Source organism: Streptomyces sp. DH10, assembly GCF_029813805.1.
GTDB lineage: Bacteria > Actinomycetota > Actinomycetes > Streptomycetales > Streptomycetaceae > Streptomyces > Streptomyces coeruleofuscus.
Window position 1 is genome coordinate 170,091 of record NZ_JARVKU010000008.1, and the last position, 115,343, is coordinate 285,433.

103 protein-coding genes, 3 tRNA genes and 1 pseudogene (2 of these 107 cut by a window edge) are annotated in these 115,343 nt (G+C 69.1%); 60 read left to right on the forward strand and 47 right to left on the reverse strand.

From position 1 onward, the window contains the following. The 8 genes from QC385_RS18955 to QC385_RS18990 all read left to right on the forward strand — a co-directional run. A protein-coding gene (locus tag QC385_RS18955) for a YcnI family copper-binding membrane protein (RefSeq protein ID WP_279542497.1) crosses the window boundary here: on the forward strand, window positions 1-160 show its 3' portion. 581 nt of this gene lie to the left of the window's left edge; 160 of the gene's 741 nt are visible here — the last part of the coding sequence; the start codon falls outside the window, past its left edge; the stop codon is at window positions 158-160. A gap of 92 nt (window positions 161-252) precedes the next feature. Continuing rightward, a complete protein-coding gene (locus QC385_RS18960) occupies window positions 253-906 on the forward strand; it encodes an SCO family protein (RefSeq protein WP_279542498.1) in 654 nt (217 codons plus the stop codon). Beyond that, window positions 903-1,385: a copper chaperone PCu(A)C gene (locus QC385_RS18965; protein ID WP_279542499.1), complete on the forward strand. Its 483-nt coding sequence runs from the start codon at window positions 903-905 to the stop codon at window positions 1,383-1,385. Before QC385_RS18960 ends, QC385_RS18965 begins: the two co-directional genes overlap by 4 nt. 13 nt (window positions 1,386-1,398) lie before the next feature. Next, entirely contained in the window at window positions 1,399-3,396 is a 1,998-nt protein-coding gene (locus QC385_RS18970; protein ID WP_279542500.1) for a copper resistance CopC/CopD family protein, read from the forward strand. Between the two features lie 6 nt (window positions 3,397-3,402). Beyond that, window positions 3,403-4,692, forward strand: a complete 1,290-nt coding sequence (gene efeB / locus QC385_RS18975) for an iron uptake transporter deferrochelatase/peroxidase subunit (RefSeq protein WP_279542501.1) — start codon at window positions 3,403-3,405, stop codon at window positions 4,690-4,692. A gap of 61 nt (window positions 4,693-4,753) precedes the next feature. Next, a complete protein-coding gene (pheA, locus tag QC385_RS18980) occupies window positions 4,754-5,686 on the forward strand; it encodes a prephenate dehydratase (protein WP_279542502.1) in 933 nt (310 codons plus the stop codon). Between the two features lie 542 nt (window positions 5,687-6,228). Beyond that, complete coding sequence (gene serS, locus QC385_RS18985; protein ID WP_279542503.1) at window positions 6,229-7,506, forward strand: serine--tRNA ligase; 1,278 nt, start codon at window positions 6,229-6,231, stop codon at window positions 7,504-7,506. Beyond that, window positions 7,503-8,309: an HAD family hydrolase gene (locus QC385_RS18990; protein ID WP_279542504.1), complete on the forward strand. Its 807-nt coding sequence runs from the start codon at window positions 7,503-7,505 to the stop codon at window positions 8,307-8,309. Before serS ends, QC385_RS18990 begins: the two co-directional genes overlap by 4 nt. 21 nt (window positions 8,310-8,330) lie before the next feature. Here QC385_RS18990 and QC385_RS18995 read toward each other — a convergent pair. The 6 genes from QC385_RS18995 to QC385_RS19020 form a co-directional block, all read right to left on the reverse strand. Continuing rightward, a tRNA-Ser gene (locus tag QC385_RS18995) sits at window positions 8,331-8,418 on the reverse strand. A 275-nt stretch (window positions 8,419-8,693) separates the two neighbouring features. Next, window positions 8,694-8,948, reverse strand: a complete 255-nt coding sequence (locus QC385_RS19000) for an SGM_3592 family protein (RefSeq protein ID WP_279542505.1) — start codon at window positions 8,946-8,948, stop codon at window positions 8,694-8,696. A 101-nt stretch (window positions 8,949-9,049) separates the two neighbouring features. After that, on the reverse strand, window positions 9,050-9,769 hold the full coding sequence (locus QC385_RS19005; RefSeq protein WP_279542506.1) for an ABC transporter permease: 720 nt from the start codon (window positions 9,767-9,769) through the stop codon (window positions 9,050-9,052). 9 nt (window positions 9,770-9,778) lie between these two features. Beyond that, window positions 9,779-10,690 (reverse strand): ABC transporter ATP-binding protein, encoded by a 912-nt coding sequence (locus QC385_RS19010; RefSeq protein WP_279542507.1) that lies wholly within the window; start codon window positions 10,688-10,690, stop codon window positions 9,779-9,781. Then, a complete protein-coding gene (locus QC385_RS19015) occupies window positions 10,687-11,604 on the reverse strand; it encodes an ABC transporter permease (protein ID WP_279542508.1) in 918 nt (305 codons plus the stop codon). Before QC385_RS19015 ends, QC385_RS19010 begins: the two co-directional genes overlap by 4 nt. Then, complete coding sequence (locus tag QC385_RS19020; protein ID WP_279542622.1) at window positions 11,594-12,562, reverse strand: ABC transporter ATP-binding protein; 969 nt, start codon at window positions 12,560-12,562, stop codon at window positions 11,594-11,596. Before QC385_RS19020 ends, QC385_RS19015 begins: the two co-directional genes overlap by 11 nt. A 228-nt stretch (window positions 12,563-12,790) precedes the next feature. Here QC385_RS19020 and QC385_RS19025 point away from each other — a divergent pair, with 228 nt between their 5' ends. The 4 genes from QC385_RS19025 to QC385_RS19040 all read left to right on the forward strand — a co-directional run bounded on the left by QC385_RS19025 (window position 12,791) and on the right by QC385_RS19040 (window position 17,179). Beyond that, window positions 12,791-14,548, forward strand: a complete 1,758-nt coding sequence (locus QC385_RS19025) for an SDR family oxidoreductase (RefSeq protein WP_279542509.1) — start codon at window positions 12,791-12,793, stop codon at window positions 14,546-14,548. A gap of 137 nt (window positions 14,549-14,685) precedes the next feature. Further along, a complete protein-coding gene (locus QC385_RS19030; RefSeq protein ID WP_279542510.1) occupies window positions 14,686-15,234 on the forward strand; it encodes an RNA 2'-phosphotransferase in 549 nt (182 codons plus the stop codon). Window positions 15,235-15,316: 82 nt separating this feature from the next. Beyond that, a complete protein-coding gene (locus QC385_RS19035; RefSeq protein ID WP_279542511.1) occupies window positions 15,317-16,219 on the forward strand; it encodes an LLM class flavin-dependent oxidoreductase in 903 nt (300 codons plus the stop codon). 72 nt (window positions 16,220-16,291) lie between these two features. After that, the gene (locus QC385_RS19040) at window positions 16,292-17,179 is read left to right on the forward strand and encodes a Cof-type HAD-IIB family hydrolase (RefSeq protein WP_279542512.1); all 888 of its coding nucleotides are present in this window, start codon (window positions 16,292-16,294) and stop codon (window positions 17,177-17,179) included. An 83-nt stretch (window positions 17,180-17,262) separates the two neighbouring features. Here the strand turns inward: QC385_RS19040 and QC385_RS19045 are convergent, their stop codons facing one another. From QC385_RS19045 to QC385_RS19060, 4 genes are all read right to left on the reverse strand, one after another. Then, window positions 17,263-18,321: a M23 family metallopeptidase gene (locus QC385_RS19045; protein ID WP_279542513.1), complete on the reverse strand. Its 1,059-nt coding sequence runs from the start codon at window positions 18,319-18,321 to the stop codon at window positions 17,263-17,265. A gap of 104 nt (window positions 18,322-18,425) precedes the next feature. Continuing rightward, entirely contained in the window at window positions 18,426-21,983 is a 3,558-nt protein-coding gene (gene cydD, locus QC385_RS19050; protein ID WP_279542514.1) for a thiol reductant ABC exporter subunit CydD, read from the reverse strand. A gap of 12 nt (window positions 21,984-21,995) precedes the next feature. Next, window positions 21,996-23,000: a cytochrome d ubiquinol oxidase subunit II gene (cydB, locus tag QC385_RS19055; RefSeq protein WP_279542515.1), complete on the reverse strand. Its 1,005-nt coding sequence runs from the start codon at window positions 22,998-23,000 to the stop codon at window positions 21,996-21,998. A 20-nt stretch (window positions 23,001-23,020) separates the two neighbouring features. Further along, entirely contained in the window at window positions 23,021-24,526 is a 1,506-nt protein-coding gene (locus QC385_RS19060) for a cytochrome ubiquinol oxidase subunit I (RefSeq protein WP_279542516.1), read from the reverse strand. A 170-nt stretch (window positions 24,527-24,696) separates the two neighbouring features. Here QC385_RS19060 and QC385_RS19065 point away from each other — a divergent pair. Then, window positions 24,697-24,936: pseudogene (locus QC385_RS19065) on the forward strand (cyclophilin-like family protein); the annotation flags it as partial. A 16-nt stretch (window positions 24,937-24,952) separates the two neighbouring features. Here QC385_RS19065 and hisC read toward each other — a convergent pair. Beyond that, the gene (hisC, locus tag QC385_RS19070; protein ID WP_279542517.1) at window positions 24,953-26,032 is read right to left on the reverse strand and encodes a histidinol-phosphate transaminase; all 1,080 of its coding nucleotides are present in this window, start codon (window positions 26,030-26,032) and stop codon (window positions 24,953-24,955) included. 431 nt (window positions 26,033-26,463) lie between these two features. Here hisC and QC385_RS19075 point away from each other — a divergent pair, with 431 nt between their 5' ends. From QC385_RS19075 to QC385_RS19085, 3 genes are all read left to right on the forward strand, one after another. After that, window positions 26,464-27,576 (forward strand): LacI family DNA-binding transcriptional regulator, encoded by a 1,113-nt coding sequence (locus QC385_RS19075; protein WP_279542518.1) that lies wholly within the window; start codon window positions 26,464-26,466, stop codon window positions 27,574-27,576. A 280-nt stretch (window positions 27,577-27,856) separates the two neighbouring features. After that, entirely contained in the window at window positions 27,857-28,948 is a 1,092-nt protein-coding gene (locus tag QC385_RS19080) for a metallophosphoesterase family protein (protein WP_279542519.1), read from the forward strand. 183 nt (window positions 28,949-29,131) lie between these two features. Continuing rightward, window positions 29,132-29,989, forward strand: coding sequence for a hypothetical protein (locus QC385_RS19085; protein WP_279542520.1), 858 nt, complete (start codon window positions 29,132-29,134; stop codon window positions 29,987-29,989). Window positions 29,990-30,080: 91 nt separating this feature from the next. Here the strand turns inward: QC385_RS19085 and thiC are convergent, their stop codons facing one another. Continuing rightward, a complete protein-coding gene (gene thiC / locus QC385_RS19090; RefSeq protein WP_279542521.1) occupies window positions 30,081-31,865 on the reverse strand; it encodes a phosphomethylpyrimidine synthase ThiC in 1,785 nt (594 codons plus the stop codon). A gap of 803 nt (window positions 31,866-32,668) precedes the next feature. Between thiC and QC385_RS19095 the strand changes: the two genes are divergently transcribed. Further along, window positions 32,669-33,934: a YibE/F family protein gene (locus QC385_RS19095; RefSeq protein ID WP_443032936.1), complete on the forward strand. Its 1,266-nt coding sequence runs from the start codon at window positions 32,669-32,671 to the stop codon at window positions 33,932-33,934. Between the two features lie 107 nt (window positions 33,935-34,041). Here the strand turns inward: QC385_RS19095 and QC385_RS19100 are convergent, their stop codons facing one another. The 4 genes from QC385_RS19100 to QC385_RS19115 form a co-directional block, all read right to left on the reverse strand. After that, window positions 34,042-34,476, reverse strand: coding sequence for an SsgA family sporulation/cell division regulator (locus QC385_RS19100; protein WP_031115219.1), 435 nt, complete (start codon window positions 34,474-34,476; stop codon window positions 34,042-34,044). 98 nt (window positions 34,477-34,574) lie between these two features. Next, a complete protein-coding gene (locus QC385_RS19105) occupies window positions 34,575-35,300 on the reverse strand; it encodes an IclR family transcriptional regulator (protein ID WP_336621306.1) in 726 nt (241 codons plus the stop codon). A 330-nt stretch (window positions 35,301-35,630) separates the two neighbouring features. Beyond that, complete coding sequence (locus tag QC385_RS19110; protein ID WP_234750359.1) at window positions 35,631-35,843, reverse strand: DUF5326 family protein; 213 nt, start codon at window positions 35,841-35,843, stop codon at window positions 35,631-35,633. Window positions 35,844-36,008: 165 nt separating this feature from the next. Beyond that, the gene (locus QC385_RS19115; RefSeq protein WP_059414731.1) at window positions 36,009-36,326 is read right to left on the reverse strand and encodes a cupin domain-containing protein; all 318 of its coding nucleotides are present in this window, start codon (window positions 36,324-36,326) and stop codon (window positions 36,009-36,011) included. A gap of 60 nt (window positions 36,327-36,386) precedes the next feature. Here QC385_RS19115 and QC385_RS19120 point away from each other — a divergent pair, with 60 nt between their 5' ends. The 5 genes from QC385_RS19120 to QC385_RS19140 all read left to right on the forward strand — a co-directional run bounded on the left by QC385_RS19120 (window position 36,387) and on the right by QC385_RS19140 (window position 40,199). Further along, a complete protein-coding gene (locus QC385_RS19120) occupies window positions 36,387-36,764 on the forward strand; it encodes a phage holin family protein (RefSeq protein ID WP_279542523.1) in 378 nt (125 codons plus the stop codon). A 6-nt stretch (window positions 36,765-36,770) separates the two neighbouring features. Next, window positions 36,771-37,262, forward strand: a complete 492-nt coding sequence (locus QC385_RS19125) for a low molecular weight protein-tyrosine-phosphatase (protein WP_279542524.1) — start codon at window positions 36,771-36,773, stop codon at window positions 37,260-37,262. Then, a complete protein-coding gene (locus QC385_RS19130) occupies window positions 37,259-38,482 on the forward strand; it encodes a cystathionine gamma-lyase (RefSeq protein ID WP_279542525.1) in 1,224 nt (407 codons plus the stop codon). Before QC385_RS19125 ends, QC385_RS19130 begins: the two co-directional genes overlap by 4 nt. 195 nt (window positions 38,483-38,677) lie before the next feature. Next, entirely contained in the window at window positions 38,678-39,583 is a 906-nt protein-coding gene (locus tag QC385_RS19135) for a LysR family transcriptional regulator (RefSeq protein ID WP_279542526.1), read from the forward strand. A 133-nt stretch (window positions 39,584-39,716) separates the two neighbouring features. Continuing rightward, on the forward strand, window positions 39,717-40,199 hold the full coding sequence (locus QC385_RS19140; RefSeq protein WP_279542527.1) for an NUDIX hydrolase: 483 nt from the start codon (window positions 39,717-39,719) through the stop codon (window positions 40,197-40,199). Between the two features lie 12 nt (window positions 40,200-40,211). Here the strand turns inward: QC385_RS19140 and QC385_RS19145 are convergent, their stop codons facing one another. Then, a complete protein-coding gene (locus tag QC385_RS19145) occupies window positions 40,212-41,801 on the reverse strand; it encodes a globin domain-containing protein (RefSeq protein ID WP_279542528.1) in 1,590 nt (529 codons plus the stop codon). 532 nt (window positions 41,802-42,333) lie between these two features. Here QC385_RS19145 and QC385_RS19150 point away from each other — a divergent pair. Continuing rightward, window positions 42,334-43,200 (forward strand): GNAT family N-acetyltransferase, encoded by an 867-nt coding sequence (locus QC385_RS19150; protein WP_279542529.1) that lies wholly within the window; start codon window positions 42,334-42,336, stop codon window positions 43,198-43,200. A gap of 70 nt (window positions 43,201-43,270) precedes the next feature. Here the strand turns inward: QC385_RS19150 and QC385_RS19155 are convergent, their stop codons facing one another. Further along, entirely contained in the window at window positions 43,271-43,693 is a 423-nt protein-coding gene (locus QC385_RS19155; RefSeq protein ID WP_279542530.1) for a GlcG/HbpS family heme-binding protein, read from the reverse strand. Window positions 43,694-43,773: 80 nt separating this feature from the next. After that, a complete protein-coding gene (locus QC385_RS19160; protein ID WP_279542531.1) occupies window positions 43,774-44,982 on the reverse strand; it encodes an MFS transporter in 1,209 nt (402 codons plus the stop codon). A 143-nt stretch (window positions 44,983-45,125) separates the two neighbouring features. Between QC385_RS19160 and QC385_RS19165 the strand changes: the two genes are divergently transcribed. Together QC385_RS19165 and QC385_RS19170 are read left to right on the forward strand one after the other, a co-directional pair. Beyond that, on the forward strand, window positions 45,126-45,590 hold the full coding sequence (locus tag QC385_RS19165; RefSeq protein WP_279542532.1) for a MarR family winged helix-turn-helix transcriptional regulator: 465 nt from the start codon (window positions 45,126-45,128) through the stop codon (window positions 45,588-45,590). A 101-nt stretch (window positions 45,591-45,691) separates the two neighbouring features. Then, window positions 45,692-46,144 (forward strand): GNAT family N-acetyltransferase, encoded by a 453-nt coding sequence (locus QC385_RS19170; RefSeq protein ID WP_279542533.1) that lies wholly within the window; start codon window positions 45,692-45,694, stop codon window positions 46,142-46,144. Between the two features lie 55 nt (window positions 46,145-46,199). Here the strand turns inward: QC385_RS19170 and QC385_RS19175 are convergent, their stop codons facing one another. Further along, the gene (locus QC385_RS19175; RefSeq protein WP_279542534.1) at window positions 46,200-47,585 is read right to left on the reverse strand and encodes a serine hydrolase domain-containing protein; all 1,386 of its coding nucleotides are present in this window, start codon (window positions 47,583-47,585) and stop codon (window positions 46,200-46,202) included. Between the two features lie 59 nt (window positions 47,586-47,644). After that, window positions 47,645-49,126 carry a replicative DNA helicase gene (gene dnaB / locus QC385_RS19180; protein WP_279542535.1) on the reverse strand — a complete coding sequence of 494 codons (1,482 nt, stop codon included), beginning with the start codon at window positions 49,124-49,126 and terminating at the stop codon, window positions 47,645-47,647. Between the two features lie 460 nt (window positions 49,127-49,586). On the opposite strand from dnaB, the gene QC385_RS19185 reads away from it, so the two are divergent. After that, window positions 49,587-50,924, forward strand: a complete 1,338-nt coding sequence (locus tag QC385_RS19185) for an MATE family efflux transporter (protein WP_279542536.1) — start codon at window positions 49,587-49,589, stop codon at window positions 50,922-50,924. A gap of 138 nt (window positions 50,925-51,062) precedes the next feature. Here QC385_RS19185 and rplI read toward each other — a convergent pair whose 3' ends face one another. The 4 genes from rplI to rpsF form a co-directional block, all read right to left on the reverse strand. After that, the gene (rplI, locus tag QC385_RS19190) at window positions 51,063-51,509 is read right to left on the reverse strand and encodes a 50S ribosomal protein L9 (RefSeq protein WP_086599149.1); all 447 of its coding nucleotides are present in this window, start codon (window positions 51,507-51,509) and stop codon (window positions 51,063-51,065) included. Window positions 51,510-51,527: 18 nt separating this feature from the next. Continuing rightward, window positions 51,528-51,764 carry a 30S ribosomal protein S18 gene (gene rpsR / locus QC385_RS19195; RefSeq protein ID WP_003949403.1) on the reverse strand — a complete coding sequence of 79 codons (237 nt, stop codon included), beginning with the start codon at window positions 51,762-51,764 and terminating at the stop codon, window positions 51,528-51,530. 44 nt (window positions 51,765-51,808) lie between these two features. Beyond that, complete coding sequence (locus tag QC385_RS19200; RefSeq protein ID WP_279542537.1) at window positions 51,809-52,390, reverse strand: single-stranded DNA-binding protein; 582 nt, start codon at window positions 52,388-52,390, stop codon at window positions 51,809-51,811. Window positions 52,391-52,461: 71 nt separating this feature from the next. Further along, window positions 52,462-52,752 (reverse strand): 30S ribosomal protein S6, encoded by a 291-nt coding sequence (gene rpsF / locus QC385_RS19205; protein ID WP_030847098.1) that lies wholly within the window; start codon window positions 52,750-52,752, stop codon window positions 52,462-52,464. A 264-nt stretch (window positions 52,753-53,016) separates the two neighbouring features. Between rpsF and QC385_RS19210 the strand changes: the two genes are divergently transcribed. From QC385_RS19210 to QC385_RS19220, 3 genes are all read left to right on the forward strand, one after another. Next, window positions 53,017-53,334, forward strand: a complete 318-nt coding sequence (locus QC385_RS19210; RefSeq protein ID WP_279542538.1) for a hypothetical protein — start codon at window positions 53,017-53,019, stop codon at window positions 53,332-53,334. A 166-nt stretch (window positions 53,335-53,500) separates the two neighbouring features. Next, a complete protein-coding gene (gene femX / locus QC385_RS19215) occupies window positions 53,501-54,622 on the forward strand; it encodes a peptidoglycan bridge formation glycyltransferase FemX (protein ID WP_279542539.1) in 1,122 nt (373 codons plus the stop codon). Between the two features lie 65 nt (window positions 54,623-54,687). Further along, window positions 54,688-55,719, forward strand: coding sequence for an alanine racemase (locus tag QC385_RS19220; protein ID WP_279542540.1), 1,032 nt, complete (start codon window positions 54,688-54,690; stop codon window positions 55,717-55,719). A 96-nt stretch (window positions 55,720-55,815) separates the two neighbouring features. On the opposite strand, the gene QC385_RS19225 is transcribed toward QC385_RS19220, so the two are convergent. Together QC385_RS19225 and QC385_RS19230 are read right to left on the reverse strand one after the other, a co-directional pair. Further along, the gene (locus tag QC385_RS19225) at window positions 55,816-57,327 is read right to left on the reverse strand and encodes a glycosyltransferase family 87 protein (protein WP_279542624.1); all 1,512 of its coding nucleotides are present in this window, start codon (window positions 57,325-57,327) and stop codon (window positions 55,816-55,818) included. A 122-nt stretch (window positions 57,328-57,449) separates the two neighbouring features. After that, entirely contained in the window at window positions 57,450-60,092 is a 2,643-nt protein-coding gene (locus tag QC385_RS19230; protein WP_279542541.1) for a transglycosylase domain-containing protein, read from the reverse strand. Between the two features lie 391 nt (window positions 60,093-60,483). Between QC385_RS19230 and QC385_RS19235 the strand changes: the two genes are divergently transcribed. From QC385_RS19235 to QC385_RS19250, 4 genes are all read left to right on the forward strand, one after another. Beyond that, window positions 60,484-61,158 carry a PadR family transcriptional regulator gene (locus QC385_RS19235; RefSeq protein ID WP_150481899.1) on the forward strand — a complete coding sequence of 225 codons (675 nt, stop codon included), beginning with the start codon at window positions 60,484-60,486 and terminating at the stop codon, window positions 61,156-61,158. A gap of 45 nt (window positions 61,159-61,203) precedes the next feature. Beyond that, a complete protein-coding gene (locus QC385_RS19240; RefSeq protein WP_279542542.1) occupies window positions 61,204-62,286 on the forward strand; it encodes an inositol-3-phosphate synthase in 1,083 nt (360 codons plus the stop codon). Between the two features lie 89 nt (window positions 62,287-62,375). Further along, window positions 62,376-63,638, forward strand: coding sequence for an MFS transporter (locus tag QC385_RS19245; protein WP_279542543.1), 1,263 nt, complete (start codon window positions 62,376-62,378; stop codon window positions 63,636-63,638). A gap of 124 nt (window positions 63,639-63,762) precedes the next feature. After that, entirely contained in the window at window positions 63,763-64,272 is a 510-nt protein-coding gene (locus QC385_RS19250; protein ID WP_279542544.1) for an LppU/SCO3897 family protein, read from the forward strand. A 98-nt stretch (window positions 64,273-64,370) separates the two neighbouring features. Here the strand turns inward: QC385_RS19250 and QC385_RS19255 are convergent, their stop codons facing one another. Continuing rightward, entirely contained in the window at window positions 64,371-65,840 is a 1,470-nt protein-coding gene (locus QC385_RS19255) for a CCA tRNA nucleotidyltransferase (RefSeq protein WP_279542545.1), read from the reverse strand. 257 nt (window positions 65,841-66,097) lie between these two features. Here QC385_RS19255 and QC385_RS19260 point away from each other — a divergent pair, with 257 nt between their 5' ends. The 7 genes from QC385_RS19260 to trxA all read left to right on the forward strand — a co-directional run bounded on the left by QC385_RS19260 (window position 66,098) and on the right by trxA (window position 75,888). Further along, window positions 66,098-68,494 (forward strand): DUF6049 family protein, encoded by a 2,397-nt coding sequence (locus QC385_RS19260; protein WP_279542546.1) that lies wholly within the window; start codon window positions 66,098-66,100, stop codon window positions 68,492-68,494. Window positions 68,495-68,537: 43 nt separating this feature from the next. Then, window positions 68,538-70,841, forward strand: coding sequence for a murein biosynthesis integral membrane protein MurJ (gene murJ / locus QC385_RS19265; protein WP_279542547.1), 2,304 nt, complete (start codon window positions 68,538-68,540; stop codon window positions 70,839-70,841). A gap of 142 nt (window positions 70,842-70,983) precedes the next feature. Further along, window positions 70,984-72,702 (forward strand): protein kinase family protein, encoded by a 1,719-nt coding sequence (locus QC385_RS19270; RefSeq protein WP_279542548.1) that lies wholly within the window; start codon window positions 70,984-70,986, stop codon window positions 72,700-72,702. 26 nt (window positions 72,703-72,728) lie between these two features. Continuing rightward, window positions 72,729-73,454, forward strand: coding sequence for an RNA polymerase sigma factor SigM (sigM, locus tag QC385_RS19275; RefSeq protein WP_279542549.1), 726 nt, complete (start codon window positions 72,729-72,731; stop codon window positions 73,452-73,454). Then, the gene (locus QC385_RS19280) at window positions 73,451-74,374 is read left to right on the forward strand and encodes an anti-sigma factor family protein (RefSeq protein WP_279542550.1); all 924 of its coding nucleotides are present in this window, start codon (window positions 73,451-73,453) and stop codon (window positions 74,372-74,374) included. Before sigM ends, QC385_RS19280 begins: the two co-directional genes overlap by 4 nt. A 165-nt stretch (window positions 74,375-74,539) precedes the next feature. Then, the gene (gene trxB, locus QC385_RS19285; protein ID WP_279542551.1) at window positions 74,540-75,508 is read left to right on the forward strand and encodes a thioredoxin-disulfide reductase; all 969 of its coding nucleotides are present in this window, start codon (window positions 74,540-74,542) and stop codon (window positions 75,506-75,508) included. 47 nt (window positions 75,509-75,555) lie between these two features. Further along, window positions 75,556-75,888: a thioredoxin gene (gene trxA / locus QC385_RS19290; protein ID WP_030847066.1), complete on the forward strand. Its 333-nt coding sequence runs from the start codon at window positions 75,556-75,558 to the stop codon at window positions 75,886-75,888. Window positions 75,889-75,981: 93 nt separating this feature from the next. On the opposite strand, the gene QC385_RS19295 is transcribed toward trxA, so the two are convergent. The 9 genes from QC385_RS19295 to rpmH form a co-directional block, all read right to left on the reverse strand. Then, window positions 75,982-76,599 (reverse strand): GNAT family N-acetyltransferase, encoded by a 618-nt coding sequence (locus QC385_RS19295; protein WP_279542552.1) that lies wholly within the window; start codon window positions 76,597-76,599, stop codon window positions 75,982-75,984. Between the two features lie 318 nt (window positions 76,600-76,917). Beyond that, window positions 76,918-78,018 (reverse strand): ParB/RepB/Spo0J family partition protein, encoded by a 1,101-nt coding sequence (locus tag QC385_RS19300; RefSeq protein ID WP_279542553.1) that lies wholly within the window; start codon window positions 78,016-78,018, stop codon window positions 76,918-76,920. Beyond that, complete coding sequence (locus QC385_RS19305; protein ID WP_279542625.1) at window positions 78,015-79,091, reverse strand: ParA family protein; 1,077 nt, start codon at window positions 79,089-79,091, stop codon at window positions 78,015-78,017. The genes QC385_RS19300 and QC385_RS19305 overlap by 4 nt, the downstream gene beginning before the upstream one ends. A 302-nt stretch (window positions 79,092-79,393) precedes the next feature. Beyond that, entirely contained in the window at window positions 79,394-80,110 is a 717-nt protein-coding gene (rsmG, locus tag QC385_RS19310; RefSeq protein WP_279542554.1) for a 16S rRNA (guanine(527)-N(7))-methyltransferase RsmG, read from the reverse strand. A 124-nt stretch (window positions 80,111-80,234) separates the two neighbouring features. Further along, window positions 80,235-80,747 carry a Jag family protein gene (locus QC385_RS19315; protein WP_086560485.1) on the reverse strand — a complete coding sequence of 171 codons (513 nt, stop codon included), beginning with the start codon at window positions 80,745-80,747 and terminating at the stop codon, window positions 80,235-80,237. 15 nt (window positions 80,748-80,762) lie between these two features. After that, a complete protein-coding gene (yidC, locus tag QC385_RS19320) occupies window positions 80,763-82,037 on the reverse strand; it encodes a membrane protein insertase YidC (RefSeq protein ID WP_279542555.1) in 1,275 nt (424 codons plus the stop codon). A gap of 3 nt (window positions 82,038-82,040) precedes the next feature. Further along, window positions 82,041-82,415: a membrane protein insertion efficiency factor YidD gene (yidD, locus tag QC385_RS19325; RefSeq protein WP_086850639.1), complete on the reverse strand. Its 375-nt coding sequence runs from the start codon at window positions 82,413-82,415 to the stop codon at window positions 82,041-82,043. Then, entirely contained in the window at window positions 82,412-82,783 is a 372-nt protein-coding gene (gene rnpA / locus QC385_RS19330) for a ribonuclease P protein component (RefSeq protein ID WP_082319883.1), read from the reverse strand. Before rnpA ends, yidD begins: the two co-directional genes overlap by 4 nt. Before the next feature lie 21 nt (window positions 82,784-82,804). After that, entirely contained in the window at window positions 82,805-82,942 is a 138-nt protein-coding gene (gene rpmH / locus QC385_RS19335; RefSeq protein ID WP_003949374.1) for a 50S ribosomal protein L34, read from the reverse strand. A 374-nt stretch (window positions 82,943-83,316) separates the two neighbouring features. On the opposite strand from rpmH, the gene dnaA reads away from it, so the two are divergent. From dnaA to QC385_RS19380, 9 genes are all read left to right on the forward strand, one after another. After that, entirely contained in the window at window positions 83,317-85,350 is a 2,034-nt protein-coding gene (gene dnaA / locus QC385_RS19340) for a chromosomal replication initiator protein DnaA (protein WP_279542556.1), read from the forward strand. Window positions 85,351-86,254: 904 nt separating this feature from the next. Then, window positions 86,255-87,385, forward strand: coding sequence for a DNA polymerase III subunit beta (gene dnaN / locus QC385_RS19345; protein ID WP_279542557.1), 1,131 nt, complete (start codon window positions 86,255-86,257; stop codon window positions 87,383-87,385). Window positions 87,386-87,550: 165 nt separating this feature from the next. Continuing rightward, entirely contained in the window at window positions 87,551-88,426 is an 876-nt protein-coding gene (gnd, locus tag QC385_RS19350) for a phosphogluconate dehydrogenase (NAD(+)-dependent, decarboxylating) (protein WP_279542558.1), read from the forward strand. 37 nt (window positions 88,427-88,463) lie between these two features. Continuing rightward, window positions 88,464-89,585, forward strand: coding sequence for a DNA replication/repair protein RecF (recF, locus tag QC385_RS19355; RefSeq protein WP_279542559.1), 1,122 nt, complete (start codon window positions 88,464-88,466; stop codon window positions 89,583-89,585). Beyond that, on the forward strand, window positions 89,582-90,172 hold the full coding sequence (locus QC385_RS19360; protein WP_279542560.1) for a DUF721 domain-containing protein: 591 nt from the start codon (window positions 89,582-89,584) through the stop codon (window positions 90,170-90,172). The genes recF and QC385_RS19360 overlap by 4 nt, the downstream gene beginning before the upstream one ends. Window positions 90,173-90,649: 477 nt before the next feature. After that, complete coding sequence (gene gyrB / locus QC385_RS19365; RefSeq protein WP_279542561.1) at window positions 90,650-92,698, forward strand: DNA topoisomerase (ATP-hydrolyzing) subunit B; 2,049 nt, start codon at window positions 90,650-90,652, stop codon at window positions 92,696-92,698. A gap of 42 nt (window positions 92,699-92,740) precedes the next feature. Then, the gene (gene gyrA / locus QC385_RS19370) at window positions 92,741-95,335 is read left to right on the forward strand and encodes a DNA gyrase subunit A (protein ID WP_279542562.1); all 2,595 of its coding nucleotides are present in this window, start codon (window positions 92,741-92,743) and stop codon (window positions 95,333-95,335) included. 18 nt (window positions 95,336-95,353) lie between these two features. Beyond that, window positions 95,354-96,175, forward strand: a complete 822-nt coding sequence (locus QC385_RS19375) for a DUF3566 domain-containing protein (protein WP_279542563.1) — start codon at window positions 95,354-95,356, stop codon at window positions 96,173-96,175. Between the two features lie 122 nt (window positions 96,176-96,297). Next, window positions 96,298-96,374: transfer RNA gene (locus tag QC385_RS19380), tRNA-Ile, on the forward strand. Window positions 96,375-96,614: 240 nt separating this feature from the next. On the opposite strand, the gene QC385_RS19385 is transcribed toward QC385_RS19380, so the two are convergent. Continuing rightward, window positions 96,615-96,989, reverse strand: a complete 375-nt coding sequence (locus tag QC385_RS19385; protein ID WP_279542564.1) for a DUF6344 domain-containing protein — start codon at window positions 96,987-96,989, stop codon at window positions 96,615-96,617. A 337-nt stretch (window positions 96,990-97,326) separates the two neighbouring features. Here QC385_RS19385 and QC385_RS19390 point away from each other — a divergent pair, with 337 nt between their 5' ends. Next, window positions 97,327-97,455: a DLW-39 family protein gene (locus QC385_RS19390; protein ID WP_003999697.1), complete on the forward strand. Its 129-nt coding sequence runs from the start codon at window positions 97,327-97,329 to the stop codon at window positions 97,453-97,455. Between the two features lie 167 nt (window positions 97,456-97,622). Then, entirely contained in the window at window positions 97,623-98,981 is a 1,359-nt protein-coding gene (locus QC385_RS19395) for a hypothetical protein (protein ID WP_279542565.1), read from the forward strand. Window positions 98,982-99,047: 66 nt separating this feature from the next. Here the strand turns inward: QC385_RS19395 and QC385_RS19400 are convergent, their stop codons facing one another. Both QC385_RS19400 and QC385_RS19405 read right to left on the reverse strand, forming a co-directional pair. Next, on the reverse strand, window positions 99,048-100,556 hold the full coding sequence (locus tag QC385_RS19400) for a serine/threonine-protein kinase (protein WP_279542566.1): 1,509 nt from the start codon (window positions 100,554-100,556) through the stop codon (window positions 99,048-99,050). A 294-nt stretch (window positions 100,557-100,850) separates the two neighbouring features. After that, window positions 100,851-101,399: a helix-turn-helix domain-containing protein gene (locus QC385_RS19405; protein WP_243380052.1), complete on the reverse strand. Its 549-nt coding sequence runs from the start codon at window positions 101,397-101,399 to the stop codon at window positions 100,851-100,853. A 183-nt stretch (window positions 101,400-101,582) separates the two neighbouring features. Here QC385_RS19405 and QC385_RS19410 point away from each other — a divergent pair. Then, window positions 101,583-101,655 (forward strand) — tRNA-Ala (locus QC385_RS19410). 199 nt (window positions 101,656-101,854) lie between these two features. Here QC385_RS19410 and QC385_RS19415 read toward each other — a convergent pair. Next, window positions 101,855-102,556, reverse strand: coding sequence for a DUF5324 family protein (locus tag QC385_RS19415; RefSeq protein WP_279542567.1), 702 nt, complete (start codon window positions 102,554-102,556; stop codon window positions 101,855-101,857). Window positions 102,557-102,941: 385 nt separating this feature from the next. On the opposite strand from QC385_RS19415, the gene QC385_RS19420 reads away from it, so the two are divergent. Continuing rightward, a complete protein-coding gene (locus QC385_RS19420; protein WP_086846250.1) occupies window positions 102,942-103,469 on the forward strand; it encodes a peptidylprolyl isomerase in 528 nt (175 codons plus the stop codon). Window positions 103,470-103,557: 88 nt separating this feature from the next. Next, the gene (locus QC385_RS19425) at window positions 103,558-104,448 is read left to right on the forward strand and encodes a rhomboid family intramembrane serine protease (protein ID WP_279542568.1); all 891 of its coding nucleotides are present in this window, start codon (window positions 103,558-103,560) and stop codon (window positions 104,446-104,448) included. Window positions 104,449-104,705: 257 nt separating this feature from the next. Here QC385_RS19425 and crgA read toward each other — a convergent pair whose 3' ends face one another. Beyond that, window positions 104,706-104,960, reverse strand: a complete 255-nt coding sequence (gene crgA, locus QC385_RS19430; RefSeq protein ID WP_086846254.1) for a cell division protein CrgA — start codon at window positions 104,958-104,960, stop codon at window positions 104,706-104,708. Window positions 104,961-105,099: 139 nt separating this feature from the next. Between crgA and QC385_RS19435 the strand changes: the two genes are divergently transcribed. Genes QC385_RS19435 through QC385_RS19460 form a run of 6 tightly spaced genes read left to right on the forward strand, consistent with a single transcriptional unit; the run spans window position 105,100 to window position 109,436 of the window. Continuing rightward, entirely contained in the window at window positions 105,100-105,882 is a 783-nt protein-coding gene (locus QC385_RS19435; protein WP_279542569.1) for a DUF881 domain-containing protein, read from the forward strand. Between the two features lie 22 nt (window positions 105,883-105,904). Continuing rightward, complete coding sequence (locus QC385_RS19440; protein ID WP_279542570.1) at window positions 105,905-106,600, forward strand: class E sortase; 696 nt, start codon at window positions 105,905-105,907, stop codon at window positions 106,598-106,600. 53 nt (window positions 106,601-106,653) lie between these two features. Next, a complete protein-coding gene (locus tag QC385_RS19445; protein WP_279542571.1) occupies window positions 106,654-106,815 on the forward strand; it encodes a hypothetical protein in 162 nt (53 codons plus the stop codon). Next, the gene (locus QC385_RS19450) at window positions 106,812-107,450 is read left to right on the forward strand and encodes an aminodeoxychorismate/anthranilate synthase component II (RefSeq protein ID WP_279542572.1); all 639 of its coding nucleotides are present in this window, start codon (window positions 106,812-106,814) and stop codon (window positions 107,448-107,450) included. The genes QC385_RS19445 and QC385_RS19450 overlap by 4 nt, the downstream gene beginning before the upstream one ends. Beyond that, complete coding sequence (locus QC385_RS19455) at window positions 107,447-108,670, forward strand: class E sortase (protein WP_279542573.1); 1,224 nt, start codon at window positions 107,447-107,449, stop codon at window positions 108,668-108,670. Before QC385_RS19450 ends, QC385_RS19455 begins: the two co-directional genes overlap by 4 nt. A 13-nt stretch (window positions 108,671-108,683) precedes the next feature. Further along, entirely contained in the window at window positions 108,684-109,436 is a 753-nt protein-coding gene (locus tag QC385_RS19460) for a class E sortase (RefSeq protein WP_279542574.1), read from the forward strand. 74 nt (window positions 109,437-109,510) lie between these two features. Here the strand turns inward: QC385_RS19460 and QC385_RS19465 are convergent, their stop codons facing one another. The 5 genes from QC385_RS19465 to QC385_RS19485 form a co-directional block, all read right to left on the reverse strand. After that, window positions 109,511-109,690 (reverse strand): hypothetical protein, encoded by a 180-nt coding sequence (locus QC385_RS19465; RefSeq protein ID WP_279542575.1) that lies wholly within the window; start codon window positions 109,688-109,690, stop codon window positions 109,511-109,513. Between the two features lie 110 nt (window positions 109,691-109,800). Continuing rightward, a complete protein-coding gene (pknB, locus tag QC385_RS19470; RefSeq protein ID WP_279542576.1) occupies window positions 109,801-111,831 on the reverse strand; it encodes a Stk1 family PASTA domain-containing Ser/Thr kinase in 2,031 nt (676 codons plus the stop codon). A gap of 168 nt (window positions 111,832-111,999) precedes the next feature. Next, the gene (locus QC385_RS19475; RefSeq protein WP_279542577.1) at window positions 112,000-113,478 is read right to left on the reverse strand and encodes a peptidoglycan D,D-transpeptidase FtsI family protein; all 1,479 of its coding nucleotides are present in this window, start codon (window positions 113,476-113,478) and stop codon (window positions 112,000-112,002) included. Beyond that, on the reverse strand, window positions 113,475-114,926 hold the full coding sequence (locus QC385_RS19480; RefSeq protein WP_279542578.1) for an FtsW/RodA/SpoVE family cell cycle protein: 1,452 nt from the start codon (window positions 114,924-114,926) through the stop codon (window positions 113,475-113,477). Before QC385_RS19480 ends, QC385_RS19475 begins: the two co-directional genes overlap by 4 nt. A gap of 27 nt (window positions 114,927-114,953) precedes the next feature. Further along, window positions 114,954-115,343 carry the final stretch of a Stp1/IreP family PP2C-type Ser/Thr phosphatase gene (locus QC385_RS19485; RefSeq protein ID WP_279542579.1) on the reverse strand. Its footprint extends 1,164 nt past the window's final position, so 390 of the gene's 1,554 nt are visible here — the last part of the coding sequence; its start codon lies off the right edge, out of view; the stop codon is at window positions 114,954-114,956.

Genomic DNA, 115,343 nt, shown 5'->3' on the forward strand with positions numbered 1-115,343 from the left:
GTCGGCCGAGAAGGCCTCCGCCGACACCGCCGCCTCCGACTCCGGTTCCTCCGACGGCACCGACACCACCGCCCGCGTCCTGGGCGTCGTCGGCATCGTGGTCGGCGCGGCGGGCGTCGCCTACGGCGTGCTGGCCGGGCGTCGGCGCACCAACGCCTGAGGCCGCTTCCGTTGCACGGCGTGCGCCGGACTCCCGCCCTCGGGCGGGGGCCCCGGTGCACGCCGGATCACCGACATCTGGGACATTTTCCTATGCGCACCAAGACCTTCGCCGCGGCCGCTCTGCTCGCCGCGGCCTCCCTGACCCTCACCGCCTGCGGCAGCGGCAACGACAGCGACAAGCCCGTCGCCGTCGTGTCGGAGCAGGCGGGTACCAAGAAGGCCGCCACCGTCCTCGACAAGCCGTTCGAGAAGCCGGACCTGGTCCTCACCGACACGCAGGGGAAGAAGTACGACCTCCGCAAGGAGACCGAGGGCAAGCCCACGCTCATCTACTTCGGCTACACCCACTGCCCCGACGTGTGCCCGTCGACGATGAGCAACATCGCCGTGGCCAAGAAGCAGCTGCCCAAGGCCGAGCAGAACGAGCTGCGCGTCGTGTTCGTCACCACCGACCCGGACCGCGACAAGCCCGCCGAGCTCGGCAAGTGGCTCAAGGGCATCGACCCGCAGTTCATCGGCCTCACCGGCGACTTCCCGACGATCCAGGCCGGCGCGCGCACCCTCGGCATCTCCATCGACGCGCCGCGCAAGGACAAGAACGGCAAGATCGTTTCCGAGCACGGCACCCAGGTCATCGCCTTCTCCCCGAAGACCGACGGCGGCTACGTGCTCTACGGCGAGGACGCCACCGTCGACGACTACACCAAGGACCTCCCCAAGATCGCCAAGGGGGAGAAGCCGTGAGGCGGCGACTCCGCCCGGCGGCACTCGTCATAGCCGGAGCACTGGCCCTGGCGGGCTGCGGCGGCTCGGGCTCGGAATCCGAGGACTCCGGTTCCGGGAACGGCAAGGCGGAACTCTCCGTGGGCTCCGCGTACATGCCGCAGCCCGTCTCCGACGAGATGGCGGCCGGCTTCCTCACTGTCACCAACAAGGGCGGCGCCGCCGACGAGCTGACCTCGGTCACCAGCGACATCGCCGGGCAGGTCACCGTGCACGAGACCGTCGGCTCGGCCATGCAGGAGGTCAAGAGCCTGAAGGTCCCCGCCCACGGCGAACTCCTGCTGAAGAGCGGCGGCAACCACCTGATGTTCGAGCAGCTGAAGCGCAAGCCGAAGGAAGGTCAGACGGTCTCCGTCGAGCTGCACTTCGCCCACTCCGGCCCGGTCGAGGTCGAGATGCCGGTGAAGCCGGCGACCTACCGCCCGAAGACCGGGCACTGAGGGAGGGACCCCTGTGACGCAGACCATCGCCCCCCGCGTCCGGACCGTGGTGCTGCTGCTCCTGGCCGCGGCCTGCGCACTCCTGGTGGCCGGAGCCGGTCCGGCCTCCGCGCACGCCGCGGTGACCGGCAGCGACCCCGCGCAGGGGGCGGTGGTCGACAAGGCCCCGGCCCGGATCTCGCTGACCTTCTCCGAGCAGGTCGCGATGTCCGATGACTCGCTGCGCGTGCTCGACCCCGAGGGCAAACGCGTCGACACGGGCGGGCCGTCCAACGTCAGCGGCACGACGTACGCCGTGCGGCTCCACTCCGGCCTGCCCGACGGCACCTACACGGTCGCCTACCAGCTGGTGTCCGCGGACAGCCACCCCGTCGCCGGTGCATACACCTTCTCCATCGGCGCCCCGTCGAAGACGTCCGTGTCGGTCTCCGACCAGACGGCCGACGACGGCGTGGTCGGCTGGCTGTACGGCTTCGGGCGGTACATGTCCTACGCCGGGTTCATCGTGATGGCCGGCGGCGCCGCCTTCGTCCTCGCCTGCTGGCCGCGCGGCTCCGGAGTGCGGCCCGTGCAGCGGTTCGTCGTCTCCGGGTGGCTCACGCTCACCGCCGCGACCCTCGCCCTGCTGCTCCTGCGCGGCTCCTTCACCGGCTCCGGGAAGGTCGCCGACATCTTCGACCTGTCCCTGCTCGGGCAGGTGCTCCAGACCAAGACCGGCGCGGCCCTGGTGTCCCGGCTGCTGCTGCTCGCCGCGGCGGCGCTGTTCATCGCCGTGCTGTTCGGTGCGTACGACAAGCGCGAGGACCCTCAGGAGAAGCGGGACCTGACCTTCGGACTCGCCATCGGCGGCGTCGTCGTGGCGGCCGGGCTCGCCGCGAGCTGGGCGATGTCCGAGCACGCCTCGACCGGACTCCAGGCGGGCATCGCCATGCCGGTCGACGTCCTCCATCTGCTCGCCGTCGCCGCGTGGCTCGGCGGGCTCGGCGCGCTGCTGGTCGCCCTGTACCGGGCGCCCGCCGACGCGCCCGTAGACGCGTCGGCCGTACGCCGCTTCTCCCGCGTCGCCTTCGGCAGCGTCCTCGCACTGATCGCCACCGGGACGTACCAGTCCTGGCGCCAGCTCGGCTCCTGGTCGGCCTTCACCGGCACCCGCTACGGACAGCTGCTCCTCGCCAAGATCGCCCTCGTGGCCGTCCTGGTCGGCGTCGCGTGGATCTCACGCCGGTGGACCGGGCGGCTGGCCGAGACCGTGCCTGCGTCCGCCGAGCGGGAGAAGGCGCGGGTCGGAGCCGGTGCTGACGCCTCCGGTGCCGCGGAGCCCGAGGTGACCGGCGATGACCGGACCGGCACGGATCCCGAGTCCAGCACGGACCCCGAGTCCGGCACCGACGCCGGCGAGCGGCCCGATTCCGGGCCCGCCAACACCGAGCGGGCCGCTCAGCTCGCCCGGCAGCGGGCCGCCCGGGACGCCGCCCTCCAGAAGCGGCTGCGGGACGCCGACCCGAACCGTTTCGGACTGCGCCGCTCCGTGCTGGCCGAGGCCGGTGTCGCGGTCGTCCTGCTCGCCGTCACCACCGTCCTCACGCAGACCGAGCCGGGACGCACGGAGCAGGACGCCAAGGCCGCCACCTCGTCGTCCGCGTCCACCTCGCCCGACACGGGCGCCTCCGGGGCCCTGACCCTGAACATGCCCTTCGACACCGGCGGCGAGAACGGCAAGGGCATCGTCACCGTCGACCTCGACCCCGCACGCGTGGGCGGCAACGAGATGCACGTCTACGTCGAGCGGCCCGACGGTCAGGCCTTCGACATCCCCGAGGTCAAGGTCGACTTCACCCTGAAAGCCAAGGACGTCGGGCCGCTGCCCGTCGTCCCGGACCACATCGCAACCGGACACTGGTCGGCGAACGGAGTGCAGATCCCCATGGCCGGCGACTGGAAGGTCGACGTGACCGTGCGGACCTCCGACATCGACGAGGTGACCGTCTCCAAGAACGCGCAGATCGGCTGAACCACCATGGCTGACCAGTCCATTCCGGAAGCCCGGACTCCCCGCACCGTCCCGGCGCAGGCCGAGGCGGGCCCGGCCGGCGAGGGCATCTCACGGCGACGTCTGCTCGGCACGGCCGGTGCCACCGGGCTTGTGCTCGGCACGGCAGGCGCGGCCGTCGGATACGCCGCATCCCCCACCGAGGCCGCCGCTCCCCTCACCTCGCTCGGCGCCGACCGGGCGATGTTTCACGGGAAACATCAGCCCGGCATCACCGACGGCCTCCAGGCCCGCGGCCACCTCGTCGCCTTCGACCTTGCGGCCGGCGCCGGCCGCAAGGAAGCCGCCGCCCTGCTGCGCCGCTGGTCGGTGACGGCCCGGCGGCTGATGGCGGGCGAGCCGAGCACTCACGACGACACCGACGTGGCCCGCGACGCCGGACCCTCGTCACTGACGATCACCTTCGGCTTCGGCCACAGCTTCTTCGGCAGGACCGGCCTGGAGAAGCAGCGCCCGACCGAACTGGACCCGCTGCCCGAGTTCTCCTCCGACCACCTCGACAAGAAGCGCAGCAACGGCGACCTGTGGGTGCAGATCGGCGCCAACGACGCCCTCGTGGCCTTCCACGCCCTGCGCGCGATCCAGAAGGACGCGGGCTCGGCGGCCCGGGTCCGCTGGCAGATGAACGGCTTCAACCGCTCACCGGGCGCCACCGCCCACCCCATGACGGCCCGCAACCTGATGGGCCAGATCGACGGCACCCGCAATCCGAAGCCGAGCGAGCCCGACTTCGACCAGCGGATCTTCGTGCCGGAGAAGGGCGAACCGGCCTGGATGGCGAACGGCTCCTACGCCGTCGTACGCCGGATCCGCATGCTCCTCGACGACTGGGAGAAGCTCTCCGTCAAGGCGCAGGAGGACGTGATCGGCCGCCGCAAGTCCGACGGGGCGGCGCTGTCCGGCGGCACCGAGACGACCGCGATGGACTTGGAGAAGACGGACGCCAAGGGCAACCTCGTCGTCCCGATCAACGCCCACGCCCGGATCACACGGCCCGACCAGAACGGCGGCGCCGCGATGCTCCGCCGCCCGTTCTCCTTCCACGACGGCATCGACCCCGACGGCGTCCCCGACGCGGGTCTGCTCTTCATCTGCTGGCAGGCCGATCCGCTGCGCGGCTTCGTGCCGGTGCAGCGCAAGCTGGACCGCGGCGACGCCCTGTCGCAGTTCATCCGGCACGAGTCGAGCGGGCTGTTCGCGGTGCCCGGTGGGGCCGCCGAGGGCGAGTACGTGGGACAGAAGTTGCTGGAGGGGTGATGCTTGGCCTCTGTGCGGGTTGTGGGGGATAGCGCTTCCGCGAGCCCATTAGGGTGAGGTCATGCCAGCGAGCTATGCGTATCTCGGCCCCGAGGGCACCTTCACCGAAGTCGCCCTGCGGACCCTTCCCGAGGCCGCCACCCGGGAGCTCATCCCGTACGTGTCCGTCCAGTCCGCGCTCGACGCGGTACGAGCCGGCGAGGCCGAGGCCGCGTTCGTGCCGATCGAGAACTCCGTCGAGGGCGGCATCACCACCACCCTCGACGAGCTGGTCGCCGGCGCTCCGCTGATGATCTACCGCGAGGTGCTGCTGTCCATCACCTTCGCGCTGCTGGTCCGCCCGGGCACGAAGCTGTCGGACATCAAGACGGTCTCCGCCCACCCGGCCGCCCAGCCGCAGGTGCGCAACTGGCTGAAGAAGCACCTCCCGGACGCCCACTGGGAGTCGGCCGCCTCGAACGCGGACGCCGCCCGGCTGGTCCAGGAGGGCCAGTACGACGCCGCCTTCGCCGGCGAGTTCGCAGCCGCCCGCTACGGCCTCGAAGCCCTGGAGACCGGGATCCACGACGCGGAGAACGCCCAGACGCGATTCGTGCTGGTCGGCCGGCCCGCCCGGCCCGCCGCGCCGACCGGCGCGGACAAGACCTCCGTCGTGCTGTGGCAGCGCGACGACCACCCCGGCGGTCTGCGCGACCTGCTGGGCGAGTTCGCCACCCGCGGCATCAACCTGATGCTGCTCCAGTCCCGGCCCACCGGCGCGGGCATCGGCAACTACTGCTTCTGCGTCGACGCCGAGGGCCATATCTCCGACCGCCGGGTGGCCGAGGCCCTGATGGGCCTCAAGCGGATCTGCCTCCAGGTGCGCTACCTCGGTTCCTACCCGCGCGCGGGCATGCGGCCCGGAGATGTCCAGCCGCCGCGGCTGGGGACGTCGGACGACGAGTTCGTGGCGGCGTCGGACTGGGTCGCGCGGTGCCAGGACGGCCGGTTCTAGAACCGGTTCCCGGCGGGCTTCAGGCCGGTCGTACCTGGTGATAGTCGTTATCCACAGAAGTTATCCACAGGTCCGCTTCTCGACCTGGGGACAAGTCGACAACGAAGCGTGGGTCAGTCGACAAATCGCCCTACAGGTCCCTGATGTGTCCATCGACGGGCAGGTCACCCTTCGTCCACCGTTTTCCCTTGCGTAACTCTTTGGAGTGACCTATTTCCACTCGAAAGTGAGGGTAGAGCAGGTTTGTATCGGGAATTCTTCGGCGTGGACGGGCCTTCCGGAGTGATCAATTCCGAAGTCCACAGATCTTCCCCACAGCCTGTGGATAACTCTTCGGCGAGTGTGGACCCCTGTGGACAACCGAGCGCCAAATCCCGCTTCCCACAAGGGATTCGAGTCAATGCAGCGATCCGCGGATGCCTCGTTCCGGGGAGAGGTGGTCGATTCATTGACACACCGCGCAATTGCCCCATGACGGTACGTAAGCCTCAGCCGGAATAGTGAGTCGTGGGCGGTCATCCCACACCGGTAGCCTTGACCGCGTGATTGACCTTCGCCTGCTCCGTGAGGACCCCGACCGTGTGCGCGCGTCGCAGCGCGCCCGTGGAGAGGACGTCGCGCTCGTCGACTCCCTCCTGTCTGCCGACGAGCGGCGCAGGTCGTCCGGCGTCCGCTTCGATGAGCTGCGCGCCGAGCAGAAGGCGCTCGGCAAGCTCATCCCCAAGGCCTCCGGAGACGAGAAGGCCGAGCTGCTGAAGAAGGCGGGCCAGCTCGCCGCCGACGTCAAGGCCGCCGACGCGGACCGCGACGCGGCCGCCACCGAGACCCAGGAGCTGCTCCAGAGGCTCGGCAACCTCGTCCACCCGGACGTGCCCGTGGGCGGCGAGGAGGACTTCGTCACCCTGGAGACGCACGGCACGATCCGCGACTTCTCCGCCGAGGGCTTCGAGCCCAGGGACCACCTGGAGCTCGGCCACATCCTCGGCGCGATCGACGTCGAGCGCGGCGCCAAGGTCTCCGGCTCGCGCTTCTACTTCCTGACGGGCGTGGGCGCCCTGCTGGAGCTCGCCCTGGTGAACGCGGCGATGGCCCAGGCCACCGCGGCCGGCTTCACTCCGATGCTGACCCCGGCTCTGGTCCGCCCCCAGTCCATGGCGGGCACCGGCTTCCTCGGCCAGGCCGCCCAGGACGTCTACCACCTCGCCGACGACGACCTCTACCTGGTCGGCACGTCCGAGGTGCCGCTCGCGGCGTACCACATGGACGAGATCCTCGACGCCGAGAAGCTGCCGCTGCGCTACGCGGGCTTCTCGCCCTGCTTCCGCCGCGAGGCCGGCTCGCACGGCAAGGACACCCGGGGCATCTTCCGCGTGCACCAGTTCGACAAGGTCGAGATGTTCTCCTACGTCGCTCCGGAGGACTCGCAGGCCGAGCACCAGCGGCTGCTGGAGTGGGAGAAGCAGTGGCTGACCTCGCTGGAGCTGCCGTACCGCGTGATCGACGTGGCGAGCGCCGACCTGGGCGCCTCCGCGGCGCGCAAGTTCGACTGCGAGGCGTGGATCCCGACCCAGGGCAAGTACCGCGAGCTGACCTCGACCTCGGACTGCACCGAGTTCCAGTCCCGCCGCCTGTCGATCCGCGTCCGTGAGGGCAAGCAGGTCCGCCCGCTGGCCACGCTCAACGGCACGCTGTGCGCCGTGCCGCGCACGATCGTGGCGATCCTGGAGAACCACCAGCAGGCCGACGGCTCGGTGCGGGTGCCCGAGGTGCTGCGTCCGTACCTGGGCGGCCGGGAGGTCCTGGAGCCGGTGGCCAAGTGACCACCACCGGTTTCCCGTACCAGCTGATCGCCACCGACCTCGACGGGACGCTGCTGCGTTCCGACGAGTCGGTGTCGTCCCGCACCCGTGACGCGCTCGCCGCGGCCACCGCGGCGGGCGCCGCGCACATCGTCGTCACCGGCCGCGCGACCCCGTGGACCCGGCACATCCTCGACGACCTCGGCTATCAGGGGCTGGCCGTCTGCGGCCAGGGCGCGCAGGTGTACGACGCCGGCGCCCACCGGCTGCTGACGTCGGTGACGCTGGACCGGCAGCTGGCCGGTGTGGCGCTGGCCAAGATCGAGGCGGAGGTCGGCCCGCTGTATCTGGCGGCGAGCCGCGACGGCCTGGACGGCGAGGTGCTGGTGGGTCCCGGCTACGCGGTCCACGGCAACCTGCCCGCGACGCCGTTCACGGACGCGTCGGACCTGTGGGCCGCTCCCCTGAACAAGGTGTACATCCAGCACCCGACGCTGTCGGACGACGAGCTGTGCGAGGTGGCCACGCGCACCGCCGGCGGTTTCGTCACCGTCGTCATGGCGGGCGAGGGCATCGTCGAACTCCTGCCCCTGGGCCTGTCCAAGGCGACCGGCCTGTCCCTGGCGGCCCGTCGGCTCAAGGTGAAGGCGGCCGACACGATCGCCTTCGGCGACATGCCCAACGACATACCGATGTTCGCCTGGGCGTCCTACGGTGTCGCGATGGCGGACGCCCACGAGGAGCTGAAGGCGGTGGCCGACGAGGTGACGTCCTCGAACGAGGAGGACGGGATCGCGGTGGTGCTGGAGCGGTTGCTGGGCTGAGCCTTCGTGTCGCGTGTGCGGCGGAGGATGCACGGATCGAACGTGCGCGGGCTTTCCAGGCCCGACCATGGCTTAGCAAGCCAGTGCCTTACCACTCGGCCAATCCTCCGGGTGGGCGGCCTCACGCGACGTGCGATTCGCGTGCTCGAAGCGGCCGCCCCGGGCAGCTCCCCGTGTGGGGCGGGCTCTACGGAGGGGTAGCGATTACTCCGGAACCCGCCGCGGGCTGCCCTGATGGGAGCTGGACGTACTGCCGTGCATGGACATCGTCCGGCTCCTCTCCCAGAACGTGGCGCCGGACTTCTCGTCCGGCAGGAACACGACCACTCTGCCCGCCGGGCGAAAAGGACGCCACCGATTAAATCGGTGGCCGGACGGGGCCGGTCAGCGCTTGCGCCACCTGCGCCGCCGGGCCTTGCTGAAGAACCAGCCCACGGGCGGCTCGTCGGAGCGCCAGGGCTGTGGCTCCGGTTCGTCGCGCCGCCAGCGGGCGGCGAGCATCCGGGCGCGGGCGGACGGCTCGGAGGTTCCGGCGGAGCGTATGAAGTCGTCGTCGAGGACGAGGTCGTCCCAGGCGTCGTCTCCGGACCCGGATCCCGACTGCCCGTGGTCGTCGTACTGAGCCCTCTCGTCCGCCATCCCCGCCCCTCCCAGCCGTCCAACTTCCGAGCGATATCCCTACATACCGTTCGCCCAGTGTGCCCTGACGGGGGTGAAGCCCCCGTCAGGGCCGGGGCACGTCACTCCTCGCCGGCGAGTGTCAGCGAACGCAGCTTCTGACCGGCGTACCAGGTGGCCAGCACCGTGACGACCGCCAGCAGGACCGTCGCCGTGGTGAGGCCGACGTCCGAGGTCACCATGTCGCCGCCGGACACCTTCTGGGCCACGGCCAGCGCCCACTGCTGGACGCTCAGCGTGCGCGCGCCCGGCACCAGGGAGCCGAACAGGGCCTCCCAGACCAGCGCGTAGACGAGCCCGAACACCACCGCGTGCCGGGAGACCGTGCCGAGCAGCAGGAACAGGGCCGCGTAGGCGATGGACGCGACGAGTGCCGCCACCGTGTAGGCCACGGCGATCTGCTGGCCGTTGCCGTTCAGGATGAAGCCAGCGACGAGCGTCGGCACCGCGGAGAACACCATCGTCACCGCGATCGCGACGATCAGCTTGGTGAAGATGATCGTCGGCCGTTTGATCGGCTTGGACAGCAGGTACACCACCGAGCCGTCGTCGATCTCCGGTCCGATCGCGCCGGTCCCGGCGATGACGCCGATGATCGGCACCATCGTGGCGAGGGCGAGGCCGCCGAGCAGGTCCGCCGCCGTCTGGTCGTCCGCCCCGGCGAGGAAGCGCACCACCACCGAGATGGCGATGAGCAGCAGCGGCAGGGCTCCGAGGATGAGGGCCCGGCGTCGGCCGAGCAGGGCCCGGTAGGTGAGCCGGGCGACTGTGGGGTCGTACATCAGGGCCTCCTACGCCGCGACGAGGTACGAGAAGACGGACTCGAGGGACTCGTCGGACGGCGAGACCGTGAGCAGCCGGATGCCGTTGTCCCTGGCCACCCGCGGCAGCAGAGCCGTGAAGCGGCCGAAGTCGACGGCCTGGATGCGCAGCGCGCCCTCGGCGAGGTCGACCTCGATGCCGGACGTCGACGGGTCGGCGATCAGCGCGGCCGCGAGGGCGCGGTCGTCGCTGGAACGCACCAGGTAGCGGTGCGGCCGGTCGGTCATCAGGCGTCGGATCTTGCGGAAGTCGCCGCTGGCGGCGTGCCGGCCGGCGACGACGACCTCGATGTGCCAGGCGAGCTGCTCGACCTCTTCGAGGATGTGGGACGAGAACAGCACCGTGCGGCCCTCGTCGCCCATGCGCCGCAGCAGGTCCATGAGCTGCATGCGCTGGCGCGGGTCCATGCCGTTGAAGGGCTCGTCCAGCAGGAGCAGGGACGGGTCGTGGACCAGGGCGGAGGCCATCTTCACGCGCTGGCGCATGCCCTTGGAGTACGTCTGGATCTTGCGGTCCTGCGCGTACTCCATCTCGACCGTGGCGAGCGCCTTCTGGGCCGCCTTGGCGCCCAGGCCGTGCAGCTCGGCGTTGGCGAGGACGAACTCCTTGCCGGTGAGGAAGTCGTACATCGCCTCCCGCTCGGGGACGACGCCGATGTGCTTGTAGATCTGCTCGTTGCGCCACACCGGCTGGCCGTCGAGCGTGACCGTGCCGGTGGAGGGGGCCAGGAAGCCGCCCATCATGTTGATGAGGGTGGACTTTCCGGCGCCGTTGGGGCCGAGCAGGCCGGTGACGCCGGGGCCGACGGTCATGGTGATGTCGTTGACGGCGACCACGTTGCCGAACCAGCGGGAGACGTGGTCGATGGAGAGCGTGGTCACAGTCCCACCTTCTTGTAGCGGCGCATCAGGAGGCCGTAGCTCGCCGCGATGAGGCCCAGGGCGACGAGGACGTAGACGACGCCCTCGGCGGTGCTCGGGCCCACCCCGCTGGGGGAGGCGGACGTCGCGCCCAGGAACGCGGACTGCACGCCGTCGATGAGCGTGATCGGCGAGAACAGCCCGATCCACGGCACGGCGTCGCTGCTGCCCTGTGCGTCGGCGATGGCCTGGAGGGTGGAGACCGCGCCGTAGGTGATGGTCAGCACGGCGATCACGGCCGCGATGCCGAAGCCGCGGCGCGGGGTGAAGGACGCGATGACCAGGCCGATGCCGGCGAACAGCAGTGAGAGCAGTGCCACGGAGACCAGTCCTTGTGCGAATCCCTTGGTCTGGTCGGCGAAGTCGAGCTTGGCCAGCAGCGCGCCCACGTAGAGCACGAGCAGGGGACCGGCGGTGAGAATGAACAGCGCCGAGGCCAGCGCCGCGAACTTGGCGCGGACGTAGTCGGCGGTCTCGATCGGCCGCGAGAAGTACAGCGGCACGGTCTTGAAGCGCAGGTCGCGCGAGACGGACTGGGGCGCCTGCGAGGCGACGTACAGGCTGATGACCGCCTGCATGACGATCGCGTAGCGCGTGTAGTCCACCGGCAGGGCGTTGGCCTTGGTGGCGACCGCGACGGCGACCATGATGGCCGCGGGCACGCACATCACCACGAACAGCAGCATGGGCAGCACCTTGGACTTCACCGAGCGGCCGAGGCCGTAGGAGCCGCGCAGGGACTGCGAGTACAGGGAGCGGCGGGCGTAGGCGCGGCCCAGCCGGGGGCCGTCGTAGCTGCGGTAGCCGATGTTGTGGATGCGGGTCTGGTCACCCGGCGCCGGGGCGGATGTCCCCGTGGAGTGCTCAACCGCCATGGCCGACCGCCTCCTTCCGCTGCTCGTGCTGGTCACTGGTCGTGAAGACCTCGGAGATGTGGTGCCTGCGCTGCTCCATGCGCACCAGGCCGAGCCCGAGGTCCGCGATCATGTCCCGGACCAGGTCGTACGTCTCCTCGCCCCGCGCGGTGAGCAGCAGGATGTGGCCGGCGCCCGGCAGGCCGCTGCCGTCCTCGACGCTCACCCCGCGCGCGTGCAGCGCTTCGCGCATCGCGCGGGTGCCGTCCGGGTGCTCGTCGGTGTCGGTGACCTCGATCGCGAGGGTCGTCGTGGTCTGGGTGAAGTCCGTGGTGGAGCTGGAGCGCAGGAGCTTGCCGCCGTCGACCACGACGACGTGGTCGCAGGTGCGTTCCAGTTCGCCCAGCAGGTGCGAGGTGACCAGGACCGAGATGCCGAAGTCGGTGTGGATCCGGCGGATCAGGCCGAGCATCTCGTCGCGGCCGACCGGGTCGAGGCCGTTGGTCGGCTCGTCGAGGAAGACCAGCTGCGGGTCGTGGACGAGGGCCTGGGCCAGCTTCACGCGCTGCTTCATGCCGGTCGAGTAGCCGCCGATGGGGCGGTAGCGCTCCTCGTACAGGCCGACGTGGCGCAGGGTGTCGGCGGTGCGCTCCCGCGCGGCGGTGGGCGGCAGGCCGGACATGCGCGCCATGTGGACGACGAACTCGGTGGCCGAGACGTCCGGCGGCAGACAGTCGTGCTCGGGCATGTAGCCGACCCGCTCGCGGATGTCGGCGCCCTTGGTGGCGACGTCGAGGCCGAGCACTTCGGCACGGCCCTCGGTGGCGGGGGACAGACCCAGCAGGATCTTGATCAGTGTGGACTTGCCGGCTCCGTTGGCTCCGACGAGTCCGGTCACACCGGGCCCGACGTCCACGGAGAGCCGGTCAAGCGCGGTCACCCTGGGGAACCGCTTGCTCAGGCTTTCGGTCGCGATCACAGTCACGTTTCGAAGGTAGGGGCCGCGAGCATGGCGGTCGTCACTCCGCAGAGCTGCTTTCGAGTCAGCCTGGAGTAGTACGGGCCCTTAGGGGACCTGGTTCTTGAGAGTTACCACGCCCGGGAGCCCGCCCGGCAGCCCACCCGTGAGCGCGCCCGTGAGCGCGCCGGGGACCACGCCCGGAGGCTTCCTATTGACGATGTCTCTAACAACTGCCAGATTCGCCGGATGACGTTGCTCACGGGCGCGCGGGAGCGCTGGGTGCGGACCGGCGGAGTCGAGCTGTGCGTGGCGGAGGCGGGTGATCCGCGGCGGCCGACGGTCGTCCTGGTGCACGGCTATCCCGACAGCAAAGAGGTGTGGTCCGAGGTCGCCGCGCGTCTCGCGGAGCACTTCCACGTGGTGGCGTACGACGTCCGCGGCCACGGCCGGTCGACGGCGCCGCGGCCGCTGCGGGGCGGTTTCACGCTGGAGAGGCTGACGGACGACTTCCTGGCCGTCGCGGACGCGGTCAGCCCGGACCGGCCGGTGCACCTGGTCGGGCACGACTGGGGCTCGGTGCAGGCCTGGGAGTTCACCACCGTCAAGCGCACCGAGGGCCGCATCGCCTCCTTCACCTCCATGTCCGGGCCGTCCCTGGACCACTTCGGCCACTGGATCAACAGCCGTGTGAGGCGGCCCACCCCGCGCCGGGTCGGTCAGCTCCTCGGGCAGGGCGCCAGGTCCTGGTACGTGTATCTGCTGCAGACGCCCGTGCTGCCCGAGCTGGCCTGGCGCGGCCCGCTCGGCAAGCGCTGGCCCCGGGTGCTGGAGCGTGTCGAGAAGGTGCCCCAGGGCGACTACCCGACCTCGTCCCTGCCGTCGGACGCGGCACACGGGGCCTGGCTGTACCGGGACAACGTGCGGTCCCGGCTGCGCAGGCCGCGCACGGACGCGTACGCCCACGCGCCCGTGCAGATCGTCACGCCCCTGGAGGACCGGTTTCTGTCGGAGAAGCTCCACGACGGGCTGGAGCAGTGGGTTCCGCAGCTGACCCGCAGGACCGTTCAGGCGGGGCACTGGATCCCACGGACCCGTCCGGATCAGCTGGCTTCGTGGATCGAGGAGTTCGTGACGTCCGTCGAGAGCGGCCGGTCCCCGGTGGTGGCGAGCGGCAGGCACGCCGAGCGGTTCGGCGGTCAGCTCGTGCTGGTCACCGGGGCGGGCAGCGGCATCGGCCGTGCGACGGCGCTGGCGTTCGCCGAGGCCGGCGCGCGCGTGGTGGCCGTCGACCGGAACGCGGAGGCGGCGGCCCGCACCGCCGAGTCGTCCCGTCTGGCGGGCGCTCCCGAGGCCTGGGCGGAGACGGTCGACGTCTCCGACGAGCAGGCCATGGAGACATTCGCCGAGAGGGTCACCACCGAGTACGGGGTGGTGGACGTCCTGGTGAACAACGCCGGGATCGGACTGTCCGGTTCCTTCTTCGACACCACGCCGGAGGACTGGAAGAAGGTCCTCGACGTCAACCTGTGGGGTGTGATCCACGGCTGCCGGCTCTTCGGCCGGCGGATGGCCGAGCGCGGGCAGGGCGGCCACATCGTGAACGTGGCGTCGGCGGCGGCGTACCAGCCGTCCCGGGCACTGCCCGCCTACAGCACCTCCAAGGCGGCCGTGCTGATGCTCAGCGAGTGCCTGCGCGCGGAACTCGCCGGGCAGGGGATCGGTGTCACTGCGGTCTGCCCGGGCTTCGTCAACACCGCCATCACGTCCACGGCGCACTTCGCCGGGGTCGAGGCCGACGAGGAGAAGCGGCTCCAGCAGCGTGCCGCCCGTCTGTACGGGCTGCGGAACTACCCACCGGAGAAGGTCGCCGCCGCGATCGTGCGGGCGGTGGTACGCAATGAAGCGGTGGTCCCGGTCACGCCGGAGGCGCGGGGTGCGCGCTGGCTGTCGCGGTTCGCGCCGGGGGTACTGCGGGGGATCGCGCGCGTGAAGCCGCCGATGTGACCCCAAGGAGCTTGTTATGAAGGCCAGTTGTCCACAGAATCGCCAATTCCGCTGTGGATAACACCACTTGGCTGTGGATCAAACCTCCACGGGGAAACTCGATCGCGTGATTCAGGTCTCTCCCGCACCCTGAGGGAATGGACGAAAGACGCACCGTGAAGGTGTCGAAGTACCTCTCGAAGCATCTGCGCCACCAGCCGGAGGCGATCGGGCTGACACTGGACGAAGCCGGCTGGGTCGAGATCGACACGCTGATCGCCGCAGCCGCCGCACAGGGCTTCTCCTTCACCCGCGCCGAACTGGACCACGTCGTCGCCACCAACGACAAACGGCGTTTCGCCGTCGAGGGCACCCGGATCCGCGCCAGCCAGGGCCACAGTGTCGAGGTCGACCTCGGGCTGCCGAGGGCGACCCCGCCCGCGTATCTCTACCACGGCACCGTCCCCCGCAACCTGGACGCGATCCGGGACGAGGGACTCAGGCCGATGAACCGACACGCCGTGCATCTCTCATCCGACCGGGAGACGGCGACGCGCGTCGGCGCCCGCCGTGGCCGGGCTGTCGTGCTGACCGTGGATGCCGCCGCCATGCACCGCGACGGCCATGTCTTCCATGTGAGCGCGAACGGCGTGTGGCTGACCCAGGCTGTACCGGCACGGTATCTGCGCCTTCCCGGGCCTCGCTGACGTGCTGTGCGGGACGACCGTGCCCGGTGACTGTTTCACGTGAAACACGGGTCACCCACAGCGCTCCCTTAGGCTCGATGCCATGAGTCTGCGTCTGAGCACCGTGATCCTCCCCTACCGCCGCTGGCAGGAAGGCGGCCGTACGGCATGGACCCGTGCCGAGCAGCTCGGCTTCCACACCGCCTACACCTACGACCACCTGTCCTGGCGCAGTTTCCGGGACGGCCCCTGGTTCGGCGCCGTACCGACCCTCACCGCCGCCGCGACCGTCACCGAGCGGCTGCGGCTGGGCACATTGGTGACCTCGCCGAACTTCCGGCACCCGGTGACCCTCGCCAAAGAGCTGATCTCCCTCGACGACATCTCCGGCGGTCGGGTCACTCTCGGCATAGGGGCGGGCGGCTCGGGCTTCGACGCCACCGCGCTCGGCCAGGAGCCGTGGACCCCGCGCGAGCGCGCCGATCGCTTCGCGGAGTTCGTCCCGCTGCTCGACCGGCTGCTCAGCGAGGACGCGGTGTCGTACGAGGGCGACTTCTACTCGGCCCACGAGGCACGGAACATCCCCGGCTGTGTGCAGCGCCCCAGGCTGCCGTTCGCGGTGGCCGCGACCGGCCCGCGCGGGATGCGGCTCGCCGCCCGGTACGGGCAGGCGTGGGTGACCACCGGCGACCCCAAGCTGTACGAGAACGGCACTCCTGAACAGTCGATTCAGGCCATTCGCGGGCAGGCGGAGAAGCTTGCCGACATCTGCGCCGAGATCGGCCGGGACATGACCGACCTCGACAGGGTCCTGCTCACCGGATTCACGCCGGACCGTGGCGGTCCGCTCCAGTCCCTGGACGCCTTCGTCGACTTCGCCGGCCGGCACATGGAACTGGGCTTCACGGAGATCGTGATCCACTGGCCCATCCCCGACTCGCCCTTCGCGACACCGGAGAAGGCGTTCGAGCAGATCGCCATGGAGGCGCCCTCGCAGTTGCGCTGAGGACCCCCGGGAAGCCCTGGTGGGAGTGGTATCCACTCACCTGTGCGGACTCCCGCACTCCCGTGCAGGCATATGCGGGACAATGGCCGGGTGACCTCAGCGACCCGACAGCCCGAGACCGCGGCCGGTATCCTCCCTCCGCGGCTGATCGCCACCGACCTCGACGGCACCCTGCTGCGCGACGACAAGTCGGTGTCCCCGCGCACGGTGGCCGCGCTGGCCGCCGCCGAAGAGGCGGGGATCGAGGTCTTCTTCGTCACGGGCCGCCCGGCCCGCTGGATGGACGTCGTCAGCGACCACGTGCACGGCCACGGCCTGGCGATCTGCGGCAACGGCGCCGCCGTGGTCGACCTGCACGGCGGCCCCGGCTCCCACCGGTTCGTGAAGGTACGGGAGCTGGAGCGGGCGAACGCGCTGGACGCCGTACGCCTGCTGCGTGACGCGGCTCCGGGCACGGTGTACGCGGTGGAGCAGACGTACGGCTTCTACCAGGAGCCGGCCTATCCGAAGCTGCACATGGAGACCCCCGACAGCCTCGCCCCGGCGGAGGAACTGCTGTCGCCGGACCACCGCGCGGCCGGGGAGCCGGTGCTGAAGATCCTGGCCTACCACCCCGAGATGGATCCCGACGCCTTCCTGACCCTGGCCCGGCTCGCCATCGGCGACCGCGCCAACGTGACCCGATCCAGCCCCAGCGCACTGCTGGAGATCAGCGGTCCCGGTGTGTCGAAGGCCAGCACGCTCGCCCTGTGCTGCGCCGAGCGCGGCATTTCGCACGAGCAGGTCGTCGCCTTCGGTGACATGCCGAACGACGTCGAGATGCTGACCTGGGCTGGCCGGTCGTACGCGATGGGCAACGCCCACCCGGACGTGGTCGCCGCGGCCTCGGGACGGACGGTCGCGAACAACGAGGACGGGGTGGCCGTCGTGATCGAGCGGCTGCTCACGGAACTGCCGTAGCCGTCGCGGCGGGTACGCCTGCGGCTCAGCTGTGGCAGTGGCTGTGCCGGCTGCGGTGTGGCTGTGTGCGGCTCTCTCCGAGGTCAGAGCGACACTCCCCTTGCCCCCAGCCATGACACCGGGTTGACGGACGAGCCCATCTCCGGCGTGACCCTTGCCTCGAAGTGCAGGTGCGGTCCGGTGGAGTTGCCCGTGCTGCCCGACTGGCCGATCCACTGGCCGGGGCGGACGTGCTGCCCCTGGTCGACCGCGACGGACGCGAGATGTGCGTACTGCGTGTAGTAGCCGCCCGCGTGCCTGAGCACGATCTCGATGCCGAAGGGCCCTCCGCAGGACACCTTCTCCACCCGGCCCTCGCCCACGGCCCGCACCGGCGTGCCGATCGGCACCGCGAAGTCCTGCCCGGTGTGCCTGCTGGACCACCGCGCACCGCCGCTGCCGTAGGACGCGGACAACTCGTACGTCTCCACGGGCGCGACCCACGCGCTCGTCAAGGCCGTCTCCGGCTGGTCGAGCCGCACGGCCCCACGGCACGCCCCGGCCGCGACCGAGGCGTCCGCCTGCCCTTGGAGCCGCGAGCGTGCCGTTTCCAGCTTCTGCTCGATATCGGCTTTGAGGCCGGCGAGTTGCGCGTTCCGCTTCTCCAGCGCCTGCCAGTGGGCAGCGGCCTTGGCCTCGTCCGCGGCGAGCCGTGCCTCGGCCCGGCGGCTCTTGGAGATCGCGTTGTTCACGGCGAGATTGGTCTGCGAGAAGGCGTGCTGACCTCTCATCAGGTCATCGGGACCGTCGGCGAGGATCATCTGCGCGGCCACCGGCAGGCCACCGCTGGAGCGGTACTGGGCGCGGGCGATCCTGCCCAGGTCCTCGTGCAGGGCCGCGATGTGCCGCCGCTGGCCGTCCAGGAGTTCCTCGGCCCGCTGGGCCCTGGCCCGTTGCTCCTCGGCCTCCGCGCGCCCGGCCTCGTACTGCTGTGTCGCCACCGCGGCCTCCTCGTACAGCCGCGCCACCTCGGCGCTGAGGCCCGTCTCCCCGCCGGTGCCGCTCCCGGGTTCCTTGAGCGCCGCCGTCGGCCGGGCCGCGAGGACCGCCAGGGCGCACAAGAGAACCGGAACGAGCAGCCGGTGGCGGCGATATGAGCGCATGTCAGTGATCGTCGCCCAGACCGGCCGACCCGACCCTGTTCATGTCGTACGGCTGGGGGACCGGTTGCCCCGAACGGCTCAGTGCGGCGCCTGTCGTGGCTCCGCTAAGGCACGGTCACCAACGACTCCGACGCCGCCTCCCGCTCCGCCATCTCCCGCAGCGGCCCGTCCACGGCCACCAGCTCCGCGTACGTCCCGCGCTGCACGACACGCCCCTGGTCCAGCACGATCACCTCGTCGACCGCCTCCAGACCCGCCAGCCGGTGCGTGATGAGCAGCGTCGTGCGGCCCTCGGTGGCGGCGAGCAGGTCGGCGGTGAGCGCGTCCGCCGTCGGCAGGTCCAGGTGTTCGGCGGGCTCGTCGAGCACCAGGACGGGGAAGTCGGCGAGCAGCGCCCGGGCCAGCGCGAGCCGCTGTCGCTGCCCTCCCGACAGCCGCGCCCCGTGCTCGCCGACCAGAGTGTCGAGCCCATCGGGCAGGCCTGCGGCCCAGTCCAGCAGCCGGGCCCGGCCGAGCGCGGCACGCAGTTCGTCCTCGGTGGCGTCCTTCTTGGCGAGCAGGAGGTTCTCGCGCAGCGAGCTGTCGAAGAGGTGCGCGTCCTGCGCGCACAGCCCGACGAGCTGTCGTACGTCGTCGCCGTGCAGCGCGTACGCGTCCACACCCGCCAGCGTGTAGGAACCCGCGTCCGCGTCGAGGAAGCGCAGCAGCACCTGCGCCAGCGTCGTCTTGCCGGAACCGGAGGGTCCGACCACGGCGACCCGGCGGCCCTCTTCGAGGGTCAGATCCAGCCCGGCGAGCGCGTCTCGGTCCTGCCCCGCGTGCCGCGCCGCCAGCCCCTGGACGGCGACCGGGAACGGCGACGCGGGCGCCTGCCGGGGCTGCTCGGGCTCCGCCACGGGCTCCGGGGCGTCCAGCACCTCGTACACCCGCTCGGCGCTCCGACGTACGCGCTGCCGGTACTGCACGGCGAGCGGCAGCCCGAGCACGGCCTCGAAGGCGGCCAGCGGGGTGAGGACGACGACGGCCATGGTCACGCCGTCCAGCCGCCCGGCCGCGACCGCCTGCGCGCCGACGAGGGCGGCGGCCGTGACGGTGAGGCCGGAGATCAGCGCGGTGAGCCCGTCGCCGAGTGCCGTGGCGGTGGCGGCGCGCGAGGCGATCCGGGTGAGCACCCCGTCGGCCTCGCGCGCCTGGGCGGTCCGCGCGGGGAGGGCACCCGCGACGGTCAGTTCCGCGGTTCCGGTGAGCAGATCGGCCACCCGCGTCGCGAGCACTCCGCGGGCGGGCGCCAGCCGGTGCTCGGCCCGCCGCGCGACAGCGCCCGTGGCGAGTGGCACGCCCGCTCCCGCCGCCAGCAGCCCGGCCGCGAGCACGGCCCCGGCCTCGGGCAGCAGCCACGCCGTGAACCCGACGGACACGGCCGACACGACCACGGCCGCCCCGGCCGGCAGCAGCCACCGCAGCCAGTAGTCCTGCAACGCGTCCACGTCCGCGACCAGCCGGGACAGCAGATCGCCCCGGCGGGTCCGGCGCAGCCCGGCGGGCGCCAGCCGCTCCAGCCTGCGGAACACCGCGACCCTGGTGTCCGCCAGCATCCGCAGCACGGCGTCGTGCGAGACCAGCCGCTCGGCGTACCGGAACACGGCCCGCCCGATCCCGAAGGCCCGCGTCGCCGTCACGGCCACCATCAGGTACAGCACGGGCGGCTGCTGCGAGGCCCGCGAGATCAGCCACCCGGAGGTGGCCATGAGCCCTACGGCACTCCCGAGCGCGAGACTGCCGAGCAGCAGCGCGAGTCCCAGCCGCCCGCGCCGGGCACCGGACATGGCGCGAACGCGCGCGAGGACCCCGCCCGAAGCGGGCCTGCCACCCGGCTCGGCCGAAGAGGCCGAGGCGGGCAACTCGACCTCGGCGGAAGCCGTGCCGGGGTTCCGGACCTCGGAGGACGTGACAGGAACAGGGGAGGACCCGACAGAGACCGCGGAGGACGCGCCAGGCACCGGGGACGGCGCGCCAGGCACCGGGGCGGTCCCGGGCTCCGCCAGCCGCACCACCCGGTCGGCCACGCCCAGCAGGGCCGGCCGGTGCACCACCAGCAGCACCGTCCGCCCGGCCGCCAACCGCCGTACCGCCGTCACGACCTCGGCCTCGGTGGCCCCGTCCAGCGCGGCCGTCGGCTCGTCGAGCAGCAGCACGGGCCGGTCCGCGAGGAACGCCCGGGCCAGCGCGAGCCGCTGCCGCTGCCCGGCGGACAGCCCGGCCCCGTCCTCGCCGAGCGCCGTGTCCACACCCTCGGGCAGCGCGTCCACGAACTCCAGCGCCCCGGCGTCCCGCAGCGCCCGCCGTACGGCGTCGTCGTCGGCTTCGGGCCGCGCCAGCCGTACGTTCTCGGCGATCGTCCCGGCGTACAGATGCGGCCGCTGCGGCACCCACGCGATCCGCGACCGCCACTGCTCCGGATCCACGTCGGCGAGGTCGACTCCCCCGACCCGCACCCGCCCCTCGGCCGGTGGCACGAACCCGAGCAGGACGTGCAGCAGCGTCGACTTGCCGGCACCGCTCGGCCCGACCAGCGCGACCGTCTCCCCGGGCTCGACGGTGAAGGACAGGTCCGACACTGCGTCCGCCGACCGCCCCGGGTAGCGGACGGTCACTCCCTCGAAAGCCAGCCCACCCGTTGGCACGGCCCCGGAACCGGACGCCGGAACCGGCGTCTCCAGGACCTCGAAGATCTCCTCCGCCGCGGCGAGACCCTCCGCCGCCGCGTGGTACTGCGCCCCGACCTGCCGCAACGGCAGATACGCCTCCGGCGCCAGGATCAGGATGACGAGGCCGATGTACAGGTCCATCTCGCCGTGCACCAGCCGCATGCCGATCGTTACGGCGACCAGAGCCACCGAGATCGTCGCGAGCAGCTCCAGCGCGAAGGAGGAGATGAAGGCGATCCGCAGCGTCCGCATGGTCGCCTGCCGGTACTCGCCGGTGATCCGCCGGATCGACTCGGCCTGCGCCTTGGCCCGCCCGAAGACCTTCAGCGTCGGCAGCCCCGCGACGACGTCCAGGAAGTGCCCGGACAACCGCGACAGCAACTGCCACTGGCGGTCCATCCTCGACTGGGTGGCCCAGCCGATCAGCACCATGAAGACCGGGATGAGCGGCAGGGTGCCCACGATGATGGCCGCGGAGACCCAGTCTTCGGTGACGATCCGCGCCAGCACCGCCACCGGCACGACCACCGCGAGACCCAACTGCGGCAGATACCGCGAGAAGTAGTCGTCGAGGGCGTCGACACCCCGGGTGGCCAGAGCGACCAGCGAACCGGTCCGCTGCCCGCTCAGCCAGCCCGGCCCCAGCTGAGCGGCCCGCTCCAGCAACCGTCCCCGCAGCTCGGACTTCACCGCCGCGCTCGCCCGGTGCGCGGCGAGCTCGGTGAGCCAGCCGACCAGCGACCGGCCGACCGCGACGGCGGCCAACAGCAGCAGGGGAGTGCCGAGTTCGGACACCGCCATGCGGTGCTGGAACGCGCCGACCACCACTTCGGCGATGAGCATCGCCTGGGCGATGACCAGTCCCGCCCCGATCGCCCCCAGGGCGATGACCGCCACCAGGAAGACCCGGGTGGCACGGGCGTACCGGAGCAGACGCGGATCGATTGGTTTCACGTGAAACACACCTCAGTGCACGGTCTCGGCGATGTGCTGCGTACCGATGCGCTTGCGGAACACCCAGTACGTCCAGCCCTGGTAGACCATCACGACCGGAGTGGCGATCGCCGCGCACCAGGTCATGATCTTCAGTGTGTACGGGCTGGACGAGGCGTTGGTGACCGTCAGGCTCCAGTCCGGGTTCAGCGTCGACGGCATGACGTTCGGGAACAGCGTCAGGAAGAGCATCGCCACCGTGGCCACGATGGTGAGCCCCGACAGGGCGAACGCCCAGCCCTCACGCCTCGCCCGCGCCGCGACCAGCGCCACGACGAGCGACGCCACGGCCGCGGCCAGCGCGACGAACGACGCCCCGTCCCCTCGGTCGGACTGCGTCCACAGGAGGAAGGCGAGGGCCAGCAGGGCGGTCACCAGGCCGACGCGCAGGGCCAGCTTCCGCGCCCGCTCCCGGATTTCCCCGACGGTCTTGAGCCCGACGAACACCGTTCCGTGGAAGGTGAACAGTGCCAGCGTGACGAGACCACCCAGGAGCGCGTACGGGTTGAGCAGGTCCAGGACGCCGCCGGCGTAGTTGAAGTCCTGGTCGATCTTCACCCCGTGCACGATGTTGCCGAAGGCCACACCCCACAGGAACGCGGGGATCAGCGAGGTCCAGAAGATCGCCGTCTCCCAGTTGCGCTGCCAGTTCTCCTCGGGCCGCTTGGCGCGGTACTCGAAGGCCACACCCCGGACGATGAGGCAGACCAGGATGAGCAGCAGCGGCAGGTAGAAGCCGGAGAAGAGCGTGGCGTACCACTCGGGGAAGGCGGCGAAGGTCGCGCCGCCCGCCGAGAGCAGCCACACCTCGTTGCCGTCCCAGACAGGGCCGATGGTGTTGATCAGCACCCGCTTCTCGGGCCGGTTGCGGGCGAGCAGCTTCGTGAGCACGCCGACTCCGAAGTCGAAGCCCTCCAGGAAGAAGTAGCCGGTCCACAGGACGGCGATCAGGACGAACCAGACGTCGTGCAGTTCCATGACTGTGCAGCTCCCTCGGCCTAGTACGAGAAGGCCATCGGCTTGTCGGCGTCACGGGAGTCGCCGCCGATCTTCGTGGGCGGGTTGAGATCGGCCTCGGTGAGCTCTGGCGGGCCCGCCTTGACGTACTTGACCAGCAGCTTGACCTCGATGACGGCGAGGATGGCGTACAGCGTGGTGAAGACGATCAACGAGGTGATGACCTCGGCCTGGGAGACACCGGGGGAGACCGCGTCCCGCGTCTGGAAGAGGCCGTAGACGACCCACGGCTGGCGGCCCATCTCGGTGAAGATCCAGCCCCAGGAGTTGGCGATCAGCGGGAAGGCCATCGTCCAGACCGCCACCAGCCAGTACAGGCGGGTGAGTCGCGGCCGGAGCGGGCTCCGGAACAGGACCAGATGCGGTACCTCGTCGTCCCCGGTCCGCCAGGCCGCCGGCAGCAGGAACTTCTTCCGGGTGAGCCACAGCCCCAGCAGGCCGATCGCCAACGACGCCATGCCGAAGCCGATCATCCAGCGGAAGCCCCAGTAGGCGACCGGGACGATGGGCTTGTAGTCACCGGGGCCGAACTTCTCCTGGAGGGCCTTGTTGGTGTCGTTGATGCCCGGTACGTACGACTCGAAGTCGCTGTGGGCCAGGAAGGAGAGCAGGCCGGGTATCTCCAGGGCGACCTTGTTGTGGCCCTTGTCGACGTCCCCGTACGCGAACACCGAGAAGGGCGCCGGCTTCTCGCCGTCCCACAGCGCTTCGGCAGCGGCCATCTTCATCGGCTGCTGCTCGTACATGACCTTGCCCAGGGTGTCCCCGCTGACCGCGGTGAGCAGGCCGCCGACGGCGACGGTGACCAGGCCGAGCCGGAGGGAGGTCCGCATCACCGGGATGTGCTTCTTGCGCAACAGGTGGAAGGCGGCGATCCCCACCATGAAGGCGCCGCCCGTCAGGAACGCCGCGGAGAAGCTGTGGAAGACCTGGTTGAGCGTGGTGTTCTGGGTCAGCACCAGCCAGAAGTCGGTGAGCTCGGCCCGGCCCTTCGCCTCGTTGATCCGGTAACCGACCGGGTGCTGCATCCACGAGTTCGCGGCAAGGATGAAGTAGGCGGACAGCAGCGTGCCGATGGAGACCATCCATATGCAGGCCAGGTGGATCTTCTTCGGCAGCTTGTCCCAGCCGAAGATCCACAGGCCGATGAAGGTGGACTCGAAGAAGAAGGCGATCAGGGCCTCGAAGGCGAGCGGCGCACCGAAGACGTCACCGACAAAGCGTGAGTAGTCGGACCAGTTCATGCCGAACTGGAACTCCTGCACGATGCCGGTGACCACACCCATCGCGATGTTGATCAGGAAGAGCTTGCCCCAGAACTTCGTCGCCCGGAGGTACTTCTCCTTCTCCGTCCGCACCCAGGCGGTCTGCAGTCCGGCCGTGAGAGCGGCCAGCGAGATCGTCAGGGGGACGAACAGAAAGTGGTAGACGGTGGTGATGCCGAACTGCCATCGCGCCAGGGTCTCCGGCGCCAAAGCGAGGTCCACGTCGCCGCTCCTTACATACGCTTGTGAAAGCGTTCACATTCACAAGCCATTATGCAGCACGGACTTTCGAGCCCTGGAGGGGGTCCCCTGTCTCCCCCGTCACACTCCGCCCCTTGGCTCGGACTTCAACATATTGTTGAATCGACGGCATGCAGGCACCGACATCTCTCACAGGAGAGTCGGTTTCACGTGAAACAGACGCCAGGGAGGTCATCGAGCCCGGCACCGTCGCCTTCTGGACCGACGGTGACGCTCTCGCCCTCCCCTATGGGCCCACACCGATCTCACGGAGCGACGAGTGCCGCCTCGTAAGCCCGTGCAATGTCCTGGGACGCCTCGACGGCGACCCCGGTCTGCTCGCAACCGTGCGGGACGGCGACCCCGTGCGCGTGGAGCTCCTGGACGCCTGAACCGGCTCGCGGAGCCCTACAGCTCCTTGCGAAACCCTTCCGCCACCTTCAGGAAGATGTCGTTCGCCTCGGTCTCCCCGACCGTGACCCGCACACCCTCACCCGGGAACGGCCGGATCACCACGCCCGCCTGCTCGCACGCTTCCGCGAACGGGACCGTGCGCTCCCCCAGCCGCAGCCACACGAAGTTGGCCTGGGTCTCGGGCACCGTCCAGCCCTGGGCGCGCAGACCGTCGACCACGCGCGTGCGCTCACACACCAGCGAGCCGACCCGGCCGAGCAGTTCGTCCTCCGCACGCAGCGAGGCGATCGCCGCTTCCTGCGCGAGCTGGCTCACCCCGAACGGCACCGCCGTCTTGCGCAGCGCCGCGGCCACCGGCTCGTGGGCGATGGCGAACCCGACGCGCAGGCCGGCGAGGCCGTACGCCTTGGAGAAGGTCCGCAGGACGCAGACGTTGGGCCGGTCACGGTAGAGCCCGACACCGTCCGGCACCTCGGGATCCCGGATGAACTCGCGGTAGGCCTCGTCGAGCACCACCAGCACATCACCGGGCACCCGGTCGAGGAAGCGCTCCAGCTCCGCCCGCCGCACAACCGTGCCCGTCGGGTTGTTGGGGTTGCAGACGAAGATCAGCCGGGTCCGGTCGGTGATCGCGTCGGCCATCGCGTCGAGGTCGTGCACATCACCGGACGTGAGCGGCACCTGCACCGACGTAGCGCCGCTGATCTGCGTGATGATCGGGTACGCCTCGAAGGACCGCCAGGCGTAGATGACCTCGTCGCCGGGGCCGGACGTGGCCTGGATCAGCTGCTGGGCCACACCGACCGACCCGGTGCCGGTGGCCAGGTGGGAGAGGGGCACGCCGAACCGCTCGGACAGCTCGTTCATCAGTCCGCTACAGGCCATGTCCGGGTAGCGGTTGAAGTGGCAGACCGCTGCCGTCACCGTCTCCAGCACGCCCGGCAGCGGCGGGTAGGGGTTCTCGTTGGAGGACAGCTTGTAGGCCACCGGGCCACCCGCCGCGGCCGGCTTGCCCGGCTTGTAGGTGGGGATCCCCTCCATCTCGGCGCGCAGCTTGGGGCTCGTCTCGCTCACCGCAGTCCTCCTCGCGAAGACCGGCGGCCCATGACCGCCGCCGACATCCAATACTCCTCACCTTATGAGGATTCGGCGCCGCTGCGTATAGCCACGACGGAGCGACGAACGCAGGGCCCGTGCGTCCCACCGGCATCAGGGGCATCACTGTACGAAGGCGTACGAATCCAGGGGCGCGCCGCACATATATCTACGCGCCGGTGGTGCGCGCCGTGGCGCGCATCCCCCGTGCAGGTGAGTTGAGACCTCTTCGCAACATCGGCCAGTTGGCAGGCCCATGCGTGCCGACAAGACACCTCCTGGCATGGAAGCGCCCAACGCCCTTGGTTTCCAAAGCAATTGAGGTTAAATGATCATGCAGAAACGTGCCTGTCAACGCGTGCATATGCGTCCGCACTACCCCACCGCATGAGCCCTACTATCGGCTCGCCATGACAGCAGCAGGGAAGCACCAGGTGAGCCGCGCGGAAACCTCACGTCGAGGCAGTCGGCCGGGCCGGGCGGGTATCAGAGACGTGGCCGCCGCCGCCGGAGTGTCCATCACGACCGTCTCCGACGCCCTCAACGGCAAGGGCCGGCTCCCGGACGCCACCCGCCGCCATGTCCGAGAGGTCGCCGACCGGCTGGGCTACCGCCCCTCGGCCGCCGCCCGGACCCTCCGTACCGGCAAGTCGGGCCTCATCGGCCTGACGGTGACGACGTACGGGGATGAGCCTTTCACCTTCACCGAGTTCGCCTACTTCGCCGAGATGGCGCGGGCCGCCACCTCCGCCGCGCTCGCCCGCGGCTACGCCCTCGTGATCCTGCCCGCGACCTCCCGCCACGACGTGTGGTCGAACGTCGCCCTGGACGGCACGGTCGTCATCGACCCCTCCGACCAGGATCCGGTGGTCGGCGAACTCGTCCGGCAGGGTCTGCCGGTCGTCTCCGACGGCCGCCCGGCCGGCTCACTGCCGGTCACGGCCTGGGTCGACAACGACCACGAGGCCGCCGTCCTCGGCATCCTCGACCACCTCGCCGACGCCGGCGCCCGCCGCATCGGCCTGCTGACCGGCACGACGACCGACACGTACACCCACCTGTCGACCACCGCCTACCTGCGCTGGTGCGAGCGCGTCGGCCAGGAGCCGGTGTACGAGTCCTACCCGGCGCACGATCCGTGCGCGGGCGCGGTCGCCGCCGACCGGCTCCTGGCCCGCCCCGACCGGCCCGACGCGGTCTACGGGCTTTTCGACCCGAACGGCACCGACCTGCTCGCCGCCGCCCGCCGCTACGGCCTGCGCGTACCGGACGACCTGCTGCTGGTCTGTTGCAGCGAGTCGACCGTGTACGCCAACACCGAGCCGCCCATCACCACGCTCTCCCTGAAACCGCGCCGCATCGGCACAGCGGTCGTGCAGCTCCTCATCGACGCCATCGAGGGAGCGGAATCGGACCGTCCGGTGAAGCAGGTGATACCGACGGAGCTGATCGTGCGCACGTCGTCCCAGCGGCGCCCGCCGCGCACGACGGTCAGCCCGCCCCGGTCACCCGAGGAGACGTAGACCGGTACACCCGGGCAAAGGGAAGTTCGCACTCCTGGGGAGAAACAGGGCCGGTCCCCCGGAGAGAAGGGATCGTTCTCGCGAAGAGAAGGAAAGCGAGGACGGTCCCACGGTGGTCGAAGCCCGGCCCAATCGGGGCGAAAGCCGCGGTGAACTGGACTCTTGCTCTGATTCACCACCCCTGGGTCATCACATGGCGCGATCCGCATTCCTATGATGGGCCCACGACACCGACGGGCCGCTACGACCAGGCAGTCCGATGCGGTGCAAATGCGGCGCGATGGTGGAGGGGTCGATGACTCAGGGGGCCGGTCAGGGACCCGAGGTGGAGCGGACGGCGACGTTGCGCGACTTCCGAGTGCCCGCGTACGTCCACGAGGCCGGTCCGTACCTCCACAGCGCCCACCCCGGCGAGGTGGCCCCGCCGCCCGGGGAGCCCTACCCCGAGGGGTACACGCCGACCGAGCGCGATCTGCCCGTGATCAACCGGGGCGACACCGTCCAGGTGACCGTCGACCCCGAGGCCGCCGCAGCGCCGCAGGCCGACACCGGGCAGGGCCCGCTGTACGTCGTGGGCGACGTGCACGGCTACCTCGACGAGCTGGTGGCCGCCCTCCAGGAGAAGGGCCTCCTCGACGCCGCCGGCAGCTGGTGCGCGGGGACCGCCCGGCTGTGGTTCCTCGGCGACTTCACCGACCGCGGCCCCGACGGCATCGGCGTCATCGACCTGGTGATGCGGCTGTCCGCCGAGGCCGCCGCGGCGGGCGGCTATTGCAAGGCGCTCATGGGCAACCACGAGCTGCTGCTGCTCGGCGCCAAGCGGTTCGGCGACACCCCCGTCAACTCCGGTGCGGGCACCGCCACTTTCCAGGCGGCCTGGCTGCTCAACGGCGGCCAGAAGACGGACATGGACCGCCTCCAGGACCACCACCTGCAGTGGATGGCCCGTCTGGACGCCGTCGAGGAGGTCGACGGCCACCTGCTCGTCCACTCCGACACCACCGCCTACCTCGACTACGGACGTTCCATCGAGGAGGTCAACGACACCGTCCGCGAGACGCTCACGCGCAACGACGCGGACGAGGTCTGGGACCTGTTCCGCAAGTTCACCAAGCGGTTCTCCTTCCGCGACGAGGGCGGAGCGGACGCCGTGCGCTCCCTGCTCGATACGTACGGGGGCACCCGCATCGTTCACGGCCACAGCCCGATTCCCTATCTGCTGGGTGAGGTCGGCTCCGAGGAAGACGAGGACAACTCCGATCCCGTGGTCGAGGGACCACACGTCTACGCCGACGGACTCGCCATCGCCATGGACGGCGGCGTGACCATGGCCGGAAAGCTGCTGGTCCAGCAACTGCCGCTCGGTACGTGAACGTTCACCGGGCAGGCGTTTGCCGTCACAGGACCGGACCGGTGAAGGGCCAATTTCGGTAAACCCCCTGTCACCGCCCACCTTCACGGCTCTACCATCGGCTTATCCGTAGCAGGCTCCCCTCCGTTTCTGCCCGACGGCTCGTCAGCATGCCGAGCCCCAAGCCCTACGGAGCATCGGGGGATGCACATGAACAGCGTTCCGCAGCACCTGCTGAGCGAGGACCGCCAGGAATACGAGCGGATCCTCGATGAGGCGCTGCGCTCCGCACCACACCGTCCGGAACTGGCCGCTGTCGGACAGCGGCTCAACCCCGAGCAACTGCGCACCATGGCGCTGAACGCCACCGCGCTCATCACGGCGGCCGCGTCGACCGAGTACCAGCACTACGTCAAGGTCCGTGAGGAAACGCGCCAGCCGGCGCCGTCCCACCAACCGGCCGTGCGCGCATCCGGCTCCTCCGAGCCGGACACGGGCGCGGCGGGCCTCGCCGCCACCATGGCCGAGACCACCGGCGCGGGCGCCGTCGCCGTCGTCGCCGTCCTCGCCCCCGTCCTGGCCGGAACCGCCGCGGCCATCTTCCTGCTCGTCGGCTACATCCTCCAGATGCTCAACCCCGAGCAGGCGTTCGCCCGGACCATGCTCACCACGGGCTGGGTGTTCGGTGCCGTGACCGCGGTCGCGATCCTCGTCGCCGCGGTGGGACTGTTGATCACCGCCCTGCGCAACAAGCCGACGGCCGAGAGCGACCCGCACGGCGAACTGCAAGGGGAGGTGGAGCGGGCCAGGGAGGCCTGGCGCGAGGCCCTGCTGGAACGCGGCATCCTGCCCTTCCTCCGGGAGGCCCTCGTCGACCCGAGCTCGGCCGCCGCGCTGCACCACACATCCCCGTCCACGCCGGTCAGCCGCATCCCGCACCTCGGCTACGACCGCCCGGGTTTCACCAGCCCGGAGGACGGCGGCCGCGGCTCGCGGCCGAGCTTCAGCAGCCCGGACTACACCAGCCCGGACTTCGGAGGACCGGAACACCAGCCGGAGTAGCCATCGGGTCGGTGCCGCAGGCCGGTTCACCCCCGCGGGCCAGGGGACCAGGGACCACCGGTCCCCGGCCCTCGGCCTGTGTGCGGACGGATCAGTCCGCGATGGGCAGGTACACGCGGTTCCCGCTCGCCGCGAACTCCTTCGACTTCTGGGCCATGCCGTCCTCGATCTCGGCCTGGGTGCCGCCGTGTTCACGGCGGATGTCCTGCGAGATCTTCATGCTGCAGAACTTGGGACCGCACATCGAGCAGAAGTGAGCCGTCTTCGCGGGCTCCGCCGGCAGGGTCTCGTCGTGGAACTCCCGTGCCGTGTCCGGGTCGAGGGCGAGGTTGAACTGGTCCTCCCACCGGAACTCGAAACGGGCGTCGGACAGCGCGTCGTCCCACTCCTGGGCACCCGGATGTCCCTTGGCGAGATCCGCTGCGTGGGCGGCGATCTTGTAGGTGATGACGCCGGTCTTGACGTCGTCACGGTTCGGCAGGCCCAGGTGCTCCTTGGGCGTGACGTAACACAGCATCGCCGTGCCCCACCAGGCGATCATCGCGGCACCGATGCCGGAGGTGATGTGGTCGTACGCCGGCGCGACGTCCGTGGTCAGCGGGCCGAGCGTATAGAACGGAGCTTCATCGCAGATCTCCTGCTGAAGGTCGATGTTCTCCTTGATCTTGTGCATCGGGACGTGGCCCGGGCCTTCGATCATGGTCTGCACGTTGAAACGCTTCGCGATCCGGTTGAGTTCCCCGAGAGTCCGCAGTTCCGCGAACTGCGCCTCGTCGTTGGCGTCCGCGATCGAGCCCGGCCGCAGGCCGTCGCCGAGGGAGTACGTGACGTCGTACGCGGCGAGGATCTCGCAGAGCTCCTCGAAGTTCTCGTACAGGAACGACTCCTTGTGGTGCGCGAGGCACCAGGCGGCCATGATCGAGCCGCCGCGCGAGACGATGCCGGTCTTGCGGTTGGCCGTCAGCGGCACGTACGCCAGGCGGACACCCGCGTGGACCGTCATGTAGTCCACGCCCTGCTCGGCCTGTTCGATGACCGTGTCCTTGTAGATGTCCCAGGTCAGCTCCTCGGCCCGGCCGTCGACCTTTTCCAGGGCCTGGTAGAGCGGCACGGTGCCGATGGGCACGGGGGAGTTGCGCAGCACCCACTCGCGCGTGGTGTGGATGTTGCGGCCTGTGGACAGGTCCATGACCGTGTCGGCGCCCCAGCGGGTCGCCCAGGTCATCTTCTCGACCTCCTCCTCGATGGAGGAGGTCACGGCCGAGTTGCCGATGTTGGCGTTGACCTTCACCAGGAACCGCTTGCCGATGATCATCGGCTCGATCTCCGGGTGGTTGACGTTGGCCGGCAGCACCGCCCGGCCCGCCGCGATCTCGTCGCGGACCACCTCGGGCGAAACGTTCTCCCGGATGGCCACGTACTCCATCTCGGGCGTGATCTCGCCGCGGCGAGCGTACGCGAGCTGCGTGACCGCCTTGCCGTCCCTCCCGCGGCGGGGCTGGCGCGGCCGTCCTGGGAAGACGGCATCGAGGTTGCGCAGGCCGCCGCGGGGCGAGGTGTGCTTGATGCCGTCGTCCTCGGGACGGACGGGTCGGCCCGCGTACTCCTCGGTGTCGCCACGGGCGATGATCCAGTTCTCACGCAGCGGCGACAGGCCCCTGCGGACGTCGGTGTCGACCAGAGGATCGGTGTACGGGCCCGACGTGTCGTACAGCGTGACCGACTGCCCGTTGGTGAGATGCACCTGACGGACCGGCACGCGCAGGTCGGGGCGGGTGCCCTCGACGTACGCCTTGTGCCAGCCGATGGACTTCCCGGCCTCCTCGGACTGTGCGTCCTGAACGGAGGCAGGCGTGCGTGCGTCCTTGTTGGTCATGAGACCTACTCCCTACGCCGGCATTACCCGGTAACAGGTTCGGCGGTCGACGCAGCGGCTTCCGTCTGCCGACGTTCCGTGTGAAACATCACTCGACTTCGGTGATGTTTCATGTGAAACATCGCTGGGACGGAGGTCAGCGCCCTCTCAGCCCGGTGCTCCGAGCTCCCGCGTGTACAAAAGGTGCCTCCACGCTAGCGGCAATTCTGGCGCGGTGAACAGAGGGCCCCTCTCGTTCTTGCGATGATCGGTCGGTGACCACGACGCAGCGTCCTCCTTACCCACCGCCCGAACCGCCCCGCGGGTCCGGCGCCGGCAACGGCAACGGCCGTGGGCACGAGCACGATTTCGCCGCCCCGGGCGGACTCGGTCCTGCCCGCGGACAGACGCACGGGCACAGGACCGGTCCTGAGAACGGGCAGGGTGCCGGTCCTTCCGGCCCGTCCGGTCCTTCCGGCCCATCCGGCCCGTCCGGTGCGTACGGTCCCGGCTCCGGAGGCTGGCACGGTCCGGGCCGCGGAGAGAGCGACAGGCCCGGTGGAGGCCAGGGGCACGGTGGGGGCGACGGGCACGGCGAGGGCCACGGCCCCGGTGGTGGACCGGGGTACGGCGACGGACAGGGGTACGGCGAAGGCCGGGGGCCCGGCGAAGGCCACGGGTCCGGCGGCGGACAGGGGTCCGGCGGCGGACACGGACCCGGCGGCGGTGACGGGCCCGGTCACGGGAACGGCCCCGACCCCGCACCCGGCGGCGGCCACGGGCACTCGCACAGTCACAGCCACGGTCCTGCCACGCCCGTCTCCATGCACCTGCGCAAGGTCATCGCGGCGGTCCTGATCCCCTTCGGCGCCGCCGTGCTGATCGGTCTCGCCGTGCTGTGGCCGGGCGGTGCCCCGCCGCACGAGCGCACCGGCGTGGGCTTCGACCGGCAGACTCAACAGGCCTCGGTCACCAAGGTCGTGGAGGTGAGCTGCAAGGAGGCCGGCGCCTCGGGTGTCCCGCCGACCGGCGACACCTCCACCGCCGAGGGCTCCTCCGCGGTCCAGCAGGAGAACGGCACCTGCAAGCGGGCGACGATCCGGGTCGACAGCGGCAAGGACAAGGGCCGTACCTTCACCGAGATCGTCCAGCCGGACCAGTCCCGCCAGCTGGAAGAGGGCCAGGAGGTCGTGGTCGCCTACGAGCCCTCCGCGCCGAAGGACCTCCAGTACTCGGTCACCGACATCAACCGCCGCCTGCCCATGGCGCTGCTCGCCGGCATCTTCGCCCTCGCCGTCGTGGTCGTCGGGCGGCTGCGCGGTGTCATGGCCCTGGTCGCACTGGCCATCAGCTTCCTGGTGCTGAACCTCTTCATCCTGCCCGCGATCCTTCAGGGCTCCAACCCGCTGCTCGTGGCGGTGGTCGGTGCGAGCGCCATCATGCTCATCGCCCTGTATCTGTGTCACGGCCTGTCCGCCCGGACATCCGTGGCGGTGCTCGGCACCCTCATCTCCCTGCTGCTGATCGGCGTTCTCGGCTCGCTGTTTATCGGCTGGGCGGCGCTCACGGGCAACACCGACGACAACACCGGTCTGATCCACGGCCTCTACCCGACGATCGACATGAGCGGTCTGCTGCTCGCCGGCGTCATCATCGGTTCGCTGGGTGTGCTCGACGACGTGACGGTCACGCAGACGTCGGCGGTCTGGGAGCTGCACGAGGCCAACCCGTCCATGGGCTGGCGCGGCCTCTACCGCGCGGGCATCAGGATCGGCCGCGACCACATCGCCTCGGTCGTCAACACGCTCGTCCTCGCCTACGCGGGTGCCGCCCTGCCGTTGCTCCTGCTGTTCTCCATCGCGCAGAGCAGCGTCGGGACGGTCGCCAACAGCGAGCTGGTCGCGGAGGAGATCGTGCGCACGCTGATCGGTTCGATCGGACTGGTCGCCTCGGTGCCGGTCACCACGGCCCTGGCCGCGCTGGTGGTCTCGGCCGACCGCCCGGGAGCGCAGCCCGCCGTGGAGGCGGCACCGGCGGCCACCGCCGCGGCCCCGGCACGCGGGGGGAAGGGCCGGCGCCGCAAGCGCTGACGGCTCTCGCACTCCGAAGCCATGTGTCCCACCGTACGGAGAAGCGTTCCTGCTCAGCTCGGCGGCATCCGGTGAAGCGTTACTCCACCATGCCGCCGACGGATGTCTCAGCCGGCGCCCTGTTCCGCCAGGATGCGGTCCAGGGCCTCGTCGAGGTGGGCGTCGAAGTCGGCGAGCGAGCCCTCCTGGCCCAGCGGCACCAGCTTGTCGGTGCGGTCGAGGAAGGCGACCAGCGGTGCCGTCGACGACCGGAACAGCGCCTGATCGCTGCCCACCTGAAGCCGGATCAGCACCTCGCCCAGCGCGTCCGGTTCGACGGGCGTGACCCGGACATCGCCCTCCCCGCACGGCCGGCCGACCCCGTCGATCAGCAGCTCCCGGCCGAAAGCCCACGTCACGGGGGCATCACCGGGCAAATGGAAGGTCAGCCTCACGGCATAGGGATCACTGGTCTCATAGCGCAGCTCCACCGGAATGCGGAAGGAAAGCTCCTCGGACACGAGAAAGCTCATCATGACCTCTGCTTGTACGGACTCGCGCATCGCTAACCCCGTCATTCGCCGTGGACTGGCCGGGAACGTACCTCTGACACGTGTGGAATCTTGCTGAACGTACACAGCAGATCACAAGGAGTGAGTTTTCACATACTGATAGAGAGCGCGAGCGATCCGAGCAGACTTCCGATCTCGTTCTGCAACTGCCGGGCCGCGGGGAGCAGTCGGTGCTCCTGGTGGGCGGGCAGGGAGATGGCCATCGTGGCGGCCGTGGTGCCGAGGGTGAGAGGAATCGCCGCGCACACAGCGCCCAGGGCGTACTCCTGACGCTCGGTCACAGGTTCCATCCGCCGTACTCGCTCCAGACGGCGCAGCAGGCTGTGGTTGTCCCGCACGGTGTACGGGGTGAGCGCCTGGACCGGATAGCGGTCGAGGTGATCCCGGCGGGCCTCCTCGTCCAGCTGGGACAGCAGGCACTGCCCGATGGCGTGCGCGTGCCCGGTCTCCCGGAAGTCGGCCCACTCCTCGACCGCGGGATTGGCGGGAGTGTCGGAGACGCACATGAGCTCGATCTCGCCCTCGCGGTACACCGCGTAGTAGACGGGCACACCGAGCGTGTCCCGCCAGTGCGCGAGGGCGTCGACGACCGTGCTGCGACGTTTCTGCCGTGCCCCGCTGCTGCTCAGCCGCTCGGCGGCCTCGCCGAGGAAGAACAGGCCCTTGTCCCGGCACAGATAGCCCTCGTGCACGAGGGTGCGCAGCAGGTGGTAGGCGGTGGGCAGGGCCAGCCCGGTTTCCCGGGCCAGTTGCTTGGCGGGGGCGCCGTATTCGTGCGCCGCGACGGTCTCCAGCAGGCGCATCGCACGCTGCACGGACCCGATGAGGGTCGCCGGAGGGGGTGGCGTGGCGGGAGGCGATTGCTCGGAGGGGGGCGCCGAGCGGGGTTGCGCGGGGACGGTGTGCAGGTGGACACGTGCGGTGTCAGCCGGGGCCAAGGGTCACTCCCGAAGCGCGAGGGGGCAGACCGTGCCGATGGACACGGGTGGGGGTGTACGCCGCTCGCGGGGGATGTCCCCGCGTCGAATTCCGGACTCTATTCGTCTGCCACCGCACGCAGACGGCCCGGAACGGAAACTTCCCCCGGCCGAGGGAACCGGTCACTCCGGGTGTTTCCCGCTACCCCCACCGGTTGCCCACCGGTCTCACCAGTCGCTGCGCGACGAGGAGCTCGACGTGAACTTCCGTACGACATAGACCAGTCCACCGACCAGCGCCACGAAGACCAGCACCTTGAAGAGCAGTCCGATCACGAACCCGACCACGCTGGCGATCAGCCCGCCGAACACGACCAGGGCGATGACCGGCACCGCGATCCACTTCACCCACCACGGCAGTCCCGTGAAGATCTCTCGCATCGCCCTCGTCCTTACCTCTCCGCCCGTTCGAGTGCCGGGTCCTGTCGGTACTTCTGGATCTCTGATGTCCTGCACTCGATGCTAGGTCCGGGAGCGGGCCCGGCGGGGGCCTCGCGCCCCTTGTCTCCCCCTGACCGAACCCCTAGGGAACCCGGAGACGGACCGTCACCTCTCGGGCGGAGAGAAGACCACCAGCACCCTCAGGTCCTCGGTGATGTGGTGGAACTTGTGCGCGACGCCGGCCGGTACGTAGATCACGCTGCCGCGCGCCACCTGAGTCGTCTCCAGGCCGACGGTGATCGCGGCACGGCCGCTCACAACGAAGTAGACCTCGTCCTGATTGTGCGGCTTCTGTGGATCCTGGTCGCCCGCATCGAGGGCGTACAGGCCGACCGACATGTTCTGCTCCCGCAGAAACTGCAGGTAGGCGCCCTCGTTGGCGGCGCGCTCCGCCTCCAGTTCATCCAGCCGGAATGCCTTCATCGCCTTGTCCGCCCCTGCCTCTTGTGCCCATGTCCGATCAGGTCTGCCACGATCAGACACATGATGAATTTCCTAGTCAAGACGATCGCCAACGCGGGTGCCCTGGCGGTCGCCGTATGGCTGCTGGACAAGATCACCCTGACCGGTGACAGCACGGGCAAGAAGATCGGCACCCTGATCGTCGTCGCGCTGCTTTTCGGCCTGGTGAACTTCCTGGTCAAGCCGGTCGTCAAGCTCCTCAGCCTCCCGCTGCTGATCCTGACGCTCGGCCTGTTCACCCTGGTCGTCAACGCGCTGATGCTGCTGCTCACCTCGTGGCTGGCCGACCAGCTCGACCTCAGCTTCCACGTGGAGGGCTTCTGGACGGCCGTCCTGGGCGGCCTGATCATCTCCGTCGTCTCCTGGGCGCTGAACGTCGTCCTGCCCGACAAGGACTGAGCGCGCATGACGTACCGCGTCTGCTTCGTCTGCACGGGCAACATCTGCCGTTCCCCGGTGGCCGAGATCGTCTTCCGCGCGCGCGTGGCGGAGGCCGGTCTCGACCGCCTGGTCGAGGTCGACAGCGCCGGCACGGGCGGCTGGCACGAGGGCGACGGCGCCGACCCGCGCACGGTGGCCGTCCTGGCGGAGCACGGCTACGCCACCGGGCACACGGCCCGCCAGTTCCAGCCGTCGTGGTTCTCCCGCCTCGACCTGGTCGTCGCCCTCGACGCCGGCCACCTCAGGGCGCTGCGCCGCCTCGCGCCCACGGAACAGGACGCGCAGAAGGTGCGCCTGCTGCGTTCGTACGACCCCGACGCGGGCGACGACCTCGACGTGCCGGACCCCTACTACGGAGGCGCCGAGGGTTTCGGTGAGTGCCTTGAGATGGTGGAGGCGGCGAGTGCCGGTCTGCTCGCCGCGGTGCGTGAGGACGTGGAGGGACAGGCGGCATGAGTGAATCCGCGGCGGGCGACGCGCATGGGGTGACGGGCGACGCCGGTCCGGCGGCCGGTGCCACGGGCCGTGCGGGGCGCGAGATCGACCCGGTGTCGGCGGGCGGTGACGGCACACGCGCGGTGCGGGCCGGGCTGCCCGAGCCTGCCAAGTACGAGCCCACCCTGCCCGGACCGGTGTTCGCCGCCCACTACCACCTGCCGGGCGAGCCCACCGGTCCCTACACCTACGGCCGTGACGAGAACCCGACCTGGACGCTGCTGGAGCGCGCCGTCGGCGAGCTGGAGGCGCCCGGCCGGGACGGTGTCGAGGCGCTCGTGTTCGCCTCCGGCATGGCCGCGGTCTCGGCCGTGCTCTTCTCCCAGCTGCGCGCCGGGGACGTGTGCGTAATGCCCGACGACGGCTATCAGGCGCTGCCCCTGGTGCGCGCCCAGTTGGAGGCGTACGGCATCGAGGTGCGCACCGCCCCCACCGGCGGTGACGCGCAGCTCGACGTTCTGGACGGCGCGAAGCTGCTGTGGATCGAGACCCCGTCGAACCCCGGCCTCGACGTGTGCGACATCGGGCGGCTCGCGGAGGCGGCACACGCGCGTGGCGCCCTGGTGGCCGTCGACAACACCCTCGCGACACCGCTCGGCCAGCGCCCCCTGGAGCTCGGCGCCGACTTCGCGGTGGCCAGCGGCACCAAGCAGCTCACCGGTCACGGCGACATCCTCCTGGGTTACGTCGTCGGCCGGGACACCGAGGCCATGGCCGCCGTGCGCCGCTGGCGCAAGATCGTCGGTGCGATTCCCGGACCGATGGAGGCCTGGCTCGCGCACCGTTCGATCGCGACGCTCCAGATGCGGGTCGACCGGCAGAGCGCGACGGCCCTGGCGGTCGCCGAGGCGCTGCGCGAGCGGCCCGAGGTGACCGGGCTGCGCTATCCCGGACTTCCCGACGACCCCGCGCACAAGATCGCCGCGCGGCAGATGCGGCGCTATGGGTGCGTGGTGTCGTTCACGCTGCCCACGCGCGCGCGTGCCGACCGTTTTCTCGACGCCCTGCGGCTCGTGGACGACGCGACGAGCTTTGGCGGAGTGCGGTCCACGGCCGAACGGCGCGGGCGCTGGGGCGGCGACGCGGTGCCGGAAGGCTTCATCCGCCTGTCGGTGGGTGCCGAGGATCCAGAGGATCTGGTGGCGGATGTGCTGCGTGCGCTGGACGCGTCGGCAGCCTGACGATCCCCCATGGACGGTCCGAGCCTCCCCCCTCGTGGCTCGGACCGTCCCCCGGTTCCGCGCGCAAGAACCGCGCGACCAAGGCTAGTTGACTCTCTGTCAGTGTCCAATCACAGTAGCGACAGAGACCTATCGACTTATTTATAGTTGAGCGCGGTCGGGGGCCGGGAGCGGGACCGACGAGGGGAGAGCGGTGTGGATCTGGCCTTGCTGCGGACCTTCGTGACCGTGCACCGGGCCGGATCATTCACCCGCGCCGCCGCCCTGCTGGGCCTCTCTCAACCGGCCGTCACCTCGCAGATACGCACACTGGAACGGCAACTGGGCCGCCCTCTTTTCCTGCGGCAGGCCCGCGGCGTGACCCCGACGAGCATCGGCGACGAGCTCGCCCACAAGGCGGCACCGCATCTCGACGCCTTGGTGGAGATCGCCGAGACCGGTCTCGACGACGACTCCTCCTTACGGACCCTGCACCTCGCCGGGCCACCGGAGTTCACCGCCGAACGAGCCCTGCCCGCCCTCACGGAGCTGACCGGCGAGGACGGCCAGGGCTTCGCCCTGCGCGCCTCCTTCGGGAACGCCGAGGAAACGCTGGAAGGGCTTTCCGCCGGGCATCATGATCTGGCCATCTGCACGGCCCGTCCGCGCGGTGCCCTGCTCACGGCGACTGCGCTCTGCGACGAGGAGCACGTTCTGGTCGCCGCCCCGCGCTGGGCCGAACAGATCGGCGCCGGGCAGCCTGACCGCAAGCCGGAACCGGCCCTGGAGCAGGTACCCGTGGTCGAGGTGCACGAGTCGCTGCCCTTCATCTCCCGCTACTGGGCCTCCGTCTTCGACTCCCGCCCGGCCGCTCCGGGCACTGTCGTCGTCCCCGACCTGCGAGCGGTTCTGGCATGCGCGGTCGCGGGCGCGGGCCTGGCCGTGCTGCCCCGCTATCTGTGCGCGGCCGCGTTGGAACGGGGTGACGTGATCGCCCTTCACGAGCCGGCGGTGCCGCCGCTGCGCACGTACTTCCTGGTGGTGCGCACCGGGACGCTCGCGATGCCCCATATCGCGCGGGCCCACGAGTGGTTGCAGCGGGCGGCGGCCGACTGGTGCTGAGGAGGCGCCCGAGGGCGGGTGCCGGGTTGCGCGGGCGCTAAGGGCGGCAGCCAGGACAGCGCCTCACTCTGAGAGCTCGACCGGTGACGTTTCGCGATGTTTCACGTGGAACCAGCCGGGCCACATTTCACCCATGACCGTCCGACCTGTGGTCAAGCGCACCGCCCGTGCCGTTCTGCTGGACGGTGACGACCTGATCCTTATCAAGCGCACCAAGCCGGGCATGGATCCCTACTGGCTCACTCCCGGCGGCGGAGTCGAGCCCAGCGACCCGACCGTTGTCGACGCCCTGCACCGCGAGGTGTACGAGGAGCTCGGCGCGAAGATCACCGACGTGGTGCCCTGCTTCGTGGACACCGTGGAGCACATCGGGGACGACGGCGGGGCGACCGGTGTGAAGGTGCAGCACTTCTTCGTCTGCCGCCTGGAGTCCATGGATCCCTCGCTCCGTCACGGCCCCGAGGTGGACGAGCCGGTCGGCGAGTACGAGATCGTCCGCGTGCCCTTCACCCGGGTCGGAATCGCCTCCGTCCATCTCGTTCCGCTGTCGCTGCGGCACTACCTGGACGGCAACATCGAGGGTGTACTCGCCATGCACGCTTCTGACCTGGGCTGACACCGGAGGGGGTCAGGGCCCGGCCGCGACGAGTTCCTCCACGGAGTCGTGCCGTATGCGCTCCGACGGGATGCCGATGTCCCGCAGGGCATCCACACCGCTGCGGATCATCCCGGGCGGGCCCGACAGGTAGGCGTCGTACTCGTTCCACGGCCCGTAGGCGCGTACCGCGTCCGGAAGCTGCTGGTGAGCCAGCTGGTCGATGATCGCGCGGACCGAGAGCCAGGGGTGGCTCTGCTGGAGGCGGAGCATGGTGTCGATGTCGTACAGGTCGTGGTCGGTGCGGGCACCGTAGAAGACCTCGACCGGCCGGCGTTCCCCGTGCTCGGCGACGTCCTCGACCAGCGCCTTGATGGGCGCTATGCCGGTGCCGCCGCCCAGGCAGAGCAGCCCGCTGTCGGTGGTGTGGTCCACGGTCATGGAGCCGGCGGGCGGGCCGAGCCGGACGATGTCACCTGGCCGGGCGCGGTGCACCAGGGCGTTGGAGACCCAGCCCGCCGGGACCGCCTTCACATGGAACGACAGCAGACCGTCGGAGCGGGGCGCCGAGGCGAAGGAGTAGTGCCGCCATATCCGGGGCCACCAGGGAGTCTCCAGGCTCGTGTACTGCCCGGCGAGGAAGGGGTAGGGCTGGTCGGGACGGACGGTGACGACCGCGACGTCCGGCGTCCTGAGGTCGTGTGTGACGATCTCGGCGTACCACCATGCCGGGGCACGCAGTTCGTCGGCGGCCGCCGCGTCGATCATGATCTGGGAGATCGTGGTGTACGTCCGTATCCAGGCCGCCTCCATCTCCTCGTCCCAGACCCCGGCGGCGTACTTGCTGAGCGCGCCGATCAGGCACTCGCCGACGGCCGGGTAGTGCTCGGCCCGCGTGCCGTACTTCCGGTGGCCCCGGCCGAGGCCCCGCAGGTAGTCGACCAGGACATCAGTGTTGTCGATGTGCTCGGCGGCCGTGAGCAGCGCCCTGAGCAGCCGGTCCCGCTGGGTGTCCATCGCGGCCGGGAACAGCGAGCGCAGGTCCGGGTGGCGGACGAAGAGCAGGGCGTAGAAGTACGAGGTGACCTTGTCGGCCACGGGCGTGACCTCTGCCATCGCGCGGCGAATGAGGACGGCGTCCGGGGACGCTTCCACGGCCGGGGCGGAGGCTGCTGGTCCTGGGGGCGACAACGATGCGGGCCGCTGAGGGGGAACACGCGGCTCGTCGGGAGGAGCCGTCGTGGAGGCGAACGGCTCCGGGGCCGGTGTGACCGTCGTGGTCGCGGGTCGCGGCGCCGACGGAGCGGAGGGCTCGGTCGTGTGGCCGGGCGGGGGTATCGCGTCCGGGGACTGGCGCTCCTGGTCCGGCACACCGGTGCTCGCGCCGTCTGCCGGCGCGGCGGGTGGAGCGGCTGTGCCGTCTGGCGGCGTTTCCGGGTCGGCCGTCTGCCGTCCCACCGGGCGTATCACAGCCGGGCGACGGTCGTCCGGCGTCCCTTGCTCGTTTCCGGGCGTCGTCGTCGGCTTGGTGCGGGGCGTGAACCAGTCGCCCCCGCCGCCAGAAGTGCCGTTGTCGGCAGACGTGGTGGTCGGAGCGTCCATGGTGTGCCTCGCCTCGAGCATCTTTCGGTCGGTCTGCGCACTTCCCCAGTCGGAAGGTGCCTGCTTTCCCCCGTGGACGGACTGCGTTCCCATCCGTGTCGCGGCCAATGCGGCCACATTCAACCCGTGTTCCGGCTCTGTACGGACAAGTAAGGCGAGAGTGTGACATTGACCGCAGTAATCCCACCTGAGCTTCCCACTCGCCTGGGAGGCTCAGTCGCGTAACCGGAAACGCCAGTCTTCGATCTCTCCGTCCCGCTAGGGTGCATGGCCCTGTACGCGGCCCACACAGAACAGGTCACCCGCCCCGAACGTGAACCGGAGTCGACCCTACCGGCCACCGCTGTGCACACAAGTCCCCCCTTGCCCCGTCACGAATGAGGGCACGGCGCGGTCACCAACACGGTCAATACCGGGCGACGCACCTGTGTTTCACGTGAAACGTCTGGCGTCTTTCCACGCTCTGTGCAGCCGACTACAACTGGCCAAAATCTCGTATGGCTCTGGGGAAAGAGGTGGACGTCAGGGCCTCCGGTCGGACAGCCTGACCTGCGTGCCGACTCCTTCCCTTGCCTCTCTGCCCATCCGCCGTCTGACGCTCCGCGATCTCGCCGCCTGCGCCGACTTGTCCGAGGACCGGGGGTGGCTACGGGAGGAGCACAAGTGGGGCTTTCTCCTCACGGCCGGAAAGGGCTACGGCATCGACGACCCGGACGGCGGCCTCGTGAGCGCCTGCATTGTCACCGAGTACGGACCGCAGGAGCGCCCCGACCTCGCAGCGATCGGCATGGTCCTCGTCGCCGAACGGCACGCCCGACAGGGCGTGGGACGGCGACTGATGCGCCACGTCGTCTCAGCGATGGGCACCACGCCCCTCACCCTGCATGCCACGCCGTACGGCCGGCCCCTCTATGAGGAACTCGGCTTCAAGGTCACCGGACGGGCGGAGATGGTGTGCGGGCGTTTCACACCAGGCGGGCCACAGCCGACCGTCGCCACCCGTGCCGCGACTGCCGAGGATCTCGCTGCGATCCTCCGGCTCGACGAGCAGGCGTTCGGGACCGACCGCACGCACATCGTCACCCGACTGCCGGCCTTCGCCGACCAGTTGCGCGTGGCGGAGGAGGACGGGTGGATCATCGGCTACGGGGCCGTCTGGCCCAACATGGACACCCATGTGATCGGTCCGCTCATCGCGCGTGACACGTCGGTGGCCCAGGCGCTCATCGCCTCTCTCGCCGCCCACACCGACCGTCCCCTGCGCACCGACATCGACGTCCGGCACACCGAGTTGCTCGCGTGGGTGAAGGACCGCGGTCTGGCGCTCATCGCCTTCAACTCGGTGATGTCGTACGGGATCACCGAGCTGCCCGGGGACTGGAGCCGTCGGTTCGCGCCGGTCACGGTCGCTGCGGGCTGAAGGGCACCGATACGACGACGCCGGCTCCCGGGGGACCGGGGAGCCGGCGTCGTGTCGCTGAAGCGGCCCGTCAGGCGAGTGCCTCCACGGCGGCCGTGGCGAAGGCGTGGTCCTGCTCCGGCGCACCACCGCCGACACCGAGCGCGCCGATCAGGCGGCCGTCGCGATGCACCGGCACACCGCCGGCGATGAACAGCAGCGGCCGGTCGAGTGCGGTGGGCAGGGTGTGGAAGAGGCCTCCGGGCTGCACGGCGTCGACGAGGTCGGCAGTGGGCGCGTTCAACTGGAGAGCCGTGTAGGCCTTGCGGGTGCTGGTCTCGCCGGAGATCAGCACGGCACGGTCGTCACGCCGGAAGGCGAGCAGATGGCCGCCCGCGTCCAGGACGGTGACGCTGACCGTGACACCTGCGGCCTCTGCCGCGCGCCGGGCGGCGGTGACCAGGATGTCGGCGTCCTGGGTGGTCAGCGGGGCTACTGCGGTGGTGGTGCTCATGAGGTCGTTCTCCTGGAAACTCGCTGGATCGTGCTGCTCCGGGCCGGGGCAGGCGGTGAACCTGGGGTCGGCCCGGTGGCTCAGTGGTGGATGGCGGCCTGCTGCTCGGTCGACGGGGATCCCGTGACGACGGTGCTGGGAGCTTCGGCGCGGCGTTCGAGGGCGGCCGAGAGGAGGGCCAGGCCCAGGGCTCCCGCGGCGAGGACGGCACCGACCCAGTTGGGGGCGGTGTAGCCGAAGCCCGCCGCGATCAGGAGGCCGCCAAGCCAAGCGGACAGGGCGTTGCCGAGGTTGAAGGCGCCGATGTTCACGGCGGAGGCCAGCGTCGGCGCGCCGTGCGCCTGGTCGAGGACCCGTTTCTGGAGCGGCGGGACACTGGCGAAGCCCAGGGCACCGATCAGGGTGATCATGACGGCCGACAGCAGCTTGTTGTGCGCGGTGAGGGTGAACAGCGCCAGAACGACGGCCAGGGCGCCCAGGGAGACGTACAGCATGGGCATCAGGGCGCGGTCGGCGTACTTGCCGCCCACGAGGTTGCCGCCGACCATGCCGAGGCCGAAGAGGACCAGCAGCCAGGTGACGGAGCCGTCGGCGAAGCCCGCGGTGTGGGTCATCATCGGGGCGATGTAGGTGATGGCCGCGAAGACGCCGCCGAAGCCGAGGACGGTCATCGCCATCGCGAGCAGCACCTGCACGTTCGTGAAGGCGGCGAGTTCGTGCCGCAGGCGCACCCCCTCCGGCTTGGGCATGTCGGGGACGAGCCGGGCGATGCCGGCCAGGCCGACGACACCGAGGGCGGCGACGATGCCGAAGGTCACCCGCCAGCCGACGGACTGCCCGACGAGCGTGCCCAGCGGGACGCCGACGACGTTGGCGACGGTCAGGCCGGTGAACATCATCGCGATCGCTCCGGCCTTCTTGTCCGGGGCGACGAGGTGGGCCGCGACGACCGAGCCGATCCCGAAGAAGGCTCCGGGGGCCAGCGAGGCGACGACGCGGCCGATCAGCATGACGGCGAAGGCGGGAGCGAGTGCCGAGAGCAGGTTGCCGACGATGAACAGGCCCATCAGCAGCATCAGCATCCGCTTACGGGAGACCTTGGTGCCCAGAACGGTCATCAGCGGGGCGCCGAACATGACACCGAGCGCGTAGCCGGTCACCAGGTAGCCGGCGGTGGGGATGGAAACCCCGTAGTCGCCCGCGACCTCGGGCAGCAAGCCCATGATCACGAACTCGGTCGTGCCGATCCCGAAGGCCCCGATCGCGAGGGCCAGAAGCGCGAGAGGCATGGAGGGGTACACCTTCCCAGACAATTGCAGGAGCGCTTTACGTGCTCCGACAATAGTTGCACACGCGGGCTAGCTGCAAGCGCCGTCAATTGCGGGCCTGCTCTATCCTGGGTGTCAGCCACTCCGGGACGGAGGAAACGCCAATGACAGCGACGGACCCCGCGCTCACCGCTCTCGCCCAGAGCTGGTGCGCCCTCTCCCTGCTGCACGGGAGGATCGAGGCCCGCATCGAGCGCGCTCTCCAGACCAAGCACGACCTCAGCGCGCGCGAGTACTCCCTGCTCGACGTGCTCTGCCGGCAGCACGACGGGGACGGCGGCCATCTCCAGATGAAGCAGGTCGCCGACGCGGTCGTCCTCAGCCAGAGCGCCACCACCCGTCTGGTCACCCGGCTCGAGGACCGCGGACTCCTGGAGCGCTACCTGTGCCCCACCGACCGCCGGGGCATCTACACGAACGTCACCGAGGCAGGCCTCAAGCTGCTCGAAGAGGCCCGGCCGACCAACGACGCCGCCTTGCGCGAGGCTCTCGACGAGGCGGCGAAGAATCCGGAGCTGGCTCCTCTGGTCCGGGTCGTGGAGACGCTGAAGACTCCGGTGCCCGCTTAGAGTCCGCCCGCACCGGCCGTCCTGCGCGGGATCCGGCCGTCACCCGCAGGATCTGACCATTCCTGCGCAGGGCCCGGCCGTCGCTGCGTAGGGTGCGGTCCATGGGAGATCTTGAGATACGCCCCGCGACCGCCGACGACGTACCCGCGATCGTCACCATGCTCGCGGACGACCCCTTGGGCGCACAGCGCGAGTCACCCGACGACCTCACCCCGTACCTGACCGCGCTGGAGCGGCTCAGCGCCGACGCGAACCAGCGCCTGGTCGTGGCGGTGCGGGAAGACCGCGTCGTCGGCACGCTCCAGCTCACTCTCATTCCCGGGCTCTCCCGACGCGGTGCGACCAGGTCGATCATCGAAGGCGTACGCGTCCATGCCGACGAGCGGGGCAGCGGCCTGGGAACACAGCTCATCGAGTGGGCGATCGATGAATCCCGGCACCTGGGCTGCCAGTTGGTCCAGCTGACCTCCGACAACACACGAACGGACGCCCACCGCTTCTACGAACGGCTCGGCTTCACGGCCTCTCACACGGGCTTCAAGCTCGCGTTGTGACGGCCGTGGAGGGGGGTCTGTTTCACGTGAAACAGACCCCCCTCCACGTCACCGTCTAACCGATCCCACGCCAACCCTCAGGGTCGACCCCGCCCGGCACGGGAGCCCCTTCGTCGTACGGCTGACGCGTGAACACGAACGAACCGAGGTCCAGATGGCTCGCGGACCCGTCCGGCCGCCGTACGGCCTTCAGTAGCTCTCCGGCGTAGTAACCCTCCAGGCCGGTCCAGGTGCCATCGCCGTTCGGTCGGAACCGCGAGCGTCGCCCGTTGCCGGACAGCGGCTCCAGTGAGACGAGTCCGTCGGCCGTGAGCCGCAGGGCGAAGGCGTACGTGCCCCAGTACCACTGCCCTGCCAGCTCCAGCGTCGACGGGGCGACGTCACTCAGTGGCCTCCATGGGGCGGGGATCCGGGGCTCCGCGTCGGCGACGGTACGGACGAGGTCGGCGGCGACGCCGGACACCAGTGGTCCCGAGGTGCAGTTGGCCAGCACGACCGCCGCCACGTCGTCCTCCACGCTGATGCTCACATTCGCCAGAAAGCCCGGCAGGGATCCGCTGTGCCCCACGAGCAGCCGGCCGTGCCTGCGCTGAATCTGCATGCCGAGGCCGTAGGCATCACCGGACATCACATCCGCAGCCTCCGCCGGTGCCGCCGGGGTCCGCATCTCCCGCAGCGGCTCGGCACTCAGCACCCTCTCGTCACCCCTCATCAGGAAGGCCGCGAACCGGGCCAGATCTGCCGTGGTCGACCAGAGTTGACCGGCGGGTGCCATACGACCGAGGTCCTCGGCGGGCTCGGGCAGCAACACGTCGGCCCAGGGGTGCACGGCCCAGCCACCCGCGTGCGGAGCCCGCGGTCGCACGTCCGTGCGATCGAGCCCCAGTGGTTCGAGCACTTCACGCCGTAGTGCCTCCTCCCAGGAGGTCCCCCGCAGCTCCTCGACGAGCGCGCCCAACAACGTGTAGCCGGGATTCGAGTAGTGGTGCCGTCGGCCGACGGGGTGCAGAAGAGGCTGCTCACCGAGCACGTCGGACAGTTCCGGCCGCAGGGATCCGGGCGTGCGTTCCCACCACGGACCGGGCGACTCGGCCGCCAGGCCGCCTGTGTGCGCGAGCAGTTCGGCGACCGTGGCCTCCCCCGCGCCCGTACCCGGAACGTACTTCTCCAGCGGGTCCCCGAGCCCGAGCAATCCTTCGTCCCGCAGGCGCATCACGAGAACGGCGGTGAAGGTTTTGGTGATCGAGCCGATGCGGTACTGGACGTGCTCGTCGGGCTCTTCTCCGTCCACCGATGTCCGGGAGCCGTGCCACACCGCCCGCCCGTCCCGGACCACGGCCGCGACCAGCGACGGGGCCCGCCCCTGTGTCTGTGCCACGGCGATCCGGTGCAGCAGCGCACGACTCGTTGCGGGAAGCAGCTCTTCCTTGGGTGTCGTCATGGCCCAAGTCCACCTGGCCCGGCCCGGCGAGTCGACCTCATTACGCCGCCGGCACCGGCTCAGGTCTGCGCCATGTCCACGAACCGCGAGTAGTGCCCCTGGAAGGCGACCGTGATCGTCGCCGTCGGGCCGTTTCGGTGCTTGGCCACGATCAGGTCGGCCTCGCCCGCGCGCGGCGACTCCTTCTCGTAGGCGTCCTCGCGGTGCAGCAGGATGACCATGTCGGCGTCCTGCTCGATGGAACCGGACTCACGCAGGTCGGAGACCATCGGCTTCTTGTCCGTGCGCTGCTCGGGGCCACGGTTCAGCTGGGAGAGCGCGATGACCGGGACTTCCAGCTCCTTGGCCAGCAGCTTGAGGTTACGGGACATGTCCGAGACCTCCTGCTGACGGCTCTCGGCCCGCTTGGAACCGCCGGACTGCATCAGCTGGAGGTAGTCGATGACCACCAGCCGCAGGTCGTTCCGCTGCTTGAGGCGACGGCACTTGGCGCGGATCTCCATCATCGACAGGTTCGGGGAGTCGTCGATGTAGAGCGGGGCGGCCGAGACGTCCGGCATCCGCCGGGCCAGACGCGTCCAGTCCTCGTCCGTCATCGTGCCCGACCGCATGTGGTGCAGGGCGACCCGGGCTTCGGCGGACAGCAGACGCATCGCGATCTCGTTGCGCCCCATTTCGAGCGAGAAGATCACGCTCGGCAGGTTGTTCTTGATCGAGGCGGCCCGCGCGAAGTCCAGCGCGAGCGTGGACTTACCCATGGCGGGACGCGCGGCGATGACGATCATCTGGCCCGGGTGCAGGCCGTTCGTGAGGGAGTCGAAGTCCGTGAACCCTGTGGGCACACCGGTCATCTCACCACTGCGCGAGCCGATCGCCTCGATCTCGTCGAGAGCGCCCTCCATGATGTCGCCGAGCGGCAGATAGTCCTCGCTGGTGCGCTGCTCGGTGACCGCGTAGATCTCCGCTTGGGCGCGGTTGACGATCTCGTCGACGTCGTCGTCGGCCGCGTATCCCATCTGCGTGATGCGTGTGCCCGCCTCGACCAGGCGGCGCAGCACGGCCCGCTCATGGACGATCTCCGCGTAGTAGGCGGCGTTTGCGGCCGTGGGCACCGTCTGGACGAGGGTGTGCAGATACGAGGCCCCGCCGACCTTGTTGATCTCACCGCGCTTGGTGAGCTCGGCGGCGATCGTGATGGGGTCGGCCGGCTCGCCCTTGGCGTAGACGTCGAGGACGGCCTGGTAGATCGTCTCGTGGGCCGGCTTGTAGAAGTCGTGGCCCTTGAGGATCTCGACGACGTCGGCGATGGCGTCCTTGGAGAGCAGCATGCCGCCGAGGACGGACTGCTCCGCCTCGATGTCCTGCGGCGGTACCCGCTCGAACGCCGGAGCCGCGCCCCCGTCCCATGCCCCGCTGTCCCTGCCCCGCTCGTGCTGCTCGTCGCGGCCCCGGGCTCCGTCGCCACGTCGGCGGGAGGCGGGCAGACGATCACTGGGACCGCTGTCGGCCCACGGGTCGTCCAAGGGCTCGGAAATGCTCACCGAGCCACCTCCTCCCGTCCGCCGCAGCAGACCTCGCCGTGCCCCTCTGTTCTACGGCACGGCACTGACAAATGAGACGCCCAACTCCGGTTAGCCAACGCCGGTTTTGTGACGTTTTTAAAACCGGCGGACGGAGTGGGCGCCGGACCACGGTAGGCCCGTCGGCACCGTCAGCCAATCTGGTTATCCACAGGCCATGTGGACGACGGCCCAGATGCTGTGGAGAACCCATCAAAACCTGTGCACGACCCGGTGGACAGGCCTGTGAACAAGCACCCAGCCGTCTCGGCGAGACGTCTCTGACCTGCGGTATTGCCGTCCACCGGCTGTGCAGAAGAAAAACTTTCCCAACCAGCGCAAGATCGCTTCGAATGGTGCACAGCAGTGCGTACCGCTGGACGGAAGGTAAGGGGTGCAAAACCTTTGCATCTCTTACCTGTGGACGATTAGATTGGTGCACATGACACAGGCCCCCGCGCGTCACCGAACCGGCCGGAGACAGCACGACCGAGAGATCGTCTCGTTGGCCGTGCCGGCCTTCGGCTCCCTCGTCGCCGAGCCCCTCTTCCTCATGGCCGACACCGCGATCGTGGGCCATCTGGGCACGGCCCAACTCGCCGGCCTCGGCGTCGCCTCGGCCCTGTTGATGACCGCCGTCAGTGTCTTCGTCTTCCTCGCCTACGCCACGACAGCGGCGGTCGCCCGCCGCGTCGGCGCGGGCGACCTCCAAGCCGCCATCCGCCAGGGCATGGACGGCATCTGGCTGGCACTGCTCCTCGGCGCTGCCGTCGTCGCCGTCGTCATGCCGACGGCGTCCGGCGTCGTGGATCTCTTCGGCGCCTCGGACGCGGCGGCCCCCTACGCCATCACGTACCTGCGCATCTCTGCGCTCGGCATACCGGCCATGCTCGTCGTCCTGGCCGCGACCGGTGTCCTGCGCGGCCTCCAGGACACCAAGACTCCTCTCTACGTCGCCATCGCCGGCTTCGTCGCCAACGGTGCTCTCAACGCGGGGCTCGTCTACGGCGCCGACCTGGGGATCGCCGGATCTGCCTGGGGCACCGTCATCGCCCAGTGGGGCATGGCGGTGGTCTACCTCGTGGTGGTTGTGCGCGGTGCGCGCAAGCACGGTGCCTCGCTCCGCCCGGACGCCGCCGGGATCAGGGCCTCTGCACAGGCCGGTGTGCCCCTGCTGGTTCGTACCCTCTCCCTGCGGGCGATCCTGATGATCGCCACGGCGGTCGCCGCCCGCCTCGGTGATGCCGACATCGCCGCACACCAGATCATCCTGTCGCTGTGGAGCCTGCTCGCCTTCGCCCTCGACGCCATCGCCATCGCGGGACAGGCCATCATCGGGCGCTACCTCGGAGCCGGTGACACACAAGGCGCCCGCGAAGCATGCCGTCGCATGGTCGAGTGGGGGATCGCCGTCGGGGTCGTCCTCGGCATCCTGGTCGTCATCGCCCGACCGGCATTCCTGCCCCTGTTCACCAGTGACTCCGCGGTCAAGGACGCGGCGCTGCCCGCCCTGCTCATCGTCGCCCTCTCACAGCCGATCTCCGGCATTGTCTTCGTCCTGGACGGAGTTCTGATGGGCGCCGGCGACGGCCCCTATCTGGCCTGGGCGATGCTGCTCACTCTGGCGGTCTTCACCCCGGTCGCCCTGCTGGTGCCGGTACTGGGCGGCGGGCTCACCGCCCTGTGGGCCACCATGACGCTGATGATGACCGTACGGATGGTGACGCTGTGGCTCCGGACCCGCTCGGGCCGCTGGATCGTGACGGGCGCGACCCGCTGACCGCCCGACTCCGCCCTCGCTGACTGTTTCACGTGAAACACCGTGTTTCACGTGAAACGACGAGAGCGCTGAAACAGCGATGGGGCCGCACCCCGGAGGATGCGACCCCATCGCTCACTGCCTCAGCGAGCGCGGCACTCAGGCCGCGACGACCTCGATGTTGACCTTGGCGGCAACCTCGGGGTGCAGACGCACGGACGTCTCGTGAGCGCCCAGCGTCTTGATCGGCGAGCCCAGCTCGATGCGGCGCTTGTCGACCTCGGGGCCACCGGAAGCCTTGATCGCGGAAGCGATGTCGGCCGGGGTGACGGAACCGAAGAGACGACCGGCGTCGCCGGAGCGGACGGCCAGACGAACCTTGACCGCCTCGAGCTGGCCCTTGATCTGGTTGGCCTGCTCGATGGTCTGGATCTCGTGGATCTTGCGAGCACGACGGATCTGCTCGACGTCCTTCTCGCCACCCTTGGTCCAGCGGATAGCGAAGTTCCGCGGGATCAGGTAGTTGCGAGCGTAACCGTCCTTGACGTCGACGACGTCGCCCGCGGCACCGAGGCCGGAGACCTCGTGGGTGAGGATGATCTTCATGTGTCGGTCACCCTTCCCTTATCGCGCGGTGGACGTGTAGGGCAGCAGCGCCATCTCACGGCTGTTCTTGACGGCCGTGGCGACGTCACGCTGGTGCTGCGTGCAGTTGCCGGTCACGCGGCGGGCACGGATCTTGCCGCGGTCGGAAATGAACTTCCGCAGCATGTTCGTGTCCTTGTAGTCCACGTACGTGACCTTGTCCTTGCAGAAAGCGCAGACCTTCTTCTTCGGCTTGCGCACAGGCGGCTTCGCCATGGTGTATCTCCTGTGTGATCAAGAAGTTGGGGTGCGAACCCGCCCTAGAAGGGGGGCTCGTCCGAGTAGCCGCTGCCGCCGGAGCCACCGCCCCAGCCGCCGCCACCGCCCTGGTTGCCACCGGCGGGAGCGCCGGTCGCCCACGGGTCGTCAGCGGGAGTGCCGCCGCCCTGCTGGCCGCCACCGGGGCCGCCGCCCCAGCCGCCGCCACCCTGGGCGCCACCGCCACCGCCGCCGCCGTAGCCGCCCTGGCCACCGCGGCCGGTGGTCTTGGTGACCTTGGCCGTGGCATTGCGCAGGCTGGCGCCGACTTCCTCGACGTCCAGCTCGTAGACCGTGCGCTTGACGCCCTCACGGTCCTCGTAGGACCGCTGCTTCAGCCGGCCCTGCACGATGACGCGCATGCCTCGCTGGAGCGACTCGGCGACGTTCTCCGCCGCCTGACGCCAGACCGAGCAGGTCAGGAAGAGGCTCTCGCCGTCCTTCCACTCGTTCGTCTGGCGGTCGAAGGTGCGGGGAGTGGACGCGACACGGAACTTCGCGACGGCCGCACCGGAGGGGGTGAAGCGCAGCTCGGGGTCGTCGACAAGATTGCCGACCACCGTGATGACGGTCTCGCCTGCCATGGGGGAACCTCTCGGCGGGTTTGCTCTGGCTGCTTGCTACTCGAATCCCGGGATCAGCTGAGCGTGAGAGCTCAGTGGGTCTCGGGACGGAGGACCTTGGTCCGGAGGACCGACTCGTTCAGGTTCATCTGGCGGTCGAGCTCCTTGACGACCGCAGGCTCGGCCTGCAGGTCGATGACCGAGTAGATGCCCTCGGGCTTCTTCTTGATCTCGTACGCGAGACGACGACGGCCCCAGGTGTCGACCTTCTCGACCTTTCCGCCGCCGTCACGGACGACAGACAGGAAGTTCTCGATCAACGGAGAGACAGCGCGCTCCTCGACCTCGGGGTCGAGGATGACCATCACCTCGTAGTGACGCATGTGGAACCCACCTCCTTTGGACTCAGCGGCCACGGTCGTTCCGTGGCAGGAGGGTTGTGATGCGTAGGCAACGGTATCGGCCACCACTGACAATCGGGGGTTCTGTGGAGAAGCCCTTGCCGTGACATGGGCAGACACCGGTGCGGAGGGTACAGACTACCCGCATAGCGGCTTGCGGTTGAAATCCGGCCGTCAGGGCAGCCAATCTGTACACATCGGGTGTGTATGGCGCTACATTGCGCCGACTTTCGCAGGAGGTGCCCTATGGCACAGGCATTGCGACCCAACACCGCCGGCGGCCTCTTCGCCACGGACGGCAAGCCCCACCCCCTCCAGGACACCCTGCTCGCGGTGACCCTGGTGCTGGGCATCACGTCGTTCATCACGGCACTGGTCGACGAGGACCTGCATCTGCTGAGCTCCTGGACCGGCCTGGTGGGCATTCTCACCGGCGCGTACGGCCAGTGGGTGTCGGAGACGACCCGGGAGCGCTTCGGACTGATCCTCGGCCTCGGTGCCGCGGCCGTCGGGTTCTTCCTGGGCATGGCGCACGGCGGTCTCTTCGGCGGTCTCATCGACTGACGCCAGGGACACTCCTTCCGAACACCGGGTGCCGTCCCGGCCGCTCATGGGCCGGGGCGAAGGTTCCGTACGCCCAACCGGCGCGCATCCAAGGCGCAGTAGGCTTCGCGCGAGAGCCGGAGCCCCTGACCCTATGGGGACACACCAGCCCGAGGAGCGCCCCGAAATGAGCCTGACCCTGAGGACCATCAGTCGAGAGCAGCATCTGGCCTACATCCAGAGCCTGCCGTCGGCGAGCCACATGCAGGTCCCGGCCTGGGCTGACGTCAAGGCGGAGTGGCGCTCCGAGAACCTCGGATGGTTCGACGACAGGACGGGCGAGCTGGTCGGTGCCGGTCTGGTCCTCTACCGGCAGCTCCCCAAGATCAAGCGCTACCTCGCCTACCTGCCCGAGGGCCCGGTCATCAACTGGTTCGCGCCGAATCTCCAGGAGTGGATCGAGCCGATGCTGGCGCACCTGAAGCAGCAGGGCGCGTTCTCGGTGAAGATGGGGCCGCCGGTGGTCATCCGCCGCTGGGAGGCCACCTCCATCAAGCAGGGCATCCAGAACCCCGACGTGAAGCGGCTGCGCGACATCGAGGCCGACCACATCGAGCCGCGCGCCTTCGAGGTCGCCGACAAGCTGCGCCGCATGGGCTGGCAGCAGGGCGAGGACGGCGGCGCCGGCTTCGGCGACGTCCAGCCCCGCTACGTCTTCCAGGTGCCGCTGGCCAACCGCTCCCTGGAAGAGGTCCACAAGAACTTCAACCAGCTGTGGCGCCGCAACATCAAGAAGGCCGAGAAGGCCGGTGTCGAGGTCGTCCAGGGCGGCTACCAGGATCTCGAGGAATGGCAGCGGCTGTACGAGATCACGGCCGTGCGCGACCACTTCCGGCCGCGTCCGCTGTCGTACTTCCAGCGCATGTGGACGGCCCTCAACAGCGAAGACCCCAACCGCATGCGGCTGTACTTCGCCCGGCACAACGGCGTGAACCTGTCGGCGGCGACGATGCTGATCGTCGGCGGGCACGTCTGGTACTCCTACGGCGCGTCCGACAACATCGGCCGCGAGGTCCGGCCCTCGAACGCGATGCAGTGGCGGATGCTGCGCGACGCCTACGCGCTCGGAGCCACCGCCTACGACCTGCGCGGTATCTCCGACTCGCTGGACGAGACCGACCACCTCTTCGGCCTGATCCAGTTCAAGGTGGGCACGGGCGGGCAGGCCGCCGAGTACCTCGGCGAGTGGGACTTCCCGCTGAACAAGCTGCTGCACAAGGCGCTCGACATCTACATGTCGCGCCGCTGATGTCACGTTCAGTGCTTCCATACCTCTGATACACGGCAACCACGAGAAAGGTTCCAGGTCCGGCCATGGCGCTCACGCTCTACGTCGACACCGCGCGCTGGCGGGCGCACCACAAGCACGTGCAGGAGCAGTTCCCCGGCCTCGTGCCGGTCTGCAAGGGCAATGGCTACGGCTTCGGGCACGAGCGGCTGGCGGAGGAGGCCACGCGGCTGGGCTCGGACGTCCTCGCCGTCGGCACGACGTACGAGGCCGCCCGGATCAAGGACTGGTTCGGCGGTGACCTGCTGGTGCTGACGCCGTACCGGCGCGGCGAGGAGCCCGTCCCCCTGCCGGACCGGGTCATCCGCTCGGTGTCGTCGATAGACGGCGTGTACGGCCTCGTCGGCGCCCGTGTGGTGATCGAGGTGATGTCCTCGATGAAGCGGCACGGCATCAGCGAGCAGGATCTGTCCCAGCTGCACGCCGCCATCGAGAACATCCGCCTGGAAGGCTTCGCGATCCACCTGCCGCTGGACCGCACCGACGGGTCTGACGCGGTCGAGGAGGTCATCGGCTGGATGGACCGGCTGCGCGCCGCCCGGCTGCCTCTGCACACCATGTTCGTCAGCCACCTCAAGGCCGAGGAACTCATCCGTCTCCAGCAGCAGTTCCCGCAGACGCGGTTCCGTGCCCGCATCGGCACGCGGCTGTGGCTGGGGGACCACGAGGCCACCGAGTACCGCGGCGCGGTCCTGGACGTCACGCGCGTGGCCAAGGGCGAGCGCTTCGGCTACCGGCAGCAGAAGGCGGCCTCCGACGGCTTCTTGGTGGTCGTGGCGGGCGGTACGTCGCACGGGGTGGGTCTGGAGGCCCCCAAGGCGCTGCACGGTGTCATGCCGCGCGCCAAGGGCGTCGCCCGGGCCGGCCTCGCGACGGTCAACCGGAACCTTTCTCCGTTCGTCTGGGGCGGCAAGCAGCGCTGGTTCGCCGAGCCGCCGCACATGCAGGTGTCGATCCTGTTCGTGCCCGCGGACGCCCCGGAGCCGAAGGTCGGCGAGGAGCTGGTGGCCCATCTGCGGCACACCACCACGCAGTTCGACCGGCTCATGGACCGCTGAGCGGCACACGCACGGACGGGCCCAGCACAGCAAGCACAGCCGGCACAGCGAAAGGCCGTACACGGTTTCCCGTGTACGGCCTTTCGCATCGTTCGCTCAGAGCGAACCGCCCGTCGCGCCCCGCCTGCCCCATTCGACCTGCGGCCCGTCGAACTGAGCGGCCGCGTGCCGGGCGGGTCGGGCCGCAGGGCCCAGGACGAAGACGTCCTGAGCGCCGTCGAGCACTCCGCCCGAGGGGTCGTCGTCCCCGGACCGGCGCACCGGATCCCGCTCCGGCATGAAGATGTCACGCACGACCATGACGCACAGATACAACGTGCCCAGCAGGTGCAGGCCGATGGCCCAGTGGTAGCCGTCGGTGGGCAGCCCCTTGTGGGCGTCTCCGCTGGTCGTGTACGCGAGGTACATCCAGATCCCCAGGAAGTAGGCCACCTCGCAGGCCTGCCAGATCAGGAAGTCCCGCCACTTCGGCCGGGCGAGGGCGGCCAGGGGGACCAGCCACAGGACGTACTGCGGCGAGTAGACCTTGTTGGTGAGGATGAACGCCGCGACGATCAGGAAGGCTAGCTGGGCGAACCGCGGACGACGCGGAGCGGTCAGCGCGAGCACCGCGACACCCGCGCAGCACAGCAGCATCAGCAGCGTGGCGAGCGTGTTGACGGTGTCGGTACTGAGCGGGTCGTCCGAGTTCTGGGCCATGATCAGCCAGAAGGAACCGAAGTCGACGCCCCGTTCCTGGCTGAACGTGTAGAACTTCGACCAGCCCTCGAACGCGAAGAGCATCACCGGACCGTTCACGACGACCCAGGCGACGATCGCACCGCCGAGAGCCGTCCCGAACTCACGCCACTTGCCCGCCCGCCAGCACAGCACCAGCAGCGGCCCGAGGATCAGGAAGGGATAGAGCTTGGCGGCCGTGGCGAGTCCCAGCAGGACGCCGAAGGCGAGGGAGCGGCCGCGCGACCACATCAGCATCGCCGCGGCCGTCAGGGCGACCGCCAGCAGGTCCCAGTTGATGGTCGCCGTCAGAGCGGCGGCAGGCGCCAGTGCGACCAGCAGGCCGTCCCAGGGACGCCGGGCATGGGTGCGGGTCACGCAGACGGCGATGACCGACGCACACGCCATCAGCATCCCGGCGTTGACCATCCAGTACCACTGTTCCTGGTCCTGGATGCTGCCGCTGCCGGGCGTGAGCCAGGAGGCAACCTCCATGAAGACGCCGGTGAGCACCGGGTACTCCAGGTACTGCATGTCGCCGGGGAGCTTGTCGAAATACGGCACGAGCCCGTCGGCGAAGCCACGCCCCTGGTAGAGGTGCGGGATGTCCGAGTAACACGCGTGTGTGTACTGGGAGCTGGCCCCGAAGAACCAGGCGCCGTTGTAGCAGGGCGCCTTCTGAACCAGGCCGAGGGCGAACATGCCGATCGCCACCAGCGCGATCACCCGCACGGGAGTCCACCTGGACGCCCCGAGCAGGGCACGCCGCCCGAGCGGGCCGCCGATCAGCTCGCTGCCGGCCGCGGCGACCCCGTCCTCGTGGGTCGGCCGCACCGGTTCCGGCTCATGGACGCTCGCTCGCGTCGATTCTGCACTGGCCATGCCGCACATCCTGCCGTACGCGTCTGTCCATACGCCGAGGGCCGCCGCACCAGGTTGGTGCGGCGGCCCCTGTTTCACGTGAAACACCTTTCGCGTTTCACGTGAAACACCCAAGCCGGGCGATCGGTCGGCTATCCCTCGGAGCCTCCGAAGATGCCTCCGTTGCCGTTGCCTCTGGTGTTGCCGACGTCCCCGCCCGTGTCGCTCGGCGAGGGCGAGGGCGACACGTCTCCGCCTGTACCGCCGCCGTTCTCCGTACCGCCGTCGTCCTCGCAGCCGAAGAACCCACAGGTGTCACTCGGTGAGGGCGACGGAGAAGTCGGGGTCTCGCTGGGCGTCACGCTCGGCGACGAGGACGGGGTTTCGCTGGGCGTGATGCTCGGGGTCGGGGTCGGGGTCGGAGCACCCACCGCGTCCTGGATCTCGCCGATCTCCTCGGCTTCCGGGAAGCCGGGGTCGGGCTTGCCCTTCAGCGCCGCCTTCATGTACTCGGTCCACACCTCGGTGGGAGTGTCACCACCGTGGATGGACGGCTCACCCGCCGTGCCGTTCATGGAGAGCAGCTTGGCGCTCTTGGGGTCCTCACGGAACATCGCGACCGAGGTCGACAGTTGCTGGGTGTAGCCGACGAACCAGGCCGACTTGTTCTCGTCCGTCGTACCGGTCTTGCCGGCCGCCGTACGGCCCAGGGACAGGGCGTTCTTGCCCGTACCGTTCTGGATGACGTTCTCCAGGACGTCCGTGACGTTGTTCGCCACGTTCTCGGGCATCGCCTGCGTGATGCGCGGCTTGTCGAAGCCTTCGACTTCCTGCCCGTTCAACTTGACGCTGGTCACCGAGTACGGGGCGGCCTGCTTGCCGGCGGCGGCGAACGTCGCGTAGGCGTCAGCCATGCGGATCGCGCTGGGGGTCGACGTACCGAGCGCGAACGACGGGTTGAGGTGGGCGAAGCTGGCGTCCAAGATGCCGGACTTCTCAGCCACGTCCCGCACGTTCCTCATCCCGACGTCCATGCCGAGCTGGACGAACGGGGTGTTGACGGACTGCTCCATCGCCTTACGCAAGGTGATGTAGCCCCACGGGCGATCGCTCTCGTTCTTCTGGAGGAACGGTGTGTTGTCCTTCTTCATGACGTAGGAGCCGTCATTGTTCCTGACCTTGAGACGGTCGTTGCCGTTGTACTTGCTGAGCGGCGAGAGAGGACCATCGCTCCGGTAGGTGCCGTGCTCCATGGCGGCGGCGAGCACGAACGGCTTCCATGTCGAGCCCACGGGGACGCCCGAGGTGTCGGCGTTGTTGTTGAAGTGGCCCTTCTCGTAACCGGCACCACCGTAGAGCGCGACGATTGCACCGTCCTTGGGCTTCACCGACGCCGCACCGAACTGGACGTGCTTGTCCAGCTCACGCTTGTCCGGGTCCAGCTTTTCGTCCTCGACCTTCTTGACGGCCTTGGCCAGCGCCTCGACCTTGTCCTTCTCGAAGGTCGTCTTGATCTGGTAGCCGCCCTGGTCGAACTCCCGCTCCGTGATGTTGGAGTGGTTCAGGACGTACTTCTTGGCCGTGTCCACCAGGTAGCTGATCTGGCCGCTCATGCCCTTGGTCGCCTTGCGGCCCTGGGGCATGGGGTACTCCTTGATCGCCTCCTGGTACTGGGCGTCCGTGAGCTTGTTGTCCTTGTGCATCTGCTCGAGGATCCAGCGCCAGCGCGTCTCCGAGCGCTTGCGGTTGGCGTCCTTGTTCGCTGCCTCGTCGATACCTTCGTTGCCCGCGGGGTCGTAGTACGTCGGGCCCTTGAGCAGAGCGGCGAGGAAGGCGCACTCGCTCGCATCGAGGTCTTCCGCGTTCTTGCCGTAGTACGTCTGGGCGGCGGCCTGGATGCCGTAGGCGCCACGCCCGTAGTACGAGGTGTTGAGGTACCCCTGGAGGATCTCGTCCTTGGTGAGCTTCGTGCCCACCTTGATCGAGATGAACATCTCCTTGAACTTACGGCTGACTGTCTGTTCCTGGCTCAGGTAGGTGTTCTTGACGAACTGCTGGGTGATCGTAGACCCACCCTGCGTGTCAGCGCCCCGGGCCATGTTCGCCAAAGCCCGGGCGATACCCATGGGGTCGACGCCTGAGTCCTGGTAGAACGTCTTGTTCTCGGCCGAGATCACCGCCTGCCGCATGGCCTTGGGGATCCGGTCGATCGTGACGTTCTGCCGGTTCTGGCCGCTGCCCGTCGCGACCATCTGCTTGCCGTTGGACCAGTAGTAGACGTTGTTCTGCGACCGGGCCGCCGCGTTCTCCTCGTTCGGGACGCCCACCATGGCGTACCCGATGCCCGCCACGGCCACCAGGCTGCCGAAGAAGCCGATGCACAGGCCGGAGACGAGCCTCCAGGACGGCAGCCAGCGCTGCCAGCCGTACTTGCCGACCCGCGGATAGTCGATCAGCCGCTTCTTGTCGGGGAAGGCAGCCGCACGCCCCCTGCCTCGCCCGGGCCCGGCCGGCCCGCCGGGAGCGGCGCGCCGGCCACCACGGCCCGGTTCGGCCGCTCTGCGGCGGCTGCCTCCGGTGCTTCTCTGCGCCGCACGCCGGGCCTCGGCACGGCCGCCGTACGCACGCTCCTCACCCCCCGCGTCATAGGAGTCCGACCCATAGGAGTCGGACGGAGACCCGGTGGCGCCTCGCGGGGCCGCGCGGCGGCCGGAGGACGAGCCGGACTGGCCGCGTCGGGCCGCGGCACGTCCGCCTCCCTGCGGCTGCGGCGGTTTGCGACGGTGCTCGCTCATCGAACGACTACTCCTCGGGCAGGCGCACCCTTGCGCGCCTGGAAACGGCGGCTGGTTTCCGGTCCCCCCGAAGTACGGATGCGGTCGGCTCCGCATTCATCGGTCCCGCATGCACCCGTACTACACCGAAGACGACGACGCTCTCAGGCGTCACTTGGTTCCCGGTGATGTGCATGGCGCACAGACTACGCACCGCCAAAACCTGCCGAGGCCTGAACTTCACCTCAAATCAGGCAACTCGTGTCCGATGAATCGGTGATGTGATCCCGTTCACCACACCGCCTCTTGTCGCATCCGGAAGGCCGTTCTATCGTCGTGATGTATCGAGTCGATACATCAGCGCGACACATCGGTCCGACACATCGGGTACCGCGGCAGAGAGGAGGCGACGATGAGCCGGCGTTCCGGGATCCTCGAGTTCGCCGTACTCGGCCTGCTCCGCGAATCTCCGATGCACGGCTATGAGCTGCGCAAACGACTCAACACGTCACTGGGTGTGTTCCGTGCGTTCAGCTACGGGACGCTCTACCCCTGCCTCAAGACGCTGGTCGCCAACGGCTGGCTGATCGAGGAGCCGGGGAACGACACCGAGGCCGCTCCCCTCACCGGCCGCCGCGCCAAGATCGTCTACCGGTTGACGGCGGAGGGCAAGGAGCACTTCGAGCAGCTGCTCTCGCAGACCGGGCCCGACGCGTACGAGGACGAGACATTCGCCGCCCGTTTCGCTTTCTTCGGGCAAACCTCACGCGACGTGCGCATGCGCGTGCTGGAAGGCCGCCGCAGCCGGCTGGAAGAGCGCCTCGAGAAGATGCGCCTCTCCCTGGCCCGGACCCGGGAGCGCCTCGACGACTACACGCTTGAGCTCCAGCGCCACGGGATGGAGTCCGTGGAGCGCGAAGTGCGCTGGCTGAACGAGCTCATCGAGAGCGAGCGGGCGGGACGGGACCTGAAGGGTCCCGCCTCCGGGGAGCCCGGTTCGCGTGACACCACATCTGGAGCGTCAGGCGGCCTGCCCCGGCCGGGGGACGACCCCCGTCCGGATACGCCCGACGACACCGCCACGTGAGAGCCCGTGGAAGGGCCTCACTCGTACACACAGGGAGCAACCGGAATGGGTTCGGTTCGCGTAGCCATCGTCGGTGTGGGCAACTGCGCCGCATCGCTGGTGCAGGGAGTCGAGTACTACAAGGACGCCGACCCGGCGTCCAAGGTGCCGGGCCTGATGCACGTCCAGTTCGGCGAGTACCACGTCCGCGACGTCGAGTTCGTCGCCGCGTTCGACGTGGACGCCAAGAAGGTCGGTCTCGACCTGGCGGACGCCATCGGCGCCTCCGAGAACAACACCATCAAAATCTGCGACGTACCCAGCACCGGCGTGACGGTGCAGCGCGGCCACACCCTCGACGGCCTCGGCAAGTACTACCGCGAGACCATCGAGGAGTCCGCCGAGGAGCCGGTCGACGTCGTCCAGGTCCTCAAGGACAAGCAGGTCGACGTCCTCGTCTGCTATCTGCCCGTCGGCTCCGAGGACGCGGCGAAGTTCTACGCCCAGTGCGCCATCGACGCCAAGGTCGCCTTCGTCAACGCCCTGCCAGTCTTCATCGCCGGCACCAAGGAGTGGGCGGACAAGTTCACCGAGGCGGGCGTCCCGATCGTCGGCGACGACATCAAGTCCCAGGTCGGCGCCACCATCACGCACCGCGTCATGGCGAAGCTGTTCGAGGACCGTGGCGTCGTCCTGGACCGCACGATGCAGCTGAACGTCGGCGGCAACATGGACTTCAAGAACATGCTGGAGCGCGACCGCCTGGAGTCCAAGAAGATCTCCAAGACGCAGGCCGTCACCTCCCAGATCCGCGACCGCGACATGGGCGCGGACAACGTCCACATCGGCCCGTCCGACTACGTGGCCTGGCTCGATGACCGCAAGTGGGCGTACGTCCGCCTGGAGGGCCGTGCGTTCGGTGACGTCCCGCTGAACCTGGAGTACAAGCTCGAGGTCTGGGACTCCCCGAACTCGGCGGGCGTCATCATCGACGCCCTGCGCGCCGCCAAGATCGCCATGGACCGTGGCATCGGCGGCCCCGTGCTCTCCGCGTCGAGCTACTTCATGAAGTCCCCGCCCGTCCAGTACTACGACGACGAGGCCCGCGAGAACGTCGAGAAGTTCATCAAGGGTGAGGTCGAGCGCTGAGGCGCCACAACCAGTCGCTCCTGCCAGGGCTGTGAGGGTCCCCGGGTCGTACGACCCGGGGACCCTCTCCGTATGTGAGGCTGTGCCCCATGGCCGTCGTCCGTGACCTGCGTGTCCTGTTGCGTTTCCAGGGCTTCAGGCGCCTGCTCGGCGTGCGCCTGCTCTCCCAGGGCGCCGACGGCGTCTACCAGGTCTCGCTCGCCGCGTACGTGGTCTTCTCGCCGGAGAAACAGACCTCGGCGGCCGCGGTCGCCTCCGCCATGGCGGTGCTGCTGCTCCCGTACTCCCTCGTCGGCCCCTTCGCCGGTGTCCTGCTGGACCGCTGGCGGCGCCGCCAGGTCCTGCTGTACGGCAGCCTGCTGCGCGCCCTGCTGGCCGCCGCCACAGCACTGCTGATACTCAGTCCGGCTCCGGACTGGCTCTTCTACGTCTCCGCCCTGTGCGTCACCGCCGTCAACCGTTTCGTCCTCTCCGGTCTGTCCGCCGCGCTGCCCCGTGTGGTCGACGCCGAGCGCCTCGTCCTCGCCAACTCCCTTTCCCCGACCGCCGGGACGCTGGCGGCGACCGCGGGCGGCGGTATCGCCTTCGTCGTCCGCCTGTTCGTGGCGGACTCCGACGCCGCCGTGGTGCTCGTGGGAGCCGTGCTGTATCTCTGCGCCGCCCTGGCGTCGCTCAGCATGGCGCGTGAACTCCTGGGTCCCGACCGGACATTGGTGCGCGAGCGGATCGGTACGGCTCTCAGAGGCACCGCTCGCGACCTGGTGGCGGGGGTCCGTCACCTGGCCGCGCCGCAGCGCCGGGAAGCGGCCTGGGCGCTCGCGGCGATGGCGCTGATGCGCTTCTGCTACGGCGCCCTGCTGGTGATGCTGCTGATGCTCTGCCGGTACGCGCTCACCACGACCCCGGACGACGGACTCGCCCTGCTGGGGCTGGCGTTGGGCGTCTCGGGCGCCGGCTTCTTCGCGGCGGCCGTGGTGACGCCCTGGACCGCCGGACGGCTCGGGCCGGGCCGCTGGATCGTCGTGTGCGCGGGTGCCGCCGCCCTCCTGGAACCCGCTCTGGGACTGCCGTTCGCCACTGCCCCTCTGCTGGCCGCGGCCTTCGTCCTGGGTCTGACCACCCAGGGGGCGAAGATCTCCACGGACACGATCGTCCAGTCCTCCGTGGAGGACGGCTTCCGTGGCCGGATCTTCTCGGTCTACGACGTCCTTTTCAACGTCGCTTTCGTCGGAGCCGCCGCCGTCGCCGCCCTGATGCTGCCGCCGGACGGCCGATCCGCGCCTCTGGTGATCACGATCGCCGTTATCTACGCGGCAGTAGCTGTGGCTATGGGCCGGTTTGGCCGCCAGTAAGTGTCACATAAATGACACAGAGCCACATCTGACTACTGCGGTGTCAGTGGGGACCGATAGCTTACGTGCGTCTTATCTCGCGACATGTTCGCGTCATTCACCCATGTTCAAGGGGGACCCCCAAGTGACTACTCCGCCGCCCCAGGGCAACCCGTTCGCGCAGGGCCAGCCCGCGGGTCAGCCCCAGGCTCCGTACCCGCCGCAGGGGGGCTACCCCCAGCAGCCCGGCCAGCCTGGCTTCCCGCCCCAGGGAGCGGCTCCGTACGCGCCGGTTCCGCCGCAGCCGACCGGCCGTAAGCCCAGCTTCAAGACCATCAAGAACATCGCCATCGTCATCGTGGTGGCGAGCATCGCCATCGGCGGCTACATAGCCAGCCGGGACGACGCCAAGACGGCGGCCGTCGGCGACTGCATGCACCGCGGCAGCACCAACGACAACAACCCGGACCTCGAGGTCGTCGAGTGCAGCGACGCGAAGGCTCAGTTCGAGGTGCTGGCCAAGATCGAAGGCAAGTTCCTCACGGACACCCTGGCCTCCAGCAAGTGCGAGGCGGAAGCCAAGGGCTTCCAGTACGTGTACACCGAGAGCGGTGACGGCAAGGACTTCCTGCTCTGCCTGAAGGACAAGAAGTAAGGCAGACACAGCGAGGGGTGGTGTTTCACGTGAAACACCACCCCTCGGCCCGTATCCGGGGTCATGTTTCACGTGAAACATGACCCCGATTCACAGCCTCAGCCCTCCTGCTCGGCCCACCACTCCTTGAGAGCGGCCACCGCGGAGTCATGCTCCATCGGCCCGTTCTCCAGGCGCAGCTCCAGCATGTGCTTGTACGCGCGACCGATGACCGGACCGGGACCGACACCGAGGATGTCCATGATCTGGTTGCCGTCGAGGTCGGGGCGGATCGAATCCAGCTCCTCCTGCTCCTGCAGCTTGGCGATCCGCTCCTCCAGACCGTCGTACGCACGCGACAGGGCCGCCGCCTTGCGCTTGTTGCGCGTCGTGCAGTCCGAGCGGGTCAGCTTGTGGAGGCGGTCGAGGAGCGGGCCGGCGTCACGGACGTAGCGGCGGACCGCCGAGTCCGTCCACTCCCCCGTGCCGTAGCCGTGGAAGCGCAGATGGAGTTCGACCAGATGTGAGACGTCCTTCACCAGCTCGTTGGAGTACTTCAGCGCCGTCATACGCTTCTTGGTCATCTTCGCCCCGACCACCTCGTGGTGGTGGAACGAGACCCGGCCGTCCTTCTCGAAGCGACGCGTGCGGGGCTTGCCGATGTCATGCAGCAGGGCGGCCAGACGGAGGGTCAGGTCGGGACCGTCGTCCTCCAGCGCCATCGCCTGCTCCAAGACGATCAGCGTGTGGTCGTAGACATCCTTGTGCCGGTGGTGCTCGTCACGCTCCAGGCGCAGGGCCGGCAGCTCGGGCAGCACCCGGTCGGCGAGGCCCGTCTCGACGAGCAGCGAAAGGCCCTTACGCGGGTATGGCGACAGGATCAGCTTGTTCAGCTCGTCCCGTACCCGCTCGGCCGAGACGATCTCGATACGCCCGGCCATCTCGTTCATCGCCGCGACCACCTCGGGAGCGACCTCGAAGTCGAGCTGAGCCGCGAAGCGTGCGGCCCGCATCATCCGCAGCGGATCGTCCGAGAAGGACTCTTCCGGTGTGCCAGGAGTACGCAGCACGCGCGAGGCGAGGTCCTCGAGCCCGCCGTGCGGATCGATGAACTCCTTCGCCGGCAACGCGACGGCCATCGCGTTCACCGTGAAGTCGCGGCGGACGAGGTCCTCCTCGATGGAGTCGCCGTACGACACCTCGGGCTTGCGCGAGGTCCGGTCGTACGCCTCCGACCGGTAGGTGGTCACCTCGATCTGAAACTGTCGATCAGCGTCTCCGACGCGGGCGTTCTTCTGCGCTCCGACCGTGCCGAAGGCGATACCGACCTCCCAGAGGGCGTCCGCCCACGGGCGCATGATCTTGAGTACGTCCTGGGGGCGGGCATCGGTCGTGAAGTCCAGGTCATTGCCGAGCCGGCCCAGCAGCGCGTCCCGGACCGAGCCGCCGACCAGGGCAAGTGAGAACCCGGCCTCCTGGAAGCGGCGGGCAAGGTCGTCGGCGACAGGAGCGACCCGCAGCAGTTCACTCACCGCGCGGTTCTGCGCCTGGCTCAGGGCACTGGGCGTTTCTTCGTTGGCGTTCGGCACAACAGAAGAGGGTACGTGGCCCGGGCGCCCCCGAGCTCCCCCTGTTGCGCGTACAGACACGTCCGTCAATACGCGCACAAGGGATGCTCTTGCCCTGTGGACCTCCACTGTCTGCCATACGGCGACATTCCGGGCAGCACGGCGCCGAGCCGCGATCTTGTGGAACGGACCGCGGCACTTCCCCTCAGCGCGCATCGTTACCATGCGTGGACGCACATTCCGACGACCACTGACGACGACGAGGGACGGGCGAGCGCGTGGCCGAGGCGGCAGACTTCCAGGGGACCAGTGCCTCACCTGCCCGCCGGTGGCTGCGGCGCACCGGGGCACTGCTCGCCGGTGCGCCCCTGCTGGCCGGACTCCTCCAGCTGCCTGCCGCGACGCCGGCGGACGCGTCCGGGCAGGAGTCCGCGCAGGCTGCCTCCGGCGCGGGCTCGGTGTCCGTCGCTGTCGACTCGCTCACCCCCAGCGCCCCCACCGAGGGGGACACGGTGAGCGTGACGGGCACGGTGACCAACAACGGCAAGCAGCCGGTCACCGACGCCCACGTCGACCTGCGGGTGGGGCCCTCGCTCGACACCCGCTCCTCCATCGACGCCCTCGCCAAGAAGAGCGACGACGTCCAGGGCCCCCCGGGCAAGGCGGTCGGCGGCAAGTACACCGAGAAGTTCTCCAAGCTCACTCCCGGCGTCGCGGAGCCCTTCGACATCTCCGTGCCGGTCGATGAGCTGGACCTCGGCGAGGACGGTGTCTACCAGCTGGCCGTCGCGCTCTCCGGTGAGACCGCCGCGCAGCCCTGGGACCAGGTTCTCGGCGTCCAGCGCACATTCCTGCCGTGGCAGCCGGAGGAGGCCGGCACCAAGACGAAGACCACGTTCCTGTGGCCGCTCGTCTCCGACGTCCACATGACGGCCGAGACGGGGTCGAACGAGCAGCAGACGCCGGTCTTCAGCAACGACGATCTCGCCGAGGAGATCTCCCCGGGTGGCCGCCTCGACCAGATGGTGTCGCTGGGCAAGGGCCTCGACATCACCTGGGTGATCGACCCGGATCTGCTGGCGTCCGTCGACGCGATGACGAAGAACTACCAGGTCAGGGGCGAGGACGGCACGACCACCTCCGGCCGCGGCCAGGCCGTCGCCAAGCAGTGGCTCTCCGAGCTCCAGCAGGCGGTGGCGGGCAAGGAGGTCGTCGCTCTGCCGTTCGGCGATCCGGACCTGGCCTCCCTCGCCCACAACGGCACGACCGTCACGGGCTCGCTGAGCCACCTCAAGGACGCCACCGACGCTGTCGACAACACGGTGCAGACGATCCTCCACGTGAAACCGTCCACCGACTTCGCGTGGCCCGTGGACGGTGCCGTCGACCCGTCGATCATGAAGGTCGCGACCTCCGCGGGCGCCGACAAGGTGATCGCCCGCAGTGACAGCCTCCAGGACAACCTGTCGTACACGCCGTCCGCGGCCCGGCCCATCGGCGGCGGCACCACGGCGGTCGTCGCGGACTCCAGGATGTCCACGGCGTTCCAGGGCAACCTGACGAGAGCCTCCGCGTCCACGCTCGCCGTGCAGCGCTTCCTGGCGCAGAGCCTGACGCTCGGCCTCCAGACCGGCAAGCAGCGCAGCGTCGTCGTCGCCCCGCAGCGCACCCCCTCCGTAAACCAGGCGCAGGCGATGGCCGAGGCGCTCGGTGCCCTCCAGGGCGGGAACTGGTCCGAGTCACAGGACCTCTCGGCCGCCGCCAAGGCCAAGCCGGACCCTGCGGCCAACAGGAAGGTGCCGCCCGCCGACGCGTACCCCTCCTCGCTGAGCAAGCAGGAGCTGCCGCGAGCCGCCTTCGAGCAGATCGCGAGGACGCGGGACGACCTCGACAACTTCAAGGTGATCCTCACCGACGAGTCCCGGGTGGTCACCCCCTTCGGGCGGGCCATGAACCGCGAGATGTCCACGTCGTGGCGTGGCCGGGGCGTCGCGGCGGTGGGATACCGCGATGACGTCGAGTCCTACCTCGACGGGCTGATCGACGGGGTCAAGCTGATCGATAAGTCGGACACCAAGCTTTCCGGCCGCAGCGCGACGATCCCGGTGACCGTCCAGAACAACCTGGTCCAGGGCGTGGAGCACCTGAAGCTGCGGCTCACGTCGCAGAACCCGACGCGACTCAAGATCGACGGCAACGCCTACGAGGAGCAGCCGGTCGCCGTGAACGGCGGGCACAGCCAGTCGGTGAAGTTCACCACGTCCGCCAACGCCAACGGCCGGGCGGAGGTGGTCGCCCAGCTGTACACGGAGGACGGCCAGAAGTACGGCGCGCCCGTCACCTTCGACGTGAAGGTCACCGAGGTCACGCCCACAGTGATGCTGGTCATCGGCGGCGGCGTCCTGCTCCTGGTCCTCGCCGGCTTCCGCATGTACACCCAGCGCAAGCGCGCCGCCGCCCGTGAGGCCGCCGAGGACGCCGCCGGGGAGGCGGAGGACGACGTCGACAACCCGGTCGCCACTCCGCAGAACCCGGAAGCCCCGGGCGACCGTCTCAAGGAGGAGTCCGAGGCCGGGTCGCGGGCAGACGCCCCGCAGCAGCCGAGTGACCCGGCCCCGGACACCGCAGCGGAAAGCGCCGACCCGTCCGGCACGGGTGAGAGAGTGGACCGTTGAGATGTCGTGGCCGGTGGGCCCGGGACGATGAGGTGGGGTAACCATGAACGCGCCGTACGACGGTGACCACGGCCGTGGCGTGGGCAGCTCGGGCTACCCCGAGTCGGGCGGGCCCGAGGGCCCGCAGCCCGAGCACGGCCAGGTGCCGCCGCAGCCGCCCGCGGACATGTACCTCCAGGACGCCTACGCCCAGGACCCCTACCGGGCACAGGACCTCTCCGCCCAGGACCCGGTCGCCGAGGCGCACTACGACCGCGCCGCACACCCCCCGCCCCCTCCGGGCACGTACGAGCCGCAGCAGCTGTACGGCCAGCCGCCGCAGTCCCCGTACGCGCCCGACCCGCGGGTGTGGGCCCAGACGCCCCCGCCGGAGCCGGAGGGCCCGACGCGGCACCTGCCGTACGGCGACGACGCCCGGACCACCCAGTTCGTGGGTGTGGACGATCTCGTCTCCCAGGCGGGCGAGCCGCGCCAGGAGCCGGACGCGTTCGCGCATCTCTTCCGGGACCAGCAGCAGGGCAGCGGTCACCCCTCCTACGAGTCGCCGTCGGTCCCCGGCCCGTCCCCGGCCCCCGGCCAGATGGGGCAGGGGCAGTACGCGGCGCAGGGCCAGTACACGGCGGGCCAGTACCCGGCTCCCGGCGCGACCGCGGCGGTGCCGGCGGTGGACGACACCCCCGCCCCAGAGCCCGCCGCCTCGCCCCCTGCGAAGAAGAGCGGCCGCGCCGCGGGCCTGATGAAGTCCAGCGCCGTGATGGCGGCGGGCACGATGGTCTCCCGCCTCACCGGCTTCATCCGCTCCGCGCTGATCGTGTCGGCCATCGGCGTCGGTTTCCTCGGTGACACCTTCCAGATCGCCTACCAGCTGCCGACGATGCTCTACATCCTCACGGTCGGTGGCGGTCTCAACTCCGTCTTCGTTCCGCAGCTGGTCCGCGCCATGAAGGAGGACGAGGACGGCGGCGAGGCGTACGCCAACCGCCTGCTGACCCTCGTCATGGTGGCGCTCGGCGCACTCACCGCGCTGGGGATCTTCGGCGCGCCGCTCCTGATCCGCATGATGTCCCCCTCGATCGCCAGCGACCCCGCGGCGAATCAGGTCGCCATCACCTTCGCCCAGTACTTCCTGCCCTCGATCTTCTTCATGGGCGTCCACGTGGTGATGGGCCAGATCCTCAACGCCCGCGGGAAGTTCGGCGCGATGATGTGGACCCCGGTCCTGAACAACATCGTCATCATCGCGACGCTGGGCATGTTCATCTACGTCTACGGCACCGCCGCCGACTCGGAGATGAAGGTCACCACCATCCCGCCGGAGGGACAGCGACTCCTCGGCGTCGGTGTCCTGCTCGGCCTCGTGGTCCAGGCGCTGGCGATGATCCCCTACCTGCGCGAGACCGGCTTCCGACTGCGGCTGCGCTTCGACTGGAAGGGCCAGGGCCTCGGCAAGGCCGTCACGCTCGCCAAGTGGACGGTCCTGTTCGTCCTGGCCAACCAGGCGGGCGCCATGGTCGTGGTCTGGCTGTCCACCGCGGCGGGCAAGGCCTCGCCCGTCGACGGCACCGGCTTCTCCGCCTACGCCAACGCACAGCTCATCTGGGGCCTGCCGCAGGCCATCATCACGGTCTCCCTCATGGCTGCCCTGCTGCCGCGCCTGTCACGCTCGGCGGCCGAGGGCGACGGCGGCGCCGTGCGCGACGACATCTCCCAGGGCCTGCGCAACACAGCGGTCGCCATCGTGCCGATCGCGTTCGGCTTCCTCTCCCTCGGCATCCCCATGTGCACGCTGATGTTCGGCTCCTCGGGCACCAGTGAGGCCACCAACATGGGCTTCATGCTGATGGCGTTCGGTCTCGGTCTGATTCCGTACTCCGTGCAGTACGTCGTCCTGCGCGCCTTCTACGCCTACGAGGACACCCGAACTCCCTTCTACAACACGGTCATCGTGGCCGCGGTCAACGCGGGCGCCTCGGCGGTCTGCTACTTCGTCGTCCCGCCGCGCTGGGCCGTGGTCGGCATGGCCGCCTCGTACGGCCTCGCTTACGCGATCGGCGTCGGCGTCGCCTGGCGCCGGCTGCGCAAGCGGCTGGGCGGGGACCTCGACGGCGCCCGTGTTCTGCGGACTTACGCCCGGCTGTGCATCGCGTCGATCCCGGCGGCCCTGCTCAGCGGCGCGGCCTGCTACGGCATCGGCCGCACGCTCGGCCAGGGTGTCGTGGGCTCGCTCGCCGCGGTGCTGGCGGGTGGTGCCGTGCTGCTCGTGATCTTCTTCGTCGCCGCCCGGCGCATGCGCATCGAGGAACTCAACTCGCTGGTCGGCATGGTCCGCGGACGGCTGGGACGCTGAGTCGGGGAGGGGAGGCGCACAACCATCGTCAGCCACCGCGTGTCGTGCATAGCGGCGGACTGTGGGCACAATTGGTTTCGGCGTCGGACGGCGTACAACGGATGCCGGACGGCGCGCAATGGATGGGGAGGCAGGAACGACGGTGGCGGAACGGAGTACGGCTGCCGTCGACGTGGCAGACAACAGCGACGAGGCGTCGCTGACCGCACAGGCGGACCAGTCCACGGCCGACGGGGTGGCCAAGAACCGGGAGCGGGACACGGACAGCGACGAGGTACAGGAGAGCACCCGGACCGACGGTCCCGGGAAGACCTCGCCGCCTGAACTGCACAGTGGTCACAAACTCGCCAGACGCTACCGCCTCGAGGAGTGCGTCACCCGTCTGGACGGTTTCAGCAGCTGGCGTGCCGTGGACGAGAAGCTCCGCCGTGCCGTCGGCGTGCACATTCTGCCCGCGGACCACTCACGGGCCCGGTCCGTCCTGGCCGCAGCCCGCTCCTCCGCCCTCCTGGGCGACCCACGCTTCGTCCAGGTGCTGGACGCGGTGGAGGAGAACGACCTCGTCTACGTCGTCCACGAGTGGCTTCCGGACGCGACGGAACTGACCACGCTCCTCGCCTCCGGTCCGCTGGAGCCGTACGACGCCTACCAGATGGTCAGCCAGGTCTCTTCCGCCATGGCCGCCGCCCATCGCGAGGGTCTGGCCCATCTGCGGCTGAACCCCAACGCCGTCCTGCGTGCCTCGACCGGCCAGTGGCGCATCCGCGGACTCGCGGTGAACGCCGCGCTGCGGGGCGTCGCGTCCGACACCCCCCAGCGCACGGACACGGAGGCCATCGGCGCCCTGCTGTACGCGGCGCTCACCCAGCGCTGGCCGTACGAGAGCGACGCCTACGGGCTGTCCGGCCTGCCCAAGGACATCGGCCTGATCGCGCCCGACCAGGTGCGTGCGGGTGTGCACCGCGGTCTCTCCGAACTCTCCATGCGCGCGCTCGTCAACGACGGCGCCACCGCCTCCCGGCACGAGTCGCCGTGCACCACGCCGGAGGAGCTGGTGAAGGCGATCGGCGAGATGCCCCGCATCCGCCCGCCGGAGCCGGCGTTCACCGCCCCGCCCGAGTACCAGCGCACGTCGTACCAGCAGGGCACGTACGGCCGCCAGGCCCCGCACCCCGGTGCCACCCAGCCGGTCCCGGCCCCGCCGCCCCCGTTGCAGAGCCGCACGGGCAAGGCCCTGAAGTGGGCCGTGTCCGCGCTCCTGATCGCCGCGCTGGGCCTCGGCAGCTGGCAGCTGGCGGACGCGCTCATGGACCAGGGGGGCAAGAACGAGGACCCGGGGCAGACGCAGAACAACCAGGACGGCGACAAGAACAGGAATCGCCCGGCACCGAAGCCGATCGCCATCAAGGATGCCGAGGAGTACGTCGCCAAGGGCGACGCCCAGCACCCAGCGGACGTGGACAAGACCTACGACGGCAACACCTCCACGGGCTGGCGCACCAGCAGCTACCTCGACGGCCCGAAGATGGTGATAAAGCCCGGTGTCGGCATCGTCTACGACCTCGGATCCGAGCAGGAGGTGTCGGCCGCGAACCTCTCCTTGCGTTACGGCAGCGACCACACCACGATCGAGCTGTACGCGACCGACTCCCTCGGTTCGTCCACGCCACTGAGTTCCATGAAGGAGCTCGGTACCGTGACGACGAGCAGCACCTCGGCGAAGGTGACCGTCGAGAAGCCGGTGAAAAGCCGCTACATCCTGGTCTGGCTGACGGCCCTGCCATACTCCGGTGACGACCCCGCCAACTTCAGCAACCGGGGTTACAAGCAGGCCATCACCGAAGTGAAGTTCACGGGCTGATTGCCGACCAGAGGGCAGGGGGTTGGATGGCGGACCGTGCCGAGCACAGCGGTGCAAGTGATCAGGACCTCCTCGCCCGGCATGTCGAGGGAGACCCCGACGCCTTCGGTGAGATCGTGCGGCGGCACCGCGATCGCCTCTGGGCCGTCGCCCTGCGGACGCTGGGAGACCGCGAGGAGGCCGCTGACGCGGTGCAGGACGCCCTCGTTTCCGCCTACCGGGCCGCCCACACCTTCCGGGGCCAGTCGGCCGTCACGACCTGGCTGCACAGGATCACGGTGAATGCCTGCCTGGACCGCGCCCGCAAGGTCGCCTCCCGGAAGACCTCTCCCGTCGACGACACCGAGCGCCTGGAGCAGCTGCTGGAGCCTCACGAGTCGGCCTCGGCGCCCGCCGAGCGCAACGATCTCCACCGGCAACTCATCGAAGCCCTGGGGACCCTGCCGGCCGACCAGCGGGCGGCGCTCGTCCTGGTGGACATGCAGGGCTACCCGGTCGCGGAGGCGGCCAGCATCCTCGACGTGCCGACCGGCACAGTGAAGAGCCGATGTGCGCGCGGCAGAGCCAGACTCCTGCCGCTGCTCACCCATCTACGGCCGGACAGCAACGGTGAGAGCAAGAAGCCGGGCGGGGAACGGAACCGGACGCAGGGTCCAGCCGTCCCACCCGCAGCGGGACCGCGCCCAGCGGAACCACCGGACACAGGACCGAGCGACCCAGCGGCAGTGAAGGGCGGAGGTGGACGAGCGTGACGTCGACGACAGACATGGCCGGACACCCGGACGTCGCGGAGATCTCCGACCTCTCCGAGGGACTCCTCCCACCGTCCCGGAGCACCGACGTACGCCGGCATCTGGACGGATGCGAGCTCTGTGCGGACGTCTACGCCTCCTTGGAGGAGATCCGCGGGCTGCTCGGCACGCTGCCAGGACCACCCCGCATGCCCGCCGAGGTCGCAGGCCGCATCGATGCCGCCCTCGCCGCCGAGGCCCTGCTCAACGCCACCGAGCCGGAGAGCGCGGAGAGCCATACGTCGGCGAGGGCTCCCCGGTCCGCTTCCGAGGACGACAGCGGTGCGCATGTTTCACGTGAAACATCGCCGCCCGCCGACCGGCCCGCCGGACGTCCCCGCTCTTCCACCACCGGCCCGGGCCGCAAGGGCCGCGCGCCGAACGTGCGCCGCAGGATCGCCGTACTGGGGACCGTCTTCACCGTCGCCGCGCTGGGACTGGGCTCCGTCCTGCTCTCGTCACTCGGAGACGGCAAGCCCTCGAAGGACACGGCGGGCGGACAGCAGACCGCCCCTGCGGACACCTTCTCCGAGGGGAAGCTGGAGAAGCAGGTCACCGACCTCCTGACGGAGAACCAGAACGAGAAGGGCACTTCCCGCACTCCCTTCGGCGCGGCGACAGCCCCCGGCACCGACCATCCCAGGGTCTTCAGGGCGCCCACGGTGCCCGGCTGCGTCCGCGACGGTATCGGGCGCAAGGACACGGCCCTCGCTGTCGAGAACGGCAGGTACCAGGGGAAGAAGGCCATGCTGGTGTTGCTCCCCGACGCCTCCGACGCCACGCGTGTGACTGCCTACATCGTCGATGCGACCTGTGTGGATCATTCGGCGACAGCCGCCACCGGCAAGGTCCTTCTTCAGCGCTCGTACCCGTCCGCCTGAGGCACGTCTCCGTCTTCATCCCCTCGGTACCCGGTGCAGGCCCACATCTCCGTGTGCCCGGACACAGCGGGAATGCGCGCCCCTTAGGATCCGTTGGGTGGGGTGAGAGCTCCGAGAGGAGCTCCCCCGGTCGAACGACGCAGTCCAGAGACGAGGAATCAAGCCGTGAGCGACGTCCGTAACGTGATCATCATCGGCTCCGGGCCCGCCGGCTACACGGCGGCGCTCTACACCGCGCGCGCGTCGCTGAAGCCACTGGTGTTCGAGGGCGCCGTCACCGCAGGCGGCGCGCTCATGAACACCACCGACGTCGAGAACTTCCCTGGCTTCCAGGACGGCATCATGGGCCCCGAGCTCATGGACAACATGCGCGCCCAGGCGGAGCGCTTCGGCGCCGAGCTCGTTCCGGACGACATCGTCAACGCCGACCTGACCGGTGAGATCAAGACCGTCACGGACACGTCCGGTACCGTCCACCGGGCCAAGGCCGTCATCGTCGCCACCGGCTCGCAGCACCGCAAGCTCGGCCTGCCGAACGAGGACGCCCTCTCCGGCCGTGGGGTGTCCTGGTGCGCCACCTGTGACGGGTTCTTCTTCAAGGACCAGGACATCGCTGTGATCGGTGGTGGCGACACCGCCATGGAGGAGGCCACCTTCCTCTCGCGGTTCGCCAAGTCCGTGACCATCGTCCACCGCCGTGACACCCTGCGCGCCTCCAAGGCCATGCAGGAGCGTGCCTTCGCCGACCCCAAGATCACATTCGTGTGGGACAGCGAGGTCGCCGAGATCCAGGGCGACCCGAAGCTCTCCGGCCTGAAGCTGCGCAACCTCAAGACCGGCGAGCTTTCGGACCTGCCGGTGACCGGTCTCTTCATCGCCATCGGCCACGACCCCCGCACCGAGCTCTTCAAGGGTCAGCTCGATCTGGACGACGAGGGCTACCTGAAGGTGGCCGCGCCGTCGACGCGCACCAACCTGACCGGTGTCTTCGGTGCGGGCGATGTGGTTGACCACACCTACCGTCAGGCGATCACGGCGGCCGGTACCGGCTGTGCCGCCGCTCTCGACGCCGAGCGCTACCTCGCCGCCCTCGCGGACGAGGAGCAGCCCGAGCCCGAGAAGACCGCTGTCTGACCTTTCTCCCTACCCGCCCCACGCACCAACCAGTTAAGGAGCCCGCCGTGGCCGGCACCCTGAAGAATGTGACCGACGACTCCTTCGAGCAGGACGTCCTCAAGAGCGACAAGCCCGTCCTGGTGGACTTCTGGGCCGCCTGGTGCGGTCCGTGCCGCCAGATCGCGCCGTCCCTCGAGGCGATCGCCTCCGAGTACGGTGACAAGATCGAGATCGTCAAGCTGAACATCGACGAGAACCCGGGTACGGCCGCCAAGTACGGCGTCATGTCCATTCCGACGCTGAACGTCTACCAGGGTGGCGAGGTCGCCAAGACCATCGTGGGTGCCAAGCCGAAGGCCGCGATCGTTCGCGACCTCGAGGAGTTCATCGCCGAGTGAACCGGCGGTGCCGTCTGAACGACGGTGCGTGTTTCACGTGAAACACGAATGGGCCAACCCGGAAGGGTTGGCCCATTCGTTTGACTGCTTCCTCTACAACGGTCGCAGCGCCGGCTCCTTCTGTACGGCTCCCAGGAGCCGGTCCAACGCCATCTCGACGTCTTCCTTCCAGGAAAGCGTCGACCGCAGTTCCAGCCTCAGCCGGGGATGGGTGGGGTGCTGCCGGACCGTCTTGAAGCCCACCGCCAGGAGATGGTCGGCGGGCAGCACACACGCCGGTTCCTTCCAGCGCGCGTCTCCGAACGCCTCGATCGCTTTGAACCCGCGACGCAGCAGATCCTTGGCGACCGTCTGGACCATCACCCGGCCCAGTCCCTGCCCCTGGTACCCCGGCACGATGAACGCCGTCATCAGCTGAACCGCGTCGGGGGAGACGGGACTCGTCGGGAACGCCGTGGAGCGCGGGACGTAGGCGGGAGGAGCGTAGAGCACGAAGCCCACCGGTACGTCGTCGACGTACACAACCCGACCGCAGGATCCCCAGTCCAGCAGAACGGCCGAGATCCAGGCTTCCTTCTCCAGAGCGGACTCGCCCGCTTCTACCGCGGCCTCACCGCTGACCGGGTCGAGCTCCCAGAAGACACACGAGCGACAGCGCTTGGGAAGGTCCTGAAGGTTGTCCAGCGTGAGCGGTACGAGCCGGCGCCCCATGAAGGCTGTTCCTCGCTTCCTTGGCCTGCCGCGTCGCGGGCGGCTGTCAGAGCGCTCCGTTCCCTGAGGAGACTGCCGATGAACCCACCGACCGCCCCCAGCCCCAAACCGGCGCTGACCAGTCCAGTGCGGCTCATCGTTCGCATGGCCCCTGCCTTCCTCTCAGAGGTGGTGCCGGGTGGTTGCGCCGTATCCGAACGCATCGTATCCACGATGCGATTCCATCGATACCGCCAGAAAGGAAAGAGCGGGCCACGTTCCGGCACACACCGGACATGGCCCGCTCTGTCGTCCACAACAGAGGCTCCTGCCGGAGGCTCAGGACTCGTCCTCCTCGGAGTCGCCGTCCAGGAGGCTCTTCTGCAGAACCGGCCCCTCGCCCGGAGCGAGTGAGCCGAGGATCCGCTCAAGGTCCTCCATGGAGGCGAACTCGACAGTGATCTTGCCCTTCTTCTGGCCCAGGTCCACCTTCACCCGCGTCTCGAAGCGGTCCGAGAGCCGCGTGGCGAGCTCGGACAGCGCGGGAGAGACACGAGCACCGGCACGTGGGCCCTTGGGCCTCTGGGCCTTCTGGGGACGCGAGCCCATCAGGGTCACGATCTCCTCGACGGCCCGCACCGACAGTCCCTCGGCCACGATGCGGTGAGCCAGCCTGTCCTGCTCCTCCGAGTCCTCAACGGACAGCAGGGCGCGTGCATGGCCGGCGGAGAGCACTCCGGCGGCGACCCGGCGCTGTACCGCCGGCGAGAGCTTCAGCAGACGCAGAGTGTTCGAGACCTGCGGGCGGGATCGGCCGATGCGGTCCGCCAGCTGGTCGTGCGTGCAGTTGAAGTCCCTCAGCAACTGGTCGTAGGCGGCTGCCTCTTCCAGAGGGTTCAGCTGGGCGCGGTGCAGGTTCTCCAGCAGAGCGTCCAGGAGGAGCTTCTCGTCCTCCGTGGCCCGCACGATCGCCGGGATAGCCTCCAGCCCCGCCTCGCGGCAGGCCCGCCAGCGACGCTCGCCCATGATGAGCTCGTAGCGGGAGGGACCCACCTGCCGTACGACGACCGGCTGGAGGAGCCCCACTTCCTTGATGGAGGTGATGAGCTCCGCGAGCGCGTCCTCGTCGAAGACCTCACGCGGCTGTCGCGGGTTCGGCGTGATGGAGTCGAGGGGGATCTCGGCGAAGTGCGCGCCGATGGGCGCCGCTGGCGCGGCGGGAGCACTGGGCTGCGCCGGCTCCTCTGTTTCACGTGAAACAGTCGGCAGCGTCGCCACCTTCGCTGCGGCCACCCCGCGGTCGTTCGGCAGCACGGGCACTGCCGCGGGGGATGTCGAAGCGGCGCCCCCCGCCGCGGCCTGGGCCACCGACTTCTCCGTCGGTGCGGCAGGGATCAGTGCGCCGAGACCACGGCCCAGCCCCCTCCGTCGCTCGCTCACTGGATGCCCTCCACCATGCTCGGGTCGTTCTGCTGTGCGCCGATGTGGGCGTGCGTCGCGTCATAGCTGATGCCCACGCCCTTCAGCGCGATCTCTCGTGCCGCCTCAAGGTAAGAGAGGGCACCACTTGATCCAGGATCGTAGGTCAGGACCGTCTGCCCATAACTCGGCGCCTCGGAGATACGGACGGACCTGGGAATGCTCGTCCGCAGCACCTCGTCACCGAAGTGGGTGCGCACCTCTTCCGCGACCTGGGACGCGAGTCGCGTCCGGCCGTCGTACATGGTGAGCAGGATGGTCGACACATGAAGGGTGGGGTTGAGATGCCCCCGCACCAGGTCGACGTTACGCAACAACTGACCCAGACCTTCCAGCGCGTAGTACTCGCACTGAATCGGGATCAGAACCTCCTGGCCCGCCACCAACGCATTGACCGTCAGAAGGCCGAGCGAGGGCGGACAGTCGATGAGGATGTAGTCCAGCGGCTGCTCGTACGCCTGGATGGCGCGCTGCAACCGGCTCTCCCGTGCCACCAGAGACACCAGCTCGATCTCCGCACCGGCGAGATCGATCGTGGCTGGGGCACAGAAGAGGCCCTCGACATCGGGGACCGGCTGGACGACCTCGGAGAGCGGTTTGCTCTCCACCAACACGTCGTAGATGGACGGAACTTCGGCGTGATGGTCGATGCCCAGGGCGGTGGACGCATTGCCCTGTGGGTCGAGGTCGACCACCAGAACTCGGCTACCGTGCAGGGCCAGTGACGCGGCAAGGTTGACGGTCGTCGTCGTCTTGCCCACACCGCCCTTCTGGTTGGCGACCACCATGATTCGGGTCTGCTCGGGCCGTGGCAGGCCCTCGCCGGCGCGGCCCAGAGCCTCCACCGCCAGTTGGGCAGCACGACCGATGGGAGTGTCGTCCATCGGAGGCGGTGTTTCACGTGAAACATCCGCCCCCATCGACTCGGTACGGGGACCGGGGACCGGATCGGTCATCGGTCCCGCGATGTTGGCGTCGGACCGCAAGGATTCACTCTCCTCGACTTCAGGCTCGCAATGAACAGAGCCTCCCATGTCTTCGGGGTCGCGAACCAGTGAGGCCTTCCGTTCTGTGGAGAATTCCACCTCTGTGGACAACTCAGTTCCCTCATCGAGTGACCCGAGAGGCTTACGGTCGCGGGGTTCGGCCGCAGCGCGGCCACGACTGATGATGCCGTGCAGCAGTGAGCGACGTTTCACGTGAAACACGATGCACGCAGTCGTTGCCGGATTGTCGCGACACTCCGGCATGCATAGGTTTGGCAGCTTGTGTGGAGTACGTCTCGTCGTCAGGACGGATCAGCGCTGTCGGACAGGATCAGCGTTCCCAGCGCGGATCAGCGTCGGCGGCGGACTCGCCCCGTGCGTGCCGCCTTGGCGCGCTTCGCGGCGAAGCGCACACCGCCGGGGCTCTCTCCGACCTCGACCCGTACCACCGTGGACATCGGGTCCACCACACCCTCACCGACATGCAGGATGGACGTCTCCACCGCACCGAGCTTGCTCAGTGCCGCTGACGCGCTCTTCAGCTCCTCCTCGGCGGCGTCTCCCTTGAGCGCGAGCATCTCCCCGTACGGACGCAGCAGCGGGATGCCCCACGTGGCAAGGCGGTCGAGGGGAGCCACGGCTCGGGCCGTCACGACGTGGACGGGCTGGATCTTCCCCATGACCTCCTCGGCCCGGCCGCGCACGACGGTCACATGATCGAGGCCGAGCAGCTCCACGACCTCGGAGAGGAAGTTGGTACGCCGCAGCAGCGGCTCCAGCAACGTGATCTTCAGGTCCTCCCGGACCAGCGCCAGGGGAATGCCGGGGAGGCCGGCACCTGAGCCGACATCGCACACCGTCACGCCCTCGGGCACGACCTCCGAGAGCACCGCGCAGTTCAGCAGGTGCCGCTCCCACAGGCGGGGCACTTCACGCGGGCCGATGAGACCGCGCTGCACGCCCGCCTCAGCAAGCAGCTCGGCGTACCGCACCGCATCCGCGAAGCGATCACCGAACACCTCGCGCGCCTGCTCGGGCGCGGGGGGAAGCTCCGCTGCCTCCGTCACGGGGGACCGTCCTTCCGTACGTGTCAGCGCACTCAGCGCCGACACCAGAACCACCAGAACTATCAGGCTGACAAAGTTCGGCCCCGCCTGCTCAACAGACGGGGCCGAGGACCGTAGGGGCCGATCAGGCGGGAAGCACGACGACGAAGCGCTGCGGCTCCTCGCCCTCGGACTCGCTGCGCAGGCCCGCGGCCTTGACCGCGTCGTGCACGACCTTGCGCTCGAAGGGCGTCATCGGGTCCAGCTTCACGGCCTCACCGCTGCTCTTGGCCTCGGCCGCGGCCTTGGCGCCCAGCTCGGAAAGCTCGGAGCGCTTCCGGGCCCGGTAACCCGCGATGTCGAGCATCAGCCGGCTGCGGTCACCGGTTTCACGGTGCACGGCCAGACGGGTGAGCTCCTGGAGCGCCTCCAGCACCTCACCGTCACGGCCGACCAGCTTCTGGAGGTCGCGGCTGCCCGTGTCGCTGATGATCGAGACAGAGGCACGGTCGGCCTCGACGTCCATGTCGATGTCGCCGTCGAGGTCGGCGATGTCGAGCAGACCCTCCAGGTAGTCCGCCGCGATCTCGCCCTCCTGCTCAAGGCGAGTCAGGGTGTCTGCACCCTCGGCAGCGGCGGAGGTGGTGCCTTCCGTCACGGGATGGACTCCTTCTTACTTCTTGGACGGGGACTTGGGCCGCTGCGGACCCTTGCGCTGTCCGGACTGGGCCTTGCTGCGGGTACCGCCGGCGGGCTTCGCGCCGCCCTTCTTGGCAGCGGAGGCGGGCTTGGCGTCCTTGGGCTCGTCGGACTTGGTGAGCGACGTCTTCTGCTCGGACTCCTCGGCCGCCTTGGCGGCAGCTGACTGCCGCTGAGCCTTGGTCTGCCGCTTGGGCTGCTGCCGCTTCGGCGTGCCGGTGGTCGGCGTACCGTCCTCGGCTTCGACGGCGACAGCGGTGTCGCTCTTGATCACGGTGCCGTCGGCCTGGGGGGCGAGGCCGGCCTTGCTCAGGCCGTTGATGAACTTGCGCTCGAACTCGTTGCGGTCACGTCCCTTGGCGACGATCGCCTTGACGATGACCTTGTCACGACGCCGGCTGACCTTGCCGTTCGCGGTGACGTGCTTGTGCAGCCGCTCCAGGTACGAGGCCTGGGCCTTGGACCCCGGCGTCGGGTTGTTGTGGATCACATACATCTGCTGGCCCATGGTCCACACGTTGGTGGTCAGCCAGTAGACGAGGACACCGACGGGGAAGTTGATGCCGAAGACGGCGAACATGACGGGGAAGACGTACATCAGCATCTTCTGCTGCTGCATGAACGGCGTCTTCACCGTGGTGTCGACATTCTTCGTCATCAGCTGACGCTGGGTGAAGAACTGCGAGGCCGACATCAGCACGATCATGATGGCGGTGACCACGCGGACGTCGGTGAGGGAGGCACCGAGTGCTTCCACCTTCGACGCGCTGTCGGTGAACTTCACGGCAAGCGGAGCACCGACGATGTGCGCCTTCTGGGCACTTTCCAGAAGGCTGGTGTTGATCACGCCGATGGTGTCGTTCGACGCGATGCTGTTCAGCACGTGGTACAGGGCGAAGAAGAACGGGGACTGCGCCAGGATGGGAAGGCACGAGGACAGCGGGTTGGTGCCCGTGTCCTTGTACAGCTTCATCATCTCTTCGGACTGACGCTGCTTGTCGTTCTTGTAGCGCTCCTGGATCTTCTTCATCTCGGGCTGGAGCGTCTGCATGGCCCGGGTCGCCTTGATCTGCTTCACGAAGAGCGGGATCAGGCAGATACGGATCAGGATCACCAGGGACACGATCGACAGGCCCCAGGCCCAGCCGGTGTCAGGCCCGAAGAGGGCGCCGTACACCGAATGGAACTGGACGATGACCCAGGAGACGGGTGTGGTGATGAAGCTGAAGAGGCTGGCAATCGTGTCCACTAATCATGCTCCTTGGGCATGGGACGGTGTCTCTGCGGCCTGGCTCGAAGGACTGGACCGACTTGTGGGAGAAGTCTGTCCCTCGGTGGCCGGGACGGCGGCGGAGGGCCCGCCCTTGCGTGCACGCCACGCGTTACGCAGCATTTCGTGCCACCGCGGGCGCTTGCGCGGCGGGACATGGTCCACACCGCCCAGCGACCACGGGTTGCACCGCAGAATGCGCCAGGCTGTGAGTGCCGTTCCTTTGATGGCACCGTGCCGGTCGATGGCCGTGAAGCCGTAGTGGGAGCACGACGGGTAGTACTTGCAGACCGGCCCGAGCAGCGGACTGATCGTCCACTGGTAGAGCTTGATCAGAGCAAGCAGCGGGTACTTCATCGCGCGCCCCCTCCCAGCAGCCGCTGGAGGGCGGCATCCAGGTCTCGGGCCAGCTGTGCATGGTCGGCGTCGCCCGCACCGGGCAGCGCTCGTACCACTACCAGGCTACCGGGGGGCAGCTGGGCGACTCGGTCGCGCATCAGGTGGCGAAGCCTGCGCTTCACTTTGTTGCGTACGACCGCTCCGCCCACGGCTTTGCTCACGACGAAACCCGCACGCGTCGGGGGAGCGCTCTCCCCAGGCGCATGCGGGTCCGTGGCACCGCTGCGAAGGTGGACGACGAGGTGCGGGCGTCCTGCCCGGCGTCCTCGCCGTACCGCGGTCGCGAAGTCCTCGCGCCGCCTCAGCCGGTTCTCGGTGGGCAGCACGATGTCATGACCTGACCGAGATCAGGCGGACAGACGGGCGCGACCCTTGCCACGGCGGGACGCGAGAATCGCGCGGCCGGCACGGGTGCGCATACGCAGCCGGAAGCCGTGGGTCTTCGCGCGACGACGGTTGTTCGGCTGGAAGGTGCGCTTGCTCACTCGGGGGCTCCAGAAGAAATCGGTAGTTGCGGGGTGCCGTCCTGGCTGTCACCGTGCGCCCACGAGTAGCTCGCAGTTACGCCCGTGTGCACCGCTTACCGATCACCAAAATGATCTGTGCCCATCGGAGGCAGGCGGCAGCAGCCATCGACAACTCGACCTGGTTACGGTACGCGCGGCTACGCCATCCGGTCAAACCGGCAGCCACCCGGAGACACTTGTCCACAGGCTGGGGACAACAACTTGAACCGCAGCCACCGCCCTGACTACCGTGACGGAACTCCGATTCGTTCCCTTATCCCTGACCCACCCGATTTACATCCCGAGCCGTCCCAGAACCACACGTTCGTGGGACCTGTGAGAGAGCGTGCCCTGTGGCTGACGTACCTGCCGATCTTGCCGCAGTGTGGCCACGCGTATTGGAGCAGCTCCTCGGGGAGGGCCGCGGCCAGGGCGTCGAGGTGAAGGACGAGCACTGGATCCGGCGCTGCCAGCCGCTCGCGCTGGTCGCGGACACGGCCCTGCTCGCCGTGCCGAACGAATTTGCGAAGGGCGTACTCGAGGGCCGCCTGGCGCCCGTCGTCAGCGAGACCCTGAGCCGCGAGTGCGGACGCCCGATCCGGATCGCGATCACCGTCGACGACTCCGCGGGCGAGCCCCCCGCCACACCGGCGCCCCAGGCCCGCCCCCAGTCGCGCTACGAGGAGCCCGAGATTCCGGCCGCGCGCCAGGACCGCGACGGATACGAGGGGTACGGCCGCCACCGCGCCGACCAGCTGCCGGAAACGGCCGGCGACCAGCTCCCGCCTACGCGCGGAGATCAACTTCCCACCCCCCGCCCCGCGTACCCGTCCGAGTACCAGCGCCCCGAGCCCGGCTCCTGGCCGCGGCCGGCGCAGGACGAGTACAGCTGGCAGCAGCAGCGCCTCGGCTTCCCCGAACGTGACCCCTACGCGTCACCGAGCCAGGACGCCTACGGCTCCCAGGAGGCCTACGGCCAGGACTCGTATGGATCTCGCGGGTCCTCACAGGAGTCATATGGATCCCATGGATCACAGGGATCACACCGGTCACAGGGATCCCATGGGTCGCAGGACTCCTACGGCCCGTCCTCCCAGGACGCCTACGGCTCCCCGTCCCAGGACTACCGCCCGCAGTCCATGGAGCGCCCTTCCTACGACCAGCCGCGCGCCGACTACGACAGGTCACGCCCCGACTACGACCAGCGCGACCCGGTCCGCCGGGAGCTGCCCGAGCCGCCGGCCGGCTCCGGGCACGTGCACCGCGGCGGCCCCGTCGGCCCGAACCTGCCCACGACCGGTGCGCCCGGCCCACTGGCCGCGCAGCCCGCGCCGGCGACCGGCCCGGGTGAGCCCACCGCGCGCCTGAACCCGAAGTACCTCTTCGACACGTTCGTCATCGGCGCCTCCAACCGCTTCGCGCACGCCGCCGCGGTCGCCGTCGCCGAGGCACCGGCCAAGGCGTACAACCCCCTGTTCATCTACGGGGAGTCCGGGCTCGGCAAGACGCACCTGCTGCACGCGATCGGGCACTACGCGCGCAGCCTCTACCCGGGCACGCGGGTGCGGTACGTGAGCTCGGAGGAGTTCACCAACGAGTTCATCAACTCGATCCGCGACGGCAAGGGCGACAGCTTCCGCAAGCGCTACCGCGAGATGGACATCCTGCTCGTCGACGACATCCAGTTCCTGGCGGACAAGGAGTCGACGCAGGAGGAGTTCTTCCACACCTTCAACACGCTCCACAACGCCAACAAGCAGATCGTGCTGTCCTCCGACCGGCCGCCCAAGCAGCTGGTCACGCTGGAGGACCGGCTGCGGAACCGTTTCGAGTGGGGTCTGATCACCGACGTACAGCCGCCCGAGCTGGAGACGCGTATCGCGATCCTCCGCAAGAAGGCGGTGCAGGAGCAGCTGAACGCGCCGCCGGAGGTGCTGGAGTTCATCGCGTCCCGGATCTCTCGGAACATCCGTGAGCTGGAAGGCGCGCTGATCCGGGTCACGGCGTTCGCCTCGCTCAACCGGCAGCCGGTGGACCTGGGCCTGACGGAGATCGTCCTCAAGGACCTGATCCCCGGCGGCGAGGACTCGGCCCCCGAGATCACGTCCACGGCCATCATGGGCGCGACGGCGGACTACTTCGGACTGACCGTCGAGGATCTCTGCGGCACCTCGCGCGGCCGCGCCCTCGTCACCGCCCGGCAGATCGCCATGTACCTGTGCCGTGAGCTCACCGACCTGTCGCTGCCGAAGATCGGCGCGCTGTTCGGCGGCCGTGACCACACGACGGTCATGCACGCGGACCGCAAGATCCGCAATCTGATGGCCGAGCGCCGCTCCATCTACAACCAGGTCACCGAGCTGACCAACCGCATCAAGAACGGCTGACGGAACCGGCCGTACGACGCCGAGGGCGCCCCCGGAGCAGGTTTCCGGGGGCGCCCTTCGTCATGCGGCGGCCGTCCTCGAGTCGTGTGACGGCCGTCCTTCGTCATGTCGCGGTCGCCGGCTGTTCGAATTACCTGCCGGGTTACGGCCCCTCTCCACAGATTCGGCGACTTTCTCGCGTCCACACCCTGGGGACTGGAAAGTTGTCCAGACTGTGTCCACAGGGGCCTCTGTTGAAGGACCATCAGACCAGGTCACCCGGGTGTGGATTCGTGGACGAAGGATCTCCACAGGCTGTGGACAGAGAGATCGTCCACAGCCTGTGCATCGAGTTGTCCACCGGCAACCCACAGGCTGGGGCCGGTTGTCCCCAGCGATCCCCAGCTTCTCCACATCGCTGTCCACTGTTCGGCAACGTGACGCGCCCTCTCACTGGGTCGAGTGAAAGGCGTCACACGAAGGTGCCGGGTTGGGCTGTGGGAAAGGTGGGTAAACCTGGGGACGGCACTGGGGAGAACTCGCCTCACCCTGTGCACGGGGTGTGCAGAACTTTCCGTTCTCCACAGAGACCCCTGGTTGTCCACCGCCTCCACCCACAGGCCCGGTGGACAAAATTCCTGCTCTGAGCTGGGCAAACGAGGTTATCCACGGTATCCACAGGCCCTACTACTACTCCCGACTAGAGAGAGCTGGGAATTCGTTTCGAAGCGGGTCCTGTGCACAACTCGCCCTCCGGCGCCCGACCGCCCCTCGTCACGACTTGACCCCGAGAGGCACCTACTGTCAGTGCGGTGCGTCAGACTGGTCCCCGGTGTCCTCCCCATCCCAGGGATCGTCGACACCGAGACAGACGACGAGGGCCAGGCAGAGCGAGAAGCGCCGGCAACAGCAGGAGGCGGCAACAGTGAAGATCCGGGTGGAACGCGACGTACTCGCGGAGGCAGTGGCCTGGGCGGCACGCAGCCTCCCGGCCCGTCCGCCGGCGCCTGTCCTCGCCGGCCTGCTGCTGAAGGCCGAGGACGGCCAGCTGAGCCTGTCCAGCTTCGACTACGAGGTCTCCGCGCGGGTGTCCGTCGAGACCGAGGTCGAGGAAGAGGGCACGGTGCTCGTCTCCGGCCGCCTCCTCGCGGACATCTGCCGCGCCCTCCCCAACCGGCCGGTGGAGATCTCCACAGACGGTGTACGGGCGACCGTGGTCTGCGGCTCCTCCCGGTTCACACTCCACACACTGCCCGTGGAGGAGTACCCGGCGCTGCCGCAGATGCCGAATGCGACGGGCACGGTCCCCGGCGAGGTCTTCGCCTCCGCGGCCGCCCAGGTGGCGATCGCCGCCGGCCGCGACGACACGCTGCCCGTCCTGACGGGCGTCCGCATCGAGATCGAGGGCGACACGGTCACGCTGGCGTCCACCGACCGCTACCGCTTCGCGGTCCGTGAGTTCCTGTGGAAGCCGGAGAACCCGGAGGCCTCCGCGGTCGCCCTGGTGCCCGCCAAGACGCTGCTGGACACCGCCAAGGCCCTGACGAGCGGCGACCAGGTGACGCTGGCGCTGTCCGGCTCGGGCTCGGGCGAGGGCCTGATCGGTTTCGAGGGCGCCGGCCGCCGTACGACGACCCGCCTGCTGGAGGGCGACCTCCCGAAGTACCGCACGCTGTTCCCGACGGAGTTCAACAGCGTCGCCGTGATCGAGACCGCCCCGTTCGTGGAGGCCGTCAAGCGCGTGGCCCTGGTCGCCGAGCGGAACACCCCGGTGCGCCTCAGCTTCGAGCAGGGCGTGCTCATCCTGGAGGCCGGCTCCAGCGACGACGCACAGGCTGTGGAAAGGGTCGACGCCCAGCTGGACGGCGACGACATCTCGATCGCCTTCAACCCGACGTTCCTGCTGGACGGCCTGAGCGCCATCGACTCCCCGGTCGCGCAGCTGTCCTTCACGACGTCCACGAAGCCCGCACTGCTCAGCGGCAAGCCGGCTGTGGACGCCGAGGCGGACGAGGCCTACAAGTACCTGATCATGCCGGTGCGCCTCAGCGGCTGAGGTCCGGCGGTTGTCCACAGGCTGGGGGCGAACCCGCAGGTGAGGGCGTACGACTGAGCGCGTATGCCCACAGATGTGCGCGAGCGTCCGGGTTTAGGCTCGGACGTGGGTACGAAAGTGCCGCAACGCCACGTCGGACACCTGCAAACCTAAGGAACACAACTGATGGAGCTCGGTCTCGTCGGCCTCGGCAAGATGGGCGGCAACATGCGCGAGCGGATCCGCCGCGCGGGCCACACCGTCTTCGGATACGACCGCAACCCGGACCTCGCCGATGTCCACAGCCTGCCGGAGCTTGTGGGCAAGCTCAGCGGCCCGCGTGTGGTCTGGGTGATGGTCCCGGCGGGCGAGCCCACCCAGTCCACCATCGACGAGCTTGCCGAACTGCTGGAGCCCGGTGACGTCGTCGTGGACGGCGGCAACTCCCGCTGGACCGACGACGAGAAGCATGCCGAGGAGCTGGCCGCCAAGGGCATCGGCTTCGTCGACTGCGGTGTCTCCGGCGGCGTCTGGGGCCTGGAGAACGGCTACGCGCTGATGTACGGCGGGGACGCGGAGAACGTCGCCAAGGTGCAGCCGGTCTTCGACGCCCTCAAGCCGGAGGGCGACTTCGGCTCGGTGCACGCCGGCAAGGTCGGCGCGGGCCACTTCGCGAAGATGGTCCACAACGGCATCGAGTACGCGATGATGCAGGCCTACGCCGAGGGCTGGGAGCTCCTGGAGAAGGTCGACTCCGTGACCGACGTCCGGGACGTCTTCCGTTCCTGGCAGGAGGGCACGGTCATCCGCTCCTGGCTGCTGGACCTCGCGGTCAACGCGCTCGACGAGGACGAGCACCTGGACAAGCTCCGGGGTTATGCACAGGACTCCGGTGAGGGACGCTGGACTGTGGAAGCCGCCATCGACCACGCGGTGCCGCTGCCGGCGATCACGGCGTCGCTGTTCGCGCGGTTCGCCTCCCGCCAGGAGGACTCGCCCCAGATGAAGATGATCGCGGCGCTGCGGAACCAGTTCGGCGGCCACGCGGTCGAGACCAAGTAAGCAACAGGCGACGGTTGGGGAGGTCGGCGAAACGACCATGCACGTCACGCATCTGTCGCTGGCCGACTTCCGCTCGTACCCTCGGGTCGAGGTCCCGCTCGACCCGGGAGTGACGGCCTTCGTCGGCCCGAACGGGCAGGGCAAGACCAACCTCGTCGAGGCCGTCGGCTATCTCGCCACGCTCGGCAGCCACCGCGTCTCCTCCGACGCCCCCCTGGTCCGCATGGGCGCCGAGCGCGCGATCATCCGGGCCCAGGTGCGGCAGGGCGAGCGGCAGCAGCTGGTCGAGCTGGAGCTGAACCCGGGGCGTGCCAACCGGGCCCGTATCAACAGGTCCTCGCAGGTCAAGCCGCGTGACGTGCTGGGGATCGTACGGACCGTGCTGTTCGCCCCCGAGGATCTCGCCCTGGTCAAGGGCGACCCCGGTGAGCGGCGCCGCTTCCTCGACGAGCTGATCACCGCCCGTTCCCCGCGCATGGCCGGGGTCCGTTCCGACTACGACCGGGTCCTCAAGCAGCGCAACACCCTCCTGAAGTCGGCCGCGCTCGCCCGTCGGCACGGCGGCCGCAACGTGGACATGTCCACGCTCGACATCTGGGACCAGCATCTCGCGCGCGCGGGCGCCGAGTTGCTCGCCCAGCGCCTGGACCTGATCGCCGCGGTCCAGCCGCTGGCCGACAAGGCGTACGAGCAGCTCGCCCCCGGCGGCGGTCCGATCGCCCTGGAGTACAAGCCGTCCGCGCCGGGCGAGGCGCACACGCGCGAGGACCTGTTCGAGCAGCTGACGGCCGCGCTCGCCGAGGCCCGCAAGCAGGAGATCGAGCGGGGCGTCACCCTGGTCGGCCCGCACCGCGACGACCTCCAGCTCAAGCTCGGCCAGCTGCCCGCCAAGGGGTACGCCTCGCACGGCGAGTCCTGGTCCTACGCCCTGGCGCTGCGCCTGGCCTCGTACGACCTGCTGCGCGCGGAGGGCAACGAGCCGGTGCTGGTGCTCGACGACGTGTTCGCCGAGCTGGACACCCGCCGCCGTGAGCGCCTCGCCGAGCTGGTCGCGCCCGGCGAGCAGGTCCTGGTGACGGCCGCCGTCGACGACGACGTCCCGCATGTGCTGTCCGGGGTGCGGTTCGCCGTGTCCGAGGGGACGGTGGAGCGCGTATGACGGAAAACACACCTGGGAACGCACCGGAGAACACCCCGGGGGGCACATCGGAGAACCCGTCCGGGAAAGCCCCCGGCCCCCGGACGCCCGAGCCGTCCGGCGTCGACCTCGCGCGCGTGGCACTGCGCGCCGCCAAGGACGCCGCACGCGCGCGTGGGGACGCGGCGCAGCAGAAGAAGCAGGCGCGCCGCGGCGGACTGCGCTCCGGCGCACGCGCCGACGGCCGCGACCCCATGGCGCTCGGCTCCGCGATCAACCGGCTGATCACCGAGCGCGGCTGGGAGGCCCCGGCCGCGGTGGGCGGGGTGATGGGCCGCTGGCCGCAGATCGTCGGCGAGGACGTGGCCAATCACTGCGTGCCGGAGAGGTACGACGAGGACGAGCACGTCCTGTCCGTGCGGTGCGACTCGACGGCCTGGGCGACGAACCTCCGGCTGCTCGCTCCGACCCTGGTCGCGCGCCTGAACGAGGATCTGGGCCACGGCACCGTGAAGATGATCAAGGTGCAGGGCCCGGGCGCACCCAGCCGCCGCTACGGCCCGCTGCGGGCTCCCGGCAGCACCGGTCCCGGCGACACCTACGGCTGACGGGAGCCCTCCCCGGAGCCTGTCCGGAGGCCCCGTGACGGCTCGATCCGCGCCCGTTTCCCACCGGTCGGCAGCAAGTGACTGACATCACAAAAATGGGTGTCGGCGGCCCGTTCGGAGCCCCGGCGCCCCTCTCTTCGCACCACCGCACACGGTTGCGAATCGCCACCTGACTCCGAAGTAGCCAAGGGTTGACGGCCGGAAGCGCTGAGTGCCTCCGTGAGCCTCTTGGAGCCCCCATCCGCATATCGGGAGTCGGGGAAGACCGGTTGAGGGCGGCACATGCGGACTCAGGTACCGGCAAACACCCATCAGTGTCAGTGCTACCGGTAGACTGGAAGCAATCCCGCCCCACTCGTGGGGACCGTCCGGGAAAAGCTGAGCAACGCTGATCAAGGCTTACCAACGCAACATGCCGCAGCCGCTCCGGCAACCCGCCGACGAGCCTGGCTCGTGCTGTGCCAGAAAGGGCGCTTCGTGGCCGATTCCGGCAACCCCAACGAGAACAACCCGTCCGTCGAGGCCATGGCTGGAGTCGCCGAGGCCTCAGCTACTGCTTCGTACGACGCAAGTGCCATCACCGTCCTCGAGGGTCTGGACGCGGTCCGCAAGCGACCCGGTATGTACATCGGTTCGACCGGTGAGCGCGGCCTGCACCACCTGGTGCAGGAGGTCGTCGACAACTCCGTCGACGAGGCGCTCGCGGGATACGCGGACACGATCGACGTGACGATCCTGGCCGACGGCGGCGTACGGGTCGTGGACAACGGCCGTGGCATCCCGGTCGGCATCGTCCCCTCCGAGGGCAAGCCGGCCGTCGAGGTCGTGCTGACGGTCCTGCACGCGGGCGGAAAGTTCGGGGGCGGCGGCTACGCGGTCTCCGGCGGTCTGCACGGCGTGGGTGTCTCCGTCGTGAACGCCCTGTCGACCAAGGTCTCCGTCGAGATCAAGACCGACGGTTACCGGTGGACGCAGGACTACAAGTTGGGCGTCCCGACGGCCCCGCTCGCCCAGCACGAGCCCACGGACGAGCACGGCACCACGGTCACCTTCTGGGCCGACCCGGACATCTTCGAGACCACCGACTACTCCTTCGAGACGCTGTCGCGGCGCTTCCAGGAGATGGCGTTCCTCAACAAGGGCCTGCGCATCAACCTCACCGACGAGCGTGAGTCGGCGAAGGCCACGGCCGGCGCGGACGAGGCCGGCGAGGACGAGAAGCACGAGGTCAAGCACGTCTCGTACCACTACGAGGGCGGCATCGTCGACTTCGTGAAGTACCTCAACTCCCGCAAGGGCGAGGCGGTTCACCCCACCGTCATCGACCTGGAGGCCGAGGACAAGGACAGGCAGCTGTCCCTCGAGGTCGCCATGCAGTGGAACAGCGGCTACACGGAGGGCGTGTACTCCTTCGCCAACATCATCCACACCCACGAGGGCGGTACGCACGAAGAGGGCTTCCGGGCCGCGCTGACCTCGCTGATCAACAAGTACGCGCGCGACAAGAGGCTGCTGCGCGAGAAGGACGACAACCTCACCGGTGACGACATCCGCGAGGGTCTGACCGCGATCATCTCGGTCAAGCTGAGCGAGCCCCAGTTCGAAGGCCAGACGAAGACGAAGCTGGGCAACACCGAGGTCAAGACCTTCGTCCAGAGGGTCGTCTACGAGCACCTGAACGACTGGCTGGACCGCAACCCCAACGAGGCCGCGGACATCGTCCGCAAGGGCATCGCGGCGGCCACCGCGCGCGTGGCGGCGCGTAAGGCCCGCGACCTGACGCGCCGTAAGGGCCTGCTGGAGACCGCGTCCCTGCCGGGCAAGCTCTCCGACTGCCAGTCGAACGACCCGACCAAGTGCGAGATCTTCATCGTCGAGGGTGACTCCGCCGGCGGCTCGGCCAAGTCCGGCCGGAACCCGCAGTACCAGGCGATCCTCCCGATCCGCGGCAAGATCCTCAACGTCGAGAAGGCGCGCATCGACCGGATCCTCCAGAACCAGGAGATCCAGGCGATGATCTCCGCGTTCGGCACGGGTGTGCACGAGGACTTCGACATCGAGAAGCTCCGCTACCACAAGATCATCCTGATGGCGGACGCCGACGTCGACGGTCAGCACATCAACACCCTGCTGCTTACCTTCCTGTTCCGCTTCATGCGGCCCCTGGTCGAGGCCGGGCACGTGTACCTCTCCCGTCCGCCGCTCTACAAGATCAAGTGGGGCAAGGACGACTTCGAGTACGCGTACTCCGACCGCGAGCGCGACGCCCTGATCGAGATGGGCCGCCAGGCCGGCAAGCGCATCCGCGACGACTCGGTCCAGCGCTTCAAGGGCCTCGGCGAGATGAACGCCGAGGAGCTGCGCATCACGACCATGGACCAGGAGCACCGCGTCCTCGGTCAGGTCACCCTCGACGACGCCGCCCAGGCCGACGACCTGTTCTCGGTCCTCATGGGCGAGGACGTCGAGGCCCGCCGCGCGTTCATCCAGCGCAACGCCAAGGACGTCCGCTTCCTCGACATCTGAGTCGGTCTCAGCTGACCGCACCAGGAAGGATCTTCACCAGCAATGACCGACGAGAACACTCCCGTGACGACGCCCGAGGGTGACGCCCTGGCCATGCGCGTCGAGCCCGTCGGGCTCGAGACGGAGATGCAGCGCTCGTACCTCGACTACGCGATGTCCGTCATCGTCTCGCGTGCGCTGCCGGACGTCCGTGACGGCCTCAAGCCCGTGCACCGCCGTGTCCTGTACGCCATGTACGACGGCGGCTACCGCCCCGAGCGCGGCTTCTACAAGTGCGCCCGCGTCGTCGGCGACGTCATGGGCAACTACCACCCGCACGGCGACTCCTCCATCTACGACGCGCTCGTGCGTCTCGCCCAGTCGTGGTCGATGCGCATGCCGCTCGTCGACTCCAACGGCAACTTCGGCTCCCCGGGCAACGACCCGGCGGCGGCGATGCGGTACACCGAGTGCAAGATGGCGCCGCTGTCGATGGAGATGGTCCGTGACATCGACGAGGAGACCGTCGACTTCACGGACAACTACGACGGCCGCTCCCAGGAGCCGACCGTCCTGCCGGCCCGCTTCCCGAACCTGCTGATCAACGGCTCTGCCGGCATCGCGGTCGGCATGGCGACCAACATCCCGCCGCACAACCTGCGCGAGGTCGCCGCCGGTGCCCAGTGGTACCTGGAGAACCCCGAGGCCTCGCACGAGGAGCTCCTTGATGCGCTCATCGAGCGCATCAAGGGCCCGGACTTCCCGACCGGCGCGCTCGTCGTCGGCCGCCGGGGCATCGAGGAGGCGTACCGCACCGGCCGCGGCTCCATCACCATGCGCGCGGTCGTCGAGGTCGAGGAGATCCAGAACCGCCAGTGCCTGGTGGTCACGGAACTGCCGTACCAGGTCAACCCGGACAACCTCGCCCAGAAGATTGCCGACCTGGTCAAGGACGGCAAGGTCGGCGGCATCGCGGACGTCCGCGACGAGACGTCCTCCCGCACCGGCCAGCGCCTGGTCATCGTGCTGAAGCGGGACGCGGTCGCCAAGGTCGTGCTGAACAACCTCTACAAGCACACCGACCTCCAGACGAACTTCGGCGCCAACATGCTGGCGCTGGTGGACGGCGTGCCGCGCACGCTCTCGCTCGACGCGTTCATCCGCCACTGGGTGGCGCACCAGATCGAGGTCATCGTCCGCCGCACGCGCTTCAGGCTGCGCAAGGCCGAGGAGCGCGCGCACATCCTGCGCGGTCTGCTGAAGGCCCTGGACGCCATCGACGAGGTCATCGCGCTGATCCGGCGCAGTGACACCGTCGAGATCGCGCGCGGGGGCCTGATGAGCCTCCTGGAGATCGACGAGATCCAGGCCAACGCCATCCTCGAGATGCAGCTGCGCCGACTGGCCGCCCTGGAGCGCCAGAAGATCGTCCAGGAGCACGACGAACTCCAGGCGAAGATCACCGAGTACAACGAGATCCTGGCCTCCCCGGTCCGTCAGCGGGGCATCGTCAGCGCGGAGCTGGCCGCGATCGTCGAGAAGTTCGGCGACGACCGCAAGACCACGCTGATCCCGTACGAGGGCGACATGTCCATCGAGGACCTGATCGCCGAGGAGGACATCGTCGTCACGGTCACCCGGGGCGGCTACATCAAGCGCACCAAGACCGACGACTACCGCGCCCAGAAGCGCGGCGGCAAGGGCGTGCGCGGCACGAAGCTCAAGGAAGACGACATCGTCGACCACTTCTTCGTGTCCACGACGCACCACTGGCTGCTGTTCTTCACCAACAAGGGCCGCGTCTACCGCGTGAAGGGCTACGAACTGCCTGACGCCGGCCGGGACGCGCGCGGTCAGCACGTCGCGAACCTGCTCGCCTTCCAGCCGGACGAGGCGATCGCCGAGATCCTGGCGATCCGCGACTACGAGGCGGTTCCGTACCTGGTCCTCGCCACCAAGGCCGGACTTGTGAAGAAGACGCCTCTGAAGGATTACGATTCGCCGCGTTCCGGCGGTGTGATCGCGATCAATCTCCGGTCGATGGAGGACGGTTCGGACGACGAACTGATCGGAGCCGAGCTCGTCTCGTCGGACGACGATCTGCTTCTGATCAGCAAGAAGGCACAGTCGATCAGGTTCACCGCCTCGGACGAAACCCTGCGGCCCATGGGCCGTGCCACCTCGGGTGTCAAGGGCATGAGCTTCCGCGAGGGCGACGAGCTGCTCTCGATGAATGTTGTTCGACCCGGTACGTTCGTGTTCACTGCCACCGACGGCGGGTACGCGAAGCGGACCAACGTCGACGAGTACCGCGTCCAGGGTCGCGGCGGCCTCGGCATCAAGGCCGCCAAGATCGTGGAGGACCGTGGATCTCTCGTCGGCGCTCTGGTCGTCGAGGAGACCGACGAGATCCTCGCCATCACGCTGGGCGGCGGTGTGATTCGTACGCGAGTCAACGAGATCAGGGAAACCGGCCGTGACACCATGGGCGTCCAACTGATCAATCTGGGCAAGCGCGATGCCGTCGTGGGTATCGCACGCAACGCCGAGGCGGGACGCGAGGCGGAAGAGGTCGACGGCGACGTGGTCGTCGACGAGACCGCCGAAGGTGCCGCGGCCACCGGCACGGACGAGGGTGAGGCGCCCTCGGCCGAGTAGCACGAGGAGTGAGTCAGCGTGAGCGGAGCCACGGGCGCCGGACCGAGGGGTACCTCGAAGGGTACGGACACGGACGACGGCGGCCGTGGCTCCGCCGCGCGTGCGGCGGACCCGCACACGACCAACCTGAAGGCGATCAAGTCCCCGACCAAGGACGCGCCCTCGCCTGACACGCAAGGATCACAGGGGGGAACTGTGACGGACACCAGAGGTCCGCAGACCCAGCACCACACCGCTGGAGCGGGCCCGTCCGCATCCGGCGCCCAGCCGCAGCCCGAGCCGGCCGCGCAGGAGAATGGCGCCGCGCAGACGGCTTCCCCCCTGCCGGGGGAACGGCAGACGCAGCAGCAGGCCGGGCCGTACCACCCGCCGCAGGCCTACCCGGCGCAGCCCGCAGCGGGCGGCGCCGGAGCCGGTACCGCCGCCGCGGCCGCACGGCGTCCCCGCACGGGTGCTCGCACCACGCCGCGCGTCCGCAAGGCCCGCCTGCGCGTGGCCAAGGCCGACCCGTGGTCGGTGATGAAGGTCAGCTTCCTGCTCTCCATCGCCCTGGGCATCTGCACGATCGTGGCGTCCGCCGTGCTGTGGATGGTGATGGACGCGATGGGCGTCTTTTCCACGGTCGGCGGCACGATCTCCGAGGCGACCGGCTCCAACGAGTCGAACGGCTTCGACCTCCAGGCCTTCCTTTCGCTGCCCAACGTCCTCATGTTCACGTCGGTCATCGCGGTCATCGACGTCGTCCTGGCGACGGCCCTCGCGACGCTCGGCGCGTTCATCTACAACCTGTCCGCGGGCTTCGTGGGCGGTGTGGAGCTGACGCTCGCCGAGGACGAGTAGATCTCTCGTAGATCCCTTGCTAACGGCGGATGCCGGTGTCCCGACAACCGATTTTGGGACTGCCCATGTCGTGCGCTAATCTTCAGGAGTCAGCGCGCGGGACACACACCGCAGAGCGCGGCGGGGCTATAGCTCAGTTGGTTAGAGCGCATCCCTGATAAGGATGAGGCCACAGGTTCAAATCCTGTTAGCCCCACCAGCGAGAAGACCCCCGGTCCACCAGGACCGGGGGTCGTTGACGTTCACAGCTGACGTCAGTCGCCATCCGGAGCTGACATCAGCCGACATCCGGAGCTGACATCGGCCGCCGTCCCGTGCCGCCGCGATGAGCCGGGGCCCTTTCCGGACACCGTTCAGCCGGCATCACCGGCTGAAAAGGCCCGGCAGCTCCGAGGAGCTGCCGGGCCTGTACGCAGGTCGCCGGGACGTGCTGGGGATCTCAGCGCTGGAGCGGAGTGAGATGGTCCGCTGGGTCGCCGTCGGTGTCGGGGTCGTCGTCGGTGCAGTCGGCGGTGGGTGACGCCGTCGTGTCCGCGAGCGGGCGGTGGCGGCAGCTGGGGGACTTGCCGTGGGCCTCGGCGTGGATGCGCTGCTTCATCGTGGGGGGCAGGGCCTTGGCGTAGGACAAGGACCGGGGGGCCGTCGCCGGTACCGGCGCCGTCCGCTGCTGCGGGATGAGCGCGCTGTTGCGCTTCTGCTCGGGCTGCGGTACCGCCGCGGCGGCGGTCGTGGTGACGAATCCGAGCGCCGTGCACAGCGCGAGGAAGGCGGTGACGATGGTGGTCCACAGCTTCATGACCTTGTTCCGGGCCATAACCCCTCACTTTCGGGTTGGGCGATTTGCGTACTTTCCTCATGATGTGTATGAGGGCCGCGAAGTGGTGGACCGACGCCCGTGGCGCGTCGATGTTCGGATGAACACCACCCGGATGGGCGCAAGAGGGATGAAAAGGTGAGGAAAAGGGAGAAGAGCGGTCGAAGTAACCGTCCGTCGGCGTGTGATCACTCTCCGGTCGGAGCGGCGTACTCCGCTTCTATCCCTGTTTCCGGGAAGGGAGTTGAGGGCCGACTCAGGTCACCGATCGGTATCGGTCGGTGTGTATAGTCGGGCGGCAGAGGTCCCCTACGTCAAGGAAAGACGAGGTCGCGCGGTGAAGAAGCTTCTCCTGGTCGCACTGGCCGCCATCGGCGGGCTCCTCGTGTACCGCCAGATCCAGGCGGATCGCGCCGAGCAGGATCTGTGGACGGAGGCGACTGACTCCGTGCCCACGGGTTCGTGAGTCACGACATCCCCAACCGAGCACACCCCGGCCGCCTCGCGGTCGGGGTTTTGTGTGTTCATGGGGACGGCGGGACGGTGGGCGCGACGGCGGTGCAGGATGGGGCACGGTTCCACGGTTTGCGGTTTCACGGCGGTTCTGCGGTCCGGTGACGTGAGGGGTGGCGCGTGAGGGGACGGTGTCGTACGGCGTGGGGGCGTGCGGGCGCGTGGCGCGGTCGTGGCTCGTCGGTGGTGGTGCGCCTGGGCGTCGTGGCGGTGGTGCTGGGTACGACGGCCGCCGTGGTGCCCGGACAGGCCGCCCTGGCAGTCGCCGGGACGTCCGGTACGGCGGTGTCGCCGAGCCCGTACGCCTTCGCCGATGACGCCCGGAGCATCGAGGGGGCGAGGAGCACCGCTGACGCCGTACCGCTGACGCCCGGCACGGCCTACAAGAGCTCCCTCCCGAGCAGCGGCAAGATCAGCTACAGCCTCCAGCTCGACGCCACGTCGAACGCGTACGTCTCCGTCACCGCCGTCCCCTCCCCCGGCAGCACCGTCTCCGTCATCGACGGGCTCAGGGTGTCCGTGCAGGACGGCGACGGCACGCCTTGCTCCAGCGACACCGCTAATTTCGGCGCCGCCCGCAGTCCGCACCCGATCGCGGCGTGGGGCCGGCGCGAGATCTCCCCCACCAAGTCGCTGTGCCGGGAGGCCGGGACCTACTACGTGTTCGTCGAACGCGTCGACCCGAAGGGCGAGGGGGCCTCGCCCGACGCCTGGGACCTGGAACTCTTCGCCACGACGGAGCCACGGACGGCGAAGACCGGGGCAACCAGCGCACCCGAGGTGTGGAACTCCGCCTCGCCCCAACCGCTCCAGGGGAAGGCCGAGCGCCGCCCGGGCGGTGCGGGATTCGCCGAGGCCACCCAGTTGGACCAGGGTGTCTGGCGGGACGAAATCCGCCCCGGCCAGACGCTCTTCTACGAGGTGCCGGTCGACTGGGGCCAGCAGCTCCAGGTCACCGCCGAGCTCGCCAGCTCGGCCTCCGGCGGCACCGGCTACACGACCGACGCGCTGGATCTGGACCTGTACAACCCGGCGCGCGGCCGCGTCGCCGACGTGAGCGTCGGCTACGACGGCGACCAGAAGTCCGGGAACCTGCCTCCCCTGCCGCCGGTCGACCACGCCAACCGTCACTCCGCCATCGGCCAGGTCGGTGCGATGCGCTTCGCCGGCTCCTACTACCTCGTCGCGCACCTTTCGCAGAGCGTCGCCGACAGCTTCGGGGACGGGCCGTTCGACCTGATCCTGCGGGTCCGGGTGAGCGGGGCTGCGCGGGGCGGGCCCGACTACGTGGGGGAGTCCCAGCCGAAGGGCGTCTTCGAGGTCTCCGACCAGGACCGGGAGGCGGCTGCCGAGGGCGTGGCCGGGGGTGACGACACCGCGATGCGGGTCGTCGCCGTGGGCGGCATCGGCACCGGGAGCGCGCTGCTGGTGGGGCTCGGGATGTGGACCGTGCTGGCTCGGCGGAGGAGTGCCGGGTAGGCAGGCCGGGGAGGGAGCCAGGCGGGGAGAGCCGGGGCGGGAGCCCGGACCGACGCCGGCGGGGGCTCAGATGCGGGTCAGGGCCCAGAAGCCCACGGCGTAGCAGACCAGGGCGAGGAGCAGCAGCGGGACCGCCACCTTGGCCGGGGGGCCGGGGCGGCGGGGAGGGCGTGGTGCTCGGTGCCGTGAGGGCGCCTGACCGGAGGGTGGGGCTTGCGGGGTCTGCGGGTTGTGGGCGGTGTAGGGGGCGGTGGAGGTGTGGGTGGGCTGCTGTGCTGCGGGGGGCAGCGGTTGGCCTGGATAGCCCGTGTGGTTCGGGTACGGCGGTGGGAGCGGTTGGGATGGGGACAGGCGGTGTGTGGAGTCGTAGGGGGAGTACAGGGCCTGTTGGTGTGACGGCTGTGCCTGGGCGTCGTGCCCCGGAATGGGGGAGTTGGTGACGGTCGCCTGGGGTGGCGGCAGGTGGAAGCTGCCGGTGTCCGACATGGAGGGCGGCTGAGCCGGGGTGGCCGGCGGGGTGGTGTCCTGGCGGGGCCCGGGAGGCACGGCTGCTGCCTCCGGGTCGGACCAGGCGTCGCCGTTGCCGGCGGTGTTCTGGCGGGACCGCCCCTCGTCCGCCGCCGGATCGGACCTCTCCTCACCCGCCATCGGGCTGGGCGGTCCGTCCTCTCTCGGCCCCAGCCCCCGCGCTCTCTCCAGCGGGCCTTCCGGGGCGAACCCCGTTGGAAGCGGGCCGAGTTGATCGAAGATCTCGATCAGTTCGTCGTCCGGGCCGGGCTCGGGGAGGAGCTCCGCGGCGGCGGCGAGCGCCTTGCGCGCCCCCGTGGCCGTCCGGAACCGGGCCTGCGGGTCCGGCTGGAGCAACATGGCCACCACCTGCCACAGCGGCTCCGGAATGCCCTTGGGCGCGCCGGGAGTTCCGTGCTCGGCGAAGTACTGGATGAGCGCCTTGCTGTCCGGTTTGGCACCCTCCAGCAGATACAGCGCGACCAGGCCTACGGCGAACAGGTCGGCGGGAAAGTCAGGCTCCGCGCCCATCATCTGCTCGGGCGCGAGATAGCCGGGCGTCCCCACCACGAGGTTGGTCTCCGTCAGGCGGGGTTCGCCCAGCCGCATCGCGATGCCGAAGTCGGACAGCCGCAGCCGCGGCCGGCCCGTGCCGGTCGCTTCCAGCAGGATGTTGGCGGGCTTGACGTCGCGGTGCACGACGTCCTCCGCGTGCACCGCGGCCAGCCCCGCCAGCAGCTGGTCGAGCAGCGTGCAGACGAAAACCGGCGGAAGAGGGCCGTAGTCCCCGACGAGGTGCACGAGTGAGCCGCCCGCGACCAGGTCCATGGTGAAGAGGACCTTGTCGTCGTCGGCGGCCCAGCTGGTGGGGGCGAGCACATGGGGATGGTCGATCCGCAGTGCCTGTTCACGGACGAAGCGCAGCAGCGAGTGCGCGTCGCTCTGGAGCAGGACCTTGGCGGCCACATAGCGGCGGCGGCGGTGGTCCCAGGCGCGCCAGACGGCGCCGACCCCTCCGCGTCCGATCGGGTCGACCAGTTCGTACCGGCCGGCGAAGACCTCACCCATGGCTGTACGTCGCTCCTCCCCCTGTGGTCTCCCCCCTTGCTTCCCCCTCGACGAGCGTTACGACTCCCCGACGGGCGAAACGGCTCCCCCGATGAGCGATACCGATGAGCAATACCGATGAGCAATACCGATCAGCGACATCGATCAGCGATACCGATGAGATACACGCCCCCTCGCGTCGACCGGTCCCCCGTACGGCACACGCCCCCTCGTGCCCGCCCGTACCGTGACGCAACCCCCGTCACATCACCCGTTGCCCGGTGCCGAACCCCCTTCGGCGGCCGGGTGGCGAGGTCAGTTCTGGTGGGACTGGTAGTGCGCGACCGCGTCCGAGGTGCGGCCGGCACCGTACACCCGGAGGAACTCGGCCAGTTCCGGGTGGGTCGGAGCGAGGGTCTCCGCGGCGTCGATGATGTCGCCCGCCGCCGCGACCGAGCGCAGCAGCGACTGGATCTCCCGGACGACGCGCTTGACCGTGGGCGCCCCCGAACTGCTCGTCGTCTGTGTCGTGTTGCTGAGCACCGAGCCCCCCTGTGACTTCTTGATCTCCTCCATGCGTTCGGTGGCCTCGGCCGCGCTCACGCTGCCGTCCGCGACCTGCCCCGCCAGGTCCTGAAGCAGCTGCACCCGCTGCACCACAGCGGGGTTGCCGATCTTCGCCCGCTGGCCGCTCATCAGCTGCGACAGCATCGGAGCGGACAGTCCCAGCACCCCCGCGAGACGAGCCTGGTTGAGACCAAGATCGTCGATAAGCCTACGGAAGAGCGCCCCCAGCGGCTCCCCGTACCAGTTCCGCTGCAGCTCCCGCGCTCTTGCGGTGGCTTCCTGCTGTGCGGCGTCCATTGCGTCTCCCCATCGCTTCCCCAAGTACGGCGGTTCGCGGTAGCGAACCACGTCCGAGCATCTTACGGAGAGTGGTCGGCGACGGGGACCCCCAATCTTTTTGCGGAATCCCGGGGGTGACCCGGTACTCTGGTCTCCGACGCTCGCCGGGACGTGGTTTCTTCCGGCGTACGTTCCTCTTCCGGGGCCTTAGCTCAGTTGGTAGAGCGCTGTCTTTGCATGGCAGATGTCAGGGGTTCGACTCCCCTAGGCTCCACTCTGGAAGGTCCTCCGAACTGCGGAAACGTGGTGCGGAGGGCCTTTTTCGTGGTCTGGCGGGTGTCGTCGACGCATGTTTCACGTGAAACAGCACGGCGGGGCGGGAGACTCCTCGAGGCTCTCCAAATTGAGCCTCAAGTCTCCCGCCCCGCCGTGCTGTTGAGCCGTAGCCGGGCCTTCGGATCCGGTGGCGTCCGTCAGGAACGGTCGTCGCGCCGGGCGGACTCGTCCTCCGCCTGCTTCGCCTCGACCTCCGGGTCCAGAACGGACTCACCGCTGCCGTCCACAGAGGCCAGACGGCCCGACTCGGGGACCTCCGTCGCGGCGGGTGGCTCCACCAGCCAGTCAGGGTTGGCCTGCTTGTCCCACCACTTCCAGGCCGCGAAGGCACCGCCCGCGACGGCGCCCAGGATGGCCAGCGTCTTCATGGCCCGGCCGGCCCTCGCCCGCCGCTCATGCTTGCGGATCAGCTTCTGGACCTCCTTCGACGAGACCTGACCGCGCAGCGCGGCCATCGCGGCCACACTCCGGGCAGCGGCCTCGCTCGTGACGGGCACGGCCGCGGCCACCGCCTGCTCGAGCCTCGGCCTGGAGTACTCCGCCGCCTGTCGGGCGGCCTTGCGTGTGCGGACGGCGGCCTCGTGGGCGGCCTGGTCGACCTTCGGCGGCACATGCGTGCGGGCCTGGTCCAGATACGGCTGCACATGGGCGCCGTACTGGACGCGTGCCTGCCCTGCGGCCTGCGTCACCTTGGGCGCTAGCCGTACGCGTGCCTCGTGTGCGTAGTGCGCGGCCCTGTCCTTGGCCGTGTCGGCGTAGGGCGCCACCACTTCCGCGGCGTGCAGCACGCTGTCCTTCGCCGAACCAGTCGCGGCGCGCACGCTGTCGATGCGGGTCACGGGTTCCTCCTCCTCGGTGGCGTACGGTATTTCGACTTTCCACCCTTTTACGGATCATGCCTCCCGGTGCGCCGCGAGGCATGCGCGGGCGGGCATCCGGGTCACGGGCCCCGGCCCCAGGCCCTCTCCGGACGAAAACCGATCAAGAGCGGACCGAGTGCTGATCAGGAGCCGATCGCATGCAATAGCGGATGAACAGGGGTCAACAGGAGCTTGTCGTCGACAATGCCACGGATCGCCGTCGTGCGCCCCCGCCCCGGGACTACTCGACTGGTTTTCTGCAAGCGATCGGCTCCGTTTACCCCCGGTGAACGGAGGTCGGGCGACGCGGAGCCCCGTCCATGCGAGGATCAGGGAGTCACGGAAAGACAACGGAAGGCAGATCGTGGCTGAGCAGCTCTACGCCACCCTGAAGACCAATCACGGCGACATCGAAGTCCGGCTTCTGCCGAACCACGCCCCGAAGACGGTCAAGAACTTCGTCGAGCTCGCCCAGGGCGAGCGGGAGTGGACCCACCCGGAGACGGGTCAGAAGACCACGGACAGGCTCTACGACGGCACGGTCTTCCACCGGGTGATCAGTGGCTTCATGATCCAGGGCGGTGACCCGCTGGGCAACGGCACCGGCGGTCCCGGCTACCAGTTCGAGGACGAGTTCCACCCGGACCTGCGCTTCGACAAGCCCTACCTGCTGGCGATGGCCAACGCCGGCCCGGGCACCAACGGCTCGCAGTTCTTCATCACCGTCTCCCCGACGGCGTGGCTGAACCGCAAGCACACCATCTTCGGCGAGGTCACCGACGCGGCCAGCCAGAAGGTCGTGGACACCATCGCCACGGCCCAGACGAACCCGCGTACCGACCGTCCGCTCAACGACGTGGTCATCGAGTCGGTCGTCATCGAGACCCGCTGAGCGCGGAAGCCCCCACTGGGAACCAATCGCCCCGCTCGTCCGTAAAGATGAGCGGGGCGGGCTTTCTCATCACGACCTAGGGGATCTCATGGACGACCAGGCTGCGGGCAGCCCGCAGGACGCCCACAGCGTCCCCATGTGCTACCGCCACCCGGGCCGCGAGACCGGCATCCGCTGCACCCGCTGCGAGCGCCCGATCTGTCCCGAGTGCATGGTCGACGCCTCAGTCGGCTTCCAGTGCCCCGAGTGCGTCCGCGGCGGCTCCGGCACCGGTCACGCGCCCACGGCGGCCATGCCCCGGACGATCGCGGGCGGCGCCGTCACCGCCGACCCCCGCCTGCTGACCAAGATCCTCGTCGGGATCAACCTGGCGGTGTTCATCGCCGTCTCCGTCCGCGAGTCGCTACTGACCGACCTCGTCCTGCTCGGCGCCTGGCCGCCCGCGCCCTTCACGCCCACACAGGGCGTGGCGGGAGGCGAGTGGTACCGCATGGTGACCTCGGTGTTCACCCACCAGGAGATCTGGCACATCGCGTTCAACATGCTCAGCCTGTGGTGGCTCGGCGGCCCGCTCGAAGCGGCTCTCGGCCGCGTCCGCTACCTCGCGCTCTACTTGATCTCGGGCCTCGCGGGCAGCGCCCTGGCCTATCTGCTGACCTCACCGAGCACGGCGACGCTGGGCGCCTCCGGCGCGATCTTCGGCCTCTTCGGCGCCACGGCCGTGCTGATGCGCCGGCACAACTACGACATGCGGCCGATCATCGCGCTGTTGGTGATCAACCTGATCTTCACCTTCAGCCCGGGCTTCAACATCTCCTGGCAGGCCCACATCGGGGGCCTCGTCGCCGGTGTCGTCGTCGGATACGCCATGGTCCACGCCCCGCGCGAGCGACGCGCCCTGATCCAGTACGGCACGTGTGCGCTGGTCCTCGGCCTTGTCGTCCTGTTGACCCTGTTGAGGACGGCCCAGCTCAGCTGAGCGCGGGCGTTGTCCACAGCGGGTGGCGGATCTTGTGCACACTGTGCGGGAACACATGTACCCCCTGTCACTGACCTGCATTTCCGCAGGTCAGGCAGGGGGCGAACAAGTTTTCGAGTCGCGGTACTTCCGTCATACCGGCGTCAACACTCAACGAGTTATCCACAGATCGTCGTTTCTTTTCCACCTGTGGAAAACGGCTGTGGATAACTCAGTGAACAGCCCTGGGCAGAGCTGGGTTCACCTGCGGATTACCGCTACTTCCACTGGGTCGAGACACCGAATCCGGCGGCGATGAAGCCGAAGCCCACCACGATGTTCCAGTTGCCCAGCGCGTCGATGGGCAGCGAGCCGTCGGTGACGTAGAAGACCACGATCCAGGCCAGGCCGATGAGGAACATGGCCAGCATGACGGGTGCGACCCAGGCACGGCTGTTCAGCTTGATGGCGGTCGTCTGCTTCGCAGGCGGCGGCGTGTAGTCGGCCTTCTTGCGGATACGTGACTTCGGCACGAGGGTCTCTCCTGTCGATGCGCTGCGTGGCCGCGCAGGGAACTGAGTCGGTCTCGGGGCAGCGTAAGGGGACTCTGAGTGCTCCCCCGGGCGTCCGTTAGCGTAGTGCTTCCGTGGCGCCGAAGGAGATAAGGGTACGTTGAGCAATTCTGCCGACTCCCCCGGGACGGGATCCACCCCTGAGCGCGCGCGCCGTTTCCGGCCCGTGCGGATCCTCACGGCGGCCGTCTTCGCTCTCGCGGGACTCATTTTCTTCACCAGCTTCAACACCGCCAAGGGCACCAACATCCGCACGGACACCTCGCTGCTGAAGCTGTCCGATCTCATCGAGGAGCGCAGCAGGAAGAACGGCGGGCTGGACGAGACCAACGGGATCCTGCGCAAGGAGATAGAGGCACTCGCCGAGCGCGACGACGGCAGCACCAAGGCGGAGGACGAGAAGCTCGCCGCGCTGGAGAAGCGCGCGGGCACGCAGAAGCTCAAGGGCGAGTCGCTCACGGTCACCCTCAACGACGCTCCGCCGGACGCCACCGCCAAGCTGCCCGGCTATCCCGAGCCGCAGCCCGACTACCTGGTCATCCACCAGCAGGACCTCCAGGCCGTGGTGAACGCGCTGTGGCAGGGCGGGGCCAAGGGCATCAAGGTCATGGACCAGCGGCTGATCTCCACCAGCGCGGTGCGCTGCGTGGGCAACACCCTGATCCTCCAGGGTCGCGTCTACTCACCGCCGTACAAGATCACGGCGGTCGGCGACCCGGACAAGCTCCAGAAGGCGCTCGCGGCGTCCCCGGCGATCCAGAACTACATGGTCTACGTCAACGTCTACGGGCTCGGCTGGAAAGTCGAGGAGAACGGGCCGGTGACTCTTCCCGGCTACTCGGGCACAGTGGATCTGCACTACGCGAAGCCTGTGGAGGAGTAGAGCCTGGCCGGGGGAGCCGCCGGTGCGTGTGATCGTCAGGACCGTCAGCGAACTGTGCATCACCGTCGGCAGCGTGATCGTGCTGTTCGTCGTCTACGTGCTGTTCTGGACCGGCGTGAAGGCCGACGACGTCATGGACGACCAGATCGAACTGCTCCAGGAGCAGTGGGCGCGGCAGAGCACGCCCCCCGCGTCGGCCGGCTCCTCCACCGCGAACACCGCGAGCCCTCCGAAACCCGCGCCCTACGCCAAGGGCAGGCCTTTCGCGATCATGTACATCCCGCGTCTTGGTTTCACGTGGAACAAGCCGGTGCTCGAAGGCACGGCGACCGGCACTCTGAAGAAGGGCCTGGGTCACTATGCGGAGACCGCCCGGCTCGGGGAGAGGGGGAACTTCGCCGTCGCAGGCCACCGCCGGACCTATGGCGACCCCTTCAAGGACTTCCCCCAGCTGAGGCGGGGTGACGCCGTGGTGCTGACCGACGGCACGACATGGTTCACGTATCGGATCGACAAAGGCCCGTACAAAACAGTGCCCTCCGACATCGAGGTGATCGACCCTGTCCCACGTACATCCGGGTACACGCGTCCGGGCCGCTATCTGACGCTGACGACGTGCGAACCGGAATGGGGACACAGTCATCGGCTGATCGTCTGGGCGCACCTGGACTCCACCCAGCCTGTGGAGGCCGGGAAACCTGAGGCGTTGCGCCGTTAGTCTGGTGGCTGTACGGCGTAGGTCTGGTGCCGTGGTACGACGGAAGGGACGGCATGTACGGCTGGATCTGGCGGCATCTGCCGGGGAGCACGGGGGTGAAGGCGCTGATCTCACTCGCCCTGGTCGTGGCCGTGGTCTACGTCCTCTTCCAGTACGTCTTCCCGTGGGCGGAGCCGCTGCTGCCCTTCAACGATGTGACGGTGGACAACCAGTGAGTGCGCGCATTCTCGTTGTCGACAACTACGACAGCTTCGTCTTCAACCTGGTCCAGTACCTGTACCAGCTGGGCGCCGAGTGCGAGGTCCTGCGCAACGACGAGGTGTCGACGGCGCATGCCCAGGACGGCTTCGACGGGGTCCTGCTCTCCCCGGGCCCGGGTACGCCGGAGGAGGCGGGTGTCTGTGTCGACATGGTCCGGCACTGCGCCACCACGGGCGTCCCGGTTTTCGGCGTGTGCCTCGGCATGCAGTCGATGCAGGTGGCGTACGGGGGTGTGGTGGACCGCGCGCCCGAGCTGCTGCACGGCAAGACCTCGCTGGTCGAGCACACGAGCCGGGGTGTCTTCGCCGGCCTGCCCTCGCCCTTCACGGCGACGCGCTACCACTCGCTGGCCGCCGAGCCCGCCACGGTCCCGGCGGAGCTGGAGGTCACGGCCCGGACGCACGACGGCATCGTCATGGGTCTGAGGCATCGGGAACTTCCGGTCGAGGGCGTGCAGTTCCATCCCGAGTCGGTGCTGACCGAGCACGGGCACCGGATGCTGGCCAACTGGCTGGTGGAGTGCGGCGACGAGGGTGCGGTGGCGAGGTCGGCGGGGCTCGCCCCGGTGGTGGGCAGGGCCACGGCGTGACGGCGCTGCGCCCCGAGCGCGAGTCCGACACCTCGTACGGGCAGCAGTCGTACGGGGCGTCGGGTGCGTTCGAGGACTGGTCGGGTGGAGGGGCGTACGGTGCTTCTCCGCGGCCGGAACCGCAGCCGCAGTCGCAGCCGTACATGTCAGGGCCGGAGCCGCAGCCGTACGCCCAGGAGCCGGAGCCGTTCTCACCGGAGCCGTACGCGTCCGGGCCGGAGCCGTACCCGGCGTCGTACGAGCCCGTCCCGGACGAGCCGTACCCGCCTGTCGTCGACGAGGAGACGGTGGCGCTGCGGATACCGGATCCGCCGCCCGCGGCCGGTGACGCCATAGCCGGTTCTGAGGGCTCTTCCGCCACCCGGCACGATGGACCGGCCCACGGCGGCCGCGCGGCCCGCAGAAAGGCCTCCAAGCGCCGTCACGGGCGCCATGGCGGCGCTTCGGGCACCCGCTCGACCCAGGACTCGGCCCAGGGCCCGGCTCCGGAGGGGCGGCGGGCGCCGCTGTCGCGGGTCGAGGCGCGACGGCAGGCGCGGGCGCGCAAGCCGGGTGCGGCGGTGGTGGCAAGCCGGGCGATCGGTGAGGTGTTCATCACGACCGGCGTGCTGATGCTGCTGTTCGTGACCTACCAGCTGTGGTGGACGAATGTCCGGGCGCACGCGCAGGCCGGCAAGGAGGCCAGCAGCCTCCAGGACGACTGGGCGAACGGCAAGCGCAACCCGGGGGCCTTCGAGCCGGGGCAGGGCTTCGCCATCCTGCACATCCCCAAGCTGGACGTGGTGGTGCCGATCGCCGAGGGCACGAACAGCAAGGGTGTGCTCGACCGGGGCATGGTCGGCCACTACGCCGAGGGCGCGCTGAAGACCGCGATGCCCAGTGACAAGACCGGGAACTTCGGGCTCGCGGGCCACCGCAACACCCATGGAGAACCGTTCCGGTACATCAACAAGCTCACTCCGGGCGATCCGATCGTCGTGGAGACGCAGGACGAGTACTACGTCTACAAGATGGCGTCGATCCTGCCGGTCACCTCGCCCAGCAACACGAGCGTCCTGAATCCCGTCCCCGCGGGGTCGGGGTTCACCGAGCCCGGCCGCTACATCACGCTGACCACGTGCACGCCGGAGTTCACCAGCAAGTACCGGATGATCGTCTGGGGCAAGATGGTCGAGGAACGGCCGCGCAGCAAGGGCAAGCCGGATGCGCTCGTCAGTTAAGGGCAGATGACCAGTGGCAGCGACCACCGACACGGAGCACGAAGAGCACACCGGCGCGGCGGCGTCCCGGCCGTCCGCGGCCCGGCGCCGTCCCGGCCCGATCGCCATGGCGGTGAGCGTCTTCGGGGAACTCCTCATCACCGCGGGACTGGTCCTGGGCCTGTTCGTCGCCTACTCGCTCTGGTGGACGAACGTGGTCGCCGACCGTGCGGCCGGGAAGCAGGCGGACCAGGTCCGTGACGACTGGGCTCACGGCCGGGGCGGGCCCGGCGCGCTGGACACGAAGAACGGCATCGGGTTCCTGCATGTGCCGGCGATGAGCAACGACGAGGTTCTGGTCGAGAAGGGCACGTCGAACAAGATCCTCAACGACGGTGTCGCCGGGTACTACACCGATCCCGTCAAGTCGGCCCTGCCGATGTCGGGCAAGACCGGCAACTTCTCCCTCGCCGCCCACCGGGACGGTCACGGCGCCGCGTTCCACAACATCGACAAGATCGAGAAGGGCGACCCGATCGTCTTCGAGACGAAGGACAAGTGGTACGTCTACAAGGTCTACGGCATCCTTCCCGAGACCTCGAAGTACAACGTCAAGGTGCTCTCGGCGGTGCCCAAGGAGTCCGGCAAGAAGAAGCCGGGCCACTACATCACGCTGACGACGTGCACCCCGGTGTACACGAGCACGTACCGCTACATCGTGTGGGGCGAACTGGACCGGGTGGACAAGGTGGACGCGGACCGGACGCCGCCCGAGGAACTGCGCTGAACGGCCTTGCTCCCGAGAGGAACGACAAACGGCAGAGCCTCCTGAACCGTTGACCCCGACAGTCGTCGAGCAGCTCAGGAGGCCCAGCCGGGTCGGCTGCTGTCAGCAGTGTCGTTGTCCTGCTGATCGATCAGGCACGTGCCGCCCGGAGTCGTTCCGGCCCCGCACTTCCAGATGTTGACCACCATGAGCTTGGTGGTGCCGGTGCCCCAGTAGGTGTCGACGACCGCGGCGCAAGCAGGCGGTGGAAGCAAAACTGATGGACCATCATGTGAGTAAGGTCACCGTCGCCGGACGGCCATCCGCGTGGCTCCGCACAGGAAAACCCCGGCACCTCTCCGGGTGCCGGGGTCGCCCGCTGAGGTCAGTCCTCCTCGCGGCCGGTGATGCCGCCGAAGATGCCGCCGTTGCCGCCCCCACCGTTGTTGTTGCCGCCGTTGCCGCCGAGGCCGACGGTCTGGAGGGTGATCGTCGTGCCCGCGGGGTCGTCGACCTCCTGGTTCCCTTGCGGGTCCTGGCCGGAGACGATGGCGGTGTCGCTCTGGTCGCTGCCGCCCGCGAACTGGATGTTCGCGAAGCCTTCCGCCGCCAGGATCTGCTTGGCCTGGCCGACCGTCTGGCCGACGACCTGGGGCACGCGCTTCTTCTGCTCTTGCTTCTTCTTGCCGATCTGGATGTTGACCGACGAGTTCTTGTCGACGGAGGTGCCGGCCTGCGGTGTGGTCGCGATGACCTTGCCGACCTGGTTGTCGTCGTCGGTCTCCACCTCGGTGCAGTTGCCGACCAGGTTGCTGGCCTGCATCTGCTGCTTGGCCGCGTCACAGTCCCGGCCGAGCACGTCCGGAACGGTGGACTTCGCCGCCTCCTTGGCGATGGTGAGGGTGATGGTGGAGCCCTTCTCCACCTCCTCGCCCAGGCGCGGGTTCTGTTCGAGTACGGTGCCGGGGTCCTCCGGGGACTCCTTCGACTCCGTCTCGACCTCGAACTCGTACTTGTCGCTCTCCAGCGTCGCCTTGGCGTCGTCCAGGCTGTCGCCGACGACGCTCGGCACCGCGACCTTCGGCGCCCCGGTCGACACCACGAGGTTGATGGTGTCGCCCTTCTTGACATCGACCCCGGCGTTCGGGTCCTGGTCGCAGACGTTGCCCTTGGCCTGGTTCTCACAGGGTTTATTGGTGAAGGACAGTTCCAGGTCGGCGTTGGTGGCCAGCCTCTCGGCGGTCTGTTTCGTCTCACCGACGAAGTTGGGCGCCGCGAACGTGTCGTCGTTCACGCCTCCGTCGCCGCTGAACGCCCACCGCCCGATCAGGATGGCCCCGACCAGGACGAGGATGCCGGCCACGACCAGCAGGATCGTCGAGGTGTTGGACTTGCGCTGCTGCTGGCGGCGCCGGTCGGGGCGGTCGTCGTAGCCGTAACCGCCGTCGTCCGGGTTCATGGGGGGCAGCATCGACGTGGCGCCCGCGCCGGAGTCCGCGCGCAGGGCCGTCGTCGGCTGGTCGTCGGGGTAGCCGCCGTAGCCCGCCGCGCCCATCGCCGCCGTGGCCGCGACCGGCTGGCCGTCGAGGCAGGCCTCGATGTCGGCGCGCATCTCGTCGGCCGACTGGTAGCGGTAGTCGGGATCCTTGACCAACGCCTTCAGGACGATCGCGTCCATCTCGGGCGTGATCTCGGGGTCGAAGACGCTCGGCGCCTGCGGCTCTTCCCGGACGTGCTGGTACGCGACGGCGACCGGGGAGTCGCCGACGAAGGGGGGCCTCACCGTCAGGAGTTCGTAGAGCAGACAGCCGGTCGAGTAGAGGTCCGACCTGGCGTCGACCTGCTCGCCCTTCGCCTGCTCCGGCGAGAGGTACTGGGCCGTGCCGATGACCGCCGCGGTCTGCGTCATGGTCATGCCCGAGTCGCCCATGGCGCGGGCGATGCCGAAGTCCATCACCTTGACCTGGCCGTTGCGCGTCAGCATGACGTTCGCGGGCTTGATGTCGCGGTGGACGATGCCGTTGCGGTGGGCGTACTCCAGGCCCTGGAGGATGCCGATGGTCATCTCCATCGACCGCTCCGGCAGCAGCTTGCGGCCGGAGTGGAGCAGCTCGCGGAGCGTCGAGCCTTCTACGTACTCCATGACGATGTACGGGATCGAGACCCCGTCGATGTAGTCCTCGCCCGTGTCGTAGACCGCGACGATCGCGGGATGGTTGAGCGAGGCGGCCGACTGGGCCTCCCGGCGGAACCGGGCCTGGAAGGAAGGGTCACGCGCGAGATCCGCGCGCAGCGTCTTCACCGCCACGGTGCGGCCGAGGCGGGTGTCATGCGCGAGGTAGACCTCCGCCATGCCACCACGCCCGAGCACCTGGCCCAGTTCGTACCGGCCGCCGAGGCGACGCGGCTCTTCCATAGCTACCTACCAGCCCTCTCCGTCGGTCCCGACCGGAAGCTTGTACGGTCGGAGGCTGCCGTCCGGGCCTACCGTACCCGGCTCGCTTTGTGTGACCTGGCCAAGCCCGTCAGCCGATACAGGACCGGTATCGCAACGTGCACCGTTGTGAAGCAGACGTGAGCGGAGTCACTGCTTGCTCTTGAGGACAGCCTCCATCACGTTCCTCGCGATTGGCGCCGCGAGGCCGCCGCCGGAGATGTCGTCACGGACGGCGTTGTCGTCCTCGACCACGACCGCCACGGCCACCGGCGCGCTGCCGTCCTCACCCTTGGCGTAGGAGATGAACCACGCGTAGGGGTTCTCGCTGTTGTCGACACCGTGCTGGGCGGTACCGGTCTTGCCGCCCACCGTGACGCCCGAAATCTTGGCGTTGGAGCCCGTGCCCTTGTCGACGACCGTCTCCATCATCGACTGGAGCTTCTGGGCGTTCTCCGGGGACAGCGGCTGGCTGAGCTCCTCCGGCTCGGTCCTCTCGATGGTGTCGACGCTGCGCGCCTGGAGCTCCTCGACCATGTACGGCTTCATCAGCTTGCCGTCGTTGGCGACGGCCGAGGCCACCATGGCCATCTGGAGCGGGGTCGCGGCGGTGTTGAACTGGCCGATCGACGACAGCGCGGTCTCCGACGGGTTCATGTCGTCGGAGAACACCGAGGCGTTGGCGCGGACCGGCGTGAACTGCTCCTCGTCGAAGCCGAACTTCTTGGCCATGTCCAGCATCTTGTCGTTGCCGAGGTCGGAGCCGATCTTGCCGAAGACGGTGTTGCAGGAGTACTGGAGGGCCACCCGCAGTGTCGCGTTCTTGCAGGGGATGTTGCCCTCGTTCGGCAGCTTGGTGGTGGTGCCCTTCATGATCCACGGGTCGGGCGAGTCGGTCTTGCCGTCCGGGTCCGTGTACAGGCCGTCCTCGAGGGCGGCGGCCGCGGTGACCACCTTGAAGGTGGAGCCGGGCGGATAGGTCTCCCGCAGCGCCCGGTTGAGCATCGGGTCGTTCGGGTTGTTCTTCTTCTGGAGCTTCTGCCAGGCGTCGGTGTCCGTCGTCGTGGAGTTACCGGCGAAGGACGACGGGTCGTACGACGGGTAGGAGGCCAGGGACAGGATCTTGCCGGTGGACGGCTCGAGGGCGACGACGGCGCCCTTGCCACCCTGCTTCTTCAGGCCGTCGTAGGCGGCCTTCTGCGCGGCGGCGTTCAGCGTCGTGACGACGTTCCCGCCCTCCTGCTTCTTGCCGGTGAGCATGTCGAGGGTGTTGCGGAAGAAGAGCCGGTCGTCGTTGCCGGTGAGGATGCCGTCCTCGATGGACTCCAGCTGGGTCGCGCCGAAGGCCTGCGAGGCGTAGCCGGTGACCGGCGCCCACATCGGGCCGTTCTTGTAGGTGCGCTTGAACTTGAAGTCGCTGCCCGACGTCTCGGCGGAACCGGTGATCGGCTTGCCGTCGACGATGATGTCGCCGCGCGGGGAGGCGTAGCGCTCGATGGTGACGCGGCGGTTGTTCTTGTCGGTCCTGAGCTCGTCGGCCTGGACGTACTGGATCCAGTTGTCGCGGATGAGCAGTGCCAGGACGAGCAGACCGCAGAAGACCGCGATCCGGCGCAGGGGCTTGTTCATGACGGGCGGACCACCTGAGTCATCTCGGCGTCGGGATTGCCGGCCGGGGCCGGCGCCGGGCGGCGTGCGGTGTCGCTGATGCGCAGCAGGATGCCGATCAGGGCCCAGTTGGCGATCACGGAGGAACCGCCGTAGGCCACGAACGGCAGCGTCATACCGGTCAGCGGGATGAGGCCCATCACACCGCCGGCCACGACGAATACCTGGAGGGCGAAGGCGCCGGACAGGCCGACGGCCAGCAGCTTGCCGAACGGGTCGCGGGCCGCGAGTGCCGTGCGTACACCCCGCTCGACGATCAGGCCGTAGAGCAGCAGGATCGCCATGACGCCCGCCAGGCCCAGCTCCTCGCCGAAGGTGGCGAGGATGAAGTCGGAGTTGGCGGCGAAGCCGATGAGGTCGGAGTTGCCCTGACCGAGGCCGGTGCCGAGCGTGCCGCCGGAGCCGAAGGCCCACAGGGCCTGCATGGCCTGCTCGGAGTGGACGACGCCGTCGCTGACTCCGGCGCGGCTGAGCTGGTACTCGCGCATCGGGTCGAGCCAGGCCTGCACACGCGTCTGGATGTGGGGTTCGAAGCTCGCCACGCCGACGGCGCCGACCGCGGACATCAGCAGACCGAAGACGATCCAGCTGGTCCGCTCGGTGGCGACGTACAGCATGATGACGAACATTCCGAAGAACAGCAGCGACGTACCGAGGTCGGTCTCGAAGACCAGGATGAGGATCGAGATGACCCAGACGACGAGGATCGGACCCAGGTCGCGGCCCCGCGGCAGGTACAGGCCCATGAAGCGGCGGCTGGCCAGGGCGAGGGCGTCTCTCTTGACCATGAGGTAGCCGGCGAAGAAGACCGCCAGGGCGATCTTGGCGAACTCACCGGGCTGGAGCGTGCCGAGGCCGGGGATCTTGATCCAGATCTTGGCGCCGTAGATGTTCGCGCCGAGTCCCGGCACGAGCGGCAGGACGAGCAGGAACAGCGCGCCGGCCATGGAGATGTAGGTGTAGCGCTGCAGGACGCGGTGGTCCTTGAGGAAGATCAGCACGGCCACCAGGAGGGCGACGCCCATCGCGGAGTACAGCAGCTGACGGGGAGCCGCCTCGACGAACGTGCTGCTCGCCTGGAGCTTCTTCGACTGGTCCAGCCGCCAGATGACGACCAGACCGAGCCCGTTCAGCAGCGTCGCCAGCGGCAGCATCAGCGGGTCCGCGTACGGCGCGAACTTCCGTACGGCGAGATGGCCGACGCCCGCGAGCAGGCCGAGTCCGAGCCCGTAGCTCAGCAGGCCCGGCGGCACCGAGTCGTTGATGGCCAGCCCGACGTTGGCATAGGCGAACACCGGAATGACCACGGCGAACGCCAGCAGCGCCAGCTCGGTGTTGCGCCGGCTCGGCGCGCCGATCGCGCCGATCGTGGACGTGTGGTGCGTCGGCGATGTGTTCGTACCGCTCATCGTGTAACAGGGCCTCTCACGGCTTGCCTACTGCTTACCGCACAGCGAGACGACCTTCTGCTCTTCCTCCGAGAGGCCGGGGCCGGGGCTGGGAGTAGGTGCGGTCGTGGACGGGTTCGGGGACTTCTCAGGCGTCGACGGCGAGCCCGACGGGTTCGACGGGTTCGCCGTCGGTGTGGCCTTGGACGTGAAGGAGGCGGGAGTGGTTCCCGTGGTGCCCCCGGCCTCGCCTTCGCCGGTCTTGGAGTTGTTCCGGCTCTCGGCTTGGCGCCGCTGCGCCTCCTTCTTGCACGCGGAGGCCTGCACCGACAGTTCCTGGATCTTCGCCTGGGCGTTCTCCAGCCCGCCCTCGGCGATGGTCGCCTCGACCAGCTTCTGCTGGTAGGGCGGCAGGTACTTGAGTTCGATCTCGGGGTG

Coding starts and splice junctions, on each gene's coding strand:
- QC385_RS18960 (WP_279542498.1), top strand. CDS start 253: ATGCGCACCAAGACCTTCGCCGCGGCCGCTCTGCTCGCCGCGGCCTCC.
- efeB (WP_279542501.1), top strand. CDS start 3,403: ATGGCTGACCAGTCCATTCCGGAAGCCCGGACTCCCCGCACCGTCCCG.
- pheA (WP_279542502.1), top strand. CDS start 4,754: ATGCCAGCGAGCTATGCGTATCTCGGCCCCGAGGGCACCTTCACCGAA.
- QC385_RS19000 (WP_279542505.1), bottom strand. CDS start 8,948: ATGGCGGACGAGAGGGCTCAGTACGACGACCACGGGCAGTCGGGATCC.
- QC385_RS19005 (WP_279542506.1), bottom strand. CDS start 9,769: ATGTACGACCCCACAGTCGCCCGGCTCACCTACCGGGCCCTGCTCGGC.
- QC385_RS19015 (WP_279542508.1), bottom strand. CDS start 11,604: ATGGCGGTTGAGCACTCCACGGGGACATCCGCCCCGGCGCCGGGTGAC.
- QC385_RS19025 (WP_279542509.1), top strand. CDS start 12,791: ATGACGTTGCTCACGGGCGCGCGGGAGCGCTGGGTGCGGACCGGCGGA.
- QC385_RS19030 (WP_279542510.1), top strand. CDS start 14,686: ATGGACGAAAGACGCACCGTGAAGGTGTCGAAGTACCTCTCGAAGCAT.
- QC385_RS19035 (WP_279542511.1), top strand. CDS start 15,317: ATGAGTCTGCGTCTGAGCACCGTGATCCTCCCCTACCGCCGCTGGCAG.
- QC385_RS19040 (WP_279542512.1), top strand. CDS start 16,292: ATGCGGGACAATGGCCGGGTGACCTCAGCGACCCGACAGCCCGAGACC.
- QC385_RS19045 (WP_279542513.1), bottom strand. CDS start 18,321: ATGCGCTCATATCGCCGCCACCGGCTGCTCGTTCCGGTTCTCTTGTGC.
- cydB (WP_279542515.1), bottom strand. CDS start 23,000: ATGGAACTGCACGACGTCTGGTTCGTCCTGATCGCCGTCCTGTGGACC.
- QC385_RS19075 (WP_279542518.1), top strand. CDS start 26,464: ATGACAGCAGCAGGGAAGCACCAGGTGAGCCGCGCGGAAACCTCACGT.
- QC385_RS19080 (WP_279542519.1), top strand. CDS start 27,857: ATGGTGGAGGGGTCGATGACTCAGGGGGCCGGTCAGGGACCCGAGGTG.
- QC385_RS19085 (WP_279542520.1), top strand. CDS start 29,132: ATGCACATGAACAGCGTTCCGCAGCACCTGCTGAGCGAGGACCGCCAG.
- thiC (WP_279542521.1), bottom strand. CDS start 31,865: ATGACCAACAAGGACGCACGCACGCCTGCCTCCGTTCAGGACGCACAG.
- QC385_RS19095 (WP_443032936.1), top strand. CDS start 32,669: ATGCACCTGCGCAAGGTCATCGCGGCGGTCCTGATCCCCTTCGGCGCC.
- QC385_RS19100 (WP_031115219.1), bottom strand. CDS start 34,476: ATGCGCGAGTCCGTACAAGCAGAGGTCATGATGAGCTTTCTCGTGTCC.
- QC385_RS19110 (WP_234750359.1), bottom strand. CDS start 35,843: ATGCGAGAGATCTTCACGGGACTGCCGTGGTGGGTGAAGTGGATCGCG.
- QC385_RS19115 (WP_059414731.1), bottom strand. CDS start 36,326: ATGAAGGCATTCCGGCTGGATGAACTGGAGGCGGAGCGCGCCGCCAAC.
- QC385_RS19120 (WP_279542523.1), top strand. CDS start 36,387: ATGATGAATTTCCTAGTCAAGACGATCGCCAACGCGGGTGCCCTGGCG.
- QC385_RS19125 (WP_279542524.1), top strand. CDS start 36,771: ATGACGTACCGCGTCTGCTTCGTCTGCACGGGCAACATCTGCCGTTCC.
- QC385_RS19130 (WP_279542525.1), top strand. CDS start 37,259: ATGAGTGAATCCGCGGCGGGCGACGCGCATGGGGTGACGGGCGACGCC.
- QC385_RS19140 (WP_279542527.1), top strand. CDS start 39,717: ATGACCGTCCGACCTGTGGTCAAGCGCACCGCCCGTGCCGTTCTGCTG.
- QC385_RS19145 (WP_279542528.1), bottom strand. CDS start 41,801: ATGCTCGAGGCGAGGCACACCATGGACGCTCCGACCACCACGTCTGCC.
- QC385_RS19155 (WP_279542530.1), bottom strand. CDS start 43,693: ATGAGCACCACCACCGCAGTAGCCCCGCTGACCACCCAGGACGCCGAC.
- QC385_RS19160 (WP_279542531.1), bottom strand. CDS start 44,982: ATGCCTCTCGCGCTTCTGGCCCTCGCGATCGGGGCCTTCGGGATCGGC.
- QC385_RS19165 (WP_279542532.1), top strand. CDS start 45,126: ATGACAGCGACGGACCCCGCGCTCACCGCTCTCGCCCAGAGCTGGTGC.
- QC385_RS19170 (WP_279542533.1), top strand. CDS start 45,692: ATGGGAGATCTTGAGATACGCCCCGCGACCGCCGACGACGTACCCGCG.
- QC385_RS19175 (WP_279542534.1), bottom strand. CDS start 47,585: ATGACGACACCCAAGGAAGAGCTGCTTCCCGCAACGAGTCGTGCGCTG.
- QC385_RS19185 (WP_279542536.1), top strand. CDS start 49,587: ATGACACAGGCCCCCGCGCGTCACCGAACCGGCCGGAGACAGCACGAC.
- rplI (WP_086599149.1), bottom strand. CDS start 51,509: ATGAAGATCATCCTCACCCACGAGGTCTCCGGCCTCGGTGCCGCGGGC.
- rpsR (WP_003949403.1), bottom strand. CDS start 51,764: ATGGCGAAGCCGCCTGTGCGCAAGCCGAAGAAGAAGGTCTGCGCTTTC.
- QC385_RS19200 (WP_279542537.1), bottom strand. CDS start 52,390: ATGGCAGGCGAGACCGTCATCACGGTGGTCGGCAATCTTGTCGACGAC.
- rpsF (WP_030847098.1), bottom strand. CDS start 52,752: ATGCGTCACTACGAGGTGATGGTCATCCTCGACCCCGAGGTCGAGGAG.
- QC385_RS19210 (WP_279542538.1), top strand. CDS start 53,017: ATGGCACAGGCATTGCGACCCAACACCGCCGGCGGCCTCTTCGCCACG.
- femX (WP_279542539.1), top strand. CDS start 53,501: ATGAGCCTGACCCTGAGGACCATCAGTCGAGAGCAGCATCTGGCCTAC.
- QC385_RS19220 (WP_279542540.1), top strand. CDS start 54,688: ATGGCGCTCACGCTCTACGTCGACACCGCGCGCTGGCGGGCGCACCAC.
- QC385_RS19225 (WP_279542624.1), bottom strand. CDS start 57,327: ATGTGCGGCATGGCCAGTGCAGAATCGACGCGAGCGAGCGTCCATGAG.
- QC385_RS19230 (WP_279542541.1), bottom strand. CDS start 60,092: ATGAGCGAGCACCGTCGCAAACCGCCGCAGCCGCAGGGAGGCGGACGT.
- QC385_RS19235 (WP_150481899.1), top strand. CDS start 60,484: ATGAGCCGGCGTTCCGGGATCCTCGAGTTCGCCGTACTCGGCCTGCTC.
- QC385_RS19240 (WP_279542542.1), top strand. CDS start 61,204: ATGGGTTCGGTTCGCGTAGCCATCGTCGGTGTGGGCAACTGCGCCGCA.
- QC385_RS19245 (WP_279542543.1), top strand. CDS start 62,376: ATGGCCGTCGTCCGTGACCTGCGTGTCCTGTTGCGTTTCCAGGGCTTC.
- murJ (WP_279542547.1), top strand. CDS start 68,538: ATGAACGCGCCGTACGACGGTGACCACGGCCGTGGCGTGGGCAGCTCG.
- sigM (WP_279542549.1), top strand. CDS start 72,729: ATGGCGGACCGTGCCGAGCACAGCGGTGCAAGTGATCAGGACCTCCTC.
- QC385_RS19295 (WP_279542552.1), bottom strand. CDS start 76,599: ATGGGGCGCCGGCTCGTACCGCTCACGCTGGACAACCTTCAGGACCTT.
- QC385_RS19305 (WP_279542625.1), bottom strand. CDS start 79,091: ATGGGAGGCTCTGTTCATTGCGAGCCTGAAGTCGAGGAGAGTGAATCC.
- yidD (WP_086850639.1), bottom strand. CDS start 82,415: ATGAAGTACCCGCTGCTTGCTCTGATCAAGCTCTACCAGTGGACGATC.
- gnd (WP_279542558.1), top strand. CDS start 87,551: ATGGAGCTCGGTCTCGTCGGCCTCGGCAAGATGGGCGGCAACATGCGC.
- recF (WP_279542559.1), top strand. CDS start 88,464: ATGCACGTCACGCATCTGTCGCTGGCCGACTTCCGCTCGTACCCTCGG.
- QC385_RS19360 (WP_279542560.1), top strand. CDS start 89,582: ATGACGGAAAACACACCTGGGAACGCACCGGAGAACACCCCGGGGGGC.
- gyrA (WP_279542562.1), top strand. CDS start 92,741: ATGACCGACGAGAACACTCCCGTGACGACGCCCGAGGGTGACGCCCTG.
- QC385_RS19385 (WP_279542564.1), bottom strand. CDS start 96,989: ATGGCCCGGAACAAGGTCATGAAGCTGTGGACCACCATCGTCACCGCC.
- QC385_RS19400 (WP_279542566.1), bottom strand. CDS start 100,556: ATGGGTGAGGTCTTCGCCGGCCGGTACGAACTGGTCGACCCGATCGGA.
- QC385_RS19405 (WP_243380052.1), bottom strand. CDS start 101,399: ATGGACGCCGCACAGCAGGAAGCCACCGCAAGAGCGCGGGAGCTGCAG.
- QC385_RS19425 (WP_279542568.1), top strand. CDS start 103,558: ATGGACGACCAGGCTGCGGGCAGCCCGCAGGACGCCCACAGCGTCCCC.
- QC385_RS19445 (WP_279542571.1), top strand. CDS start 106,654: ATGTACGGCTGGATCTGGCGGCATCTGCCGGGGAGCACGGGGGTGAAG.
- pknB (WP_279542576.1), bottom strand. CDS start 111,831: ATGGAAGAGCCGCGTCGCCTCGGCGGCCGGTACGAACTGGGCCAGGTG.
- QC385_RS19475 (WP_279542577.1), bottom strand. CDS start 113,478: ATGAACAAGCCCCTGCGCCGGATCGCGGTCTTCTGCGGTCTGCTCGTC.
- QC385_RS19480 (WP_279542578.1), bottom strand. CDS start 114,926: ATGAGCGGTACGAACACATCGCCGACGCACCACACGTCCACGATCGGC.